Below are 107,448 nucleotides of genomic sequence, written 5' to 3'. Positions count from 1 at the left end.
CGGAGCCGAACCCGCCGTCGAAGGAGGCGACGTCGGGGTCGGTCTGGAGGAACTTCCCGTGTTCCTCGCTCGCGAGGGTCATGTCGCAGACGACGTGGAGCGAGTGGCCGCCGCCGACCGCCCAGCCGGGGACGACGGCGACGACCGGCTTCGGCATGAACCGGATCAGGCGCTGGACTTCGAGGATGTGGAGGCGCCCGGCCCGGGCGTCGCGGACGAGGTCGTCGTCGTCGTCGCCCGCCTCGTCGTCGTCGCGGTACTCGTAGCCGGAGCCGCCCCGAACGGACTGGTCGCCGCCCGAGCAGAACGCCCAGCCGCCGTCCTTCTCCGAGGGGCCGTTGCCGGTGAGGAGGACGCAGCCCACGTCCGCCTGCTTTCGCGCGTGGTCGAGCGCGGCGTACAGTTCGTCGACCGTCCCGGGTCGGAACGCGTTGCGGACCGCGGGCCGGTCGAAGGCGATCCGAACCGCGGGAACGTCGACGCCCCGGTGGTAGGTGATGTCGTCGAACTCGTCGGTGACGGGCTCCCACGCGTCGGGGTCGAATATCTCCGAAACCATACGGGGCGATACGCCCGGCCCACCAATAAACGGCGCCGGATCGGTGCCCGGGTTCGCTGTGGTCGCGGAGGGGGCTGCCGGTCGCGAGGAGATCCGCTGGTCGCGAGGAGATCCGCCGAGCGAGGCCGTGCGGAACTATCGGCCGTCGTCGGTTCGGGTGAAGCAGGGAACCGCAGAATCAGGAGAGCCACCTCTCGCGACGCGATGTGGTGGTCCGACGGCGGGGAACCGCGGTCGACGCAGGGGGCGGGCGCCGGAGTCGCGGCCGGTCCGTCGGGAATCGTCGCTCGTTCGTCGGGAGTCGTCAGTCGTTAGTCGTTCTGTGCGTACGCGCCCTCCGGGTGGCCCTTGTGCTGGAGGTTGCGGTTGTCCCGTTTCCGCGTCGCCGTCGCGGGGATGACCTCGCGGGTGGGTTCGATCTCCGACCGCGGCCGCCCCGTGTACCCGTGGTCCGGGTACTCCGAGCAGTGCGCCATCGCGTCGTGTGACCCCTCCCAGGGACCCGCGTCACAGCCGTCCGCCGTACAGACGAACACTATATCCTCTGACATGCTATCCGCGTCTTCCAGGTCGGTGTATAAAAATGCCACAGCCCGAGTATCAGATTTGATTTCGAGAATAACCGCAGATCGGATCGGATGAGAGCGACCGAAACGCGGGCGATCAGGCCGAAAGTGGCGGAAGGGGATCGATCCGCGAAGAGAGAATCGGCGAATCAGCGGGGCGATGAGCCGGAGTGGAGACTCGGGCTACGTAGGAGAGTACGGCGACGCAGTGGGTCGGGGCAGACCGCGAACGGTGTGTCAGTCGCTGGCGGCGGGCGCGCCGAACAGCTCGACGCTCGTTCCGTCGTGGCGGCAGTCTTCGAGGGCGTGTTTGGCCGCGAAGCCGGCCTCGTGCGCGGAGGCGCCGCGGCCGACGCCGACTTGGAGCTCGATGTCGACGTCGTCTTGGACGTGGTCGACCGCCGCCGAGAAGGCCGTCTCGGGGAGGTCTGGGCAGACCGCGATCACGTTGTCGCCGCCGACGAAGAAGGAGAGGGCGCCGTGCGCCTCGCGGAGGTGGCGCATCAGCGAGCCGTACGCCTGTTCGATGTTGATGAACGTGTCGAACTCGTTGAGGCGGTCGGTGTACTTGCCGGTGGCGTTGACAACGTCGAAGTGCGCGACCTGGAGGTCCGAGCGGTTCGTCTCGGAGAGGTACTCGCCGGTGAGCACCTCGGTCCGGCTCTCGTCCTGTGCGCTGCCCGCGGTCTGAAGTCGGCGGTTCGCCGCTTCGAGGGCGTCGACGGGGCGCTCGGCGACGGCGGTGCCGAGGCTGACGCTGACCGGGTAGCGGTTGCCGATCGACTCCTGAAGGGTCGCGTGACCCTCGCCGTCGACGCCGTTCGTCACCGCGATCATGTTGTCGAATCGGGTGAAGAAGACGTAGGCGTCGCGGTGGCCGAGGAACTGGGCGACGTCGGCGAAGAGCCGCGACTGGAGCGTCTGGAGGTCCATCTCGCGGCGAGGCTCCGGCGTCGTCGTCCACGGACCGTAGTTGTCGATCTGGACGAGGGTCACCTGGGTCGTCGTCACAGTGAACACCGGTACGCAACGCGGCCGCTTTACCCTTCCGTTATCCCGAAGGTGGGACGGGTACCGTCTTCGTGATCCAGCGACCCCGAAGCCCCCGCGGGGTGTGGACGACGGGGAGCCGAAACCGGGCACGCCGGGCGCAACCACTACCACCGTGGCGCCCCCAGCGCGTTCATGGAATACAGCGGCGCCGTCCTCGACGTCGACGGCACGGTCGTGCGCGGCGACGAGCCGATCCCGGGCGCCCCGGCGGGCTACCGACGGCTCCGCGAGGCCGGGATCGACCTCCTGTTCGTCTCGAACAACCCGACGAAGGCGCCGCCGGCGTACGTCGACCGCCTCGGCGCGGCGGGGTACGAGGTCGACGCCGAGCGGGTGTTCACCGCCGGCAGCGTGACGACGAGGTACCTCCGGGAGAACCACGCCGACGACGACCTGCTCTGTATCGCGGAGTCGGGGCTGCTCGACCAGTTCGCGGACGCCGGCCTCTCGACGACCGACGAGGTGGCCGCCGCCGACGCGCTCGTCGCCTCGATCGACCGCGAGTTCGACTACGACGACCTCTGTACCGCCTTGTGGACCTTAGAGCGCGGCGTGCCGTTCATCGGCACCGACCCCGACGTGGTCATCCCGGCGCCCGAGCGCGACGTGCCCGGATCCGGGGCGGTGATAAACGCCGTCGCCGGCGTCGCCGAGCGCGAGCCGGACGCCGTCCTCGGCAAGCCCTCGGACGTCGCGATCGAGATGGTGCGCGAGCGCCTCCCCTACCCGCCCGAGAAGTGTCTCGTGGTCGGAGACCGGCTCGACACGGACATCGCGCTGGGCGAGCGCGCCGGGATGACGACCGCCCTCGTGCGGTCGGGCGTCACGGACGACGAGACCCTCGCGGCGTCCGGGATCGATCCGGACCACGTGATCGACCACCTCGGACAGATCGACCGCGTCATCGGCTGAAGGTCCCCTTCGAGGCGCGGACAACCTCCGCTGTGTGGGTAACAACTATATGCGAAGAACTGCTCGTCTCTCTCATGGGAGTGGTTGACTCACACGAAGATCGGACCGGGGACGACGAAGAAGACCCCGAGGAGGCGGTTCGCGTGGTCGAGGGGCACGCGGTCCAGTTCAACGAGTACCGGTACTGACGGCGACTACGTCGGGTTCTCCGGGCGGTACCGACCGCCGGACGGCTGTCGGGACCGTTAAGTGGTCGTCGCGGGTAGCCGAGGGTGTGATACGGAGGCTCCGACGGGCGAGTATCTTCGCCGCAGTGGCCGCCCTCGCGGTCCTCGCACCCGCGCTCGGCACCGCCGCCGCCGTGCCGTTCTTCGCCGTCGCCGGCCTGGCCTTCTTCGGGGTCCGCGACGGCGAGTGGTTCGAGACCCTCGCGCTTCCCGGGGACCGGGAGGCCGAGCGCCTGTACGGACTCGTCTCCTTCGCGGTCGCCGCCGGCGGGCTCGCGCTGTTCGCGTCGCTGCCGCGCGCCCCGCTGCCGTACGAGGCGTTCGCGGCCGCGACGCTCGCGGTGGGCGCGGGCCGCTTCGGTCGGACGCTCGTCTCCCGCCGAACGACAGACGAGTTCCCGCTCGTCGCCGGCTACGTCGCGGCCGGGACGGTCGCCGCCCTCGCCGGTCAGATCGCGGTGCGGCTCCAGACCGGCGCCGCCGTCGACGCCGCGACCGTGCCGCTGCTGGTGTTCCTCGCCGCCGCGGCCGCGCTGACGGCCGCCCTCGTCCGCTCGCTGGTGTTCGCGCGGGACGCGCACATCACGACGATACTCGTCGCGTTCGTGGTCTGGGGGTTCCTCACCCTGGATCCGACCGTCAGTGCGCCGCTCATCGCGGTCGGCCTCGCGGTGACGGGCGCGCTCGGCTACGTCTCCTTCGCCATCGGCACCGCCTCGGTGGCCGGGATGCTCACCGGCGTCGTCGCCGCGTTGCTCGCGGTCGTCCTCGGCGGGGTCGGCTGGTTCCTGACGCTGATGTCCTTCTACGCGGTCGGCGGGCTCGCCTCCAAGTACCGGTTCGACGAGAAGGCGGACCGCGGCGTCGCACAGGAGAACGAGGGCGCCCGCGGCACCGGCAACGTGCTGGCGAACTCCGCCGTCGCGCTCGCCGCCGTGGTCGGGTACGCGGCCGCCCCGCACGCCGCGATACCGGCCGCGCCGTTCGGGGCCGCGTTCGCCGGCGCGACCGCGACCGCCATGGCCGACACGCTCTCCTCGGAGATCGGCGGGCTCTACGACGGGCCGCGGCTGGTGACGACGCTTCGGCGCGTCGAACCGGGCACGGACGGCGCGATCACCTGGCAGGGCGAACTCGCGGGGCTCACCGGCGCCCTGCTCGTCGGCGCGCTCGCCGCCGGCGGGGGCCCGGTCCTCGACCCGGTGGTCTCCGGCGGGGTCGCCGCTGGCGCGGTCGTCCTCGCCGCCGGGTTCGCCGGGATGACGGTCGACAGCATTCTCGGCGCCCTGATCGAAGGGGAACGGGTGGGGAACCAGGCCGTGAACTTCCTCGCGACGCTCGCCGGGTCGGTCGTCGCCGTCGCCCTCTTGACGGTGGTCTGAGATGGCTGGCGACGACCCCGACCCCGCCGGTGACGGCTCCGCGGCGCGGATCCGGCGGGGACGGACCGCCGACGCCGACCGGATTCGAGAGCTCCAGTCGCACCTCCGACAGCCGAGTCCGGACCTGTTGGAGTACGGCCTCGCGGCCGGCGACGCCCGCGTGAGCGTCGCGGACGGTCGCGTGGTCGGCTACCTGCTACCGGTGGACGCCCCGAACCGTCCGGGCGTTCACGTCGCCGAGCTCGTCGTCGCGCCCGCCTTCCGCCGCGAGGGACGCGCTCGGGGACTGCTCCGGACGGTGACCGCCGACGCCGACGGGGCGGTGACGCTCCAGGCGCATCCCGACAACGACGCCGCCCTCGCGCTGTACGCGTCGTGCGGCTTCGAGGTCGTCGAGCGGCGGCCGGACGCGTACGCCGACGGCGACGCGCTCGTACTGCGACGCGCGCCGGACGCGTAGCGAGCGCGCCGGCGGACGGCCGTTTCTCGACTCCGCCGACCGCCGCAGGCATAAGGCCTATTCGAGCGCCACGTCTCCGGACAGCCATGAGTGACGCCGACGCGGAAGACGGGTCGGACGGCGGCGGGAGCGCCCCGGCGGACGCCGCCGGGGAGGGGGCCGAGCCGATCGACGTCGACTTCGGCGAGAGCGGGCTCGTGCCGGCGATCGCCCAAGACGCCGACTCCGGCGAGGTGCTGATGCTCGCGTACGTCTCGCCCGAGGCGCTCGAGCGCACCCGCGAGACCGGCGAGGCCCACTACTACTCGCGGTCCCGCGAGGAGCTGTGGCGCAAGGGCGGCTCCTCGGGACACACGCAGTCGGTCCGCGAGGTACGCGTCGACTGCGACGCCGACACCCTGCTGTACCTCGTCGACCAGAACGTCGGCGCCTGCCACACCGGCCACCGGTCGTGTTTCCATCGAACGATCGAGGGCGAGAACGTCGGCGAGCGCGTCTTCGACCCCGACGAGGTGTACTGATGGGTCTCGTCGCCGACGGCGGAGCCGACCCGGACGCGGACGGCCCCGTCGCCGAGGCGGGCGAGGCGGCCGCGCGGCTCCGCGAACGCTACGACGAGCTCCGTCGGATCGAGTCGCGGATCGACGGCTACGGCCGCGACCGCGTCGAGGCCGCGGCCGACGCGTACCGCACCGCGCACCGGGTCCTCGACCGGTACGAGGAGGGCGCGGTCGGCTCCGGCGACTTCGAGTCGTACGTCCGGTTCCGCGGCGAGTTCGGCGACGCGGTCGACGTGGACGACGACATGCCCGCGGGAGAGTCCTTCGCGGCGGCCGACGAGGCGGTGGACAAGCGCCGGCTCTCCGAGGGGGACATCGCCGCCGCCCGCGAGGCGCTGGAGCCGGCCGGGCGGTTCGTCGACCTGCTGGAGGCGTACGACGACGGCGTCGACGACTACCGGGCGGCCCGGAAGGAGGCCCGCGAGGCCCGCAAGCGCTTGGACTCGCGGCTCGACGAACTGCGCGAGGTCGCGGAGATGGCCGACGCCGACCTCGACGCCGACGTGAGCCGCCTGCGCGAGCCGATGGAGGCGTACGACGAGGCGGTCCGCGAGGCGTTCCGGGAGTTCTTCCGCTCGGCGTCCGCCCGCGACGTCTTCGGGTTCCTCGACCGCGCGGACGCGACGCCGTTCGTCGACGTCGACGTGCCGCCGACCGACTTGTCCGAGTACGTCGAGAGCCACGCGGCCGGCGAGGAGCCGCCGGCGACGCTGTTGGAGTACGCCGACTACTCGAACTCCAAGCTCGAACACTACGTCGACGATCCGGGGGCGCTCCGCACCGCGGTCGCGGTCCACCGGACGTACCTCGAACGGCTCGACGGCGAGCCGCTGACGCTCGACTGGCCGCCGAAGCCGGGCGACGAGCTCGCCTACGAGATCGACGAACTTGTCCCGCTCGTCGGCCGGATCGCCGACGACGACGCGGTCGCGACGCTCCGGTCCGTCCGCGAGCTGGCGCGCACCGACGAGTACGAGCGGCTCCGCCGGGCGGCCGCGGTCCGCGACGAACTCGACGAGGCCGAGCTGTCGCTGATCGAGCGCGGCGAGGCCGACGACCGGCTCGCCGAGGCGGAGCGGACGCTCTCGACGGTCGACGACGTGCTGTCGGAGACGGAACGAGAGTAGCGCGGGCGGAGAGAACGTAGCGGAGCGGGAGCGGAAGCGCCACCCCGGACGTCGTCGCCGAGTGCGGATTTTTAAGCCCCGTCGCGGTCGAGCGGAGGTATGACCCGATTCGACGCCGCGACCGAGGACGAGCGGCTGAAGCTGTTCGCCGACGCCGCGGCCGCGCACCGCGCGCGCTCCAGCGACGTGATGACCGTCGACGTCGACCCCGACAGCGACGACTCCGAGGGAGGAGCGGTGCCGCCGTGGATCCAGCTCGCGGGCACAGAGCTCGTTCTGGACTGTACCGACGACGAGCTGGACCGGCTGAAGGACCTCCTCGGCGAGTTCCCGGAGTTCCGGATCGACGAGCTCGTCAGCCCGGAGGAGGCCGAGGGGACGAACGCCGTCGTCACGGCGCGGTCGGACGCGAACCGCGTCGCGGGGTTCATCGAGCGGGCCTTCCGCGAGGTGTACGACCTCGACGAGGAGTACCGGGCGTGGGTGACGGCGATATAGGACGAGCGGCCGCGACGACGGCGTGACTGCGCGGTCGGCGGCGGCCGGCAGGCCGCGACTCAGTGAAAGCCGCGGTCGACGTCGTCCTCGTCGATCAGGTCGTCGAGCTCCGACGTGAGCAGGTCCTCGGCCGCCTCGAAGGTGTCGGAGAGCTCGTCGAGCTCGTCGGGGCGCCCGTCGAACTCGTACTCCATCGGGCCGAACGCGGGCGAGTCGACCGCCTCCATCACGTCCTCGAAGAGGTGGTCCGGGTCGGTCGGCGCCTCGGCGTGAACGCGGAGCGTCTCGGTGAGGCGAGTCATCATCTCCTCGGCGTGGTCCTCGTCCTCCGGGGCGGACCGGACCGCGAAGCGCCCGTCGCTTTCGGCGTCCGGGAGGAGCGGGTCGAGTTCGTCGTCGACCCTGCGGGCGACCCGTGTGCCGACGCCCCGGAGGTCGCGCGGGTTCTTCGCGTACGTCTTCAGGTGATAGAGTCCGACGCTCGGGTGGCCGAAATAGAGGTCCTCGCCGAGCCCCTCGCGGCGGGACCCGGCGACGGCGCGCCAGCCGTCGGGGTCGGTCGAGTCGCTCGCGACGTCCGCGAGGATGTCGTCCCAGTCTCGTACGCGCATGACGGTCGACCTGTCGGCCGCGCGAGCGCAAGAGCGTGTCGGTGGCGGCGGCCTACTGGAACGCCTGCGTCGGTGGCGCCGGCCTACTGGAACGCCTGTAGCCCGGTGAGGTCCTCGCCGAGGATCAGGGAGTGGATGTCGTGGGTGCCCTCGTAGGTGTACACCGTCTCCATGTTGGCCATGTGGCGCATCGGCGAGTAGTCCGCGGTGATCCCGTTGCCGCCGAGCATCTCGCGGGCGATCCGCGACTGGTCGCGGGCGGTCCGGACGTTGTTGCGCTTGGCCATCGAGACGTGTTGCGGCCGCATCTCGCCCGCCTCCTTGAGGTCGGCGAGCCGGTGGGCGAGCAGCTGTGCCAGCGTGATCTGCGTCGCCATCTCCGCGAGCTTCTCCTGTTGCAGCTGGAAGCCGCCGATCGGCTTGCCGAACTGCTCTCGGTCGGTGGCGTACTCGCGGGCGGCCTCGAAGCAGTCCGCGGCCGCGCCGACCGCGCCCCACGCGATGCCGTAGCGCGCCTGGGTGAGACACGACAGCGGCCCCTTCATCCCCGAGACGCCGGGGAGTCGGTTCTCGGCCGGGATGCGGACGTTCTGGAGGCTGATCTCGCCCGTGATCGACGCCCGGAGGCTGAGCTTCTCTTTGATCTCGTTGGTCGTGACGCCGTCGCGGTCGGTCTCGACGAGGAACCCGCGGACTGGGGTCCCCTCCTCGCCGTGGTCTTTCGCCCACACGACCGCGACGTCGGCGATGGGGGAGTTCGTGATCCACGTCTTCGAGCCGTTCAGTACGTACTCGTCGCCGTCGGGCTCGGCCATCGTCTCCATCGCGGAGGGGTTCGACCCGTGTTCCGGCTCCGTGAGCCCGAAGCAGCCGACCGCCTCGCCGGTGCCGAGCCGCGGCAGCCACTCCTCTTTCTGTTCGTCGCTGCCGAACGCGTGGATCGGGTACATCACCAGCGCCCCCTGAACGCTCGCCATCGAGCGGAGCCCGGAGTCACAGGCCTCCAACTCGCGCATCAGCAGGCCGTACGCTCGCTCGCTGACGCCCGGCAGACCGTACCCCTCGAGGTTCGGCGCGTAAAACCCCATCTCGCCCATCTTCGGGATGATCTCCGTGGGGAACGTCCCGTCGATCCAGTGTTGTCCCACGTCGTCGACCTCGCCGTCGATGAACGAGCGGGCGGAGTCGACGAGCAGGCGCTCCTCCTCGGTCAGGGTCGACTCCATGTCGAAGTAATCCAGCATACGCTCACGTTCGATCCCGAAGATAAAATAACCATAGCTATCTCCGTATCCGACCGGAACGGAGGGTTACACGGCCGACGGACTGGAGGTCGTCCCGGTGTCTCCTACGACCAGCCGTCGGTTCCGTCAAGCAGGTGGTCCTTTGCGACCTCGGTGTCGAATTCAATGCCGAGGCCGGACGCCTCCAGCACCGCGATGCGGTCGTCCTCGATCAGCAGCTCGTCGCGGGACAACAGGCCGTGCCACCAATCGACCTCCAGCGCCTAGTACTCCAGCAGGTCGAAGTTCGGGGTGGCCGCGCCGGGGAGGACGCAGGCCGTCGTTCCGCCGGTCTTCCACATATGCGATCCGGTATCACTCGGGGGCAAGTAGGCCCCCGTATCGGCAAGGTTCCCACCCGCGATTTTTGTATCGACGCCGCAAGGGGACGGTATGGAGTTTCCCGAACGGTCCGATGTCGATGGGCTCATCGACCCGCAACCGCTTCCGGCATTCGTGCGGGTGCGGTACGAGCCGCGGACGGAGCGGCTCAACGACCCTGCCGGGGCGGCGCGTGCGGCGGTCGACGAGCTTGATCTCGGCGACCTTCCGGCGGGCGCGACCGTCGCCATCGGGGTCGGCAGTCGTGGCATCGACCGGATCGACGAGGTCTCGACGGCGGTTGTCGACCGCCTCGCGGAGAGGGGGTTCGAGCCGGTCGTCGTGCCGGCGATGGGGAGCCACGGCGGCGCGACGTCCGAGGGACAGCGCGAGGTTCTAGCGTCGCTCGGTGTCACTGAGGAGGCGGTCGGCGCGCCGATCGACGCACGCATGGACGCTGAGGAGCTGGCGACGGTGTCGGTCGGCAACGCGGAGATGCCGGTGTGCTTCTCGACAGCGACGCTCGACGCCGATGCGGCTTTGGTAGTGAACCGCGTGAAAGCCCACACCAACTTCTCCGGGCCGATCGAGAGCGGGCTCGCGAAGATGACCGTCGTCGGCCTCGGCAAACAGCGCGGCGCGAAGTCGTTCCACTCGACGGCGATCGCCGAGGGATACGTCGAGACACTGACTGCCGCGCTCGACGTGATCGAGCGGGAGACCCCACTCGTCGGCGGCGTCGCGCTCGTCGAAAACTTTGAGGAGGAAATCGGGCACTTAGAGGCGGTCCCTGCCGGCTCGTTCCTCGACCGCGAGCCGGAGCTGTTGGCACGCGCCTACGACGAGATGCCGACACTCCCGGTTGACGACATCGACCTCCTCGTCGTCGACGAGATCGGCAAGGAGATCTCGGGCGCCGGGATGGACACGAACGTCGTCGGTCGCTACCGCGTCCTTAACGCGCCGGACCCGGAGACGCCGGATGTCGACCTCATTTACGTCCGGGGACTGACCGAGGCAACGAGGGGGAACGGTAACGGGATCGGGCTTGCGGACCTCACTCGGCGGGCCGCGGTCGACCAACTGGACCTGAAGAAGACGTATGCGAACGCGCTCACAAGCGGGTCGCTCTCGAAGGCAAAGCTTCCGCTGGTGGCGCCCGACGACGAGTTCGCCCTTCGGACCGCGACGGCGGCGCTCGGCGCGTACGACCCAGAAACCGTCCGGATCATCTGGATCCGGAACACCCAGGATCTCGGGGAGTACCGCGTCTCAAAAGCGGTGATCGAGAACCTCCCGGAGGCAGCGGAGGTGGTCGACCGCGAGTCGATAGCATTCGACGAGGGGATCGCGGGGTTCGAGCCGGCGGTCGACGACAACACGTGAGAATTCACGCCGTTCGCTCGTCCCCCTCGGTCGCCGCTCCGATGTCTGCGGGTCGCCCACGGGAACATCCGACAGTCGACAATCGCCCGCAGGATCGCGGGCCGCTTGCCTGCAGGAAAATGTTTTCACCGCGTACCCGGGATAGGGGAGACATGGACCTAGGGATCGACGGGAACGCGGCCCTCGTCACGGCGTCGTCCAGCGGACTCGGCAAGGCATCGGCGAAGGCGCTCGCGCGGGAGGGCGTGAACGTCGTCATCAACGGCCGTGACGAGGAGCGGCTGGCGGACGCGAAAGCGGAGGTCGAGGAGGTCGCGACCGGCGAGGTCGTCGCCCACTCCGCGGACCTGACGGACGCCGACGAGGTCACGGCCTTGGTGGAGGCGACCGTCGACGAGTTCGGCACGATCGACCACCTCGTGACGAGCGCCGGCGGCCCGCCCTCGGGCGCCTTCCTCGACACCGACGACGAGGACTGGCAGCACGCCTACGACCTGCTCGTGATGAGCGTCGTCCGGCTGGCGCGGGAGTCGTACCCGCACCTCAGGGAGGGCGACGGCGGCACCATTGTCAACATCACCTCCCGGAGCGTGAAGGAGGCGCTCGACAGCCTCGTCTTATCGAACGCGGTTCGGATGGGCGTCATCGGGTTAGAGAAGACGCTCTCGAAGGAGTTCGCCCCGGAGGTGCGCGCCAACGCCGTCCTGCCGGGCCCCCACGAGACGAGCCGGATCCGCGACCTCGTCGAGGCCGGCGTCGAGCGCGGCGAGTACGACGCCTACGAGGACGGGCTCGACGACTGGGCGGGCAACCCGCTCGACCGCATCGGCGACCCGATGGAGCTCGGCAACACCGTCGCGTTCCTCTCGTCGCCGAAGTCGGGCTTCGTCAACGGCACCGCGCTGCCGATCGACGGCGGGGCCACCGGTGCGAACCTATGAGGGCGGTCGCGTTCGACGAGGCGGAGAGCTACGAGCCCGACGAGGGCTGGCGGCGCGTCTCGATGGCCGGCAGCGACCGGTTCTCCTTCGAGTGGTTCGAGAAGCCGCCGGGACACAGTTCGCCGATGCACGACCACGAGAACGAGCAGGTGTGCCTCTGCCTGGAGGGCGAACTCACCGTCGAGACCGAGGACGACTCGGTCACGCTCGCGGAGAACGACTCCGCCCTCCTGGCGGCGAACGAGGCCCACCGCGTCGAGAACACCGGCGACGAGCGCGCGGTCGGCCTCGACGTGTTCGCGCCCGGCCGCTCGTTCGACTTCTGGACGGACCGCGAGGAGTGAGATGAGCGGACCGAAGGCGCAATGAAAGTGAGCGGACCGAGGGCGCCGTGAAGTACCTCGCACGCACGGCGACCGGCGACCCCCTGCTCGGCGACGAGGCGGGGTACGTCCCCCTCGGCGCCGTCGAGCCGGACCTCAACAGCGTCCGCGACGCCCTCCCGCGAGCAGCGGCGGGGACGCTCGGCGACGTGACCGACGCGACCGCGAACCCGGTCCCGGCGGCGGACCTGTCGTTCGGCGCGCCGCTGGCGTCGTTCGGGAAGCTGTGGGGAATCGGCCTGAACTACGAGGAGCACGCCGGCGACCTCGACGAGGATCGCCCCGAGGAGCCGGCGAGTTTCATGAAGCCGTCGTCGGCCCTGACGGGACCGGGCGGGCCGATCCGCCTGCCGCCGGAGTCGCAGAGCGAGCGGGTGACGGCGGAGGCGGAGCTCGGGGTCGTGATGGGACGGGCCTGCCGGAACGTCGCCGCAGACGAGGTCGAAGACGTGATCGCTGGGTTCCTCCCCGCGATCGACATGACCGCCGAGGACGTCCTCCGGCGGAACCCGCGGTTCCTCACGCGGGCGAAGAGCTACGACACCTTCCTCGTGCCCGGCGCCGCGCTCGCGGTGCCGGAGGCGCCGCTCGATCTGGAGGGGCTCTCGGTCCGGACCGAGGTCGACGGCGAGGTTCGGGCCGAAAACGAGATCCGGAACATGCTGTTCCCGCCGACGGAGATCGTCTCCTTCCACTCCGACGTGATGACGCTGGAACCGGGAGACCTGTTCAGCACGGGCACGCCCGGCGCGGCGCCGATCGCCCCCGGCGACGAGGTGCGGGCGGTCGTCGAGTCGATCGGGAGCGTGAGCGCGCCGGTGACGCGGTAAGCGGTCGGCGGAGACGACGGGGACTGGGCCCACCGCGGGGTACACCCACCGACAGCGTTTTTCGGTGCCGCCGCCGAGCAGGGGCGTGAACGTTCGGGGGCCGATCGTCTCCGTCGGGGAGGCGCGGACGGTGTCGACGTCGTACGGCGAGCGCGACCTCCGCGAGGTGCGGGTCCGGCCCGACCGCGGCGCGGGCGAGCCGGTCGACGTGACGCTGTGGGGGAAGTGGACGGAGACCGCGGAACACGCCGAAACGGGGATGGAGCTCCTCGTTACCGAGGCCGAGGCGGACGAGTACCGGGGCGAGACGGGGTACGCGACGACCGACGAGTCGTGGGTCGTCCTCCAGCCCGACTTCCTCGTCGACGTGACGGGGATCCGGTCGTGGGTACAGTGTCCCCGCATGTACTACCTGAACAAGCTCTCCGGGATCCCGCTCAACTACCCGGTGGTCAAGGGGACCGTCGTCCACGAGGTGTTCGGCGACCTGCTCCGCGGGATGGAGCTGGAAGAGTCCGTGGAGGACCGCGTCGCGGACGCCGGGCTCGAGCTCGGGCTCTTGGGCTACGAGACGGAGGAGGTCGAAGACGAGGTGCGCCGCAACGCCGCCGCCGTCGAGGGGTGGCTCGCGCAGGGGACGCTGAGCGACGACGACACGTGGCGGTCGGAGTTCACGCTCATCTCGCCCACCTTCGGACTGAAGGGGCGAGCGGACGCGCTCCGGCGCGGCACGCCCGTCGAACTGAAGACGGGCAAGAACACCAAGCGGGAGCCGCGGTTCCACGACAAGGTCCAGGCGGCCTGCTACGCCCTCATGCTCGACGAGCGCGGCGTCGACCCAGACATCGGCACGCTGCTGTACACGAAGAACACCGCCTTGGACCGCAACGAGGAGTCGGGCGATCTGGCGCCCGCCAAGGAGTTCACCGTCGGCCGCGGCTTCCTGGAGTTCGTCGTCCGCGAGCGAAACGCCCTCGCCGCGATGGAGTGGCGCGCGCTCAACGACCCCGGCGAGCGCCCGACCGTCCCGACGGGCTACGAGGCGGACGCGACCTGTAGCTACTGTTTCGAGCAGGACGCGTGTATGGTCGTCTCGGGGCGTCTCGATCAGGAGTCGAAAGCCGGACAGATCGGGACCGCGGTCCCCGACGCGGAGCGCGACTACTTCGACCGCTTCTACGTCGCCTTAGAGGAGGAGCGCCGCGAGACCCACGCCGAGTACCGCAAGCTGTGGGAGCAGACGCCCGAGGAACGGGCGGCCGACGACCGCGCTTTGATCGACCTCGAACCCGTCGCGCAGACGGAGATCGCGGACAGGCGGTGGGAGCTTCGCGCCCGGAAACCGGACGACGCCGTCTCGAAGCTCCGCGAGGGCGACGTGGCGCTCGCGAGCGACGGCGACCCCGTCTCGGGCCACGGGGAACTCGGGCGCATCACCGAACTCGGGAGCGACGTGGTCGTCGTCGAGACCGACGAGCCGGTGGAGCTGCGCCGGCTCGACGTCTATCCCTCGGAGATATCCGTCGACCGCTCGCTCACCGCGCTCCACGACGCGGTGTTGAAGGGGAGCGAGTCGCGGAAGGACGTGCTGTTCGGCCGGCGCGAGCCGGAGTTCAGAGAGCCGGCGGACCGACCGGCGGGGAGTCCCGGAAGCGACGGCCCGGACGCGCCGGACGCCTACATCGACAACAACGAGGCCCAGAACGAGGCGGTCGAACTCGCGGTCGACGCCGAGGACTGCGCGCTGATCCACGGGCCGCCCGGCACCGGGAAGACGTACACCATCGCCCGGACGATCCGCGCGCTCGTCGCGGAGGGGAACCGGGTGCTGCTGTCGGCGTTCACGAACCGCGCGGTCGACAACGCGCTCGAAGCGCTGCGCGATCAGGGGTTCGAGGAGTGGGTCGCGTCCGCGCGACCGGATGGAGCCGGTGAAACCGGCGGAATCCTGCGAGTCGGGACCGAGACCGGCGTCCGCGAGGACATGCAGGACGTGCGGCTCGTCCAGCGCGGCGACCCGAACGCGAAGGCCGCGGAACTTCGCGACGCGCCCGTCGTCGCCGCCACGACGGCGACCTGCGGCTCCCGGGTCATGCGCGAGTGCGACTTCGACGTGGCCCTGGTCGACGAGGCCTCGCAGCTCACGGAGCCGGGCACGCACGCCGCCGTCAACCTCGCCGACCGGTTCGTGCTCGTCGGCGACCACGAGCAGCTCCCGCCGGTCGTGCGGGCGGAAAACGACCTCCGCACCTCACTGTTCCAGCGGCTCATCGAGACGTACCCGGACGCGAGCGTCATGCTCGACCGCCAGTACCGGATGAGCCAGCGGATCCAGGCGTTCGCCTCCGCCGAGTTCTACGACGGCGCGCTCCGCCCCGCGACCCCGGAGGTGGCCGGGCAGACCCTCGCGGACCTCGGCGTCGACCCCGACGGTCTCGCCCCCGAACTGACCGGCGGCGTCGGGTTCGTCGACCCGGACGGCGAGCGCGACGGCAACCGGAACGTCCGTGAGGCCGAGCGCGTCGCCGCGATCGTCGAGGCGTACGTCGCCGCCGGCGTCGACCCCGACGACGTCGGCGTCATCGCGCCCTTCCGCGCGCAGGTCGCGGAGATCGGTCGCCGGACCGACGTGACCGTCGACACGGTCGACCGCTTCCAGGGCTCCTCGAAGGCGGTGATCGTCGTCTCCCTCGTCGCGACCGGCGACCTCGACGGGCCGATCTTCGAGGACCACCGCCGGGTGAACGTGGCGCTCACGCGGGCGAAAAAGCAGCTGACGATCGTCGGCGACGCCGACGCGCTCGGCTCGGACCCGTTCTACGCGCGGATGCTCGACTGGGCGCGGCGGTAGCCGGTCACGCGGCGAATCCGGCCTGGAGAGCGTTTAACACGCTTGCGACGCTACTGACGGTAGAACCGAATGGAAGAACTCGATCGGGTGTTGAAGAAGTACGCCACCAGCCAGGATCTCATGGACCGGATCCGATACGTGGCCGAGGCGTTGAGCATGGAGTTCGACAAGTGGGACGACGAGTACGTGAGCGGTCCGAGCCTGTACTTCCTCGTCGTCGCCGAGACGGACTTCGAGGCGTACACCGACCCGCTGGGAGAGAACGTCTGGCCGACCGACCGGTGTAAGATCGTGCTCGACTCGCCCGAGGCGTTTCGACGGGTCGCCGAGGACGTCGGGTTCAGCCGAGACGGCGCGATCGTCGTGACGGGAGACGGGACGATCCAGCGACAGATGGTCCGAGTCCGAAGCCCCCACCACGCCGAGGTGCCGGGGGTCGCGGAGCTCGAATACCCCGACTGGATGGGGACCAAACACATGAGTGCCCTGGAGACGTCGCTCCGGAAGAACGTCCTGTGGGCGATCACGCTCAGCGAGGAGGACGGCCGCGTCACCACGTATCTCGACGGCACGTATCAGGACTACCCCCGCGAAGAGATCGGCGGTCGATGGCGGCCCGAGTAGCGGCGACGCCGCGGCCGGCACGCCGAGGTCGGCACGTCGCGATCGGCGCGCCGCGCCTCGGGCGCGTCGAGTCCGCCGGAGCGGTGCGGTGCGCGCGCTACTCGCCGTCCGCCTCCGTGACGATCCCCGGCTCCTTGCTCGCGATCACGACGATCCGGTCGGTGAGGTCCTCGACCGCGTTGGCGAGTTCGTCCAGCAGGATCGCGAGTTCGCGGTAGACGAGCGGCTGGTCGATCGTCTCGTCGGCGAACGCGGTCTCGATCGCGTCGTTACGGAGGTCGTCGCACTCGCTTTCGAGCGCGCGGATCGCCTCGATCCCCTCGGCGAGCGTCTCCGTGGCGTCGGCGCGCGCGAGCCCCCGAACGAACCCCTCGACCACGTCGCCGAGGACCGCGACCATCTCGGCGATCCGCTCGGCCATCTCGCGCATGTCGTCGAACGGTTCGACGCCCGCGTCGGGGCGCATCATCGCCACCTCCTGAACGATCCGCTCGGTGTGGTTCGCGACCACGTCGAGCTCGTTGTAGAAGTCGAGCAGCGCGGACTCGTTGAAGTTGATCCGCGTGTTCAACAGGCCGATGTCGTCCGGCCCCGCGTCGGTGATGAGCGCCCTAACGCCGCGGACGAGGTCGTCGCATTCGCTTTCGACGGCGGCTATCTCGTCGACCGTGTCGCGGTACGGCCCCTCGTCGGCGTACTCGTCGAGCGCCCGGGGAAGGAGGGCGACGCAGTCGTCGATCCGGTCGAGATACGTCGCGGTCTGCGTCTCCAACCGCTCCCCGAAGTCGGCCTCGGTGGACATGCCTCGATCCACGCGCGTCGGGGGTAAAGAGGTTCCCTCGCGTCCGATCGATGGTGAGGATCCGGCTCTCGGTTCCCGGGGATCCGGCCGGCGCTACAGGCCGTCGGCCGCGTCGAGCGCGGCCTCGACGTCGGGGGCGTCGAACCACTGGCGGCCGGTGTAGGCGTTCGCCCCGGCCGCGTACAGGTCGGCCACCGCGTCGACGACGGCGGGCGGGAGCGGGTCGGGGGACGGCTCGCAGAGCTCGCGCCAGTCGTCGATATCCCGGTCTGCGACGGCCTCCTTCGCGGCTTTGACCGCCGCGACCCAGTCGGGGTCGTTCGCCTTGTACCACTGGCGGACGACCTCCTTCGAGATGCCCCGGCCGCCGTAGGAGAAGCGGTTCTCGTCGAAGGTCCCCACCACGTCCGCGACGCGGAGTTCCCCGTCGGCGTACAGGCACTCGATCTTCCCGTCCTCGTGGACGAACCCGGCCGCGTCGGCGCGCTCGGTGACGACGCGGTTCACCTCGCGGGCCAGCGATTCGAGCGCGTCGACGTCGGCGACGCCCGCGATCCGGTCGGCCTCGGCGCGAGCGAGGTATCGGTCCTGCTGTTCGTACTTCGTCGAGAACTCCACGACCGGCTCGGGGAGGTCGACCGGCGCGTCCGGCCACTCGTCGAGGCCGAGGTCGTCGTCGAGTCCGAAGTCCGCGGGATCGGCGCGTCGCCGCAGGCTGGAGCCGACCGGCACGCGGTTCCGGAAGACGACCTCCAGCGGCACGAGGTAGTTGGTCCCGCCCGCGGCGTGGAAGGCGTCGTAGTCGTAGCCGGCCTCGGGCCCCTCGTACGGGAGGTCGGGGACCTGCGTCAGGTCGATGGCCATCTCGGTCGGCGCGGCGGTCGCGTCGTCGAGCGGGACGGACGCGGGCGCGTCGCCCCCGCCGTCGGCGGGGCCGTCGGCGTCGTCGGCCGGCTCCCGCGCGGCCGGATCGGTGACGCCGCGGTAGTGGGTCGGGACTCCGGCCGTCTCCAGCAGCTCGAAGTTGAACGCCCCCATCGTACAGAGGCTCGCGCCCTTCTCCGGGATCGCGTCGGGCATCTGCCCCCAGTCGAACACGGAGTAGGCGTCGGTGAAGACGAACCGCCCGCGACCGAGCGCGTCGGCGGTCGCCGGCTCGTCGACGCGGAACTCCTTGACGCTCGTCATGGCTCACACCGCGACCGCCTCCCACATGAATCTTTCAGTTACGTGGTCACCTCTCGGTGTTTTCTCTTCATTCGATCCACTAACACGGATCAGAATTCGAGGCTGGCGAGGCGTCGACTCCGCGACCGCATCGAAAGCGACACCCGGCTCGCACGCCCAGCCCGTGGCATGAACGACGCACGAGAGGTCGTCGTCCTCCGGTACGGCCACCGGCCGGGACGCGACGACCGCATGACGACGCACGTGGGGCTCACGGCCCGGGCGCTGGGCGCCGACCGGGTGATCTTCCCCGACAACGCGGGGCAGTCGGCGGAGACCGTCCGCGACATCACCGACCGGTTCGGCGGCCCGTTCGAGGTCGAACTCCGCGACGACCAGAAGGCGCTGGTTCGGAACTTCGACGGGGTCGTCGTCCACCTCACGATGTACGGCGAGCGCGTCCAAGACGTGGAGGCGGACGTGCGCGAGGCCGTCGGGCTCGAGGACGCGACGGTCGGCGGGTCGCCGCCGTCGCCCCGGGACCTCCTCGTCGTCGTCGGCGGCGAGAAGGTGCCGTGGGCGCTGTACGAGCGCGCCGACTTCAACGTGGGCGTGACGAACCAGCCGCACTCCGAGGTCGCCGGACTCGCGGTGTTCCTCGACCGGCTGTTCGCGGGGGCCGAACTGGACCGCGAGTGGGCGGACGCCGACCGCCGGGTCGTCCCCGAGGCGACCGGCAAGACCGTGATCGACGCCGACGGAGAGGGCGTTGAGGGCGACGGGGACGCAGAGGGCGACGAGGGCGACGGGGACGCAGAGGGCGACGAGGGCGACGGGGACGCAGAGGGCGACGAGGGCGCGGAGTGACGTGAGACGACCCGTCGCCGAAGCGGGCGAGGTCGCCGCCGTTCAGTCATTTTTCCAGACGATCCCCTCTACCGTCGCCTCGAGGACCGCGGCTCCGTCGTCGGTCTCGCAGACGACGTCCCACGCGAACGCGTAGCGGTCGTCTCGTTCGGTGACCTCGTCGTAGGTCGCGTAGCAGGTGACGTGCTCGCCCGTGTACACGGGTTCGAGGAACTCGAACTCCATCCGTCGAGCCAGCACTTCGAGGTCGCCGCCCAGCTCCGTGGGGAGCGTCGCGGTCAACAGTCCCTGGACCATCACCCGACCGTCGTCGTCGGGCTCGGTGTGTCGCGGTTGGTCGTCCCCGGACAGTTCGGCGTACCGTCGGACCTCGTCGACGGTGAACGTCCGATCGGTCGTGACGGTCTCCCCTTCCCGTGGTCGCTCCATGTGGACCGGCTCGGTGCCGCGACACATGAACGATCGGTGGGGTGGGGTACCTCGTCGCCCCCGAGGAACGCGTGACCGGTCTCGACCGCGACCGGGTCGGAGTCGGGCTCCGGGCGAGGCGCCCGCCGGACTCGGCCGGTCGCTCAGGGCTCGTCGCCCGCGTCGCGTCGTGAGTCGCCGCCGTCGTCGATCGCTTCCGGCGTCCCGCTCAAAATGCCCCGCAACCCCGACATCGGCTCGCCGACCGTGATCCCGTGTCGCGTGATCTTGAACTCGCGGATCGTCCGCTCGAAGTCGCTCGTCCGCTTTTTCAACACGCCGATCGCCTTCCGCATCTCGCCGCGGGTCTCAAGGTGGCGGAGGAAGACGATGTTGTCCGCGAGGTAGCTGATGTTCTCGACGGTCGCCTGAAACTCGCCGGTGATGTTCCGCGTCTCGTCGATGAAGATGGTCGTGACGCCCGTGTTCTTGAGGTACCGGCCGAGCGCGTGCAGCTGTTGGAGCAGCATCCCCTCCTCGCCCCGCAGGGTCAGTCGGTACCCGGCGATGCCGTCGATCATCACGATGTCCGCGCCCCGCTCTTCAACCTCGTCGCGGACCATCCGCGAGAACTCCTGTGGCGACCGCTCTAACGCCTCCACCTCGGTGACCTGTAGCGTCCCCTTCTCGATCATCTCGTCGACGGGGATGTTCACCGCGCGCGACCGCTTCAGGAACGTCCCCCGGCTCTCCTCGAACAGGTAGATGACCGAGCGCTCGCCGCGGCCGGCGGCCTCCTTCATGAACTGCGTGCTCAGCGTCGTCTTGCCGACGCCGGTCGGGCCGCTCACGATGCTGACCGTCCCGCGCTCGATGCCGCCGTTGAGCAGTTCGTCGACCTCGGGGATCCCGGAGGACACCTGTTCGAAGTCGAACTCGCCGCCGTGGGTGCCGGGCTGGAGCGCCGGGTACACCTCGATCCCCGTGTCGGTGACGCGGTAGGCGTGGTCGCCGCTCAGCGTGCCCGAGCCGCGGAACTTCGGCACTTCGATCGTCTTGCCGTACTCCTCGGTGGCCATGCGTATCGTCCCGTCAGTGATGAACTCCAGCCCGTCCGTCGGCAGCGCGTCGGTGTCTTGAACCGTGAACAGCACCGTCGCGTCCCGGTCTTTCAGGAACCGCATGAAGCCGACGACCTGCTTGCGGAACTGGTAGTCGTCGGAGGTGAGAAAGCGGAGCTGCGTCAGGGGGTCGACGACGACCCTGTCCGGGTCGACCTCCCTCACGCTCTCGACGATCCGCTCCGTGATCGGCTCCTGTTCGACCTCCTCGGGCGCGAAGACCTCGTACGACTGGTCTTCGGTGAACACGTCCGCGCCCGGGCTCAGGTCGAGGAACTCGATCGCGTCGGTGTCGAACCCGAGCGCCTCGGCGTTCGCCTTCAGGTCGCTCACGTCCTCTTCGAGGTTGATGAACAGGGCCGTCTCGCCGCGTTCGACCCCGGCGGCGAGGAAGTGGAGGCTGAGGATCGTCTTCCCGCTGCCCGCCTGCCCGCGAATCATGTAACTGCGCTCTCGAATGAGTCCCCCCGACAGGATCTCGTCGAGCCCGGTGACGCCGGTCGAGAGCCGAGCGGATGGCGACTGAGTCATGTCCCTTCCTACTCGGCGACGGACATAAGCGTGGGTGGCGGCCGGACGCGAGGAGTGGTGGCGGCCGGACGCGACGGGGGCGGCCGGACACGACGGGTGGGGGCGACCGTCACGCGCCGGCGGTCGCGGTCGCCGACTCGAATTTTCCGTACCTCTTAGTGGATGTGGGTCGTCGTTCGAACAGAGATGGGCTCGAATTCCGAGGACTCCTTCGGAGCGACGCGGGCCGGAGCGCCGCCCGAGCCCGACGACGGTGCCCGCGTGCTGCTGTTCGTGGAACGGCGCCGCGACCGCGAACTCCTCGTCGACGCTCTGAGCGACCGCTACGCGGTCGACACCGCCAGCGAGGCGGCGGCGCTCGACGAGGAGTTCGACTGCTGTGTCCTCGACGAGTCGGCGTTCGAACGCGTCCGTGACCGCATCGAGCCGCGGCGGGACCGCGCCGATCCGGCGTTCCTTCCGTTCGTGCTGCTTGCGAGCGGGGACGCGGGGTCGGCGGCGAAGGAGGGCGCGTGGGACCGCGTCGACGACGTGATCGAACTGCCGACGAGCCGCCGGGGGCTCGTCTCGCGGATCGAGAACCTGATCGAGCGCCGGTCGACCTCCCTCCGGCTCTCGGAGACCGTCGACGAACTGCGGCTCAAAGAGCAGGCGATGGACGAGTCACCGGTCGGAATTACCCTCGCGGAGGCGACTGAGGGCGACGACACGCCGCTCGTGTACCTCAACGGCGGGTTCGAGGAGATGACCGGCTACGGCGAAGAGCGGCTCGGCGAGGACTGCCGGTTCCTCCAGGGCGAGGACACGGCCGAGGAGCCCCGGGCGGCGATCCGCGAGGCGTTGGCCGAGGAGCGACCCGTCTCCGTCGACATCCGTAACTACCGGGCGAACGGGCAGAAGTTCTGGAACCACGTGACGATATCGCCGATCCGCGACGCCGACGGGACCGTCACCCACTATGTCGGGTTCCAGAACGACATCACCGACCGGAAGATCCGGGAGCGTCGGCTGGAGGTGATGACGCGGGTGCTCAAACACAACCTCCGGAACAAGATGAACCTGGTCGAGGGGTACGCCGACCTCTTGGGCGAGGAGATAGACGACGACTCGCGGCTGGAGTCGCTCGCGGTGATCTCTGAGACGGCCGAGGACCTGATGGGTATCGCGTCGACCGTTCGGACGGTCAACGAGACGCTCGACGAGACCGAGTCGAACACGACGGTCGATTTCGCCGAAGAACTGGTCGAGCTACGGAACCGGATCCAGCGCCGCTACCCCGACGCGACGGTGACGCTGTCGCTACCCGACGGCGACCCGATCCACGTGACGGTCGTCGGGCTGACGGTCGCGGTCGAGGAAGCGGTCGAGAACGCGGTGAAACACAACGACGCGACGAACCCGTCCGTCCACGTCCGCGTCGAGCGGCATCCCGACGGGTGGGTCGTCGCCGAGGTCACGGACGACGGGCCGGGCATTCCGGACCACGAGATGCAGGTGCTGGAGGTCGGCGAGACGTCGCTGACCCACGCCGACCGGCTCGGGATCTGGCTCATGTACTGGGTCGTCGGGAAGGCGGGCGGCGAGTTCGACATCGACACCGGCGAGGACGGGACGACCATTCGATTGGAAGTCCCGGCGCACCCCTGACCCGGGGCGGATCGGCCCGGTGGGCTTCGAACCGACGGCGACCTACAGCGTGCGCTTCGACCGGAGTCGCGCGAGTCGCGTCCGCGCCTCCTGTCGGCTCGTCCCCCGCACGCGACCCGTCTCGGCGTCGGCCATGGAGACGAGCGAGAGGCGGTCCAAGAGCGGGGGCCAGTCTGCCGCGCCCGCGGCGTCGCTCGCGAAGGCCACGGCGTTGCCGAGTCCCTGCCGGCCCTCGGACCCGGTCCGCGCGACGAGCGCGTCCGCGGCTCGGCGCCCCCCGGCGACGGCGAGCCGGTCGCCGACCGTCGCCGGGACCCACGCCGGAAGCAACACCGCCCAGAGCAGGACGCCGGCGGCCGCGTACGCCCACGACGGGACCCGCTCGCGGTCCGGCTCGTAGCCGTGGATCCGGTTGACGCGTCGGTCCGCTGCGGTGCGGTCGCCCCGGCGTCCCACGAGCAGCGTCGCGAGCAGCGCGGCGGTCTCGACGAGCGCGAGCGCCGGGAGGGCCGCGGTCGTGATAAGCGCCTGCCGAGTCCGGATCCTGACGAGCGCGTGGCGCAGTGCGGCGTCGCGGTCGGCCTCGGGCAAGGCGAGGAGCCGCGTCGAGACCACCAGTCGCGCGCCGCGGTAGCCGTCGGTGACGGCGACGTTCGCGGCGTCGGCGCGGACGGTCGTCACGGTCGGGACGTCGACGCCCACGTCGGCCGCCAGCCGCTCGACGCGGTCGGCGACGAACTCGGCGCGCCGGTCGTCGAGGTCGGCGTCGGGGAGCCGCGCGATCCGCCGGTCCACGAGGACTGGGCCGAGGAGGGCGGCGACGACGGGGCCGACGACGGCGGCCGCGAGCAGCCCGCCGAGCGCGCCGACCGGGAGCAGCCCGAGGCCGCCGGGACCGAGAAGTGCGGCGAGGGGAATCAGCGGGACCGCCGCCAGCACGAACGGGACCGCGAGGAGCGCGAGCGCGCCGAGCGCGCGTCGCCCGCCTCCGTCGACCGAGTCTGCCATGCGACGAGTGTGAGCCACGCGGCGTAAAGCTCTGCCGGACCCGCCGGTCGCCGGCGGCTCGGGGACGTTCGCCTCGGAGCGGCGGAGCGGTCACGACCGCGCCTTTCGGAGGTTTTAACCCGATTCCACCACCAGATTCCCGTAATGGCTTTTGAGGATCTACTGAACGACCCCGTCATCCAGAAATACCTCCACGAGCTGGTGGGGCCGACGGGGATGCCGGTCGCGGCCGCGCCGCCCGACGGCGAGGTCACCGACGAGGAGCTGGCCGAGGAACTCGGCTTGGAGCTCAACGACGTGCGACGCGCGCTGTTCATCCTGTACGAGAACGACCTGGCGACGTACCGTCGCGTCCGCGACGAGGACTCCGGGTGGCTCACGTACCTGTGGACGTTCCACTACGACAACATCCCGGAGAACCTCCAGGAGGAGATGTACCGGCTCCTCGACGCGTTAGAGGAGCGCGAGGAGTACGAGCGCACCCACGAGTTCTACCTCTGTGAGGTGTGTTCCATCCGCTTCGAGTTCGGCGAGGCGATGGACTTCGGCTTCGAGTGCCCCGAGTGCGGGTCGCCGCTGGAGGCGATGGACAACGACCGGCTCCGCGAGGCGATGGACGAGCGCATCGGGAAGCTCCGCGACGAGCTCAACGTGGACGTGACCGGCTGATGGTCGTCCTCGCAACCAAGTGCTACGTCGAGGGCGACGCCCGCGACCGCGCACTCGACGGGATGAACTCGCTCGTCGCGAACGACGTGGGCGAACTCGACGTGGACTGGCAGGTCGGCGTCCGCGGCGACGACTTCGTCCAGGTCGACGTGACGGGCGAGGACGCGCCGGTCGCGCGGAACGTCCTCGCGGAGACGTGGGGCGAGATCGTCGCTCACGACGGCGGGCTCGAAGCCGGCGAGACGTACGTCGGCACCCTGGAATCGTGGGACGACGACGGCTTCGTTCTCGACGCCGGCGCGGAGGTCTTCGTCCCCGCGGACGAGCTCGGCCTCGGCGTCGGCTCGCCGCAGCAGGTGGTCGAGCGGTTCGGCCTCGTCCAGCACCTCCCGATGCGGTTCGTCTACGGCGGCGACGTCGGCGACCCGGACGCCGATCCGTCGCGGCTCGCCGGCGCCGAGCGGGACCGCCTGTACGACTGGCAGCGCGGGGACGGGCGGGTGAACGTCAACTCCGCGACCCGCGGCGAGACGCGGGCGACGGTGAACCGCGCGGGCCACGCGCAGGACATCGTCACCGTCGAGCGGCTGGGGCTCTTAGAGCAGAGCATCGTCTGTGCCGAGGGAACCGACCCGCCGGGGCTGCTGGCCGCCATCGGCTCGTACCTCCCGGCGGAGATGCGCTGTGTCGTCTGAGGTGAGTTGAACACGTGAACCGACGATTCGCGCTCGCGGTGGCGGCGATCGCGCTCCTCGCGGTCAGCGCCGGCTGCCTCGGCTACGCGACCGGCGGCGGCGAGGTGGCGAACGAGACGCTCGACGCGGAGCCGCCCCGCGAGTACGACTTCGACACGGACCGCGACGCCGCCTTCGAGCTCTCGACGGACGCCAGATACACCGTCGTGTACTCGATCGGCGACCGCGAGGAGCTGCGGCTGTTCGAGCAGACCCCGTACGCCGGCGACCGCCCGATGGAGTTCGAGGCGCTGCGGTACCGGTACCCGGACGGCGAGGTGATAAACGGCAGCGAGTTCCGCGCTCGCGGCGGTGAGGTGGAGCAGACGACCGACGAGACGTGGATACGCTTCGCCGACGACATGGCGGGCGGAAAGCTCGGGTTCTCCGGCGCCGGATCGCCGCGCCGGTTCACCATGCGCGCGTACGTCGAGGGGTCGTACGCCGTGACGCTCCCGCCGGACTTCAGCACGGAGGTGCCGATCGTCGGCCACGTGTCGCCGCGCGACCACGAGGTCGAGACCGTCGGCGACCGCGACCGGATCGTGTGGGACGAGGTGACCGGCGGCTCGATCGTCGTCCAGTCGTACCGCGAGGGCGACTTGGTGGTGTTCGGCGTCATCCTCGTCATCGCCGCGGTCGCCGCGGTCGCCGGGACGCTCTACTTCCGGCGCCAGTTGGAGGCGCTCCGCGAACAGCGGCGCGACCTCGGCTTGAGCGTCAACGAGGACGACGACGACGACGGCTGGCTGTGAGCGGCCGACGCTGACCGCGCTCCGTGGCGCGTACGGATCCGTCCGGACGCCCGCGTCGCGGTCCTTTTCTACCGTGCGCCGCTTGCTTCGCGTATGAACGCCGCCGTCGTCACCGTCGGGGACGAGCTCCTCGTCGGCGACACCGAGAACACGAACGCCACCTGGCTCTGCGACCGCCTCGACGCCCGCGGCGTCACCGTGCGCCGGGTGACGGTCGTCCCGGACGAGGTCCCCGAAATCGCGCGCGTCGTCAACGAGTATCACGCCGAGTACGACGCGGTGATCGTCACCGGCGGCCTCGGACCGACGCACGACGACGTGACGATGGAGGCGGTCGCGGCCGCGTTCGGCCGCGCGCTCGTCGAGAACGCGGAGGCGGCCGCGTGGCTCGCCGAGCGGGGGTACAGCGGCGACGACCTCGCGGCGGAGACGACCCACCTCCCCGCGGACTGTCGACCGCTCCCGAACGAGGCCGGGGTCGCGCCCGGCGCCGTCGTCGAGTCGACCTACGTCCTTCCGGGCGTCCCGGGAGAGATGGAGGCGATGTTCGACCTGATCGCGGACGAGTTCGCCGGGACGGTGACCCACGTCCTCACGGTCGACGTGGACGAGCCGGAGAGCGCACTCCTCGACCGGTTCGCGTCGCTGCGCGAGCGGTTCGATGTGCGGGTCGGCTCGTACCCGGGCGAGGTCGTGACGGTGAAGATCACCGCCGAGAGCTCGGACGAGGCCGAGCGGGCGGCGGCGTGGGTCCGCGAACACGCCGACGCGGTCTGAGCCACGAGGGGCGGACCGAACGAGTCGATCGGTGAGAACGGACGGAGGTCGATCGGCGAGAACGGACGGAGGTCGATCGGAGACGAGGCGCCGTGAGCCGCGCGGTGCGGCGACGGATCGACCTAGCGGTACAGGTAGGCCACCCACACGAAGACGAGTGCGAGGCTCGCGAGCAGGACGGCGCCCGCGGTCGCGCTGATCGGCAGCGGCTCGGTCACGGCGGCTTCGAGGATCATAACTCGGCGTTGTTTTGGGGGCGTCTTAAGTATTCATTCTCGGTGGAAGCGACCGCCGACGCCGGACTGACGGCCGCACGACCGCCGCTTCGGACGGATTAGGAGGTACCGTAGTACGGACGCCCGGCGGAACCGACTCGGACGGAGCGGGTCGCGGCGCCCTCCGTCGTCGCGGCGAGGAAAACGGAACTGGGCGGCATGGGCGTGTGGCAGCTCCCACGAGGGATCCAGTCCCGACGAGAGAGGGGTTCTCTGACACCGATGGCGGGCTCGTCCACCGGCGACTGTTACTATGGGTGGACGATAGTTGGTGGTCGTGGCTCGGTGTTGAGGCCTTTTATCAGCCGCCGCGGCGAGCCGCCGACGAGTCGCGGTCGGACGCGTCTTCCTTAAGGGGCCGGCGCGGGAACGTCGCGTATGGACGTGGGGATCGTGGTGAATCCGGTCGCCGGCATGGGCGGCCGCGTCGGCCTGAAGGGGACCGACGGCAAAGTCGCCGAGGCGATCGAACGCGGCGCGGAGCCGCGGGCGCCGGCCCGAGCGCGACGGATGCTCGACCGACTGGCCGCCGTGGCCCCCGAGACGAGCGTCGTCGCGGCCGCGGACCCGATGGGCGAGTCGACCGTCCGCGAGGCCGGGTTCGACCCGGCCCGCGTCGTCGACCCGTTCGAAGGTGAAGCGTCTGCGTCGGGCGGCGCCCCGGACCCGACGGAGACGACCGCCGCGCACACCGCCGCGGTCGTGCGGGCGTTCGCGGGTCTAGAGGGGGACGGTCCGGACGATGAGAGGCCCGCCGACGCCGTCGACCTCGTGTTGTTCGTCGGCGGCGACGGGACGGCGGCGGACGTGGCGGGCGCGCTGGAGGGGACCGAGGTGCCGATGCTCGGCGTCCCGGCCGGCGTGAAGGTGTACTCGTCGGTGTTCGCGGTGTCACCGGAGGACGCCGCCGAGGTCGCCGCGTCGTTCTCGCGGACCGAGCGCCGCGAGGTGATGGACATCGACGAGGACGCCTACCGCGAGGGGGAGGTCCACCCGGAGCTTCGGGGGGTCGCGCACGTCCCCGTCGCCGACGACCTCCAGTCGTCGAAACAGACCGCGAGCGGGACCGTCGAGTCGCTCGCCGAGGGCGTCGCGGCCGACATCCGCGAGCGCGACGGCGAGGGAGTCACCTTCGTGCTCGGGCCGGGGTCGACCGTCGGCGCGATCAAGGACGAACTCGGCTTCGAGCCGTCGCCGATCGGCGTCGACGTCTGGCGCGACGGCGAGGTGGTCGTCCGCGACGCCGCCGAGGCGGAGATACTCGACGCGCTCGGCGAGGAGAACGTGATCGTCGTCTCGCCCATCGGCGGGCAGGGGTTCGTCTTCGGCCGCGGCAACCCCCAGGTATCGCCGGCCGTGATCCGGCGGTGTGACCTCCGGATCGTCGCCTCGCGGGCGAAACTCGACGACGTGCGGGCGCTCCGCGTCGACACCGACGACCCCGACCTCGACGACGACCTCTCGGGGTGGGTCCGGGTCCGCGTCGGGAAGTTCGAGACGCGGATGATGAAGATCGTTTGAGGCGCGCCCCTCGCGCGCCCGCCTCCGGTCCGCCACGGTCGACGGCCCCGACACGGACACACCTTTGTCCCTCGCCGTGTCGGGCAGCGTATGGGACGCGAGAAGGAGCGGATGCTCGCCGGCGAGGCGTACGACCCGTCGGTCCCCGAACTGGTCGCCGACCGGCGGCGCGCGCAGGACCGCTGTCGCCGGTACAACGCGACCGCGCAGACGCAGACCGACCGCCGCGAGCGACTGCTCCGCGAGCTGTTCGGCGAGGTCCGCGGCGACGCGACCGTCGTCCCGCCGTTCCGGTGTGATTACGGCTACAACGTCGGCGTCGGCGACGGCTTCTTCGCGAACTACGGCTGCGTCTTCTTAGACGTGGCGCCGATCGGCTTCGGCGAGAACTGTCTGCTCGGGCCGGGCGTCCACGTGTACGCCGCGACGCATCCGCTCGACCCCGAGGAGCGCGCGGCCGGGCTGGAGTTCGGCGACCCCGTCACGGTCGGCGACGACGTCTGGATCGGCGGCCGGGCGGTGATCACGCCCGGCGTCGAGATCGGCGACGGCGCGGTCGTCGCCGCGGGCGCGGTGGTGGTCGACGACGTGCCGGCGCGGGCGGTCGTCGGGGGGAACCCCGCCGAGGTGATCCGAGAAATCGACGACGACGAGTGACCCTTACGGGGAGTCGAGCGCGTCGGCCACCGCGGGCGCGGCGCTGACGACGCTACAGCCGCGCTCGACGGTGTCGGTGGCGACTATCCGGTCGACGCCGGCGGCGCTGAGCTTCGTCACGGCGTTGGCGACCAGTACCGGGTGGACGCAGGCCGTCAGCACCCGCGCGGCGCCGCGGTCGGTGAGGACGGCGACCGACTCGCTCATCGTCGACCCCGTCGCGATGATGTCGTCGACGACGACCACGTCCCGGTCGGTAACGGTCGCGTCGGAGGGCGACACCGTGACGGCGCCCGTCTCGCGGTCGCGGTGCTTCTCGAAGTAATCGGTCTCGCCGTCGCCGTAGGCGTCGCGGACGGTGGCGGCCACGTCGGTCGCCCCCTCGTCCGGCGCGAGGAAGAGGGGGTCGTCGAGGTCGGCCGTCAGCGGCTCCGCGAGGGCGCCCGCGGCGTCGGCCGTCTCGACGGGGACGTCGAAGAAGTCGGCGACGGCCGCCTCGTGGGGGTTGACGAGGAGCACGCGGTCGGTGCTCGTCGATACCGCCGTCGCCATCGCGCGGGCGGAGACCGGCTCGCCGTCGCCGAAGGAGGCGTCCTGGCGCGCGTAGCCCATGTACGGGATCACGGTGGTCACGTCGGTCGCGCCGGCCTCGCGGACGGCGTCCTGTAGCTGGAGCAGTTCGACCCACGCCTCGTCGGAGTCGGTCGCGGCGACGATCACGGCCTCGTCCGCGTCGAAGTCGGGCACCGCGGCGAGCCCCTCCCCGTCCGGGAACCGGTCGTAGGTCGGCGTCGCGAGCGACCGGCCCGTCTCCTCGGCGAGCGCGGCCGCGAGCTGCTGCGAGCTGGACCCGGGTACGATCATGGGCGTCCGTTCCGCGGACTCCGGTAAACCAGTTTCCTTACCGCGCGGTCCGACCGCGCGCCACGCGAGCGCGACCCACACCGGCCCCACAGGGGCGGATATTTACGGGCGCGGCGGGTACGAGCGCCCAATGAGCGATACCGAAGCCGGCGCGCGCGTCGGGCTCCCCTGCCCGTCGTGTTCGCCCTCCGAGCCGACCGTCCACGAGGTCCTCAGCCCCGGCGGGCAGGCCACCGTGCGCTGTACCGAGTGCGACCACACGCACAAAAGCGAGATTCCCGAGGAAGAGACCGTCTCCGTGACCATCGTCGTCTCACAGGACGGCGACTCCTTCACGACGCGGATGGACGTTCCCGCGGACGGCGACGTCGGCACCGGCGAGGAGTTCGTCGTCGACACCGACGACGCCCTGATGCAGGTGCGGATCACGGACATCGAACTCGGTCCCGAAGAGCGCGTCGAGGAGGCCGACATCACCGACGTGGAGACGCTCTGGACGCGCGCGGTCGACAACGTCGCGGTCCCCGTCACGCTCCACCCGAAGGACGGCGACGCGGACCAGACGCGCTCGCTGCGCGTGAACGTCCCCGGCGACTACGAGTTCACCGTCGACGAGACGGTGGAGTTCGGCGAGGAGCAGTTCACCGTGGAGGGGCTCCAGATCCGCGAGGACGCGCCGGAGTACCGCCACGAGAAGCTCGATCACCCCGGCGACCTCGCCTACGCGAAGGACCTCAAGCGGGTGTACGCCCGCGACGAGACGCTCACCGCTTGGTCGGCCTGGTAGTCACCGCTTGGTCGGCCTGGTAGTCACCGCTTGGTCGGCCTGGTAGTCACCGCTTGGTCGGCTAGTAGCCAACGCGGCCGCTCTCCCCGGTCGATCTACCGGAAACCCCGTTCTATCGCCGGTTCACCGGACGCGTCCGACTGCCCGGCGATCCTCATACCAACATAAACAATTATTAAGAATACGCCCGTTACGTGAGACGTGCCGCCCGTAGTACACGACTGACGCACGCTCGACGTCGGGGACGACGACCGGCCCCGGCGGTCCGGGCACGCGCGAGGCGACGCGGAGCGAGCGAGGCATCGATCGGTCGACTCCGTCCGCGACCCCGGACGGGGACGACGCGAAAGAGGGTCCAGACGACTTGCCGACCGCCGCCGAGGCGGTCGCGCGATCGGCCGCGATGTTCGACCCGTCGGGCACGAGTCGGATCCCGAACGGGACCGACCGCTGGAACGCGTACGCCGGCTCGTCGCACTGACGGCGCGGCCGGATCACTTTATTCGCCGGAGCGGCTACCGACGAGCGGCCGATGACGAACCACCGCTCCGAGCCGGACTCGGCACCCGGCGACGACGAGCCCTATGAGTGCCGAGGCCAGCTTTCTATCCACACATTTGCGAGAAGAAGTGTACGAACGTCATAGAATCGCGTCTGCTACCCTCTGAGAGAGGACAGTTGGCATCGAGAGGAGAATAGAGTACACTCTGAGAGGTTACATAGATTCTTTCACATCTCATGAGGTGTCGGTTCCACTAGTTGAGATATGGGTCTCACCGAGAGAAACGATTATCTCTATTCTCTCATGCTCTAATTTCCGGAATAGAGGGTACTCACGCACCAAACGTCCGATAAGGTCGTGAGTGTTCAGATGATTGTGGCATATTTGGAGAATGTCTAGTCCGATGAAATCACTCACCCAGACTTACTGCTTTCCACTGCGGGATCAATAACAGGGTGTTAGACAACACGTGATAACCTCACTGCCAACTACGATGCGGCATAATGAAATGGATGCCACTGAATCGTCTACACAACAGCCCTACCACGCAACTCACTAACTATGTCCTTAGAAACAGACGAAATCGAAATTGACGGACAAACCGTTTACAATCAGTCTGCTGAACAATTTCCTAAGACCCTTCCGTCAGATATTGACTTGGTACTGACGAGCCCTCCGTACTGGGATCTTAAGGACTACAATAACGAGAACCAAATTGGACAAGAATCATATGAAGAGTATCTCGATCGGATGGAAACTATTTGGGAGAATTGTTATGAGAACACCTCTGAAGATGCTCTTCTAATCATCATTGTTAATTCAAGGCGACGAAACAAGAAGTTCTACGATATTCCCGCGGATATATCGAGAAATGCTGGCAATTGGAATTTGATTGAGAAGATGACGTGGTTCAAACCAAACGCTATGCCAATCTCTCACTGGTATAAGGATTCTCTCTACGATGATAAGAAAGAAGAAATTCTCATATTCGCTAAAAACCACAATTACGAGTATACGTTCAATAAAATTCGAGTCGAGCAGAAGTACAAGGATGTCGACCCTCGCGATAATAAGGACAAAAAAGGGCGTGGTATCCCGAACATTATCCGATGTCCTTCCTACAAGCCCCCGAAAATCAGTGAAGGCAACTATCATATCGCCGCTTTCCCTGACCGATTGGCATACGCGCTGACATATACCTACTCAAATCCGGGGGACAAAATTCTCGACCCGTTCCTTGGTTCTGGTACAACGCTGAAAATTGCGCGTCACACAGACAGGAATGGTTTCGGAATCGAACTCAATCCGGATTATATTGACCTCATTGAGGAAAGAATCAAAGAAGATTTCAAGTTTCCTGCCTGGGAGGAGTTCGACCTCCTACACGACCCCGATAAGATTGACCCGGTCGATACACGAGAAGAGCGACGCGAAGGACAGGACAGCTCTCTGTCTGATTTCAACTAAACGTATATCTTCGCCTTTCCGGCTTCGACTTCGTCAAACGAGTCGGTATTGACTCCTGTTTTTACTCCGCGGGCTTCCGCCCAATCGGTTAATTCATCTATCTCATCACTGTCATAGAACTTCCTATCGAACTCGATCCCATGTATATCGATGATATCCTTGTCATGGAGGTGGACAAGAAATTTGTAGGCGGTATTCATTTGAACGAACTCATCAACGTGATTGAGCACTGCCCGAAGCGTTCCCTTGTTATCGCCGAAGCCACAACCATCAACTAGGGCCCACAGTTCCATATCTGCGTCGTGATTCTCGTTATACTCTTCAATCCGTGATTGGTACTCTTCTGTTCGTCCAGTTTTCCCGACACCGTACTCTCCCGGGTCAGACGAATGAACGAGGCCCAAAACCCCCAGAACGTGTTTGTTTTCGTCCTCATCTCGGATTAAGAGGTCGTAACTATCTGTCTCGCTTGCTTTTTTATCTGATATACTGTAATCGTCTTCAGAAAGACGAACATCCGAGGACATTGGGTTTGCGGCCTTGTCTCCGGGGAGAACTTCCACCTCACCAAAGTTATCCAACAGTGATGCGATAACTCCTTCTGCCCCATGTCCGCGCCGTTTTGCTTCCTCCATCTGAAGGTCGTGAGGCATTATCACATTCTCGATTACGGTCTCGACTTGCGGGTCATCTAATTCTCTGAAGATCTCTAATACGTCTAATACGCCTCTTTCAACGAAATAATCGGCGAACACTTCTGATGACCGTTGTCTTACTTCGGGGTCGCTACTACCTAGTTTGTTCTTTAGTACACTAGTCTGATGAGCAATGAAGTCATCCTTTGGGCAACCACACAGTCCCGTATCCTTGTTCGGATGGGGTGTCGCTCTGAAATCGTAACTGAGATCAAGATAAAGACGCTTGTCTTTTATTCCCACGAGTTTACGTAGGTGATCAACAGTCGATGGTTCCTCGATGAGACGCCGTTCCACCCACTCGCGCATTTTATCTGTCTCGTCCTTATTATCCGAGTCCTCGGCATAGTCAGTTAATTTTTCCTTTGACTCTGACCCCATCGTGGAATTTAAATCAGCAAGAAGTTCGTTGAGTTTCGCAATACCGGACGTACTCACTTCTCCGGCAAGTGGTAGTTTATCTTGCGGTGACACATGGCGCCAATATTCCTCTTCATTTGACTGGTAAATGAGTCCCATACCCAAAGGAGGTAATTACAATCTGAAAAGGTTTCCTAAGGGCCTGTAAGGCATCTCGCCTCAACTATACTTATTACGGAATTCTTCGATCTTTTTGTCCACATTTCTATACATGGAATTCAATTTCTTCTGCATTTGAGACGCTTTCTCGTTTGGATTGATGATAAAATAGACATGGTGGTATCCTCCCGACTCATGATTCACTTGTTCTTTTTGAACAAATTCACAGTGAACAAGACGCTGTAAAGAACGAAAAGTGTGACCGCGGTCTCGGTCGATTCGTTCTGCGATTTCGTCAACAGTCATAGGAGTCTTCTCTTCTACAAGTATTTCAAAAATATCTACGTCTAATTCTTTGAGGTCGTAGAGACACAAGAGTAAATCATCACAGTTAGCGGACTCGTTCAGCATCTCATTGATGGAAGACATCACAGGCGCTCTGATAGATAGTTAGATGCCGAGATAAAAATGGTATGCGGTTACCTGATTATTCGACCCCATCATTCTCTCATTCTCGTCAACAGTGCCTTTACTTTGGCTTCGTTGATGCCAATGTACTCGATACGTTGCTCCGTCAAAGGCGTCACGACGAAATAACGAATTGTGAAACACCAGTACTTCGGATTGGGTGTGTCCTCTGCGTGTGAAATCCTGATATCTCTCGTGACGCCTGTGACATATCTCGAAACGAGCAGTCGCATGGCTGAGGCGAAATTACCCTCCTCGGGCCATCCGAACCTCGATGTATCAGAGCAGACGTTTGCCGCGTTACAGGATGAAGTGACGGATTTACTTGTCGTCAGCTAAGGGACAGACCGAGAGACTTCGACGAGACGTGGTCCTTTGGCGAGGGGCTGAGTGATACATCGGATTACACCTCGACTCGCAGAGCCCCCCGTCTCTTGACGAGACGAAAAACTAGTCACAGAATAGGTGTCGCTCTGAAAACGCAAAACTCCGGAATGCTCTAATCCAAAATTCCGGAATAGTAGGGTGAGACGTTCGGCGTATTCTCAATCCTGCTCTAAGTCGTGAGCGGGGAGGTTGATCAGTACATCAGGACCACAGTCGAAAGGACTCGGCAGTTCGTCAACGAAGGCCCGCACGAATCCCCTGCTTCCCGGCTCGACAATAACCTCACAATCTGCGTGAACCGTCTCACCGTCCTCGTTCTCATATGTGGTGGGGACGAGCACAGGAACCCCCTCATCCAGATATTCCTGTGAGACACGTCTGAGTGCCTCGCTCTCCGTGTTTAGGTTCCCGTCTGTATCTATCGTCCCGACGACCTCATCCTGTTCGTGATTGATTATCTTGACCTCTACGACCTCGTGCGCTTTGTTGCTCGCGTGCTCTTCTGCCGCCTCGGCGATCGCCCGCCCAAAGTCCTCTTCCATCCATTGCGCGATCTCGGCAGCGTCAGCATCAGGGGGCGGGCGTTCTGGTTGGTTTGAGTCGTCCATGATAGTGTATCGTTCCTGAACGGATTTAGTTGCGGGTGGCAGTTCACTCATCGCCTCCGAGCGCCCACAGTGCCATATCGAGCGTTCGGAGACTAACATCGTACTCGTTCGCTATCGCCCAACACGATCCAAGATACACTAAGTAATCGTCGACAGAGGGGTCATCAGGCATCTCGTCGGGCAAGTATCCGCTCTCGTGTAGGACACTCCATGCCTTCCAGTCGAGCACGGTGAAGCGATCGGGGTTCATAAACAAGAGAAATGCAGAACCCATCCGTTCAGCGACACCGGAGATCTCGATCAGATATGAGAGTTTTTCACCTGGTGAAGAGGCAGCGACCGATTTCTCAATTTGGGAGGTGACAAACGTCTCGTCGTTTGAATTGAAATCATCGAGAACCTTTCCGACAAATGGTGAGCCGGTCATCTTCCAGCGCACAATCCACTCTAGATCTTCCCACGTCCACGTATCTTCCTCGAACGCCTTCGGTAGCGTTTCGAGTCGCTCCATCTCTTCGGCATACTGATCCTCTTCTTTCTCGTAGGCGGCTTCCTGCTGTTTGAGTACACGCCGGCCTAATTCCATTGGGTCGACGATACATCTCTATCAACTTAGCATTAACCACAAAATTCTGTGTTTGTAGAACTGCTTTTTACTGTCTCTAGGCACGTTTTAACGCCTTCTGAAACAGCTAAAACCTGTATCTCGTCGTTAGATGCGACCACGGGTTGACTGGATGACACAGGCTGATGAACGGGTGCTCGAGTTTCTACATGACAAGGAGATCGTCGCTTCTCCAAGCGTCATTGCAGCGAATATCGACTACACACAGGAATACCTCTCTCGTCGTTGCCGAAAGCTGACTGACGCAGGACTGTTACAACGCGTCGACGCCTCGAACTACCGCGTTACTGACCTCGGGGAACGATTCCTCGCGGGCGAGGTCGATGCCGAAGAACTCGAATCCGACGAATCGGATTGATACACGATTGTCTCTCGTCGTGAACCGTAGAGACTCGCACGAGAAGCGGGAGCAGCAGGATACCATGAGGGATACATTAGATCAAGTGAAAGCCGTAGAGACGGTGATGTTCTACTCAAAGCGCGAAATCATACGATTTAGAATCGACGACGACGACAGTTTTGAGATTGATGTCGTCAGTGTTGCCAATCTCTTTGCTGTTCTTGCCACGTTCGTTCGCGCTCTCTTTTGAGTAGGATTTCTTCTCCGCCATCACCCGGTCGTGGCCGATCCTCGGCATGCTCTCTCGCCCATTTCCCCAGCTCACTTTCCGGTTCCGTGCGGCCCCCTGTACTACCGGCGGAACGCTTCGGCACATTGGGTTCTTCGTTCTCGTGTTGTTCTTCATACTCTTCCTGTTTGTCTAGCATATCTGAAACCCATCTCTCCCTCTCCGGCTTGAACGGCGAATCAAACCCCGTCGCACCCGCTTTCTCTTTCAGATGTGCTCTGTTTTCCCAGTACGTGAGTTTTGGGTCGACGTAATCCATCCACCCGTCGATATTACCTTGGTCAGCAACCCGCTCCAGGTGCCTAAGGAGGCAGTCGATAATCATGGGGCGGAATGTCCCTATGGCATTACCCTCTTCTCTACTAGAGTCGATCGATGTCTGCCGCTCAAACCGCTCGTACAGTTCCAGACTCATTGCGTATCGGAACACGTGACCAGCACGGAAATAATTAACTCATATATTTGATACTTTTGTAGTACATTTTCTCTTAGTTGATTATAAACGGCTTATTAGCGTATTTTAACGTAGTCGATATATTATAAATTCTGTTATGATTAGTCGCCACCAGCGATTCGGTCGAAGCTGAAAGAGATCTCGAAAAACACTCGCTCGTGTTATTGAAACCCCGTGTCTAACGTCGCAACGGGGCCTATTGATGGGCTACGAACGACGTACGGGGGTACCTCGAAGATATTTACAGCTTCACGAAGCGGACATCGAAAAAGAAGCGACGCCGTGAGACGCTAGAAGTCGGGGAACGCTATCCCATCGGGCCAGCGGAACTCCGCGTTCACCACGACCGCCTTCGTAGTCCCTCCCCGTCCGGTCTCCTCAACGACATCCCCGATACCGAGAGCCACCATCTCGTCGATACGGTTGCGGGCAGTCGGCCGACTCACGTCCAGTATCATCTCTACGTCGCCGGCGGTAAGAGGGTCGTCCCTGTTCGGGTCAAGGAGCGCCCGGACAATGCCCCGACGTTTCGCCGGCATCGTACTCAGGGCGACCCTGCCACACGCCTCGACGTCTTCGAGTTCGAGGTGGGTGCGACCGTGGATTAGCGCGTGACCACGGGCGAGGTCGTGGAGCAACTTTCCGATTCGTTTCGGGGCCTCGATTTGTACTGCACCGTCATGAACCGAACCACGGGCGTGGGCAACAACTCTTGCGAGGCGCTGGATGGGTACTCTAACGTTTTTTCTTATTGAGTCGTCAGTCCACGTAACACTCTCAGTGCCGCCGTGGTAGTTCCATAGGTCTTGTAGGAACTCCTGAACGGCGTCACGTCCACGCTCGATGGGCTGGTGTTCACCCCCCTCAACAACCGAGCACAACCAGTCGCCGTCGTAGTCCTCGTCAGGCCACTGGACGAGCAGAAGACGCTGCCCGACGTTACCCATCATCTTCCACGCCCGCGGGCTCAGGGGCGTTGTCGCACCGATGAAATTGAACCGTATGTCATCGTACCCGACTTTGCCACCGGTTGCGGTCTGACGGTAGTAACCGTCACCGTCCATTATCCGCGCCAACTTTCGCCATGTGCTCTCGACAGTCCGCTCGCTGCCGGCGAACAAAGTTTGCGCATCTCCTACCGCGAGCGTGCGGCCTTCAAGCAGCGGAAGCAGGTCATTGTTCGTCGAGTCGTTGTCGGAATTTGAACCCCCCGCGCTCACGAAGGAGGCGGGAGTGACATCTGAACGACGACAGAACTGTTCGTTGAGATCTCCGAACGTCTTGAGCAGCATCGTCTTGCCGACGCCCGACTGGCCCTCGACCATCATCGCTCGGGACGATTCGATGTCGTCGAGTAGGAGCGTTGCGTGGGTCGCCAGGAGCGGCTTCATTACCGACCAGCCCTCCTTGCCGAACTCCTCGCAGATGACCTGCTTCAACTCGTAGTCTGCGAGGGCCGGAGGTGCCGGCTGCTCATCGGTTGCTGTGACCGGACTCACCCTCTCCGAGTTTACTGACTCACCCCTCGCTCGTCTGCACCGGCGAGCGAACTCCTCGTCAGTATAACCTCGGAGTGACCGCTGGCGGGCCTGCTTGAGTTGCTTAACCGAACCTGTTGACTGTATCGACTCATACTGCCTGGCGAGTCTAGCAACTTTTGCTCGTTGTAGTGACCGTTTTCGAGCCTGCTCAAGTTCTTCGATAGAGCCCGTCTTCAGTGCCGACTCGGACATCTCCGCGAGTTTCTCGTCGGAGTACTCTGAGAAATTCGATGAGAGATTATCGGGCTGCTCTCGATGATCAGCCTCGGACGGAGACCCCGAGTTGGAGTCTGTTCGTTGTGCGTTTCGTTCGTCTTCTGATTGCGTTTTAGACATATGTTATGTCCTCGGTGAAGCCTTCCGGCGAACTGACCACAGTCCAACTGAATTTCGTGGCTCCACCCCCGAGGGTCAGAGACTACCTATTATCAATTACACGAGCTAAAATAGGCCCATATTTAGGAAGAAGAGTTAACATGGTAGCTTTTAGCATGACTCTCTTCGGATACATCAACACCGAACAAACTGAGTTTTTTACTAGCTTTAGCTAGCTTTTTAGCTGTATGCTGTACTAGTAGAGTAAGATCAGCTGAATCAACTAGAAGAGTTCAGCAATGTTTAGATCAAATTCTCTTACTCGATATCTCTCAAACACCTATCTTCACACTCATTATTAAATAGCTCAAATCTGTTCTAACGAAAACAACTAACTCCTAAACAACGGATCATCTCCACTAATAGATCATAAAGCCCGATATGCTCGATCGTCAGACGGACTATTCTGCTAAGGTCACCAATAACAGAGAGACGACAAAAACGCGATTTTGCTAAGACCGCTTCGACAGAACAAAGGAGAATGTCTATCTCTGTATTTTCACAATTTCCGGAATAGAAACGCTATCAAAAAAGTCATTAGCATCTTTTCCGAGCGCCACGGCATGCCTAACTACTGCCAACGGTGTGGTTCAGAGCTTGCTGACGACGCTTCGTACTGTCCCGAGTGTGGAACCGCAACCGACTACGAGACGATCGACAAGGAAACTTCGACAGACAACGACTCGTGGGAGTGGTCAAGTCCCAGAGGACCGTTCCAGTCACCACGACGGGCGCTCGGCACACTGAACATGATCGGGTTCGTCTCGATGCTCGTCGCCATCGGTCTCAACGCGGTTGGTCTGCCGATCACCGTGCTCCCTCACCCACTACCCATCGCCATGTTCGTCTTCTGGTTCGGGATACTTGTCGTTGGTCTACCGTTATGGGGACTCCTACATATCGTTGACAACGTTCTTGGGTTCCACAAGACCGAATAATCCCGATCGCAGAGACGACAGCAGACTCGTCGCTCTCGCATTACAGGAGATATCTGTCACATCGTAGGCACCGGTATCACGAACAGGGACAGCGTGCGGTCTCTTTGACGAGACGCGAAAGCAGACGTGCCGGCGACAGTGGAGTCACGATCTAAATCTCGTTGAGCAGGACTTCACACAGAATTTTGTAGGAGATTCGTCACTACACCGTTCCCCTGAGATCGAAGACGCTTGGTTGTCTCCGTGGTTCAATGTACTTCCGATAGAACACAGGCACCTTGCCCATCGACTGTCTTCACGACCCTGTCTCTGTCGTCTCCGCAAAATGCTCTACGAGAAGAGGTCTACAAGTCGAGTGACTTGATACACTCGAGATATTCTTGTCGAGCGTCGTTCCGATCGACCCGGGTGTAAACGTCCATTGTTCGGTTATTGGCGTCACCGCGGATGTGCTGGAGGATGTGGTCCTTCATCCCCTGATTCCGCATCAGCGTCGTGAACACCGTCCGAAACGTGTGAGGCGTGAACTTGCGGTGAAAGCGCGTCTCGCCCTCGTCCATCACGCCTGCTTTGACCGCAGCGTCTCGGACAGCCCGCTGGACCTGCGTCGTGTTCACTCGATTGCCACGGACACTCAGAAACAGATAGTTTGAGTCGTCGTCTGGTCGGATGAGTTGATACCGCTTGATGGCGTGCTCGACCTCGTTATCAACAGGAACGACGGTCTGACTGCCACCTTTCCGCTCACGGAGGCGAATGAATCCCTCGTCGAGCATCAGGTCGTCGTGTTCGATTTCGAGCGCCTCCCGAATCCGGCATCCAGTTTTTGCGAGAATGACGGCGATCGCCTTGTTTCGTGGTTCAGCGATATTATGGATGATTTTCTTTGCGCTCTCCCACGTCGCACAGTCGGGACGCTCGCGGTACTTCTGTGGGATCTCTTCGAGGACGACTGCTGCGGGGTTACCGGTGATATTCTCGAACCGAGGGCGCTTCATCGCCCACCCGAAGAACGAGGACAGCGATTCGAGGTATCTCCGCTTCGTGTTTTGCGAGAGATCGCGGGCAGCGAGTGCGCCGACGTAGTCCTCGATATGGCGCACCTCGACATCTTGAGGGGCGAGATCGGGAAATTCCTCGTGGAAGAACGACTTCAGCGTTCGAGAGTAGGCGTTGAGCGTCCGACGACTGCGACCCATTGCCTCCTTACGCTCGATGAAGTCGTTGACCGCGTCGTGCTCGTTCTCGTAAATCTTCTCGCGAGTCTCGCCCGTCATGCCTCGACCACCTCCTCGTCAGCATTGTTGTGGGCGAGTCGCCAACCGTACCCCTGCTTGTATTCGACCTTGTTCTCTTCCGCGAGGTCGAACAGCTGATCCTCAACCGCGTCTTTCACGATGCCTGTCAGAACACCGCTATCTGTGACTTGGTGGAGTACCTTATTCAGGGGTTGGTAGTTCTCAGTGAGGAACGTCGTCACGAACTCCTCGTGAGCGATTTCGATCTCGCCGGGTTCCGAGTTCTGCGCGTTTTCGAGCTCGTCCTGTAACTGCTCGACTTGTAGTTGTAGTTCTTCCACCTTCGATTCGTTCTGACTGTACGCGAGGAACCCCTCTTGACGCGCAGCACGAGCTTCTTGTATCAGTTCATAGAGGTACTTCGATCGACTCCCGTAGCCTTGCTCTTCGGCCTCCGTCATCCACTCTTCAGCGTGCTTACGATTCGGATACAGCGCGACGTAGGTCGTCTCTTCGGATAGTCCGACTTCACTCTCCCATTCCGTCTGCTGTGGCTCGTCGTTGCTCATTCGTGTCTCACAATAGACAATTACGACCGGATGAACCTAGGCGTATGGATAGTAACGATGGATGTGACGACTGAATCGCGACCATTACCAGAAGTGAAACTGTGAGGATTGGGTTTTTATATAAATTCAGAGTCAGGATTGATATGGAAGGACGATACAGGAACATATTCGTCTCGTTTCGAGGACCGAGTGAACGAGATGACGCCGCAGACCCCGGAAAACAACTTGAAGATAACACGACCAAAGCACAACTCCATCTGATTGATTTCGGTGATGAGGAACTAGTCGAAGCAGTCCTCAGCGCTATAACAAAAGATCTAGCCATTGGTTCTGATTTACTGGATGTAGCGACTTCTGAGAACGTCTCTACTAGTACACAGGTCCAAATTCGTGATATCGACACCACAGGACGAACTGTTTTACTGGTGGGTGTGTCCGGAACAGGTCACAACCCATTAGAAGACGAAGAATATCATCCAACCGATGAAAACCCGGGAGAGAGTGAAAAAAGAGTAGATGGGGTCATCCACGTTGGCGATGAGTATGTAATTGTTCAGGAGAGTAAATTCCAGGTTCAAGAGCTTACAGTAGATGAGATGGGGGACTACAAATCACTGCTTCAAGTGGAAGAGGAGCATTACGGGACTGTTTCTTGGGAGAATATCCACAGTAACATTGACGAGATGCTTGAATTCCAGAACACCGATGAGGAAGGCCCATCGGACCGATCTGATTTTCTCGCTTCTCAGTTCAAGCAGTATCTCGAAATGCATGGTCTGAAGCTGAGCGAATCAGAATCACAATACAGCAGCGGTGAGAAATTTATATCATTGCGCTTCCAGCCCGAAATGAATGTAGTAACATCGGAATCTGAGTCAGCAAGTCCAGAATACGCTGCTCATTTCCATAGCTTGCCGGAAAATGATGGGATTAGTGATTTCTATATTTCGCAGGGCGAGCTAGAAGCACTTCTTGAGGATTTGGAGAGTCGTCATCCAAAAATTCGGAAGGCGCTACAGAGCGGAGTCTTTGAGCCACTAAATGAGCTTGCGAACGAGCACGATATGACTGAAGGGGACACGAAGACTATTGCTGAAATCGGAGATCAAGAGACGGGAAGAAAGCGGTTACAGGTCGCACAGCCAAATGGGGCTGATTACCGAGTGCTAGGATTCCGACGCGCATCACCTGGAAGCAGTCGCTACAGTTCAGGTGCGTATTACATGCTTGCTGACGGTGAATTTCTAGCACATTTCAGTTCTGTAGATGATGGTGAAGCAACTACAATCGGAGATGCCCTGTTCGGAGCCGATCCGGACATAATGGGTCTTCAGTAGTCAAGGCTCCTACTCGTACGAGTCTACGTTTCTTTGTTGGGCACACTACTCAAAGAGTAGTATAATAGAGTGAACGGATTATGGATTGAACAGCGTCTATAACTGCTCTAAACAGATTCACTATGGATAGATTGTGAGTCGTGAGTGCCGAGGCCACCGATTTTCGCTCGTAACGACCGCTTGAAGCGGCGTCGCCGTCGCGGACCGCCGGCGCGGTCGCCTCGGAGCGGTCCGCTGACGGAGTGAGGGCTACTTCCCGTGCTGTCCCGACCCGGACTCTCCACGGTCGCGGCTCCCCCGGCCAGCCGCTCCCCGACCGCGGTTCCCGCCGTTTCCGTCCGGTTCCTCGTCGGCGCCCGCACCCTCGACGCGCGGGAACGACCCGGAGAGTTCGGGCAGCGACTCGAACGCGCGGGTCGTCGTCGCCGTCGCCCGCGGTTCGACGGCGAGTTCCGTGCCGTCGGAAAAGGACACCGTCGACGCCTCGTCGTCGGCGTTGTAGGCGACGTACGTCCGCGTGGTGCCGTCCCTGAAGACCGAGTAGAACGCCGTGTCGGCCGTCACCGTCGCGTCGGGCACGCCGACGGCGTCGAGGGTGTGTACCCAGTGGGCAGTGTGGGCGCGCGACTCCGCGAAGTCGCCGGGGGCGTAGTCGCTCTCGTACCAGGACCGCGCCGCGGCCGGAGCCGAGAGCGCCCGGAACTCCCAGAGGATGTCCGTGTACCACCCGAGGTCGAACGTCTCGCCGCCCCCGTCGTTCTCGAGGAGCGTCGCCCAGTTCGCTGCCGCGGCGTCGCGGTTCCAGCCGAGGTACAGCGAGTGCCCGCCGACCGGCAGGTAGTTGATCGCGTGGATCGATTCCGGGTCCTGGTTGAACCACGTGGCGTACTTGTACCCGCGGCCCCAGACCATCCCGGCGTAGTCGTACGGCCACTCGTCGGGCAGGTTCTCGTCGGCGACGTCGAACCAGTACTCCAGGGCGGCGTGGACCTCGTGGGTGTAGAGGTAGATCCCCGCGTCGCGGATCGCCTCGTCGCCGGTCAGTTCGCCCCACAGCACCATCGCGGCGTAGGCGTTGATCGCCTCCGACGACGACTCCTGGTTACACCCGGCCGGGAGTTCGCCGCTGCCGGACGCCCACGAGTGCCCGGCGTACGGGCTGAAGTTCCGAAGGAACGGGAAGCGAGGGTCGTCGCGGTCGGGACTCGCGTAGTCGCGGACGAGGAGGTCGACGACGCCGCCGTACGCGTCCTCGCGCGCCCACTCCGGGTCGCTCCGCGCCATCTCCGCCGCCGCCTTCACCCAGTAGCCGTAGTGGAAGTGGTGGTCGTTCAGGTCCGCGTCGGCGCCGAAGCCCATCGGGGCGCCGTTCAGCGTTCCCCAGGCGTCGTCGTACCAGAAGAGGAACTCCTCGGCCACGTCGCCGTCGGCGTCCGCGGTGAACCACGTCTCCAACTCCTCGCGGATCGCATCTTGGAACCGCCCCGCGGCGGCCTCGTCGTCGACCTGCTCGGCGAGCGGCGCCAACTGGAGGAGCCGCTCGAAGTTCTTGCCCGTCCAGTAGGTGCCGTCGCCGAGGTCGTCCCGGATCAGCGGGTCGGCCGCCGCGGCGCTGTCGACGTGCTCCGAGAGGTCGGGCACGTCCGTCGCGTCCGGGAGGAACGGGAGGACACCGCGGTACGGGAGTTCGGTCGCGAACGACGACCCGGCGTGGACGGGCATCTCGCCGCGCGGAGAGACGTACGACCAGTCGCGCAGGTCGGCTCCCGTTCGCTTCGCCTGATGCGGATACAGCGCCGTCAGCGTCTCGTCGGCCCCGCCGCGTTTCGCGTCGAGGTCGAACTCGTAGTCGGTGACGACCGCCGAACGCTCCGCGTCGTACTCCCACGTGACCGTCGTGTCGGTGACGAAGGCGTACGCGCGCCGGCGGAAGGCGTTCAGGACGTCCGGCGTCGCCTCCGGCAGGAGAGCGACGGAGGCGTACCCCGCGCCGTCGAGGGCCGACGAGACGGCGTCGCTCTCGACGCCGTCCCACGAGGCGCCCGGCGGGGCGAACAGCCCGTAGTGGCTGTCTCCGACCGTCACGCCCAGCACGTGATTGCGCTCGTGCCAGACGGAGACCTCGCCGTCGAACGATACGTCGACGCCGCCCGCCGTCGTCTCGAAGTAGACGAACGGCGAGCCCTGCGCGAGCGTCGCCTCGAGGCTCGCCTCGCCGTCCGTCCGCCGGTAGGTGACCGACCAGTCGCCGTAGTCGGCGACCTCGGCCGGGGCGTCGCCGTCGACGTCCGGGTGGGAGACGGTCAGGTCCGGATCGATCGGCTCGGTGCTGGCGTCCGGCGACGCCGTCAGCTCCGCGAAGTCGTTCGTCCGGCCGCCCCACGTGAACGGCGCGTCGCCGACCCGCCACTCGTCCGGGTAGGTGACGGCGAGGCCCGTCTCGGTGACGCGCGCGGCCAAGGGGTGGACCCAGAGGTTCTCCGAGAGCGGGCGCCACAGCAGCGTCGTCCACCAGTCGTTCGAGGGGTACGGCGCCGAGAGGTCGTCCGTGGCGTAGATCGTTCGGGGCGGTGCGCCCGCCGCCGTCGGCTGGACCCGCGCGATGCTGCCCGCCCCGACCCGCTCGATGTCGGTGGCGGCCGCGCCGGCGGTGACGGTTCCGCCGCCCGCGAGGACGCCGCTCGCGATCAGTCCCTTGAGCCAACTCCGCCTGGTCATGTCCGAACTCGGTACGTCGATCGAAGGGCGATTGTCGTCCGTCATTGTCTGTGGGGAGGCGACGGCCGGCGCCGCCGCGCGGGTTCGTCGCCACCTTCTTTCATTAAAAATGTTGTTAGAAATAATTAACATCTGTCTTGTAGGGGGTTATAAGACATATATCCTACATATTCGAAATTGGCTAGCAAGTGGCCGTTCACGGCCGAAATCGACCGAACAGAGGTCGCCGAACACGCAGTCCGACGAGGATCAGGCGACGGGAACGAGGGCGTGAGGGCGTCGAGGCCGTACCGACGGGAAACTGTTGGGCCGCACCCGTCGTCGGAGCCGCCCTCAGTTCGAATCGGGGTCGCTGTCGCTCGTGTCGATCGCACCGAGTTCGGGAGACGCCGTCTCGCCGGCGTTCGTCCGCACCTTCCCGATCAGAACGGCGGCGACGTAGATGCCGACCGCGAACAGGACGATGACGCCGCCGGCCGTCGCCTCGCCGTAGTAGGCCGCCCCGATGCCGAGGAGGACTGCGAGTTCCGCGATGACGATCGAGACGAGGATGGACTGGGTGAAACTCTTCGACACCTGGGTCGCTCCCGCGACGGGGACGACCAGCATGGCCGCCACGAGGATGACGCCCATGATCTGCATCGCCCCGACGACGACCAACGCGGTGAGCATGACCGTGACCCGGTTGTACCAGGTGACCGAGAGTCCGGAGACCCGGGCGGCAGTCTCATCGAAGGTGACGTAGAGCAGCTGGTTTCGAGTGAGTCCGATGACCGCGACGATGATCGCGAACAGCACGAGCAGGATGGCGGCGTTTTCCTCCGACACCGTCGACAGGTTTCCGAAGAGGTACTGATTGACGCTGACCGAGAGCCCGCCGGCGTTGAGACTGATGAGCACCGTCCCGAGTGCGAAGCCCGTCGAGAGGACGATCGCCATCGAGACGTCGTTGTACGCGTCGGTCGCCTCGGAGATGACCTCGATGAGCAGCGCCGCGAGCATCGCGACGACGACCGCGGTCAGGTACGGCGAGACGCTGAACTCGAGGACGGCGTTGAGGAACAAGCCGACTGCGACGCCGGCGAACGCCGTGTGCGCGAGTGCGTCACCGATGAGGGCGAGCTGCCGGTGAACGAGGAACGTTCCGATGAGCGGAGCCATCACGCCGATGCACATACCGACGAGGATGGCACGGTGCATGAACTGGAACGCCAGCAGTTCCAGTCCGGTGATCTCTGCCAAGAGGAACATGAGATCCGACCAGCGTTCGAGGAACACGTACAGCGGGGCCAAGAGGAGATCAATCGGACCCGTCTGGAGTAGCGGCGCCATCGAGAGGATCATTGGCTCTCACGCAAGACGCCCGTGGCGGCTCCGAAGGCTCTGCTAAGAGCGTCGCTCTCGGCGAACTCCGCCGTCGGGCCGTCGAAGTAGACCGCTTTGTTGAGACAGACGACGCGTTCCGCGTGGTCGATTACGGCACCGAGGTCGTGCTCGATGAGGACGATCGTGATGCCGGCGTCGTTGAGCGTTTCGAGCAGGTCATAGAAGGCGTCGACCGACTCGGCGTCGACGCCGACCGTCGGCTCGTCGAGGACGAGCAGATCGGCCTCGCCGGCGAGGGCGCGGGCGATGAACGCTCGCTGGCGCTGGCCGCCCGAGAGCTTGGTCACTCGGCGGTCGGCGAAGGCCGACATTCCGACGGTGTCGAGCGAGCGGTCGACGATATCCCAGTCCGCGCCGGAGAGGAAACCGAAGCCGACGTGGGGGAATCGGCCCATTTTGACGACCTCGCGGACGGTGATGGGCATCTCCTTGGAGGCGCTGGCGTGCTGGGCGACGTAGCCGATTCGCGAGCCGTCGTCGAAGGCGTGCGACGGCTCGCCGAACAGTCGTGCCTCACCGGTGTCGGGGCGGAGGAGGCCCAACATGAGCTTCATCAACGTCGACTTCCCCGACCCGTTCGGGCCGACGACGGCGACGTACTCGCCGGCGTCGACGGAAAGCGAGACGTCCTCGACGACGTTCGCAGCGGTGTACCCGAAGGCGACGTCGGACAGGTCGATGAGGGTGTCTCCGGCGCTCACGTCGGCCGCGTTCGCGGCGTCGTTTCCCCAGATGGAACGCGTCATTCGAAGTTCCTCCACTCTTCGTGCCAGCCCTCCGGGCCGGCCTCCTCCGGGTCCTTGTTGCCGAGGACGACTTCGAAGGTGGGCATGTTGATGTTGTAGGCGATCTCCTCGTACCCCCAGTCGTTCTGGACCCACTTCTCACGAACGCCGGCGTAGGGGGTGACGGGAAAGTACGCCTGGACCTGCGTTTCGGCGAGGAGCTGTTTCGCGGGCTTGCGGGACTCGAAGACCCCGCTGGCGATGTAGTTGATGTCGTTCTCCTCGATGACCCGCTTCGCCTCCGTGATGTCGGAGGGTTTCACGTCGCCGCTGGCGGCGAGGTTGACGACCAGCGGGCGCATCTCGACCCCGTAGCGGACGCCGATGTACTGAAACGCGTTGTGGGCGGCCAACTGAACGACCTTCCGATCGGCGCGGTCGAAGATGTCCGCGTAGTCCTCGTCGATGCGTTGGAGCACCTCGGCGTTGTACGCCTCGGCGTTATCGCGAAAGGTCGCTTCGTAGTCCGGGGCGAGTTCGACGAGGCCCTCGGTGATGTTGTCGACGGACTGCTTCGCTCGCAGCGGATCCAGCCAGAAGTGGGGATCCATCCCGCGCCCCTCGCCGACGCCTTCCTCCTCTCTGTCCAGCGTCGCCGCCAGAGACTCCAGTTCGACGCCCTCGCGAGCGTTGATGAGGTCGGTGTCGATGTCGTCGTCTTCGAGGGTCTGGATCGCGCGGTCGGCCCACGGCTGGAAGTCCTGCCCGACGTGGATGAACGCGTCCGCCTGGATGATCTCTTTGGTGACGCTCGCGTTCGGTTCCCAGCCGTGACCGTGCAGACCCGTCGGGACCAGGTTCTTGACCGTCACCGGCGTGTCCGCGGCGACCTCCCGAGCGAAGTCGAAGAAACTGAAGAAAGACGCGACGACGACGGGACCGTCGCCGTTACCGGACCCGTTCGAACCCGCACCCGGATCGGCGCTCCCCGTACAGCCGGCCACTCCTGCGGTCAGAACGCCCGATCCCGCGAGAAGTGCCCGTCTGCGTGTCATCTCGGTCTGATCCCGTACTTCTTCCATCTTAGTGAAGATTAGAGACGTCGGCGCATATGATTGTTTTGGTCTAACTAGATTTTTAGACTAGTCTAATTCCACTCTGTTTCGAGGAGCCGTCGGGCGGGACGGCCTCACGAAGGGCCGAGAGGCCGGTTCACGAAGGCCCGGAAGCCGGCTCTCGGAGGCAAACGAGCGAGACTCCGACGCGAGAGACCGACCAGATACGGGTCGCGGCCAGCGGCGTATCGCGGGTTCGGACGGGAGAAGTCGAGTCCTCACCGAAGCGAGCCCGCGTCTCGCGAACTGCCGCGGGTACCGAAGTCGGCTACACGTCGACCGGGCAACCGTTGATCTCTCCGCCGCGCATCCCGTCGGCGAGCCAGTAAATCGAGAGCGTCAACACGACGAGCGCGCCCAGCGCGAACTCCAAGCCGTCCAGCGGGAGGAAGAGGAGCGAGGTCGAGATGCCGAGGAGCGAGAGCAGTCCGAGCAACACCGCCGAGCCGCAGGCCGCACAGCCCGCCCCCAGCGTGCCGAGGATCAGGCCCGCGGCACCGGCACCGCCCTGCTGGAGGTCCAGGCCGTGCTCGCGGAAGTGGTACGTCGCCATCGCGACGTCGAGGCCGGTCAAAAGCGCCACGACGACGAGCAAGACCCCCTGTGCGGGGCCGAAGGAGGTGCCCACGAAGGGGTAGAGTTCGGCGAGGATCGTCAGCCGACTCGCCGGCGGGAGCGAGCCGCCGACGACCACGTCCAGCACGAACTGAACGTTCAGGGACACCACGAACGCCGTCAGCGAGAGGACGGCCGCGAGGACCGAGACGGCGGCGTAGACCGGCAGCGTCAGGACCAGCCGCGCGGTCCGACCCATCAGCCGCAGGTCGTCACGCCCCGTCGGTAGCCGGACGCCGCGGCCGAGGACCTCCATCAGCCGTCGACCCCCAGCGTCTCCGCGATGAGGTCGTAGCTCACGCTCCCGTTGGCCGAGGTGACGTACTGTCCGTCGCGGAACAGCAGGACCGTGGGCGTGGTCCTGCCGAGGTCGGCGGCCTCCGCCGCGTCGAGGTTGCCCTGAACCGCCTCGTCGTGCGCCTCGTTCTCGGCGTCGGCGACGACCGCGGCGCCGTCGAGGTCGGTCCGGGAGTCGAGGAACGTCTCGGTCCGGTCGAGGACGTTGTCCGCGTCGAACTGGTCTTGGTTCGAGAAGTAGTGGTCGAGCAGCGACCAGAAGGCGGCGTCGCTCCGAGCGTGCGTCGACGCGAGCGCCTGCGTCGCCGGCTCGCCCCACGGGTAGACGACCGGGTATGTCCGGAGGACGTACGCCCCTTCGCCGGGGTCGACGACGTTCGACCGGATCGCGGGCACGACGTCCTCGTGGAAGGCGCGACACCGCGGACAAGAGGGATCCTCGAAGGTGAGGACAGCGTGTCCGTCCAGCGGGCCCTGTCGCGGGAGCCCGTCCAATCCCGCGGCGGCCGGGTGCTCTCGGAGCGACCGGCCGGCCTCGCCACCGCTGCCGCCACACCCCGCGAGCGAACCGGCCGCGCCGGTGCCGGCGAGCGCCAGGAACCGTCTTCGTTGCATAGTCACAAACACGGTACAGGGACCTATAGCGCTTGTTCAAACTTCGATCGGAGAGTGTCCCCCGTCTCCTCGTCCGAAGGGGCGAGCGAACCAACTGTTTTCAGGTCGCCCCGCGAGTCCGCGCCCACGGACCACCGCTGTCCGGACTGCGGCGTCACGATGGAGGAAGTCGAGTTCAACATGGGCGACGCGTGGAACGCGCACATCACGACCGGCGAGAAGCGGTCGGGGCTGCTCGGTAGACTCGGAATGAACGAGCGGAAGGGCCTGACGACGGTGACGTGTCCCGAGTGCGGACTCGTTCGCCACTACGCCGAGTTCGAGGAGTGACGACGCGCCGGTGAGCCTCGTCGCTACTGCCCCGGTTCCGGGCCGTCGCGGCCACCGGTCCGGTCGTCCGGATACCCGGTGTCACGGGTGTTTTACGCGTCAGAGCCCTCCGATCTACTGGAATGTCCGACTCTGAATACGCGCTCCAGGCGCGGCTCGAAGCGAAGCCGGAGAAGGCCGACGAGGTGGCCGAGTTCCTCGAGTCGGCCCTCCCGGCGGCCGAGGCCGAACCGGAGACGACGACGTGGTTCGCGCTCCGGCTCGACGAGACCACGTTCGGCATCTTCGATACGTTCCCCGACGAGGAGGGCCGGCAGGCGCACCTCGACGGCGAGATCGCGGCGGAGCTGATGGAGCGGGCCGACGAGCTGTTCGCGGAAGACCCGCAGATCGACGAGATCGAGGTCCTCGCGGCAAAACACTCCTGAACGGCCGACCGTCCGGGATCGGCCCTCGGTCCTCGACGCCACGCGGTCCGGAGTCGCGGCCGGCCCGCCGGACCGACGAGGCCGACACCGGACTCATCCGGTCGTGGCTTTATTCTCCCGGCTCCCGGACGAGTGTGTATGGACCCGGACTTAGACCGATTCACGTCGCGCCGGTCGACGGTGTACGGCCAGCGCGGCGTGGTGGCGACCAGTCAACCCCTCGCGAGCGAGGCGGGGATCGAAGCGCTACGCGAGGGCGGCAACGCGTTCGACGCCGCGGTCGCGACCGCGGCCGCGCTCAACGTCGTCGAGCCCACCTCGACGGGGCTCGGTGGCGACGTGTTCGCGCTCTACCGGACCGCGGACGGGGAGGTCGGCGCGATGCGCTCGTGCGGCGGCGCGCCGGCCGACGCGACGATAGCGAACGTACGGGACGCGCTGGCCGAGGACGACGACGCCGAATCCTACTACCCCGACGACGGCGGCTACGCGGTCGACGACGCGGGCGAGGCGGGGATGCCCTTTTACGGCCCGCACGCGGTCACGGTTCCCGGGACGGCGCGCGGCTGGGAGGCGACCGTTGAGGAGCTGGGACGGCTGACGCTCGGCGACGCGCTCGCGCCGGCCATCCGCTACGCGACCGAGGGCTACCCGGTGTCGGAGGTCATCGCCTCCTACTGGGCGAGCGCCGACGCGCTGTTCAGCGACGACCACGCCCGCGAGGCGTTCCTGTTCGACGACGAGCCGCCGAGCGTCGGGCAGACGGTGACGATGCCGCGCCTGGGCGAGTCGATGCGAAAGATCGCCGAGGAGGGCGCCGACGTGGTCTACGAGGGCGAGATAGCCGAGGCCATCGCCGACGAGGTCCAGTCGCAGGGCGGGTTCATGACCGTCGACGACCTCGCCGACTTCGAGGTCGAGTGGCCGGAGCCGGTGTCGACCACCTACAACGGCGCCGAGGTGTACGAGCTCCCGCCGAACAACCAGGGACTCATCGCGCTGGAGGCGCTCAACGTCGCGTCCGAGCTCGGCGCGGGCGAGTACGACTACGACTCGCCGGAGCGCGTCCACTACTTCGCCGAGGCGTTGAAGCGGGCCTTCCACGACGGCCACCGCTACATCACCGATCCGGAGTACGAGGATATCCCGCCGCTCGCGTCGAACGAGTGGGCCGCGAAGCGCGCCGCGGGTATCGGTGAGACCGCCTCGCACGACGTGTCCTTCGGCGTGCCGGACGCGAACGCCGAGGACGCCGACACCGTCCTCCTCACCGTCGCCGACGACGAGGGCAACGTCGTCTCGTACATCAACTCGCGGTTCGCCGGCTTCGGCTCCGGACTCGTCGCGGGCGAGACCGGCATCGCCCTCCAGAACCGCGGCGCGTCCTTCTCGCTCGACCCGGAGCATCCCAACGCGCTCGAGCCCGGCAAGCGGCCCTTCCACACGCTCATCCCGGGCGTCGTCCGGTTCGACGAGGACGACTGGGCGGCGTTCGGCGTGATGGGCGGGTACATGCAGCCGCAGGGCCACGTCCAGATGATCTCGAACATCGTCGACTACGGGATGCCGCTCCAGCGCGCGCTCGACGAGCCGCGGTGGCGGTACCGCGAGAGCGGCGAGTTGGCGCTCGAACCCCACTTCGACGACGACGCGGCCGCCAAGCTGGTCCGGAAGGACCACGACGTCAGGACGCTCTCGCCGGTGATGTTCGGCGGCGCACAGATCGCCCGCAGCCGCGACGGCGTCCTCTCCGCCGCCACGGAGCCCCGGAAGGACGGGAACGCGCAGGGGTACTGACGCCGCGTCGGCGGCGTCGACTCACAGGACCACACTCGACCCGAGGGTCGTTCTGTCAGAAGTCCGCGACGATTTTCCTGGCGACCGCGATCGGAGAACCGCGAACGACCCGTAGAGCGCATCTATCCCGATCAGTCTCCGTCTCGCCGTCGACGGCGGCAGTGCCGTCGTATTTGTGGGCGTGGATACACTTATAAACGTTCCTGTGGTATCCGATCACAGGATGACGAGAAGAATCCAGCGACGCGACGTACTCAAAGGCGCCGGTGCGGTCGGAATCGCCGGAATCGCCGGCTGTTCGACCGAGAGCGGCGACGGTTCGGACGGCGGCGACGGGATGGACGGCAGCGACGGGTCCGACGGGTCCGACGGCTCCGACGGCGGCGACGGTGGCGACGGTCAGAACGCCATCCCCGACGCCGTGATGGTCGTCGGCTTCCCGCAGTCGGGCATTCAGCTGTTCCGCGACTTCTACTCGGACTTCGCCGACAGTGCCCCCGATCTCGACATCATCGTCCCCGACGGACTGATCGACGCCGACCTCCCGGCCGAGGTCGACAACGACATGAACAACGTCATCGGGACCGCGCCCTCCGCGGGCGGCCCGGGCGCCGATTTCTTCGCGGAGTCGTACCAAGAGGAGTACGGCGAGGAGCCGGGCGTGTTCACCTCGCAGGCGTACGACGCGATGGCGGTCGAGATCCTCGCGGCGACGGCCGCGGGCGAGAACAGCGGCGAGGCGATCCGGGACCGCGTCCGCACCGTCGCGAACCCCGGCGGCGACGAGTTCGGGCCCGCCGACCTGCCGGAGGCTGTCGAGACGGTCGCCGCGGGCGACCCGGTCCACTACGTGGGGGCGTCGTCGAGCGTCAACTTCGACGTCAACGGCGACATGTCGACCGCCGCCTACGACATCGTCGACTTCCAGGACGGCGAACTGGTCACCCTCGACACCGTCGAGTTCGGCAACGAGCTCAGCGAGGAGGATCAAAACGCCACCGCGGCTGACCCCGTCGGCGTCGACTCGTTCACGGCTCGCATCGGCGTGTTGATGCCGGAGACCGGTGACCTCGGTCCGCTCGGCGGACCGATCCGCGACGGCGCGCTCCTCGCGGCGACGCAGGTGAACGACGCCGGCATCAACGTCGACGTAGAGACTCGTGTCGAGGACACGCAGACGGACCCCCAGGCAGGTATCTCGGGCGCGAACGCCCTCGTCAACGCCGGCTTCGGGGCCGTCGTCGGCCCGGCGTCCTCGAACGTCAACCTTCAGGTCTCCGACCAGGTGTTCATCCCCAACGGCGTCGTCGGCATCTCGCCGTCGTCGACCGACCCGAACGTCACGGACCTCGAAGACAACGGCTACATCTTCCGGACCGCGCCCTCGGACCTGCTTCAGGGTCCGGCGATGGCCGACCTCGCGGTCAGCGACACGGTCGGCGCGTCGACGTCCGGCACGCTGTATCTCAACGACGCCTACGGGCAGTCGCTCGAAGAGTCGTACGTGAACGCCTTCGAAGAGCGCGACGGCACCATCGACCAGCGCGTCTCCTTCGAGCCGAACCAGGCGACGTACACCAGTCAGTGGTCGAGCGTCCTGAACGAGTAGGGGTTCGACCGACCTTCTCCGATTTTTCGACCCGCGTGAGCCGCGGGTCCGTCCGATGCGGTTCGCCGCGACGAGAGACACCTGCGGAGCGGTCTATCAGACGATGCGGTGGCGCGTGCCTGCGAGCGGCCGCCACCGGCGGCCGCGAGGAGCACGCGCGAGGGAGTCGCGAACGCCCGGAGGGCGTGAGCGACGAGGCTGGGGAGGGGTGAGGTGCGGTCCCGCGAGCGACCGGAAGGAGCGAGCGGGAGTACGGAAGTCGCAGCCCGCGCAGCGAACGCAGTGAGCGAGCAGGACCGTCTTCCGGTGGTGCGGCGTTGGGCGGGACTCAACGGGGCAGTCGCGAGGCGACCGCAGGCGAAGTAAGCACCGAGGCGAGTGAGCGGAGCGAACGAGCGAGGCGCACAGCGAGCGTGCGGTCGCCTCGCGACTGGGGCTTTGGTGCCGTTCGTTGTCAGTCAGAAGTTGTCGACGTACGGCCGAGCGACTGGGGCTTTGGTGCCGTTCGTCGTCGGTCCATCCCTACTGTCGGACGAATGACCGACAGCGATGCCCGGGACCGATTCGTAGATGACCGGTCCCCGACGGTAGTTCGATTATCCGCCGAGGAAGTCGCGCCGGACGTCCTCGTCGCCGAGCAGCACCTCGCCGCGGTCCGTGTACCGGTTCCCGCCGTTTACCAGCACGTAGCCGCGGTCACAGCGGCGCAGGGCCTCCTTCGCGTTCTGTTCGACCATCAGGACCGCCGTCCCGCCCTCGTTGATCCGGTCGATCCGGTCGAACATGTCGGAGACGAGGTCGGGGGCGAGCCCGGCCGAGGGCTCGTCGAGCAACAGGAGGTCGGGGTCGAGCATGAGCGCACGGCCCATCGCGACCATCTGGCGCTGGCCGCCCGAGAGCGTCCCCGCCTTCTGCTCGCTGCGCTCGCGGAGGATCGGGAACCGGTCGTAGATCGTCTCGATCTGGTCTTCGGGAACCTCGTCGAGGATGTACGCGCCCATTTCGAGGTTCTCGCGGACGCTGAGACCGGGGAACACGTTGTCGTTCTGCGGGACGAACCCGATCCCCTCGCGGATGATCTGCTCTGGGGCGAGCCCGTGGATCGGCGCGCCCTCGAACTCGACGGTGCCGCCCATGTGGGTCGTGAGTCCGAAGACGGTCTTCATCACGGTCGACTTGCCGGCCCCGTTGGGCCCGACGATGGTCACGTACTCCTCGTCGGCGACGTCGAGGGTCACCTCCGAGAGGATCTGGAGGTCGCCGTAGCCGGCGTCGAGGTCGCGGATCCGCAAGATCGCGTCGCCGTCGATCGCGTGGGCGGTGCCGGCGGTGGCGTCCGCGGCGGTGTCGGCGGGCTCGGCCTCCGTGGCGGTTACACCGTCCCCCTCGGACGTGTCGTCCGCGGCCGTGGCGGCGTCCGTAGCGGGATCGACCGGGCCGTCGTCTCCGTCGGCGGCGGACTCGGCGTCGGCGTCGACCGCGCCGTCAGCGGTCATAGGTCCTCACCCAAGTACGCCTCGATGACCCGCTCGTCGTTCCGTATCTCGTCGCCGGTGCCCTCGGCGAGAACGCTGCCCTGATGCATGACGATGACGTGTTCGCAGTTCTCCATGATGATGTCCATGTCGTGTTCGACGAGCAGGAAGGTGTAGCCGTCCGCGCGCAGGTCGTGGATGCGGTCGAGGAGTTTCTCCTCCAAGGTCGGGTTGACCCCGGCGAGCGGCTCGTCGAGCAGCACCATTTCCGGGTCGGTCATCAGCACGCGAGCCATCTCCAGCAGCTTCCGCTGGCCGCCGGAGAGGTTCCCCGCGTGTTCGTGCGCGAGGTGGTCGATCTCGAAGAACTCCAGCGTCTCCCAGGCGCGCTCGCGGATCTCCGTCTCCTCCTCGACGACCGACCCGCGAAGCCCGGGCGTGACCGCGCGGACCGCGGACTCGCCGATCTGCCCTTGGGGCGCGAGCATGAGGTTCTCTAAGACGGTCATCTCGGAGAGTTCCCGGGCGATCTGGAACGTTCGAACCAGCCCCCTTCGGGCGATCTGGTGCGGTTTGAGCCCGGTGATGTCCTCGCCGTCGAAGTACACGCGTCCGGCGGTCGGCTCGTTGACGCCGGTGATACAGTTGAACGTCGTCGACTTGCCCGCGCCGTTGGGGCCGATGAGCCCGGTCAACGACCCGGCCTCGACTTCGAAGGAGGCGCCGTCGACCGCGGTGACGCCGCCGAACCGCTTGACGAGGCCCTCGACGCGGAGCGGCGGCGCCCCGGACGGGGTGTGTTTCGCCGCCTCCTCGACCTCGCTGTCGTTCGCTTCCGGCTCGTCGACGGCCGCGTCGCCCGCGTCCACCGTGTCGGCCACGTCGGCCGCGTCGGCCGCGTCGGGGATGTCGCTACTCATCGGCGTCACCTCCGGCGGGCCGCTCGGAGAGGTCGACGGCCGCGGCCGTCTCGATCCGGTCGCCGAGGATGCCCTCCGGCCGCCGGTGGATGATGAACACCAAGACGATCCCGAGGAAGACGAACTGGAGCGGCGCGACGTTGTCAGTCGCGTACGCGAGGAACGCCACCGGATCGAGCGAGATCACCGCGTCGGCGAACGAGGGCGGGGTCTGCGCGTCGATGAGTCCCCGGACCGTCCCGCCGATGCGGCGCGGTCCCTCGAACAGCGCCGCGGCGAAGACGATGCCGCCGAGGACGGATCCCGTGTTCGACCCGGAGCCGCCGATGATCACCGCGATGAAGACGTAGAAGGTCAAGAGGGGTCGGAACTGCGGGGTCGGGGAGATGTTGCCCTGACTGCCGAACCAGAGGATGCCGGCGAGTCCCATCAGCGCACAGCCGATGACGAACACCTTGATCTTCACGAGGTTCACGTTCTTCCCGAGCGAGTCGGCGACGAGTTCGTCCTCGCGGATCGCCTTCATTACGCGACCGAACGGCGAGCGACCGAGGCGTTCGAGCAGGAAGTAAAAGCCGACCAGAAAGGCGGCGAGGACGGCGATGTACCCCCAGCCGATGAGGATCGGGTGCGCGATGCCGAGGCCCTCGGTGCCGAAGACGCCGAAGACGAGCTCGCCGAACGCGGTCGGCGTCCCCGCCTGGCCGTCGACTAAGAACAGGTCCCGGACCGGGTTGTCCGGCATCCCCATCCCGCGGCCGCCGCCGGTCCCGGCGCCGATCGTGTCGCGCAGGAAGTTGTCGAAGGCGCTCGACTGGAGCGACAGGCGGATGATCTCCGAGAGCCCGAGCGTCACGATGGCGAGGTAGTCGGCCTTGAGCCGCAGCGCCGGGAGCGCGGCGACGGCGCCGAGGAGCGCCGCCATCCCCATGCCGGCGACGATTCCCACCGGGAGGGGGAGCCCCAGTCCGGGGGGACCGAAGGCGGGGTCGGGCGACCGGACGACCATCCCCATCGTGTAGACGCCGACGGCCATGAAGCCCGCGACGCCGATGTTGAACAGCCCCGTGTACCCCCACTGGAGGTTCAGGGCGAGTGCGGTGAGCGCGTAGACGAACCCGAGGAACGTCAGCGTCTCCAGCAGGCCGACGACGCTGTTGAGCCCGTCGGTGAACGTGAGGACGGTCGCGGCCGCGTAGACCACGAGCAGCGTCCCGACGACGAGTCCGAAGTCGCTCTCGCGAGCGGCGTCGACGAGCGCCGCCGTGGCGCTCTCGGGCGCGTCGTCGGCGGTGTCCGCGCCGCTCATGCGGTCGAAACACCTCCGAACAGCCCCTCCGGGCGTAACAGGAGCATCGTGATCATCACCGCGAACGCCGCGGCCTGGTTGAAGTCGGACGGGATCCAGATCGTCGAGGTGGTGAACACGACCCCGATGACGAGGCCGCCGACGATGGCCCCGTAGACGGAACCGATCCCGCCTAAGATTACGGCCGCGAAGATGAGCAGGAGCAGCAGCCACCCGAAGTCGAACTGGATCGTCCCGCGGAGCAGGACGTAGAGGTAGCCGGAGGCGCCGGCGAGCCCGCCGCCGATGATCCACGTGGCGGTGACGACGCGCTCGGCCGGGATTCCGGTGATGAGCGCCAGGTCCTTGTTGTCGGCCATCGCCCGCATCGCGGTCCCGAGCTTCGTGTGCTGGAGCATGGCGTGCATCGCGAGCATCAGCCCCACCGCGGCCACGAGGATGGTGAGTTCGTGCGCGTTCACCGAGAGGCCGAGCGGTCCGAACGCGAGGTTCGACTGCTCGACGCTCGCGGTCACGCCGCGACGGCCGGAGCCGTAGCCGAACTGGAGCAGGTACCGCACGATGAGCGCCGCGCCGATGGAGGCGATGAGCAGCGAGATGCCGTCGCGGTCCCGCATCGGCTTGTAGAAGGCGCGGTCGAGCCCCACCGCGAGCAACGCGGTGATGACGAACGCCGTCACCAGACCGACGAGGATCGCGCCGGGCGTGGTGAGGATGTGCGCTCCGATGTCGCCCGGGGAGGCGCTGCCCGCGTCGCGGACGGTCACCAGCGCCCGGACCGACGCCTCGCCGAACCCGGCGATCAGGAAGGCGACGCCCCACCCGGTGAACGCGCCCACGCTGACGAGGTCACCGTGCGAGAAGTTGGCGAACGAGAGGATGCTGTACGTCATCGAGAGCCCGATGCCGGCGAGCCCGATCACGAGGCCGATCACGATTCCGTTCCAGAGGTTCGAGCCGAACCGAGCGACCGAGATCGACCCCCCGATCGGCCCGAGGCCGACACCCGCGAGTTTCGCCGCGAGGTCGACGAGCAACAGGCCGCCGAGGAGAGCGACGAAGAGAAGCCCCGGCCGGGCCCGCGCCGAGTCGACGAACGACGAGTCAGTTGTACCCATGTGTACGTCTCACTGACGCAGGGTGAGTCACCGAGAGGTAAATAACTCGCTGTTCGGACAAACGTCGGCGGCGAAATGGCCTGACAACTGGCTAAGGGGCGCGGGTTTCGAGGCGGCCGCCGCGGGCTCTCGGTTCGTCGGCGGGTCAGGCTCCGCGAGGGAGCGGTGAGAGACCGGCGACCGGGGTCCGCGAGGACCGGACCCTCAGTCGCCGCCGGCGGCTCTGGCGCGTCGTCTCGCGTCCTCGGGCGAGCGGTCGTCGCGCAACAGCGCCTCCACGAACAGTTCGCCGGCCTTGTACGACGAGCGGACCATGGCGCCCGACGCGCAGTAGAGGAACTCGAACTCCTCCTCGGCGACCCGCCGCCACGTCTCGAAGACGTCGGGGTGGACGTACTCGAACACGTCGAGGTGCGACCGGGACGGCTGGAGGTACTGGCCGAAGGTGACCACGTCGACGCCGACCTCGCGGAGGTCGCCGAGGGTCTGGTACACCTCGTGGTCGTACTCGCCGACGCCGAGCATGAGGCTCGTCTTGGTGTGGATGTCGGACTCGCGGTCGACCTGATCGAGCACCGCCAGCGACTGCTCGTAGTTCGCGCGGCGGTCGCGCACCGGCCACTGGAGCCGCTCGACGGTCTCGACGTTGTGCGCGATCACGTCCGGCTCGGCGTCGATTATCCGGCGGACCGCCTCGGGGTCGCCCCCGAAGTCCGGGATGAGCGTCTCGACGAGGATCTCGGGGTCCCGGCGCTTGATCGCGCGGATCGTCTCGGCGAAGTGGGCCGACCCGCCGTCCGCGAGGTCGTCGCGGTCGACGGACGTGAGGACGACGTAGTCCAGCCCGATCTCCGCGACCGCGTCCGCGACGTTCGCCGGCTCGTCGGGGTCGAGCGCCTCCATGCCGCCCGTCTCGACGTCACAGAAGTTACACCCGCGCGAGCAGCGGTCGCCCATGAGCATGAACGTCGCCGTGCCCGGGCCGTCGTTCCCCGACCAGCACTCGCCCATGTTCGGGCAGTTCGCCTCCTCACAGACCGTGTGGAGGTCGTGGTCGCGGAGGGTGGACTTGATCTCGGTGAACCGACTCCCGGACGGCGGGCGCGACTTCAGCCAGTCCGGCTTCCGGCGGCCGCGTTGCATACACGACCGTTAGCGTCCGAGCGCAAAAGGATGCGGGTCGTGGAGGTCGCGCCGCGGACGCCACTCCTCCCGACGACCCTACGCCTCCGGGACGAAGACGTTCATCGACGGCGTCTGGATCCCTTGGAACTTGTTCTTCCAGTTGTACGCGATGTTCAGGACGCGCCGGCGGTTCCCCGGCGGTCCCGTCACCACGCTGACCGAGGTGCCGTCCTCCGGGATTTCGACCCGCGTGTCCTGCCACTCGAAGCCCGCGAGCAGCTCCGAGGGGTTCTCGACCGACACCGTCCCGCTGTTCCTGTTCACCTCGTAGAGCCGGTAGGAGTCGGTTTCGAGCAGGCGCTTGATCTCGTTGAGGTCCGCGTCGAAGTGCTCGCGAAGCGCGTCGGCGGTGTGGTAGCCGCAGACGATCAGGTGGGCGAACGTCTCGACGGCGCGCGGGTCCTGCTCCGCCGCTCGGAGGTGATCGAAGTACGCCAGCTTCTCGTCCCTGTCGAGTTCGAGTATCTCGTTGACGATCCGCGCCGCCTCCCGCTCCGCCTCGGTCGACTCCGGATCGGCGAGGACCTCGTCGGCCCGCGACCCGGTGTTCTGCCCCCGCGACACGTCGAGGACGTTCTTCAGGTGTTTCGCGCGGTCGTACACCGCCGACTTGTACGACCAGTCGCGGACGTCGTCCGGGTAGTCGTCGAACCGCTGGAGCAGCGCCTGCCGGTCCTCGGGGAATCCGATCTCCTCGCGGAAGTCGCTCCACGCCGTCGCGTCCCTGAAGAGCCCGAACTCCGTCAGCGTGTCCTGGCCGAGGTTCGCCCGCGTGCCCCCGCTGGCGACGAACTTGGCTTCGAGGAACGTCTCCCCGCCGTTCGACTCCACGATGAGGTCGCCCAGCGAGTCGTAGGAGTTGCCGGCGTGGCGTACCGCGGTCCGATCCGGGAAGTCGGCCTCGATCCGCTCGGCGAGGGCCTCGGCGAGATCGGGGCGGCCCCGTTCTTCGAGGTCCTCGTCCGGTTCCTCGCCGTTCGCGAGCCGCGCCGTCAGCTTCTCCGTGGCCTCGACCCAGCCGCGCTCGTGTTTGCCCATGTGGTGTGTCGGTCGGAGAGTCGGGGATAAAAAGGCGCCTACCGCTGGGAACGCCCCCTTCGCCGAGAGACGCGACGACCAAGGGAATTTACGCCGGGCGACACCGTACGACCGTTCGACAGGGTGTCTCGAAATGGATGAGGTCGCCGACGGGATGTTCGTTGGGACCCAATCGCACGCCGAAAGCGGGTCGCTCCTTCGGGACCGCGGCGTCGACGTCGTCGTCTCGCTCACCCACGACGATCCGAACACCGGGGCCGTCGACCGCGTCGATGTCCCGATGTTGGACGGACCGCGGAACGCGTATTCGGCGTTCGCCGACGCCGCGAAGGCGGTCGTGGAGCGGCGCGAAGCCGGTCAGCGCGTCCTCGTCCACTGTTCGGCCGGCTCCTCGCGCAGCCCGGCGGTCGCCGCGGCGGCGATGACGCGCCTGACGGACCGGGACCTCGACGGGGCGTTCGAGCAGGTGTCCGCGCGGCGGTCGGAAATCGACCCACACGACGCGCTGATCCGGCGGGCGGCGACGTTCGCGACGCAGGATCGGGAGTGAAGCGCGACGTCGCAGGAAGAGCTTAGGCCGGGATTGCGCGTGAACACCGTCTAAGCAGAAATAATTCAGTGTGCCACAGATATAAATCGTTAGACCCAGTAGGCTGCTGTACGGAGACTCTCACGCATGGACCCCACAGACATCCCCGACGATGCATACGACGGTGAGGAGTCCCCACCTAATCTCGACGATCTGGACTCCCTTGACACACTGCTCAGGGACGGACCAATCCGAGAACGGCTTCTCGACGTTGTCGTCGGAGTTCGCACGCCGACGAAGGTCTCGACGATCGCCAAGCGTGCCGATTGCGGCACTGAAACGGCACGCGACTACTTAGCGTGGTTCGACGAGATGGGGATGGTTCACCGGCACAACGGTCGCCCGGTCCGCTATGAGCGCAACGACGCGTACTTCCAGTGGCGGCGCATCGACCAGATCCGAGAAGAATACTCTGAGCAAGAGATCGTTGACGCACTCGACGATACGCTCAACCAGATCGAGGATTACAGAGCGCAGTTCGATGCAACGCACCCGGACGAGGTGTCCCTCGTCGACGCGACTCAGGAGCAGAATTTGTCCACCGAAGTAGCCTGGGAAGCGCTCTCTGAGTGGGAGACGCTCGAACAACGAGCCGCACTCCTCGACGCAGCACGCCGAAACAATCCAGTCGCTGGTAGCAAGCCCGGTCCAGTCGATGCCTGAGGATACGGCTGACCCACCCAGTCGCGGTCCCATCGATACGGAAATCCTCGACCGGATTGCTACACACCTCGCTCGTAGCGATCGGTTCGACGACATCCAGACACGACCGGAATACGCGCCGAACGCAGTCGTCGCTGACTACGATCTTGGATACTTTCCAGGCGGCGTCACCCGTGCGTATCTACGGGTCCGATGGTTCGAGACCGACGACTTCAGCATCCACTATTCGGAGCAGTACCAGACCGGCAACGAGTGGGAGTGCCGATGGGACTGCCACCCGAATGATCATAATACCCGCGAGCACTTCCACTCGCCCCCAGATGCGTCGACTCCCGGAGCGGATGCCGACTATGCTGATGACTGGCGGAACGTACTCACAACTGTCCTAACCGATCTCGATGACAGGATCAATGCCTTCTGGAACGAGTGACGATCTGAGAGGATGAACTCACTCAGTCGTCGTCAGCGGTGTACGGCCCGCCTCGACGCTTGACACGTAGACGACGAGCCGCTCGTCGTCCTGCCGGAAGCTCACGGAGAGCCGGAAATCCCCGACGCGTATCTTTTTGTACGGGCTGTTCCGGAGCGGTTCGCCGTAGTCCGGTGGGTCGCGCCACGGCGAGGAGACGTGTCTCGGTAAAATGAGTTGAACGACGGGAGGCGCAAGGAAAGCGAACGCCGAGAAAGCCTAGGCCGAGATTTGAACTCGGGGTCTCGTCCTTACCAAGGACGCGCTTTACCGCTAAGCTACCCAGGCGCGATTCATCGTTGCGCGGAATCGACTTTAGGGGTTTCGATTCGACGGCGCGGCGTCGGGGGATCGCGGAGCCGCCCCGATCCGCCCCGCGCCGCTCACCGGTCCGTCGCGCTGACGGCGCGGTCCGAGATGTCGGCGATGCGGTCGGCGGTCGCGTCCGGCAGCGCGCGGCCGGCGGGCGGGAACTCGCCGTCGCAGTCAGCGGCGAGGTCGCGGGCGTACGCGAGCAGTTCCTCGGGCGGGTCGCCGCCGACGGCGGTGGTGCCGGCGACGACGGCGAGTTCGAGGGCGTCCACCTCCAGGTTGCGGTCGAGCGCGGCCGCCGTCTCGGCGTCCGTTCCGTCGCGGTCGCGCAGCGTCTGGTCGCGGCCGAACGCGCGCACCACGTCGACCGCCGGGCGGGCGGCGTCGGTACAGGCTAAAAGCGAGAAGCCGCGGGAGACGAGCACGTCGGCCGCGAGGATGTCCATGTCGGCGTCGATGTCGGCGGCGGACGGCGCGGTCACCCACGGCTCCTCGCGGGCGACCGTCCGGGTGAGCCGCAGCCCCTCGTAGATGAGCTGTACGCCCGCTGCGCGGTCGACCACTCCGCTCAGGTCGACCTCGGGATCGAGCGCGCGAGCGGTGACCAGCGACAGCACGCCGGGGGTCACCGCCGCGTCTGCGAGTCGGGCGTCGAGGGCCTCGCGGAGCTGTTCGGGTTCCACGTCCGCGAGCGCCTCACGCGCGGCGTCACGCGCTCGCGCGGCATCGTCCATTACCAACCGATAGGCAAGCGAAGGGCAAAGACCTTTGGAAACGAACGGAATTCCGTCCCGTGATTCGAACCCGAGTCGACGACGGCGTCCGCGTCGTCACGATCGATCGCCCGGAGGCGCGCAACGCGCTCCGGCCCGCGGACCTGACGGCCCTGCGCGAGGCCTTCGAGGGGCCGGAAGACGAAGACGGCGCGGAGGGGCGAGACGCCGAAGCGCCGGAGCCGTCGGTGACCTACCTCCGGGGCGCGGGCGACGCCTTCTGTGCCGGGGCGGACCTCGACGCGGTCACCGACCTCGACGACCCCGAGGCGTTCGCGCGGCGGGGGCAACGCGTGGCGACCGCCATCGAGGAGTCGCCGACGGCGGTCGTCTGCGGGGTCGACGGCTCGGTCCGCGGCGGCGGCGTCGAGTTGGCCCTCGCGGCCGACGTTCGCGTGGCGACGCCGCGGGCGACGTTCGCCGAGCCGGGCGTCTCCTTCGGCCTGTTCGGCGCCTGGGGCGGGACCGTCAGGCTCCCTCGCGTCATGCGCGAGGGCGACGCGCTCGACTTCGCGCTCTCGGGCCGGGTGCTCGACGCGGAGGCCGCGCTGCGCGCCGGACTCGTGTCGCGGGTCGTAGACGATCCGCGGTCCGTGGCCGACGAGGTCGCGTCCGGCGCGCCGGACGCGCTCGCGACGATCAAGCGTCGGCTCCGCGACCGACGCGACGACGAGGTCCGAGAGCGCGCGGAAGCGACCGCGTTCGCCGAACTCCACGAGGCGCACGCCGACGCCATCGCACGCGAAAGAGAGGAGTGATCGGGCGGCGGGCCGGCGGCGGTTCGATCGCCGCGCCGTCCCGATGTGACAGGTTTAAGTGATTCTCCGACCAACCACGAGATGCGAAGCACGCACCGGTAGTGTAGTGGTATCACGCAACCTTGCCATGGTTGCAACCCGAGTTCAAATCTCGGCCGGTGCATTTTGCGAACCAAGTGAGCGAAGCCGAGAGAGATCTGAACGCTATCAGCCGCGCGCAGCGAACCGCGAGCGAAGCGAGCACGTCTGATTCTGAGTTCAAATCTCGGCCGGTGCACTTCCGACGGACTCCGTCAGTCGACGTTTGTCTCACTTCGTTCGACAAACTCCTTTCAGTCAGGCCGGTACATCTTCTCGAACGAAGTGAGCGAAATCGCCGAGCGGCGTCTGAGTCGCGAACGGTCGAGTGAAGCGAGCGAGCACCGGCGACCCCTTTCGGTGAATCTCCAGTGCGTTCATTCCGGCTTGGAGGGGTCTCGCGGCCGGCGGTCCGGCGGCGTAACCCCTCCGTTTAACAGCGCGTGCGTACTCTGATATCGTATATGGTCGAGATTCTTCTTCTCGTGGGAGTCGCGGTAGCGGCGTTCGTCGGATACAACATCGGCGGCGCGACGACGGGACCGGCGTTCGGGCCGGCCGTCGGCGCGGACGTGTTGTCGAAGTCGGGTGCGGCAGCGCTGATGGCGGTCTTCTTTTTCGTCGGCGCGGGGACGCTGGGACAGCGCGTCGTCACGACGCTGGGCGAGGACCTCGTCTCGGGCGCGAACGTGTTCACCCTCGAGACGAGTATCGTCGTGCTGTTTTTCATCGGCGGCGCGCTGTTCGTCGGTAACTTCGCCGGCGTCCCGGCGTCGACGTCGATGACCGCCGTCGGCGCCATCGCCGGCCTGGGACTGGCGACGGACACGCTCAACTGGGCCGAGATGGGCGAGATCGCGATCTGGTGGCTCGTCGCCCCGATCATCGGGTTCTGGGTCTCCGGCATCGTCGGCCGCTACTTCTACTCGGCTATCGACGACTGGGTCGCGATAGACAGCACCGAGGGCGCGCTGTTCGAGTTCGACCTGTCGGGGACGCTCCCGAAGCCGGTCCTCGGACCGAACACGACCCGCCGCGAGCTGTTCGGCGGCTTCATCGTGATCGCCATCGGCTGTCTGATGGCGTTCGCCTCCGGAACCTCGAACATCGCGAACGCCATCGCGCCGTTGGTGGGCGCGGGCGTGGAGATACAGCCGATGATCCTCCTCGGCTGTGGTGCGGTCGCCGTGGGCGCGTTCACCATCGCCCGGCGGACGCTCGACACGCTCGGAAACGACATCACCGACCTCCCGCTGACGGCCGCGATCGTCGTCGCGATCGTCTCCTCGGGGATCGTCATCAGCCTCTCCGCGGTCGGGATCCCGGCGTCGTTCGTGATCATCGCGACGATGTCGATCGTCGGCCTCGGCTGGGGGCGCGCGACCCGCACGGTGACGATGCGACAGGGGATAAAAGGCGAGAAGGAACCGACGGTCTCCGTCGGCGCGCTGACGGCCGACGAGATGCCGGAGATCGGGGAGGGCGACGCGAGCGACATTCCCTCGGCGTCGGACCTGTTCAACCCGGGGACGAGCGCGCGCGTGGTGCTGATGCAAAACGTCGTGCCGATCCTCTCGACGGTCGGCGCGCTGGTGACGTTCAGCGCGCTCTTCGCGTTCTTCTGGTAGACCGGTCCCCCGAGCGCCCGCGTCGGTTACCGGCCGAACCGGCGGTGGCGGTCCTGGAAGTCCAACACGGCGCGGAGGTACTCGCGCCTGCGGAAGTCCCGCCAGTTCACGTCGGTGAAATAAAGCTCGGCGTACACCGACTGCCAGATGGCGAAGTCGGAGAGCCGCTCGGCCCCGGTCTTGATGACGAGGTCGGGTTCCTCGGGGAACAGCAGTCGGTCCGCGACGTCGGTCTCGTCGATCGCTTCGGGGCGCAGTTCGCCGGCGTCGACGTCGGTCGCTAGCTCCCGGACCGCGGCCGCGAACTCCGCTTTGCCGCCGAGACCCACGAGGATCCGAACCGGGGCGTCGGCGTTCGGGTCCGGGTCCGGACCTGGTTTCGAGTCGGCGTTCCTCTCCGTCGACGCGTCGGCGTCCGGGCCGCGGACGACGGTCTCTGCGGGAACGTCGAGACGCCGCAGCTCCCGGATCAGCGTCGGCGCGACCGCCCTGTCGAGCACGGAGACCGAGACGGTGACGCGTTCCGCCCCGTACTCGAACGCCCAGCCGATCGCCGACGCGAGCGTGTCGAACGCTCCGTCGGCGAGGAGGTCGCGCTCCGTGACCACGAGCGCGACGTGTGCCGGCGGCTCCGCGTCGTGGAGCCGATGGCGAGTCGCGAGGTACGCGTCGTAGAGACCCACGTCACGTGGATCCGGTCGGACGTATAAATGGCTTCCCGCCGACGAGGGGTTTAATTCGCCGACGCCCCTACGACGGCCGATGGCAGACAGCTACCGCGGGGTGTTCGGTGCGATCCCCTACGCCTTCCGCGCCACCGAGTCGTGGACGATGCGAGCGTACGCCGCGCTCGGGGCGCTGGCCGCCGGATTCGTCGCGCTCGTCGTCACGCTCGCCTTGGTCGTCTGGATGGGCGAGACCGTGTCGGCGCAGGGCGGCACGTTCCTCTTCTCGCGGTCGCTGTTCGTGGTCGCCGGCCTCGGTGCGGTCGGGCCGCTGCTCGCACCGATCCTGTTCGTCGCGCGCCGGCACCGCCGCGGTGACCCGGTCGCGAGCACGTACGACCGGTGGATGGGGGTCGCCGGGTTCCTGTTCCTCGTGTCGCTGTACCTCGGGATGATCATCTCGGCGCCCGCGGACCTCCGCGACCCGAGCGGCTCCGCGGTGCTCAACGCGCTGTACATGCTGCCGCAGCTGGCGGGGTTCGTGCCGCCCGTCGCGGCCGCGTTGGCCGTCTTCGCGACGCACTTCCGGCTCCGCGGTGGCTCCGACGGCGACGCGTCCTGAGGGGGCCGTCGGACCGTCCGCGGCTCGAAAGCCCGAAGTCGCCCGAGCGCGTCCTCGGTGGTAATGACCGACGAGAAAGAGAGCACGTTCCTCGTCACGCACGTCGAGGCCGACTCCGCCGTGCTGAAAGACGTCCACGACGGCCAGGTCCACACGCTCAGCTCGAACCCCGGACTCGACGTCGACGACGCCGTCGAGGCGACCGTCGCCCCCGACCCGCCGATGGAGGTCACCTATCAGGTGATCGAGGTCGAGGACCGTCGCTCGCTGTCGATAGAGGAGAGCCCGGAGCCGCCGACCGTCCACGAGCGCGAACTCGCCGCGGAGACGGCGACCGGGGAGCTGGCGCGGGAGCCGCGCGCGGGCGTCGGCGAGGTCCACGTGCTGACGCCGCCGGAGTCGGAGACCGAGGACGCCGTCGCCGACGTGATCGACGACCGCGAAGGGACGCTTTCCCGCGCGGCTCGACTCGGCGTGAACCGCGTCGAGATACGCTCCGAGCCGGGGGTCGTCGCCGTGCGGTACCTCCCGTGAGGTCGGCGTTCGCGTCGGGGTCACGGGTCCTCCCGCAGTCCGGCGAGACGCGGAATCTCGCCAGATAAGAAGGCTTATTCGCGCCCGCGGAGGAACCGGTATTTATGGTATCGATCGAGGTGCCGGAGGTCAACTACACCGACTACTCGAACCGGCAGCTTGCGGCGGTGCCGCTCGCGTTTCTGGTCCTCGCGTTGGCGATCATCGGCGGCTGGTTCGTGGCCACCGGTGCGCCGGCGAATCCCGGGCTGGAGTTCACGGGCGGGGTCGAACTGCGCGTCGCGGACGACACGAACGAGGACGTCGAACAACGCATCCGGGCGGCGTTCGACCGGGAGCCTGACTCGATCCAGACGATCCCCGGCGACGACGTCGTCGTGGTGACGTTCCGGGCGGCCAATGACGATCCCGAGGGACTGGCGAACGACTTACAGGACCAAGCGGACGAGGCGGGGTTGACGACGACCGCGGTCGACCAGGTGTCGCCGAGCTTCGCGAGCGACACCGCACGGACCGCGGTGTTCGGCGTGTTGCTCGCGTTCCTCGGCATGAGCGTCCTCGTGTTCGCACTGTTCCGGACGTTCATTCCGTCGTTGGCGGTCGTCGCGTCCGCGTTCTCCGACCTACTGATACCGGTCGCAGCGATGAATCTACTCGGTATCCAGATGACGCTCGGAACGGTCGCGGCGCTTCTGATGATCATCGGGTACAGCGTCGACTCGGACATCCTGCTGAACGACTCGGTGCTGCGCCGTACCGGCGGGTTCTACGAGTCGGTGAGCCGCGCGATGCGGACCGGCGTGACGATGACGCTCACCTCCATCGCGGCCATGGTCGTGATGGCGGTCGTCGCCTCGGTGTTCGGGCTCGGACTGCTCCGTGACATCGGGATCATCCTCTCCGTCGGACTGTGTGCCGACCTCATGAACACGTATCTAATGAACGTCTCACTGCTTCGCTGGTACAAGTTCGAGGGGGTGAACCGGTAATGCTCGAACCGATCAAGAACAACTGGCGGATCCTGCTGCTCGTCGTCGTCGTGATCGGGTCGTCGGTGGCGCTGTTCGCGCCCGGGTTCGGCCCGGAGCCGGCGCCGGGCGAGAACGCGAGCGAGGCCCAACAGGGGATCACGAACCTCCAGTACGGCCTCGATCTGGCCGGCGGGACGCGCGTCCGAGCGCCGCTGTCGGGGTACACCGCCACTGAAGTCGCGTTGGGCGGGGACCAACCCGGGGCGGTCGCGGAGGCGGTCGCGGCCGAACTCGACAACGCCTCGACGCGTGACGTCGGGGTCGTCCCGGAGGAGAGCGCGGTGGAGGTCACGGAGCCGTCCGTGACCGAGGCGCAGTTCCGGCAGGCGATGGACGCCTCCGGCTACGAGTACGAAGAGATTCGGTCGGGCGTCACCCAGCAGACGCGCGACGCGACGATGAACATCATCCAAGGGAAGATCAACGAGGCCGGCCTCTCGGGCGGGAGCGTCCAACAGGTCGAGTCGCTCAGCGGCGAGTACTTCATCCTCGTCGAGGTGCCGGGCGAGGGTCGCCAGAACGTGATCGACCTCCTCGAAGAGCGCGGGACCGTCCGGATCGACATCGCGTACCCCGACGGGAACGGAACCGCGGTCCAAGAGGGCGCGTTGATCCAGGACGACTTCGAGCAGATCGGGACCGCGAGCCAGCGGGAGCGAGGCACCGGGGCGTACGTCCCGGTCACCGTTCGTAACACCGCCGAAAACGGCCAGTCGCCGGCTCACTCCTTCCAAGACGCCGTCGCACAGCGCGGCTTCCAGGACGCGTACGAGACGCAGGCCGACCGCTGCGGGTACAACGCGGAGACCGGCGAGATCGAGAACTCGAACCCGTGCCTCCTGCTCGTCGTGGACGGCGAGGTCGTCAACTCCTTCGGAATGGACCCGGGGCTCGCGGACAGCATGGCGGGCGGCTCGTGGGCGGACACCGGTAACTTCCGGCTCACGACCGGCGAGTTCTCCGAGGCGCAGACCATCTCGCTGAACCTCCGCGCCGGCGCGCTCCCGGCCGACCTCGACATCAGCGGCGAGGGAACGTCCTCGTCCATCTCGGCCGCGCAGGGCGAGAACTTCCGGACGTACTCGCTCATCATCGGAGTGCTCTCCGTGTTCGCCGTCGCGGGGATGGTGTTCCTCCGCTACCGCGAACCGCGCGTCGCGCTGCCGATGATCCTCACGGCGCTGGCGGAGGTGTACGCGCTGCTCGGATTCGCGGCGCTGTTAGGGTACCCGCTCGAACTCGCGGTGATAGCCGGTTTCATCGCGGTCGTCGGGACCGGCGTCGACGACCTCGTCATCATCGCCGACCAGGTGATGAGCGAGGGCGACGTGAACTCCCAGACGGTGTTCGACTCGCGGTTCCGCCAGGCGTTCTGGGTCATCGGCGCGGCCGCGGCCACGACGATCATCGCGATGTCGCCGCTGATGGTGCTCTCGCTCGGCGACCTCTCCGGGTTCGCCATCTTCACGATCCTCGGCGTGCTGGTCGGCGTGTTGATCACTCGGCCGGCGTACGGGGACATCCTGCGGCGGCTGCTGACGGTTCGGTGATCCGAACCGCCGACTGACGGGCCGGCGGTTCGCGCCGCCGATCGAGGGTCACGCCGCCGCTACACCGATATCGATCAGGAATCTCGCCTGACGGGCGCGGAAATGACCGTTCGTTCGATCGACCGACCCGGTGAGCGCGCTCCGTCTCGGTTTAGCTATCAATCCGTCAAACTATTACTTTAGACCGGTCAAAAGCGGGTATGCCCACCGACGCAGTCGAAGATTATCTCAAGGCGATCTACCGGATCGAATCGCGGGGCGGGCCCCCCGTTTCGACCTCGCAGATCGCGGAGGCGCTCGATAAGACTCCCGCCACCGTCACCAGCATGATCGAGACGCTCTCCGACCGCGGGCTGCTCTCCAGGGAGAAGTACAAGGGCGTCGAACTCACGCCCGCGGGCGAGGTCGCAGCGCTGGAGGTCGTGCGGCGGCACCGGCTCATCGAGGCGTTCCTCGCCGAGCAGTTGGACTACGAGGCGACCGAGGTCCACGACGAGGCCGACGCGCTCGAACACCACGTCAGCGAGGAGTTCACCCGCCGGGTCGAGCGGGTCCTCGACTACCCCGCCGCCGACCCGCACGGCGATCCGATTCCGCCGGCGGACCTGTCGACGCCCGAGAGCACCGGGACGACCCTCGTCGCGGCGTTAGAGCCCGGCGAGCACGGGACGGTCATTCGCGTCAGCGACCGCGACCCGGACGTGTTGGAGTTCCTCGTCGACGCGGGCATCACGCCGGGGACGACCGTCGAAGTCGTCGACGTCACGTCGTTCGGGCTGGTCACCGTCAGAACGGACGACGGAGCGGAACACGGTCTGCCCGAGGCGGTCGCCGACCGCGTGTACGTGCGCCGCGGGGCGGACTCGGTGGGACCGACCGACGAGCAGGAGGCGAGTGACGCATGACGGGCTACTTCGAGATCGTCGTCGTCGCGTTCATCGCACAGCTGACGGTGTTACCGGGCGAGAAGGTCCAGTTGATGATCGCCGGGCTCTCGACGAAGTACGACCCGAAGATCGTCGTCGCCGCCGCCGGGACCGCGTTCGCGGGCTGGACAGCGGTCGAGATCGCGGTGGGAGAGGCCCTCCAGTCGGCGCTCCCCCCGCTCGCGTTAAACGCGGTCACCGCGGTGTTGTTCTTCACCTTCGCGGTGTTGCTGTACCGTTCCGCGCCGGAGCGGGGGACGAGCATGGAGGCGGAGCGTACCGACGGCGGGACGGCCCGGTTCGACGACCTCTCGCTTCCCGGTCCGCTCTCGCGGTACTCGGGGTCGCTCGGCGGCTTCCTGCCCATCTTCGCGCTCACCGCGACCGGGGAGTTCGGTGACAAGACACAGCTCGTCACGATCGGCTTGGCGGCCCAGTACGGCGCGACCTCCGCGATCTGGGCCGGCGAGATGCTCGCGATCATCCCGGTGAGCATCGCGAACGCCTACTTCTTCCACAAGTTCGCCGGGCGAGTCGACATGCGGCTCGCCCACCTCGGCTCGGCGCTGCTTTTCGCCTTCTTCGGCGCGGACACCGTCCTCGCGATCACGACCGGGTTCTCCGTCTGGGAGACGCTGGTCGGCGCGGTCGGCGGCCTCGTCGCCGGACTGGTCTAACGGGTCAGAACTCGTCGAGCGCCGACTGTTCGGCGGCCGCGAGCACGTCTTCGCAGGTGGCCCACGACGTTCGCGCACAGTCCGGGAGCGTCCCGTGGTCGGCGACGTACGCGGCGAGGAACCGCCGGGTGGACGGGTCGCTGGGGTAGCCGCTGCCGAGGTCGTCGTAGTCGGGGTACGCGGCGTCGACGCCGGCCATCCGATCGTCGCGGGCCGCCTTGGCGACGACGCTGGCAGCCCCGACGACCGGATCGTCCCCGTCGGCGCCGTGTGCGGCCGTCACGTCGACGGGCGGGAGTGGGTCGGCGTCCTCCGCGGACGCCTCGCCCGCGGCGACGAACTCGCCGAGTCGCCGCGCGAACCGCTCCTCGCTGGTGTCGCCGGCGTCGGCGACGACGCGGATCGGCTCGTCGACCCCCGCCGCGAGCGCGTCGGCGAGCGCGGCCCGGACCGCCCGGGCCTGTCCGCGAACGGTCAGCGTGTTCATGTCGGTGTCCGGGCGGTCGATCTCGGCCGGCTCGACGAACGCGACGCCGACCGCCACGCGGGCGTCCTCGTCGAACGCCGCCGCCATCGACTCGCGTCTGTCCGGCGCGACCCGTTTCGAGTCGTCCACGTCGGCCGGGAGGCTCGTCGGATCGGCGAGCACCGCCGCCGCGACCATCGGTCCGAGCGCGGGGCCTTTGCCGGCTTCGTCGACGCCGAGGTACACGCGTCGGTGGTGGGGCGGCGGGGAGAAATACCTTCAGAAAGGCTGCGGCGAACTCAGTCGAGCAGGACCGCGTTGACCTGACCGGTCTGGCCGGGTCGGGAAGTGACGCGCGCGCGGCCGGCCGACGTCTCGATGATAGCGCCCTTCGTGATGATGTTTCGGCGGACGTAGTTGACGTTCGCCGGGTTGTCGATGACGTTCTCGATCTCGGCTTCGCTGATGTCGCCGTCGGCGGCGACCTGCGCGACGTTCGTCGAGAGCGCGCGGACCTTCTTCTCCGTGCCGCGGGAGTCGATGTACTGGAGTCGCGTCTCGCCGACCGTCGTCTCTGCGGGCTCGCGACCGAGCTGATGGCGCTTCTTGTTCGAGGCGTGCTTGAGTCGGCCGCCGGTGCGCTTGCGTGCGGAGCGTCCCTGATCTTTCATACGGGTACGAACAGCCAGCGAATACTTGAAGCGTTCGACTCGTCGCGGCGGGCTCGGCGGGACGAGCGGGTCTCGACGGAGCTCAGGCGAACGCGCGCTCGAACGCGCGGACGCCCTCGTCGGTGCCGGCGACGATGAGTTCGTCACCCCGCTCGATCCGCGTCTCCGGCCCCACGTCGGTGATGACCTCGTCGCCGCGCTCGATGGCGATGACGGTACAGCCGGTGGTCTCGCGGACGGCCGCCTCCCCGACTGTCCGGCCGACCAGCGTCGGCGTCTCGCTCCTGACGACCTCGACGTGCGTATCGAGCGAGAGCACGTCCCGGTCCGTGAGGACCGCCGACGCGGACATCCGGCCGGTCACCAGGGAGAGCGATAGGACGTAGTCCGCGCCCGCTCGGTGCATCTTCGGCACGCTCTCGGGCTCTTCGACCCGCGCGAGCAGTTCGACGTTCGGCGCCTGGTCGCGGACCACGAGCGTCGCGTACTCGGCGGTCGCGTCGTCGGGCAGGGCGAGGACGACGGTCCGGGCGTCGGCGACGCCGGCCTCCCGCAGCGTCTCCGGATCGGTCGCGTCACCGACCACGTCGACGGCCTCGTCGTCCTCCCGGTCGACGACGGTCACGGGGAGATCCGCGCCCTCGAGGGCGTCCGCGACGGTCTTCCCGACCTGTCCGTGGCCGACGACGACCGTCTCGCCCGCGCCGAACCGACGGGCCGCCGAGTTGGTCATGTCGACGAGCCGCTCCACCTGGTCCTCCGTTCCCGAGACGAGCAGGACGGTGCCGGCCGACAGCGTCGCGTCCGGCGGCGGCGCCGCCTCGAACGACCCGTTGAACCACGCGCCGATCACGTCGACGCCGGTCCGTTCGCCGATCCGACTGCCCGCGAGCGTCGACCCGGCGAGCCCGCTCCCGTGGTGGACCGACACCTCCGCGATCCGGTGGGTGTCGCCGATCGCGACCGCCTCGTCGAGGTCGGTCCGCACCGCCGTCGTCACCTTCGAGGCGAGGCTCTCGCCCAACAGCGACCGCGGCGAGAGCACCTCGTCGGCCCCGGCGAGACGGTGGTACCGCTCGCGCTCCGGGTCCTCGACGATGCTTATCGCCTTGACGTCGAGCGAGAGCTCCTTGGCCGCGAGGATGATGCTGGCGTCGACGCGGTCGGAGACGTCGGTCACGAGGGCGCGGGCGGCGCCGAGCCGCGCGCTTTCGAGCCCTGCGGTCGTCTCCGGGTCGGCGCGGACCACCTCGTGACCCGCCTCGTACAGCGCCAGCGCCCGGTCCGGGTCGGGCTCGACCACCACGTACGGGACCGACTCCGACGCGAACTCGGTGAGGAGCGCGTCGGAGCGCGTGGTGTCGGAACAGACCACGACGTGGTCCTCCAGTTCCGTTTCGAGCGCTCGCGGGACGGTCGTCGCAAAGGCGGACTCGAGGAGCGGCGTGGCGACGACCGGGAGCGCGCCGATCAGCAGCATCATGCCGACCAGGTCCATAACGGCGATGAACGCGTGCATCTGTTGGCTCTGCCAGTCGGCCGAGTCCCCCCCGAAGCCGGTCGTGGTGAACATCTCGATCGCGAACTGGAACGACTCGATCAGGGTTCGCGGGTCGTTCTCGTACACCCGCATCCCCCACCGATAGGCGAGCGCGGTGAACACGAGCACGACGGCGACGAACCCGACGTATCCGCCGACGCGACGCTTCCACGTGTCCATTGACCGCCGGTACGCCGGCGCCACACAAAAACGGGTGGACTCGCAGTGCTAACACGCACCGAGTCCGGCGCTCGACAGTCGGACGATCGGAGCGGCCGGGTCTCGGGCCGAAGTTCGATGGTTTAAGTCCCGGGGGCCGAACGGTCACGCATGGTGCGGGACCCGTCGCGAGACCCGGATCCGCCGTCGGTCGACGAGGTGCTCGACGCGCTGGCCGACGACGCGGCCCGTCGGATCGTCGCGGCGCTCACCGAGCCGATGACCGCGAGCGAGCTCTCCGAGGAGTGCGACATCCCCCTGTCGACGACCTACCGGAAGCTGGAGAAGCTCACCGACGCCTCCCTGCTCTCTGAGTCGACCGACATCCGCAGGGACGGGCAACACACGACGCGGTATTCGGTGTCGTTCGACGCCGTCACCGTCTCGGTCGACGACGGCGCCGACGGCGACGAGGACCGCCGCGAGTTCGACGTGGAGTTCTCCCGACCGGATCGGACGCGAGACGAGCGACTGGCCGACCTGTGGTCGGAGCTACGAGAGGAAACATGAACCCGTACATCGACCTGACGATCATCGTCGCAAAGACCGCCATCCTGGTGCTCGGTGGCAGCATCACCTACTACGCGCTCCGCGCGTACGACCGGACCGGAGACCGGTCGCTCCGAGAGCTCGGCGTCGGCTTCGGCGTCGTCACCGTCGGCGCGCTGCTGGGCGGCGTCTCCCACCAGATCATCGGCGCCGACCTCGCGGTCGGTATCGCCATCGACGGGCTCCTCACGGCCGTCGGCTTCGCCGTCATCGTCTACTCGCTGTACCTGGAGTGACGCTCGATTCGAAGACGGGCCGCGACCGGCGTCCGATGACCCGGTCGATGTCGACAAGTGACGAACGGTACCCTTTTGCGGCGCTCGGTCCTCGATTCGGGGTATGAGCGACGCACGAGAGGAGCTCTCCCGCCGGATCGCCGGCGAGATAACGCTGAGCGACGACCCGGGCGCGACGCTCCGGAAGTGGCGGACCGACTTCGACGTCTCCCAGACGGAGCTCGCCGACCAGCTCGGCGTCTCCTCCTCGGTCGTCTCCGACTACGAGAGCGGTCGCCGCGAGAGCCCGGGTATCGGCGTCGTCCGCCGTACCGTCGAGGGGCTCCTCGACATCGACGAGCGGCGCGGCGGCGGTCGCCTCCGCCAGCACGCCCGGGTGCTCTCGGCCGGGTTCGAGAGCGACATCGTCCACGACCTCCGCGAGTACTCGACGGCGGTCCCCCTAGAGGAGTTCTACGAGGCGATGGGCGCGACGGAGATCGTGCGCGGCGACCACGACCACGTCAACGGTCACACGGTGATCGACTCGATACAGGCGATCACGCGGCTGTCGAGCGAGGAGTTCTACCGCCTGTACGGACAGTCGACGAACCGCGCGCTCGTGTTCACGCGGGTCACCCGCGGCGAGTCCCCGCTCGTGGCGCTGCGGGTCGTGAGCCCGACCCCGAACGCGGTCGTGCTCCACGGCATCGAGGACGGCGCCCTGTGGGACCACGCGGCCGACCTCGCACGCGTCGACGGCGTCTCGCTGGCCACGTCGAACCGTGACCTCGACGACTGCCTCGCGGACCTCCAGGCGCTGTGAGCGGCCGGCCGACGCCGCCAGTCGGCTGCGGTCGGCCGGCCGAACCGCGAGCCTGAAACGGCCGGCGGCCGTCGAGTGGCCCATGACCGACGACTACGCCGAGCGGCTCCGCGCGAACCGCCGAGAGAAGGACGAGTTCTTCGCCGAACACCAGCAGTCGCCGATCCCGCCGGAGCAGCGCGACGCGTTCGAGGGGCTCGACTACTTCCCGCCGAACCCGGACTACCGCGTCGACGCGACCGTCACCGTCCACGACGAGCCCGACCCGGTCGAGATGGAGACGACCGCGAGCAACCCGGTGCGGTACCTCCGGGCCGTCACCTTCGCGTTCGAGATCGGCGGCGAGGAACACGCGCTCGCGGGGTACCGACAGGAGGGCGACGACGGCGCGCTGTTCGTCCCCTTCCGCGACAAGACGACCGGCCAGCAGTCGTACCGTCAGGGCCGGTACATGGAGCTGGCGCCCGACCGAGATCTCGGCGACGGCGACGAGGTCACCGTCGACTTCAACCTCGCGTACAACCCCTTCTGCGCGTACAGCGAGACGTTCTCCTGTCCGCTGCCGCCCGAGGAGAACTGGCTGGAAATCGCGATTCCGGCCGGAGAGCGGGCACCGTCGCTCGACTGATCTGAGGCTAGGGGAAGCGGACGCCGGAGAGCGATCGCTGTGCGGGTGCGGTTCGAAAGAAGTCGGACTCGGACGCTGGGCGTCCCGAAAGCGGTCCGTCGCGGTCGGCTTACTCGAGCGTCTCGCTCGTGACGAGCGTGTCGTCCTCGAGGTAGTGCTCGAGGTGGTGGCCGTGTTCCTCGACGTCTTCGAGGATGTCGCGGAGCTGCTCTTCGGTGTTGTAGTCGCCGAGGTTGTTCGCGAGCTGGATGTGCTCGCGGAGCTGCTCTGTGATGTCGCCGAACATCTCGAGGTCGTGTTCCAGCGACGTCCGGATGTCGTAGGCGTCGGCGTCCTCGGGAGTCACGGGGGCGTGTTCCTCGTAGTTCGCGCCGCCGGAGAGCGGCACGCCGCCGAGCGCCTGCGCTCGCTCCGCGAGCACGTCCGCCCCCTCTTCGAGGTCACCGGCGACCTCGCCGAGGTACTCGTGGATGCCGAGGAACTCGGCGCCCTCGACGAGCCAGTGGTGCTTCTTGACCTGGTGGTAGAGGACGTACGTCGCCGCGAGGTCGCTGTTGAGCGCGTCGACGAGCTGTTCCGCCTTCTCCTCGGGGACGCGGAGCGCTTCGCTCTCGTGGACGTCGCCGTATCGCTGACGGGCCTGCTTCTGGGTACTCATTTCAATTGTACATACGCGCGCGACCTACTTAATGCTTCCCACTGAGAAAACTACTCTTTCACATTAGCAAAATTATTTTCTGCTATTCGTCGACGACCCCGACGAGGTCGCGCTGTGCGGCCAGCGTGTCGCGGTCGAGCGTCGCGGTCAGGGTCGTCGCCTCCCGGTCGAGTTCGGTCGCGACCGCGCCGTCCGGTCGTGCGACGAGGGATCCGCCGGCGTACGTCGCCTCGTCGGCCGCGCGCTCGCCGCCCGCGGTCCCGGTGCGGCCGGCGCCGACGACCCACCTGACGCCGTCGAGCGCGCGAGCGCGGCACAGGAGCCGCCAGTTCGCGGCGTGGTCGGCGGGCCACGCCCCGACCACGACGAGGGCGTCGACGGCGCGGTCGGCGAACCACGCGCTCTCCGCGACGAAGTTGAGGTCGTAGCAGGTCAGGAGTCCGGCCGAGCCGACGGGCGCCTCGACGACGACGCGGTCGCTGCCGGGCGTCAGCAGCTCACCCTCCGCGTCCCACAGGTGTCGCTTGCGGTAGACGGAGAAACCGGTGTTCGGGCCGTTCGCGTCGGGGGTCCGCGCGTCGGTCGCGCCTCCGCCGACGCCGTCGGTCGAAACGCCGTCGTGAGGTGCGTGGTTCGGCGGCGGAACGTACGCGCTCGCGTTGTACACCGCGTCGCCGTCGCGCTCGGCGTAGCCGGCGACCACCGCGGCGCTCGCTACGTCCGCGATCTCGTCGAGGTAATCCCGCGCTTCGTCGCGCGATAGCGCGGCGTCGCGGATTCTGTCATCCGGCGCGAAGCCCGTGAGCGCGTACTCGGGGAAGACCGCGAGGTCCACCGCGGCCGGCAGCTCGGCAGCCCTCCTCCGGAGGCGCTCGACGTTCGATCGAACGTGGAGATCGTCGACGGAGATCTGGGGGACCGCGACGGTCGGGTTGACGGGGGAGAGATCGGACACGGATACAGCATCACGCTCCATGAATAAAACGAACGGTGCGACGGCTCGCGGCGTAGAATCGCTCACGCCGTTTGTGTGGATTCATGATAGTTTGTGTGGTAACATTTGCCCGTGCGCCGGTGACATACGCTATAAGGATGAAAAGAACCGTTCTTCCCAGACAAACGTTTGAAAATCTGATACGGACTTGACGACCGGGGGTTTCGTAAGTTATTATAGTGTTTGGTTGTTGGATGTCTAGTATGCCAAGCAGGCACGAACCATCCGACGCAGGCAGTCAGCTCAATCGCCGGAACGTTCTCGTGACGATCGGCGCGGCAGGAAGCGCCGGTCTCGCGGGGTGTAGCGGTAACGGCGGAGACGGCGGAGATGGCGGCGACGGCGGCGACGGCGGAGACGGCGGAGACGGCTCCGACGGCCTCTTCCCGCTCGACGTCCGGCTGGAGACGAACGCGGGCAACGACGACCGCGTCCAGCTCCTCGAACTCATCGCCGAGTCGATGAGCCAGACGGAGTACTTCAACACCTCCATCGAGACGTTCGAGTGGAACACGTACGTCGGCCGCGTCCTCGACCCCGAGTATCAGAACAACGGCTACGTTCCGTGTATCGGCCTGTCCGGCACGTTCAATCCGGGGAGCTTCTGTAACGCGCTCCACTACTCCGAGAACCAGGGCGCCTGTTGTAACCTCAACGGGATCGACGACCCCGAGCTCGACGAGATGATCGACGCCGCGCGGTACGGGCCGGAGGTCGCCGGCGACTCCGAGCTCCGCGGCGAGCGCTACGACGAGGTCTGGAACTACCTCGCCGAGGAGCGATACAGCTCCATCACGCACTTCGGGCTCAACAGCGCGGTGACCAGCACCGACATCCACGGCTACTCCATCTTCCCGTTCACCGAGGGGACGTTCAGCTACGCGATGTACGCCCCGCAGGACGAGCAGGTCATGTGGATCGACCGCGAGAACACTGCGGCCGGCGACAGCGAGCTCGGTGACCTCGTCGAAGGGGGTACGCTCGCCGGCGCCCTCTCCGCGAACCCCGAGTCGTTCGACCCGCCGCACAGCAGCGACACGACCTCGACGATCGCGCAGAACTTCATCTTCGAGGGCCTCACCACGAGCGACGAGGAGGGGAACGTCTACCCGTGGCTCGCCGAGAGCTACGAGCTGCTCGACGCGACCGACGTGGACGTGACCGCGTACGCCGACTACATGAGCACGGCCGGCACCACCGAGGAGGGCGCCGTCGACACCGAAGAGCAGGTCATCATCCAGCACCCCGAGGACAACCCGGCCGAGGACGACGAGGTCCGCGTGCTGCTCCCCGACGACGCCGTCGAGGCGGCGCAGGACGGCACCTACGGGATGCAGTACCGGTACAACCTGCGTGAGGGCGTCGAGTTCCACAACGGCGACGAGCTCACGGCGTCGGACGTCGTCGCGACCTACGAGTACGCCGAGAACTCCGTGGTCGCCCCGCAGACGTTCGACTCCGTCCTCGCCGTCGTCGAAGTCGACGAGTACACGGTCGACATCTACGCGCAGATCGCCGACGCGGAGGCCGAGCGCCTCCTGCCCAGTCTGTTGATTCTCAACGAGAACCAGATATCCGACGTCGACAAGGGCAGCCTCGACCCCCGCGAGGGCAACCAGCCCGTCGGGACGGGCCCGTACGAGTTCACCGAGTTCGAAGACGAGCAGTACTACGAGGTCAACAAGTTCGGTAACTACTGGCTCGAGAACGTCGGCGTCAGCGAGGCGTTCAGCTGGTTCGACGGTCCCTCGGAGTTCCCCGACGGTCCCGTCATCGACGCGTTCGAGCTCCAGATCGTCTCGGACAACTCCACGCGCTCCGCCGCGCTCCAGAACGGCGAAATCGACATGACCTACGGTCTCAACTCGGGGACGCTCGCAGACTTCGACGAGTCCGAGGACTTCCTGCTGGACTCCGTCGAGGCCGGCGGGTACACGTACATCCAGTACCCGGTCAACATCGAGCCGTTCGACGACAAGCGCGTCCGCCAAGCGATCAACCACTTGGTCCCGCGGGAACGCATCGTCGAGAACGTCCTGAGCGGCTTCGGGAGCCCGGCGTTCACCGACATCCCGCAGCTCGCCCGCGGTTCGGGAACGGCGGACTACGAGGAACTCCTGAGCGAAGTGAAGCCGACCAACGAGTACGACCCCGAACGCGCCGTCGAGCTGCTCGAAGAAGTCGCCGCCGAGCAGTAACGGTCCCTCCGGACCGGGTTTCGTTCCCACACGCACACACCACTACTCACAACTGATGACTATCACGGTACCTCAGCGACGATGAGCCTCCAACGTTTCATAGTGAAACGCGCACTGTCGATAATCCCGATTATGTTCGGGGTCTCGGTGATCACTTTCGGGCTGTTCCACCTCACGCCCGGTGACCCGGTCACGCGGCTGGTCGCCTTGAACCCGGACGTCACAGCCGCCGAGAAGGCGGCACTCCGGGCGCGCTGGGGCCTCGACGGCCCCGTCTGGGTCCAGTACTACGACTGGATCACCAACGTCCTCGTCGGCGACTTCGGGCAGGAGCTGCGGACCGGTCGCGCAGTCTCGGACATCGTCTGGCGGCGACTTCCCGAAACCATCGCACTCGGTCTGTTCGGCTGGGCGTTCGCGCTGATCATCGCGATCCCGGCCGGTATCTACGCCGCGGTCAACAAAGACCAGATCGGCGACACGATCAGCCGCTTCCTCGCGCTCTCGGGGATTTCGATCCCGAACTTCTGGCTCGGGCTGATGCTGATCCTGATATTCTCCCTGTACCTCGGACTGTTCCCGGTGTTGGCCCCCTCGGGCGTCCCGCTGTACCACCCGAGTATGCTCTGGTACCTGATCTTGCCGGGCATCACGATCGGGACCGCATCTGCCGCGAGCATCATGCGCGTCATGCGGACCTCGATGACCGAAGAGCTGAACAAAGAGTACGTGACCGCGGCCCGCGCGAAGGGGCTACCGGAGCGGACCGTGATCTTGAAACACGTACTGCGGAACTCGCTCATCTCGGTCGTCACCTTGGCGGCGACGCTCACCGCGTCCATCGTCGCGGGCTCGGTCGTCGTCGAGGTCGTCTTCAACTGGCCGGGACTCGGCCGTGAGTTCATTAACGCGATCAACGCACGCGAGATCAACGTGGTGATGGCGATCACGTTGTTCACCGGCTTCTTCGTGATCCTCGCGAACTTCGTCGCGGACATCGTGTACGCGGCGCTCGACCCACGGATTCGATATGACTGACGAACGACAACATCACAGCGATCGCGGTCGCATCCGGGTCTCCGGGTTCGACTCCGAGCGCGTCACGGAACGCGAACCGCTCTCCAACTGGACCGACGACACGGGCGGCGAGACCGTCGGGCGGTGGCGGCGCGGTCTCCGTCGGTTCACCCGGAACCGATCGGCGATGGGGGCGCTGGTGATCGTCGTCCTGATGGCGCTCGCCGCGTTCTTCGCGCGTCCCATCGAAGTCGCCGGGGTCGTCGTCCAGCCGTTCTCGCTGGCGCCGTACGACCCGACGACGATCCTCTATCTCCAGGACCCGAGCGTGGACGTCTACGGCCCGCCGTCGTGGGACTACCCGATGGGGATCGACGGCTCGGGCCGGGACCTGTTCTCCCGCATGCTCGTCGGCGGCCGGTACAGCATTTCGATCGGGTTCATCGTGGTCGGACTGACGGCCTCGTTCGGCCTCATCTACGGCGCCGTCTCCGGCTACTACGGGGGTAACGTCGACGAACTGATGATGCGGATCGTCGACACGATCTACGCGTTCCCCGGTCTCGTGTTGGCGCTCATCATCGTCGCCATCCTCGGCGGCGGCTACTGGCAGCTCGTGCTGGCGTTCAGCCTGTTCGGCTGGGCCGGCTACGGCCGGCTCGTCCGCGGTGAGGTGCTACAGATCAAGGAGAACGAGTACGTGTTGGCGGCGAAGGCGCTCGGCGCGCGCGACCGATCGGTCGTGTTCAGACACATCGCGCCGAACGCGATGCCGCCGCTCGTCGTGTTGGCCTCGCTCAACATCGGTAGCGTCGTGATCGGCGTCGCGGCGCTCGGGTTCCTCGGGCTCGGTCTGGCGCCGAGCACGGCCGAGTGGGGAACGATGCTCGACGCGACTCGCGAGACGCTCATCCAGGGTCCCGGCGGACGGATCCCCTGGTGGGCGACGGTGTACCCCGGCGCCGCCATCTTCATCTTCGTGATGGCGATGAACATGATCGGCGACGGGATCAACGACGCGCTCGACGCCCAGCAGACCGGCGTCGGTCGCGGAGGTGAAGAGTAATGGCACTTCTCGAAATCAACGATCTGACGGTTAGATTCTACACGCAGGAAGGCGTCGTCACCGCCGTCGACAACCTCTCGTACCGTATCGAGAGCGGCGAGAAATTCGGAGTCGTCGGCGAGAGCGGAGCCGGAAAGAGCGTCACCGCGCTCTCTGTGCTCCGGCTCATCGAGAGCCCCGGTCAGATCGAGAGCGGGGAGATCCTCTTCAAAGGCGAGGACCTCCTCGAGATGTCCGAATCGGAGATCCGCTCGATCCGGGGCAACGAGATCGCGATGATCTTCCAGGACGCACAGACCGCCCTCAACCCGGTGTACACCGTGGGAGGGCAGATATCCGAAGCGATCGAACACCATCTGGACTACTCCTCCGAGGAGGCGCGCGAGCGGACGATCCAGCTGCTCGACCGCGTCGGGATCCCGGAGGCGGAGACGCGCTTTTCGGACTATCCGCACGAGTTCTCCGGCGGGATGCAACAGCGGGCGATCATCGCGATGGCGCTGTCGTGTGACCCGGACCTGATCGTCGCCGACGAGCCGACGACCGCGCTCGACGTCACGATCGAGGCCCAGATCCTCGACGAACTGCGCGAGCTCGCCGACGAGTTCGACACGGCCGTCCAGCTCATCACGCACGACCTCGGCGTCATCGCCGAGGTCTGTGACCGCGTGATGGTGATGTACGCCGGCAAGGCGGTCGAGAAGGCCTCGGCCGAGGAGCTCTACTACGACCCGAAACACCCGTACACGGTCGGACTGATGAGTTCGATCCCGCGTGTGGGCGACGAGCGGGACCGTCTCCAGACGATTCCCGGCACGATGCCGGACCTCGTCGAACTCCCCTCGGGGTGTAGCTTCCACCCGCGGTGTCCGTTCGCGGAGGAGGCGTGTACCCGTAGCGAACCGGCGCTGACGGACGTCGAGACCGGTACCGAGGCCACGCTCGACACCGAGCACGCCGCGGCGTGTCTGGAGTACACGGAGGGGCTCTCGCAGGGGCTCACCTACTCCGTCGACGTCGACGGGCCGACGAACGACACCGTCGAGCGGTACACCGGGGGTGGGGCCGGTGAGTGAGTCCGAGCCCATCCTCCGCGTCGAGGGGTTAGAGAAGTACTACGAGTCAAGCAGCGGATTCGTCGACACCCTGCTCGGCCGCTCGCAGCCGGTGAAGGCCGTCGACGGCGTCGACCTGACGCTCCACGAGGGCGAGACGCTCGGCGTCGTCGGGGAGTCCGGCTGCGGGAAGACGACGCTCGGTCGGAGCATGCTCCGACTGATCGAGCCCACCGGCGGGTCCGTCTACTACAAGGGACAGGACCTGACGGAGCTGTCGAGCTCGGATCTGCGGTCGCTGCGCACTGACATCCAGTACATCTTTCAGGACCCGTTCTCCAGCCTGAACCCGCGGCTGACCGTCGGTGACATCATCGGCGAGCCCCTGGACATCCACGGCATCGCGGAGGGCAAAGAGCGGACCGAGCAGATCTACGAGCTGTTAGAGACCGTCGGGCTGAACCCCAGCCACGCGAACCGCTACCCGCACGAGTTCTCCGGCGGTCAGCGCCAGCGGATCGGCATCGCCCGTGCGCTCGCGGTCGATCCGGAAGTGATCGTCTGCGACGAGCCCGTGTCGGCGCTCGACGTGAGCGTCCAAGCGCAGATCCTCAACCTCTTGGAGGACCTCCAAGACGAGTTCGGGCTCTCGTACGTGTTCATCGCACACGACCTCAGCGTCGTCGAACACATCTCCGACCGCATCGCGGTGATGTACCTCGGCGAGGTCGCCGAGGTCGGCGCGACTGGGGACGTGTTCGAGCCGCCGTATCACCCCTACTCGGAGGCACTGCTCTCGGCGATTCCGGAGCCGGACCCCCTGTGGGACAGCGAGCAGATCTTCCTCTCGGGGACGGTTCCCTCGCCGATTAATCCGCCGTCCGGCTGTCGGTTCCACACGCGGTGTCCGCAGGTCATCCCCGACGAGGAGTACGACCTCTCACAGGAGGTCTGGCGCTCGGTGATGGACATGAAGCTCCGCACGCGGCAGGCGGACTCGGTGGAGTCGGTCACCGCGGAGCTCGACTCGGAGATCGACGGGGACCGATCGGATCCCGCCGAGGCGTCGATAGACGTCTTCGACCGCATGGTCCGCAAGGAGTTCGACCTGCCGGAGGAGCTGTCGGACCCGGCGGCGGAGTCCGTCGTCACCGAGGCGATCGGCACGCTCCAGGAGGGCCGGATCGACGCGGCCGGGAGCGCGCTCGAAGAGGCGTTCACCTCGCCGTGTTCCCAACATCACCCGACGGGTTACACCGTCGGAGACGGGCACGAGATCGCGTGCCTCCGCTTCGACGAGGGCTTCGACGAGGAGGCGAACGCGTTCCACGCCGACGCCCCGCCGGCCGACGGCGAGGCCGACCGCGGCCGGGCGGACGACTGATCGGCGGTGTCACTCGCCGGGCGGCGCCCGCCCGGCCGATCCGACTTCGGTGACGGCTCTCCCCGGGCATAACACTTTATCGGCGCCCTCGCGTACGGAGGGTAATGCGTCGCATCTACGAATCGGACGCGCTCCATCGCGATGACGACGAGTCGCACGCCCCGACCGAACGGGATCGGGAGACGGCGCTCCAGTCGCTGCGATCGGTTCCCTCGGGGTCGCTGAGTGACCTCTTCCTGCCCGCGAGTCTCCGGCACCGCTTCATTTCGGTCGAGGTGTCGACGCCGAGCGAGGAGTACGAAGCCGGAGACCTGATCCCGTTCACCGTGACGATGCGCAACCGCCTCCCGATCCCGGTTTCGCTGGCGACGGAGTCCCCGCTGTTGTGGGAGTGGTCCGTCGACGGCGACGTCGAGGCGTCGAGCGTCCCGCTGCGGGACCCGCCGGACGAGCCCGGAGAGTTCAGGTTCGACCGCGGGGAGCGCAAGGAGTTCCGCAAGCGCTGGGACCAGATGTTCCGCGTGGCCGACGCGGAGTGGGAGCCCGCCACGCCCGGCGAGTACACCATCGGCGCCGCGATCAACACCGGCGACGCCGAGGCGAAGGGGCTCTCTGCGGAGACGACCGTCCGGATCGTTCGCTGACGCGCGGTCGGGCCTGCTTCGCGGCGACTATCTCTCGCGGTCCGTCCCGCCGTCCGCGACCGGCGGCGCTTCCGTCGTCGGATCGTGTCGCAGGCACGCGACGGTGCCGCCCGTCTCGCGTTCGACCGCGGTCGGCGACTCCCGCTCACAGCGCGTCGGGAACGCCTCGTCGAGCGTCGCCGCGGCGGCCTCGGCGTCGCCGGCCGCGAGCGACGCGGCAGCCTCCACGACCGCCCGCTCGGCGTCGGGGTCCGCCAGTTCGCCCTCGAGGCCTACGGCCCGTCGAACGTCGGTCGGGGCCACCGCGTCGGCGTCCGTCGTCCCCGGCCCGTCACCCACGGCCTCGGGCGGCAGTTCGTCCGCGCGGACCGCGAAGCGGAACGCGGCGACATCGCGCCACGTCTCGTGAGAGAGGTCGAGGTCGACCGCCGGGATCACGGCCGGACACCGAGGGTGGAAGCGACAGCCGGAGGGCGGGTCGCTCGGCTCCGGAACGGTGTCGGTCAGCGGCCGTCCGAGCCGCCGGTCGGTCGGGTCGAGCGAGGGGATCGACGACCGGAGCACCCGCGTGTACGGATGGTCCGGGTCAGAGAGCACGTCGCGTGCCCTCCCCCGCTCGACGAGTTCTCCGAGGTACATCACCGCGACCCGGTCACAGAACCGCTCGACGACGCCGAGGTCGTGACTGACGAACAGGATCGCAACGTCGAACTCGCGCCGGATCCGGTCGAGGAGGGCGAGGATGTCCGACCGCACCCGCGCGTCGAGCGCGCTCGTCGGCTCGTCGGCGACGATCAGGTCGGGGTTAGTCACCAGCGCGCGGGCGATCGAGATGCGCTGCTTCTCCCCGCCCGAGAACTCGTGCGGGTAGCGGTCGGCGTCGTCCTCGCCGAGTCCCACTCGCTCCAGCACGTCGGCGACGATCGCCTCGCGGCGGACCCGGTTGATCCCGTGGACCCGGAGCGGCTCCGCGACGCTCTCGCCGACGCGCATCCGCGGGTCGAGCGCGTCGTCCGGGTCCTGAACGACGAGCTGCGTGCGCCGCCGGAACGAGCGTTCGGCGTCGCCGGACAGCTCCGAGACCAGGTCTCCGTCGAACTCGACGGTGCCGCCCGTCGGCGTCTCCAGTCCCAGCAGCGTGTGTGCGACCGTCGTCTTCCCGCTACCGGACTCGCCGACCAGCCCGAGGGCCTCTCCCCGTTCGAGCGCGAAGCTCACGCCGTCGACGGCGCGGACGCGGCCGACCTCGCGACGGAGCCAGCCCCGGGTGATCGGGTAGTGCTTCTCGAGGTCGCGCACGACACAGAGCGGGTCCGACTGGCGGCTCATCGGCGGTCACCTCGCTCTGCGGTGTCGCGGTCGGCGTCTCTCCCCCGTCCGTTCCGGTCCCGGCGGTCGCTCGCCGCGAGCGACGCGGCGTGTGCTCGGATCTCGCTCGCGTCGCCGTCTGGCGCGTAGTGGACGCAGGAGGCGACGTGACGGTCGGCCTCGGCGGCCACCGCCCTGAACGAGGGCTGTTCGCCGCCGGCACACGCCTCGACGGCGTACGGACACTCCTTCCGGAAGCGACAGCCGTCAGTCGGAACGTCGCCGCGGGCGACGGACTCGTCGGCGGGAGCGTTTCCGCGGGCGACGGATTCGTCGGCCGGAGTGTTTCCACGGGCGACGGGCTCGTCGGCCGGAGCGTTTCCACGGGCGACGGACTCGTCGGCCGGAGCGTTTCCGCGGCCGTTGTCCGTCGGACTGTTTCCGCGGACGACGTGATCGTCCGCGCTCCGAGCCCTCGCGGGACCCCCGACGCGGCGGTCCGTCCCGTGACTGTCGAACAGCGCCTGCGTGTACGGGTGCGCGGGGTCGGCGAACACCGACTCGACCGGGCCGCGCTCGACGACCGTCCCGCCGTACATCACGACCACGCGGTCGGCCGCGGCGGCGACCACTCTGAGGTCGTGGGTGACGAGCAGTAACCCGGTTCCGCCGTCGCCGAGTTCGCGGAATAGGTCGAGCAGCCGCGCCTGGACCGTCACGTCGACGGCCGTCGTCGGCTCGTCGGCGATGACGAGGTCCGGATCGGCCGCCAGCGCGGTCGCGATGGCGACGCGCTGTTGCATCCCGCCGGAGAACTCGTGGGGGTAGTCGTCGGCCCGGCGGTCGGCCCGCGGGATCCCCACGCGGCGGAGGAGGTCGACGGCGCGCTCGCGGGCGTCGGCCCGCGAGACGTCCTCGTGGATTGCTATCGGCTCGGCGACCTGCTCGCCGACGGTGTACACCGGATCGAGGGCGCGCGACGGGTTCTGGAACACGTGTCCGATCCGCCGTCCCCGAACCGCGCGAAGTTCGCTGTCGGGAACCGAAGAGAGGTCGCGGCCGTCGAAGGCAACCGATCCGCCGACGATTTCCGCCGGCGGTTGGGGAACGATGCCGGTGAGCGACTCGCAGGTGACGCTCTTGCCGCTGCCGGACTCGCCGACGAGACAGACGGTCTCGCCGCTGTCGACGTCGAAGCTCACGCCGTCGACCGCGAACAGCGGACCGTCGTCGGTGTCGATCCGCGTCCGGAGGTCCCGCACCGAGAGGAGCGGGTCCTCTTCGGTGGGCTCGTCGGAAGCGGCGTTCGCCCGCCCTTCGTCCGGCTCTGGGTGCCGGGCCATCAGCGGTCACCCCGCGGGTCGAGCGCGTCGCGGATCCCGTCTCCCAGCGTCTTGAGCGAGAACAGGGTCGCGGTCAGCGCCAGCGCCGGCAGCGTCGAGACCCACCAGACGTCGGCGGCGGGCACGTCGGCGCGGCTCTGTAGCTGGCCGGCGACCGCGGCGTTTGTCGCCTCGCTTATCGTCGACCCCCACGAGTAGGTGCCGAGTTCGTGGAATCCGAGGAAGGCGATCCCCGCCTCGATCAGGACGAAAAGCGCCAGTAGCTGGAAGGCGGCCGGAACGAGCGTGTTCGTGCTGTTCGGGAGAACGTGGCGGCGTGCCACGTCCCACTCGGAGGCGCCGAGGCTCCGCGCGACCAACACGTAGCCGTCCTCGCGGCGCTGGATCACCTCGCTGCGGACCAGTCGCGCGATCCCGCCCCAGCTCAGGAGGCCGAAGGTGGCGAGTAACAACAGGAGCGACGGCCCGTAGTACGTGTAGCCGACGAAGTACAGCAACACCGCGGGGAGACTCAACTGGACGTCGACGTACGCCGACAGCAGGTCGTCGACGCGCCCGCCGCGGAACCCGGCGACGACGCCGACCGCCGCCGCGAGCGGGACGACGAACGCGGCGGCGATCACGAGGAGGTACGCCGCCACGCGAGCGCCCTCGACGAGGAGGAACCCGAGCGGGTGTCCCCGTTCGTTCGTACCGAGGGGGTACTCCCACGATCCGTGACAGACGCTGTCGAAGGGGCCGCCGGTCACGGTGCCCAGACACTCCTGTGGCGGGACCGTGCTCGCGAACCCGACCGGCGGATGGAAGGCGTGTTGAAACCGGATGGAAGAGGCGCCGGCGAGCGGTCCGACTATCCCGACCGCGAGCAGCGCGAGCAGGAACGCCGCGGCCGCCGTCGGGGCCGGGCGCGACCGGAGGAGCGAGAGCCACGAGTCCGGGGAGTCGACGCGTCGCGCGAGCGGGACGAGGCCGTACGCGGCGATCAGGACCGAGGCGGCCGCGAACAGCCAGTCGATCGCGGCCGGCTGCCAGCGGCCGACGAGGAACGGGTCGGCCGACGTTCGGTTGTACGCGTACAGTCCGCCGACGAGGGCGGCGCCGAGGAGCAGCGTCGCTCGCTCGGTTGTCGCGACCGTGCGAGACCGTTCGACGTTGTCCCAGTCGACGTCTTCGAATCGGGGAGGGGAATCGTCCGATCGCATAGAGCGGGGGAACTACGTTCTCATTCGCCGACGACAAGTTAAAACCACCCGCCGCGGCGGCCGGCGTCGACCCCCGAGGGTCCCGAGAACGGTCGCCTCCGGGGAGACGCGTCCGATGGCTCGAACCCGTCCGGTGGCTTGATGTGGATTCGGACGGGTTGTTTCCCCGTGTCGGTCCGCCCCATGCCGCTCCGATGCCCTCCGAAACGGTCGATTTCGGTCGTCGAAACGAGCCGCCCCGCGCCGAACCAGCCGACCTCCCGTCGACGACGAGGTCAGCGGGGATGAACCCGCTCCGGATCCTCGCGAAGCGCGCGCTCATGGGGGTCGCCACCGCGTGGGTCGTCCTCACGGCGGTGTTCGGACTGTTCACCCTCACGCAGGACTGGGTGCTCCAAGGGCAGATCGGGGCCGCCCGGTTCGCCGGGGAGAACGACCCCGAAGTGCTCGCGGAGATCCGCGCGGAGTACTTCGCCGCTCGCGGGTTGGACCGCCCGCTCACGGAGGTGTACGCCGACTATCTGGGCAGGATGGTCACGCTCGAGTGGGGAACGTCGCTGGGCGGTGACGCCGTCTTCCCGCTGGTCACCGACGCGGTCGTCCGGACCGCGACGTACGTCCTCCCGGCCCTCGTGATCGCCGTCGCCGTCGGCGTCGGGGTCGGGACGTACGCGGCGTTGAACCCCGACGGGCGGCTCGCGTCGGGCGGAATCGGCGCGGCGTACCTGCTGTTCGCGCTCCCGAACTTCTGGATCGGCGGACTGCTCTACTCGCGGACGCTCGGCGACTCGACCGCCGCGTCGCCGCTGCTGTACGACCACCTGCTCCCGATCGCGTTCGCCGCCGCGACGCTGCTCGGCGGGTACGTCAGCTACTCGCGGGCGCACTCGCGTGAGTACGCGAGCGCCGACTTCGTCTCGCTCGTCCGGGCCAAGGGCGCCTCGGACCGCCGCGTGGCCGCTCACGTCCTCCGGAACGCGGCGATCCCGTTCTTCTCGATGCTGTTCACCGAGGCGCTCGGGCTCTTGGTGCTCGCGACGTTCGTGATCGAGGTGCTGTTCGGGATCGAGGGGTTCGGCCTGCTGCTTCTGGACGCGGTCGAGAACCGCGACCTCCCCGTCTTGCTCGGCGGTACCGTGGTCATCATCTGGGTCGGCGTGATCGGGAACGTCGTCCAGGACCTCGCGTACGGGTACCTCGATCCGCGGGTCGACATCGGATAGGTCCCGCGAGCTCGACGAGAACAGAAAGAACCAGGACTCAGGGCGTGATACCGGTCGATTCGGCGTCGCGGCTCACTTCCTTCGGGTCCAGTTCGAGGACGTGTTCGCCGCAGTCGTCACACCGGATCGCGACGACCTCGTGAGCCAGACAGCAGGACTCGACGGTGTCGGCCGTCGACACCAGTTCGCCGCCACAGGCCGGACAGGTCTCGTGGAACGACCGGAGCGACTGGAGGATGGAGAGCCGCTGTGCGGACGGCACGTCGAGCCACCGGTCGGTGCGGTCCGCGAGCGCGAGGTGAGAGGCGACGTCGGAGAGGAACGCGGCGTCGCCGGGCCACTTCCGGATGCGCCGCCGGACCGTGATCGCGGGGTACGAGCGCCCCTCGAAGGTCACTTCGTCGGGCTCGACGCCGAACATGGCCGCCAGCGTCTCGCGGTCGACCGCGTCGCGGTCGATGTCTGCGACCGTCTCGGCGACGCGGTCCGCGAACGCGGGCTCGAACGCCAGCTGCTCCGGCCCGTCCGTCTCCTCGACGACGCCGACGTCGAGGAGGAACGAGACCGGGTCCACCGCGTTCTCACGGCGGTTCTCGATCCGCTCGACGGTCTGGAACTCGTACTCGTCGTCGTCGGTTCCGGCGTCTGCGCCCTCATCGTCGCCCGCGGCGGAACGCTCCGACTCGCCGGTCGAACCGGGGGCCTCGTCGTCGCCGACCGCGGTCTCCTCGGTGACGACCGTCGGCTCGCCGCCTTCCCAGCCGTCGCGGGGGCCGTCCGGCGTCTTGCCGAACGCCGCGAGCACCGGCTCCGGGAGGTACCGCTGCGTGAACTCCGGCGTTCCGGGAATCAGGTACCCGCGGTAGTAGATGCTCACCATCGAGGCGGTGAACACCGCGAGCGCCGAGATCGGTCCGAGGACGGCGGCGACGAGCGTCAACACCCCGGCGATGGCGACGTTGAGCACGGTACACGGCACGCATCGGTTCTCGCCGGTGTACTCCGGTCGCTTGAGCCGTTCCAGCAGGGATTCGTCACGAGAGCTCATACCAGCACCTGTGGCCGGAGCGGTAAAAACGGGCGTCATCGCGGTGGTTCGGGCCGCAAGGACGATACGCCCGCGGCGACGACCGACGAGCATGACCTTCGGCGACCTGTTCGACCGCGCGGCCGCGAGCGCCGGCGATCCCGACGAGGCGGCCGTGCGACGCGCGCTCGACGAGGTGCGGTCGGCGCCGACCGAGGACGACGAACCGACCGATGACGACGACCCGACCGAGGACGACGAGCCGACCGGCGACCTCGCCGCCGACCCCCCAGACCCCAGTCCGGCTCGCGTGGTCGCCGACGCCGACGCCCTCGCGGCCGACCTCCTCGTCGGCGGGGCCGCCCGCGAGGGGCTCGACGCGCTGCGCTCGCACGCGTGGACGACGCTGCTCGCGAGCGACCGGCTCCTCGACGACGCGGAGGCGGTGATCGCGGCGCTCTCGGACCCGGAACTGGCGGCCGACTGGCGCGACGCGGCCGAGGCGTGGCGGGAGCCGGTCGCACAGCCGCCGGGCGACCATCCCGCGCTGGCGTCCGCGTACCGGGGCGGCGCGATGCAGATCGTGAGCCTCGACCCCTCGCTGACCGGGCCGGGGGCCGCCGCCGGGCTGCGCGAGCGTCTGCCCGTGAGCGTTCGGGAGCCGCGCGCGTTCGCCGCGGTGTTCGACCCCGCAAAGCTCTACCCGGACGCGGTCGGCGGCGAGTACCCCGGCCCCGACCGCGACCCGCGGACCATGGCGCCGGTCCGCACCGACGAGGAACAGCACCGATAAACCGTCGCCGGCCCGACCGACGAACATGACCGAGCCGGACGGGTCCTCCTCGGATGCCGACGCCGACGGCGCCCCCAGCGAGGGCGACGCCGGCGGCGGGTCGCCCCCCGACGAACCGGAGCTCCCGGACGACGTCGACGCGGTCCGCGAGGCGCTCGTGGCGTGGTACGAGGCCGACCACCGGGCGTTCCCGTGGCGTCGCACCGACGACCCCTACGAGATCCTCGTCAGCGAGGTGATGAGCCAGCAGACGCAGCTCGACCGGGTGGTGTCCGCCTGGGAGGACTTCGTCGACGAGTGGCCGACGACCGCGGCGCTCGCGGGGGCCGACCGGGCCGACGTGGTCGCCTTCTGGTCGGACCACTCGCTGGGGTACAACAACCGCGCGAAGTACCTCCACGAGGCGGCCGGACAGGTCGAGTCCGAGTACGGCGGCGCGTTCCCCCGGACGCCCGACGAACTACAGGAACTGATGGGGGTGGGGCCGTACACCGCCAACGCGGTGGCGTCGTTCGCGTTCAACGACGGGGACGCCGTCGTCGACACCAACGTGAAACGCGTCCTCCACCGCGCGTTCGACGTGCCGGACGACGACGACGCGTTCGCCCGGGTCGCCTCGGCGCTCATGCCGGACGGCGAGTCCCGGGTCTGGAACAACGCGATCATGGAACTCGGCGGCGTCGCCTGCGGGAAGTCCCCGAAGTGCGACGAGGCGGGGTGCCCGTGGCGCGAGTGGTGTCACGCCTACCAGACGGGCGACTTCACCGCGCCCGACGTGCCGGAGCAGCCGAGCTTCGAGGGGAGTCGCCGCCAGTTCCGCGGGCGGATCGTCCGACTGCTCGGCGAGCACGAGGAGATGGCCCTCGACGCGCTCGGCCATCGAATCCGGGTGGACTACGCCCCCGACGGCGAACACGGCCGTGAGTGGCTTCGGGGGCTCCTCTCGGACCTTTCTGCGGACGGCCTCGTCCGAGTCGAGAGCCGGGACGATCAGACGACCGCCCGACTCCGGTAGCTCACTTCCGGTACCCGAGCAACCGAAGCCCGTTCAGCGAGACGAGGACCGTCGATCCCTCGTGGCCGACGACTGCGAGCGGGAGCGGAATTCCCCTGAGGAGGATCGCGCCGACCATGAGCGCGATAGCGCCGAACGCGACGGCGAGGTTGACCGTGAGCGTCCGACGAGCCTTCCGCCCTAATCCGAGGACGTACGAGATCTTGCTGAGGTCGTCGCCCATCAGCACCACGTCGGCGGTTTCGAGCGCGACGTCCGTCCCTGCTCCACCCATCGCAACGCCGAGCGTCGCCGTGGCCAGCGCCGGCGCGTCGTTGACGCCGTCGCCGACCATCGCCACGTGCTCGTGTCTCCTGACCAGCGCTTCGATGGTCGCTACCTTCTCTTCCGGCAGCAGTTCGGCCTGTACTTCGTCGATGCCGACCTCGTCGGCGATCTGCCGTGCGACGCGCTCGTTGTCACCGGTCAACATGACGATGTGCTCGACCCCGAGCGAGCGGAGGTCGTCGATCATCTCGGCGGCGCCCGGTCGAACCGTGTCAGTGAACGCGAGCCAGCCCAACACCGTGGTGTCGCCGCCGCGCGCCCGGGCGACGAGGACGCTCGTTTTTCCCTCCGCCTCCAGTGTTCGGAGTCGGTCGAGACCCGGTTCGATACCGTCGATCGACGCGTCTCCGAGCACGGTCTCGAAGTAACTGCGATTCCCGATGTGGACGGTTCCGTCTCCGACGTCGGCTCGAACCCCCTTTCCGGCGACCGACTGGAACCGCTGTGCGCTCGGCACCTCCAGGGACTGCGCTTCCGCCGCCGTCACGGTCGCGTGAGCGAGATGGTGCTCCGACCGGGCTTGTACCGCGGCCGCGAGCGAGAGCAGGTCGTCGTCGGTCGAGACCCCGCCGGCCGCGCCTTCACGGACGAACACGTCGGTCAACTGCGTGTCGCCCCGCGTGAGCGTCCCCGTCTTGTCGAACGCGACGGCGTCGATGTTCGCGGCCGCCTCGACGTGTTCGCCGCCCTTGAAGAGGACACCCTGTCTGCCGCCGGAGGCGATCGCCGAAAGGACCGCCGCCGGCGTCGAAATGATGACCGCACACGGCGAGGCGGCGACCATCAGCGTCATCGCACGGTAGAACGTGCCGGTGAACTCGCCGCCGAGCGCGAGCGGAATCGCGATCGCCGCGATCGTGAGCGCGAACACGCCGAGGACGTACGGTTGTTCGAGGCGGTCGATGAGGCGCTGGGTCGGGGCCTTCTCGCTTTGGGCGCGTTCGACCATGTCGATGAGACGCGTGATCGCCGACTCGTGGGCCTGCCGCGTGACTTCGATTTCGAGGCTCCCGCTTTCGTTGATCGTCCCGCCGAACACCTCGTCGCCACGTACCTTCGGTACGGGCACCGACTCGCCGGTGAGCGAAGCCTGATCGACTGTCCCCTCGCCGGACGTGACGGTACCGTCGAGCGGGATTCGGTCGCCGGGGCGGACGACGAACACGTCGCCGACCGTGACCTCATCGATGGGGACGGTGACTTCCTGCCCATCGCGTAGTACCTGCGCCTCGTCCGGTCGCATCTCGACGAGGGACTTGATCGCCCGCCGCGAGCGCCCGATCGCGTAATGCTGTAGCGTGTTCGACAGCGAGAACAGGAAGAGGAGCATCGCGCCCTCGAACGGCGCTCCTATCGAGAGCGCACCGAGCGCGGCGATGATCATCAACAGGTCGATGTCGACGGCGCGGTGGCGGAGCGTCTCGATTGCGCCCCTGAGTCCGTACCAGCCGCCGAAGACGTATGCGACGCCGTAGCCGGCCCACAACAGCGGTGTCGGTCCGTTGAGCCACTCCGTCGCTAGGCCGGTCACCATGCCGACGAGAGTCAGGCTGACGAACACTGCCTCCCGCCTGAGTTCCGATCGGGAGCTCCCGTCGTCGGTTGCTGGCTCGGCGTCCGCTCGGACCGCGACGTTACGATCACGGACCGCTTGTCTGAGCGTTTTCTCCGAGGTGGCGCTCTCGTCGTAGGTGATCCGGACGCTTCCCGTCCGAAACGAAACCTCGACGTCGCGGACGCCGGGAGCGGTCCGGAGCCGTCGTTCGAGGGCCCGTGCGCCGGCTTCACCCCGACCGCCTCGACGCTCGATCCGGATCGTACACGTCGACGGCGGGGCCGGTTCAGTTACTGTCACGCGTTCCCTCCCGACGGGTAGCGCGTGTCTCACGAGGGCTGTACGGCGACAAGTCGTTGTCTGGTCGTCTATGGACCGGTATTTTCATCGACAGCGCACCTGTTGTGTTGATACCGCTTCGCCGGTCGAAACGGGTCATCGGACGATCGTCACCGGAATCCGTGCTCGGCGGGTAACGGCCTCGGCGACGCTCCCGAGGATCGCACGGCCGACGCCTGATCGGCCGTGGCTTCCCATGACGATCTGATCGATGTCGTGTTCCTCAGCGTATCTGACGATCTCTCGTGCCGGTTTCCCGACTCCGGTGACAGTCTCGAGTTCGATATCGTGATCTGCTGCGAGAGTTCTGGCAGTCGTCTGGATGGCAGTTGCTCGCTCTTGGGCGTCGTCGTACCACCCTTCGGCGACGGGGAGACCGCCGGACTCGACGTCCGCTATCGAGTCAATCGGGTTGATGACGTACGTCGCGACGATGGTCGCGTTCAGGAAGTTCTCGACAGCGTATGTGAGGGCACGCTCGGAGGGAGGAGATCCGTCGAACGCGACGAGAACGCTGTCAGGCATACGAACGGACTACAGTGTGGGTCGCCATGAGTGCACTGGACACGGAGCGTTTCGTCTCGGTGGTCCACGACGCCGCAGAGAGTAGGAGTCGGTCTCTCCCGCTCGTACTGCGCCGGTGAAGCAGGCGGTCACCGAATCGGACGAAGTGGACCGTGAATTCGCGCTCCGTGTTTGCGGGACCTCGTTCCGGCCCGCCGCGGGAACCGTCACCCGTTTATTACGGGAGCGGGAAAGATCGGGTATGAGCGAGACCGTCGACGCGGACCTGTACGCCCGCACCAAAGCCCTGCTTGAGCCCGGCGACATCGAGCTGGCGGGCTGTATCGTCCACACGGACCTCGACGGCCAACAGGACCTCGAGATGCACGAGCTGACGGTCGCCGCCAACGAGGTCATCGCCGACCACGCGGAGAAGGGCGAGACGTACATCGAAGCGGGCAACGACGACACGGAGTTCGCGTCGAACCAGTTCCAAGGGCTGACCCTCGACGACGAGTCGTTCGTCTGGGAGTGCCAGCAGCTGCTCCGCGACGGCGCCTTCGACCTCGTGTTCTATTACGAGGCGGACGTCGATCAAGAGGCGCTCGCGGACGACCTCGCGGCCCTCGGCAACGTCGACCGCGTGACGCAGGTGCCCTGAGCGGGCCGGACGAGACGCCACCACACCCGTGAGCGACACCGTCCTGATTCCCGGCGGCCGCGACGTGCGCGCCACCCTCGACACCGCCGCGAGCGACGGCGGTGGCGACGCCACCGGGAACGGCTCCCGCGCCGACGCGGTCGTCGTCGCCTGTCCGCCGCACCCGCAACAGCGGGGCCACCGCGGCGACGAGCGCCTCACGGCCGTGAGCGACGCCCTGACCGACCGCGGGATCGACTGCCTCCGGTTCGACTACGGGGACTGGGACGAGGGCTACGGGGAGACCACCGACGCGGACGAGGCGGTGAGGTGGGCGCGCGACCGCTACGACCGCGTCGGGCTGTTCGGCTTCTCGTTCGGGGGGACGGTCGCGCTCGTTACGGCCGCGTCGCGACCCGGTCTCGCAGGCGTCTGCGCGCTCGCCCCGACCGCGCGGCTGAACCCCGACGTCGACGCGGTCGAAGCGCTCGGCGAGGTCGTCGACCACGGGGTGCCGGTTCGCGTGCTGTACGCGACCCGCGACTCGACCGCCGACTGGGAGCCCGTCGTCGAGCGGGCGACCGAACTGGGCGTCGAGACGGTCGCGTTCGAGTCGGACCACTTCTTCGTCGGCCGAGCGGGGCGCGCGGGAGAAGCGGTCGCCGAGTTCTTCGCCCCGCGACTGCGCGGCGACTCGTGAGTTCGGTCCGCGAACGCGGATCAGGGCCGCCTCGCGGCGGGATCAGTCGCTCCCGACCTTCGTCGTCACCCGGAACGTCTCCGGCGGGTTGAGGATGCCCGCGACCGTCCCCATCGAGTGAACGACGGTGATGAGCGGCGCGAGCGGGACCGCGAGCGCCCAGTGACGGTGGTCGTCGCCGTAGTAGTGGACGCCGAGCAGGAACCACCCGAGGGTACACAGCGCCAGTCCCATCGACGCGGCGAAGAAGAGGCCGCTGTAGACGATGGTCACGCTGAGCAGCGACAGCGGGACGACGAGCAGGGTGACGATCGGCGAGAGCGCCCACGCGTAGTTGCGGACCCGCGTCAACAGCTCGTAGCGCAGCGGCAGCATCGCCGACGCCTGAACGTTTCCGGCCGCCCAGCGGCGGCGCTGCTGGAGGATCTCGTACAGCGAGGGGGGCGCCTCGTTGCGACAGACCGCGTCCGACAGCGCGAACGTCACGTCGAGCTCACGGAAGGCCGCCCAGACGAAGGCGGTGTCCTCGACCAGCGTCTCGCGGTCCCACGTCGTCCGCTCTTCGACCTCGGTGCGGACGGCGATGCCGCCGCCCCAGGCGAAAAGCGGGATCGAGAGCCGCGCGAACGCGCGCTGTTCGAGCTGGACGCCCATCCGGTAGACGTCGGCGAGGTAGCTGAGGTTCGAGTCCGTGCGACGCGGCTTCTCGCGCAGCTGGACGATGTCAGCGTCAGGAAGGCCGTCGAACGACTCGACGACGCTGTCCTCGTCGAGGTAGAGGACGAACTCCTTCCGACAGTCCAGCGCCTGCCGCGCCCACTCCTGTGCGCGGCCCTTCCGGACCGCGTGACACGAGAACTCGTCCGGGACGGCGTGAACCGTCGCCCCGCGCGCGTCGATGGGTGACTCCGCGATCACGTGAACGTCGTCGAGCCCGTCGGGGAGCGAGTCGACCGTCTCCTGAACGACCTCGGCGGCGTCGACGGTCATGATCCGGACCTGTACCTCGTCGAGGCCGTACTCGTTCGGCGGCGTCTCGTGGCCCGCGCCCACGACGGTCGTGAGCACGAACCAGACGAGCGCCGTCGCGCCGAACAGGAGCGTCACGCCCCAGAGCGCGACCCCGAACAGCGATCCGAGTCCGCCGTCGGTGACGACGGTGGTCGCCGACGCCTGCCCGGGGGCGCCCCCGGGGCCGGAGACGACGGTCGGTGCGAGCAGCGTCGCGACCCCGCCGACGACGAGCGCCAGCGTGACCGCGACCAGTGCGATGCGTTCGGTGTTCATCGTGCCCCGACCTCTCTCGTCGAGCCCTATGAACCGGCCAAACGCTACAGCGGAATTCAGTCGTGTTTGGGCCGGATTTACGCCCTTAATCTCGACCGATTCAGATAAATCGGCTGACGGAACTGCTATGGTGATAGTTGACATTCACACTGACACCGAATGACTCGATCGGGGGCGACTTCGGGTTCGACCCGGGCGATGGCGTCGCGCGCACCGGACCGCTACGTCACATTCGACTATCTTTGCGCTGCTCTCGGTGCGGTCGAAAAAGAGGAATGAGAGGGGTTCATCAGGGAGTCGGAGGGGCTCGGAGATGCTCGAACTGGGGCGGGGGCGCTCACCGGAGGTCGTCGATCAGCTCCGCCGCCATCCGCTCGCCGCGGGCCGGGTCGTACCCCTCCATCCTGAGATGCGCCAGCGGCGCCACGTACGGGTTCCGCTCCCAGTGGGCCCACACCTCGGTCGAGCCGTCAGGGGCGGGGAACAGCCGGACGTGGACCTGCCAGTCGCCGGTGAGCCCCTCCGGGCGGTGGACGAAGCTGCCGACCTCGTGAATCAGGTCGCCGTCGCGCTCGTACGCGTGGAAGTACGCTCGGACCAGCTCCGAGAAGCCGTGTTCGGGGAGCCGGTCGCGGGTCTCGGCCGGCGTCGTCGGGAGCGTCCCGGCGTACTCGTCGGCCGGCGGCGGTAACACCCGGACGTGGTCCGGGGCCCCCTCGTCCGGCAGCAGCGCGAGCAGTTTGCCGACGGCGAGCCGGAGCCGCCAGAACCCCAGCGCGCGGCCGAGGAGGAACGCGGCCGGAAGCGTCACCGCGAGTGTGAGGAGGGCCTGCGGCGTCCGGCTCGTGCGCCCGTTGCCGGCCATCGGCGTCAGTTGTACCCCCGCCAGCGGCGGCCGCACTCCTTACACTTGAAAAAGCGGGTCGGCGGCTCGTCGGCGGCGCCGGTCTGTTTGATCGTGTACCACGCCTCGCCGTGACCGCACTCGTCGCAGACGACGTCGGTGGCGGTCGGTTTCCCCTCGAAGTTGGCCCCCTCCTCCGTCTCGATCACCTCGTCGCCGGTCTGTTCCGTCGTCGACTCGAAGGCGGCGGCGAGCGTCTCGTCGCGCTCGGTCGTGGCGCCGCAGTCGTCGTTTTGGCACACCATCTCTCCGTCGCGAGAGACCATCATCGAGCCGCAGTCGTCACAGAACTGCATATACTCGTTCGGTACGTGGTTGAGCGGTTTAGGTTCGGCGGGTACGGTCGAATACGTCGCGTGAGGTGATGGATTCGTATCCCGAGATCTCGGTGTCGTCGGGTAATCGCCGGCGAACACCGCCAAAGCCCCAGCCGATTGCTTATGAATGGGTGTCAGTAGATCGGCGGAGAACTCCTCCAAAGCCCCAGCCGCGAGGGCCGCCCCGCACAGCACCGCACCTCACGCCTCCCCAGCCTCGTCGGCCTCCCTTCGGTCGGCCGACTCCCTCGCGCGTGCTGGCTCGCGGCCTAGCGGCCGCTCGCAGGCACACGCCACCGCATCCTGTTTATAACTGGTCTCCTCCCACTGACCCGTTATCCGCCGATCCGCTCCCACGCGAGGTGTGCGGCGATCCCGACGAGGAACGCGACGCCGAGGTTCGTCGCCAGCGCGAGCAGCCCGATCCCGACCGAGAGCGCGCGGTTCCCGGAGTCGGTGACGTTGCGCGCGAGCGAGACGGCGACGACCGCGAGCAGCGCGCCGAGCATCGCCAGCGGGAACGCCGCGATCACCGCGGGCGTGGCGAACATGGCGGCCGCGAGGTAGCCGACGCCCAACACGACGTTCGCGCCGCCGGTGCGCGCGCCGAACGCGTGCTTGCCGGCCACGCCGTCGCAGCCGTGACACATGGGAATCCCGCCGAGCGGCACCGCGATCAGGTTCGTCACGCCCATGCTCGTCGACAGTTCGTCGGGCGTGACCTCGGCGTCGAGCAGGTCCGAGAAGAGGAGCGCGGTCGCCAGCGCGGCGTTCCCGATGGTCATCGCCAACTGCGCGACGACGCCGTCGAGCGTGGCGCGCGTGGGGGCCGACCCGAACGCCGGCGTCGGCGGCGTGCCGGGCAGTCGCGGCGTCGGCAACCCGGCGACGACCAGCGCGCTCGCGACCCCGACGGCGGCGACGACCAGCGCGCTCGCTTTCCCGTGCCCCGCGAGCGCGAGCGCGGCGGCGATTGCGACGCCGACGAGCGCCACCGCCGGGTCGTCGACCGCGAGTCCGACCCCGGTCTCGAAGAGGACGAGCCCCACCGCAAACTGGACCCCGCGGACGACCGGCTCGCCGATCCAGCGCTCGACGCGCGCGAGCGTCCCCGTCAGTCCGATCGCGAGAAGGGCGACACCGAGGATCACGCCGGCGAGCGCGAGTTCGGCGTAGGTGAGCGCGCCCGCGATGGCGAGCGCGGCCAGCGCCTTCATCGGCTCGACGGACACCGGCAGTCCGTACCGAACTCCCCAGACGATCTGGAACGCGCCGAACGCGGCGAGCGCGTGCGGCAGCGACACGTCCGTCAGCAGCGCCAGCGCGACGACGAGCGGGACGACCGTAATCGAATCCCCTACCGCGCCGGTGACGGCTCCCGACCCGAACTCGACCGACCGACTCCCCTTCGATGCGGGCCGTATCACGAGACGCGCGCCCTTTCGTCCGAGCGCGCTTGAACGTGTTCAGCAATCGCTCGGACCTACGGGAACGCTTGCGAGAAACCGCTTCCGGTTACTCGCCGTCGAACGCGGGGTCGTTGGCCTCGACGATCGGACAGTTCCGGACCCGGAACCGCGAGAAGTCGACCGACTCGACGATATCGGTCCCCTCGTGGGTACACGCCGTCTCCGGCGGCTCCGCGAAGTGCGGGCACTGCTGGCAGTAGCTCCGCTTGTCGATCACGCGTTCGTCGCCGGCCTCCGGGGGCCCCGCCGCCCCGGGGAACCGAGTCGACGCGTCGGCGGCCGCGCCGGCCTCGTGGTCGTCGAACGTCCCCGCGTCGGCGCCGACCGAGCCCTCCTCGTCGAGCGCGTCCCACACGTCCTCATCGCCCACGTCGCCGACCTCCATCGACTCGAAGGGATCGCCTCCGTCCGCGTCGCCGGCGTCGGCGTCCAGTTCGGCGAACGGGTCCTCGTCGGTCGCGGCCGGCGCCGGGTCCGCCCGATCGGCGGCGTCCGTCGATCGGCCGAGGCCGAGGTCGTCCGAGTCGTCGCCATCGTCGAAGCCGGTTTCCTCGAGGCCGGTTTCGTCACCTAGATCGCCGTCGTCGACCCCGTCGCCGAGCGCCGCGAAGGGGTCGTCGACCTCGTCCGAGTCGGGCGCTTCGAACTCGTCGTCCGGCTCGTCGTCGCTCATCGGCGGTCGCCGTCCGCGCCGCCGTCGCTCGCGGCGGCGTTGTTCGTGTCGGTCGGGTCTCGGGCCTCCGCGCCGTCATCGGAGACGTCGCCGTCGATCGCCGGGCGGTCCCCGACGAGCAGTCGCGACGTGCCGAGAAAGCCCGTGTTCGGCTCTAGATCTTCGAACCGGTGTCCGCAGTGGGGGCACTCCGGCGTCGACAGCAGCCCCAGTTCGACGCCGCCGCCGCAGTGGTCGCAGTCCGCGCTCCGCACGCCGTGCCGGTTCGCGGTGCGGGTCAGCGCGTCCACGCGCTCCCGGTCCGCGCGGTCGCGCTCGGCCGCTTCGAGCCGGCGTTTGACCTTGACGACCGCGTTCGCGACCCGCGAGAGCTTGTCGTCGACCTCGGTCAGCCCCTCCGTGGATATCTCGTCGAGGTCGGACTCGACGCTCGCGACTCGCCGGTCCATCTCGTCGACTCGGCCGCCGACTGCGTCGACGCGCTCGTCGACGCCGTCGAGCCGGTCGCCGACCACGTCCAGTCCGTCGAGGCGCGCGTCGATCGCCTCGATCCGATCGCCGAGGTCGTCGACGCGGTCCGCGGACGCGGCGTCGGCCGCCGTCGCGTCGAGGCGGTCCAGACGGGACGAGACCCCCTCGAGTTCGTCGGCGAGTTCGTCGAGACGAGCCGCGGTCTCGTCCGCGGTTTCGCTCGCCGCGCCCGCGTCGGCCGATTCGAGCGACTCGACCTCGCGGTAGAGGTCGATGAACCGCTCGCGGAGGTCGCCGACCTTCTCGTCTAGCTCCTCGTCGAGGTCGTCGAGCCGCGATTCGATGGCCGCGACCTCATCGGCGTCGGGGACGTCGACCCCCTCGGACTCCGCGAGCGCGACGATAGCGCGCTTGAGGAGTTCCTCACGGGTCACGCCGGCCTCATCGGCGGCCGCGTCGAGAGAGGCCACCGGGTCGAGGTCACTCATCGCGGTTCCTCCGTCATCTGTGCGACGTTAAGTGGCGAGGGTTAAGTAACCTGTCGCGCCGTTCTCCGAATCGATACTCGGCGGCGACCCGACCGGAGCCCGGAGCGCCCGCTACCGGATCTTGCGAACGTCGCTGATGTCGAATCCGCCCTCGTGGATCTCGGTCTCGAAGCGAACGATGTTCTCCGCCTCCAGCCGGGAGAGGACGCCGCGGAACTCGCGAACGAACATCGTCCGGGCCCGCTGTGAGCCGCCGCTCTCCCAGCTGAATTGGAAGGTCCCGCCGGCCGCGTCCATCAGGGTGCCGAACTCGCGGTCGCTGATGGAGTCGACGTTCACCAGCACGAGCACGAGCGCGTCCCACTCGTAGGCGGCCTTCTTCAGCCCCTTCATCACCATGGCGACGTCGCTCCACTCGGTGTCGTCCGAAACCATCGAGACGAGGTCGGTCACCGAGTCGATACAGACGAGGCTGCCTCGTCCGTGCTCGGAGAGGTAGTCTCCGAAGGCGGTGAGTACGTCCTCGTACTCGCCGCGGTCGCCGAGCTCCGTTATCGAGGTCGTCTCGGTCTCGTACCAGTCTCGCGGCACCGGCGACAGCTGGAAGTACTCGGGCGAGAGGTCACGAAACGATATCTCGTCGACCGCGGCGTCGACTATCTCGTCGGCCATCGTGTACTCCATCTCCCGAGTGATAGCGCCGGTGTCGGCGGTGAAAGAGATGTAGTGGACCGACTCCGGAAGCTCGGCGCCGGGGTCGATGTCGCCGTAGTAGAGGTCGAACAGCTCCTCGTCGGCGCGCGCCAACGCGTTCATCGCCGCACTGGTGTAACAGAACTCTCGGGCGCCCGCGCCGGACTCGCCCGCGAGCAGCACGACGCTGCCCGGCGGCGCCCCGCCCCCGAGGATCGAGTCGAGGCGCGCGACTCCGAACGGTAGACTCGACATGTCACACACCGGGTGGTGGCGGGGCTTAGTGTTACCCCTCGTCGCCGCCCGTCGTCACCCGCGCTCCCCCGTTCGCCGCTCGGACCACCGAGACCGACCCGGCGACGCCCGCCTCGTCGAGGGCTCGCTCCCCGGCCGCGGCCGCCGCGTCCGCGTTCGCGGCGTCGGTGACGCCGTAGACCGTCGGTCCCCACGAGGACTGACCCGCGCCGAACACCGCCGACTGCTCCGACAGCGAGGCCACCACGTCGCCGACCGGCGGGCGGTACACGCCGCCCTGCTCGTCGGCGTACCATGCGCCGTTGAGCCGACCGATCTCGGCGACCGCAGCGCCGAACGCCTCGGCGTTCCCGGTCGCGACGGCCGGGAGGACACGTCGGGTGACGATCCCGCCGATCCGATCGGCGAGCCCGGGGTCCGCGCGCTCGACCGCGGTCCGCATCGCGTCGTCCTCGGCGGCCCCGCTCCGCCCCGGCTCCGCGGCCGGTTCGACGAGGAGGAACCGCCAGTCGTCCGGCACCGCGTGGCGCGCGGCGACCGGCGGAACCGTCCACTCGCCGTCGGCCGGTCTGTCGGTGGTGAACCGCGCGGTCGGGTGGCCGGCGTCGAGGACGAACCCGCCCGCCTCGAACGTCGCGACGCCGATCCCCGAGCGGCCGCCGCGCCCCATCGTCGGCGCCCGCTCCCTGACCCGAGCCGGTTCGCCGTGGGCGCTCGCGACCGCCGCGAGCGTCGCCGCCGCGAGCTGGGTCCCGCTGCCGAGCCCGGCGTGTCGCGGGAGCGACTCGCGGACCGTGACGCGGGCGCCGTCGACCCCGAGCGCCTCGACCGCGAACCGGGCGTACTCGCGCGCGTCGGCGGCGATCGTGGCCGCGTCCGAGTCGCCGGAGCCGTCCGGGGCGCCACGCTCCGAGCCTCCCCGGCCGCCCGCGCCGCCCGCGACGTCCGCGACCGAGACCGTCACGCCGTCGGCCGGCTCAGCGTCGACGACGACCCGCGGGTCCGCGAGACTGACCCCGAGGGCGCCGTAGAGGCGCTCGTGCGAGAGGCTGAGGTTACAGAAGCCGAAGTGGAGCCGCGCCCCGGCGCTCGCGCGTGTCATCTCGCCCGTCGCTTCGGGGCGGAGTGATAAAGGGGGCGTGACCGTGGCGGGAGTTGCCTCGGAAGCCGTAGGCCCGGCGCACAGGGTCGGACGAGCACGTCGCCGTAGCGGTGGCCGAGGCGACCGAACTGGTGCGCTTTTGAACGCGGGGGCCTGAGTCCGCGTATGACCGAAACGCTCAGGCTCGCTACCCGCGGGTCGGACCTGGCCCT

At 67.3% G+C, this 107,448-nt stretch carries 109 protein-coding genes, 2 tRNA genes and 1 pseudogene (2 of these 112 running past the window's edge); 57 read left to right on the top strand and 55 right to left on the bottom strand.

What is annotated here, in order from left to right:
- The 3 genes from ACZ5KW_RS07435 to ACZ5KW_RS07425 form a co-directional block, all read right to left on the bottom strand.
- Positions 1–559 carry the 5' portion of a 1,4-dihydroxy-2-naphthoyl-CoA synthase gene (locus ACZ5KW_RS07435; protein WP_343780110.1) on the bottom strand. Its footprint begins 353 nt before the window's first position, so the window shows 559 of its 912 coding nt (coding positions 1–559); the start codon lies at positions 557–559; its stop codon lies beyond the left edge, outside the window.
- Between the two features lie 311 nt (positions 560–870).
- Entirely contained in the window at positions 871–1,110 is a 240-nt protein-coding gene (locus ACZ5KW_RS07430; RefSeq protein WP_343780108.1) for a hypothetical protein, read from the bottom strand.
- A gap of 252 nt (positions 1,111–1,362) precedes the next feature.
- Entirely contained in the window at positions 1,363–2,136 is a 774-nt protein-coding gene (locus tag ACZ5KW_RS07425) for a GTP cyclohydrolase III (RefSeq protein ID WP_343780107.1), read from the bottom strand.
- Positions 2,137–2,310: 174 nt separating this feature from the next.
- Between ACZ5KW_RS07425 and ACZ5KW_RS07420 the strand changes: the two genes are divergently transcribed.
- The 6 genes from ACZ5KW_RS07420 (at position 2,311) to ACZ5KW_RS07395 (ending at position 7,344) form a co-directional block, all read left to right on the top strand.
- On the top strand, positions 2,311–3,090 hold the full coding sequence (locus tag ACZ5KW_RS07420; protein WP_343780104.1) for an HAD-IIA family hydrolase: 780 nt from the start codon (positions 2,311–2,313) through the stop codon (positions 3,088–3,090).
- Positions 3,091–3,364: 274 nt separating this feature from the next.
- Positions 3,365–4,699, top strand: coding sequence for a DUF92 domain-containing protein (locus tag ACZ5KW_RS07415; RefSeq protein WP_343780102.1), 1,335 nt, complete (start codon positions 3,365–3,367; stop codon positions 4,697–4,699).
- 1 nt (position 4,700) lies between these two features.
- On the top strand, positions 4,701–5,159 hold the full coding sequence (locus ACZ5KW_RS07410; protein ID WP_343780100.1) for a GNAT family N-acetyltransferase: 459 nt from the start codon (positions 4,701–4,703) through the stop codon (positions 5,157–5,159).
- An 86-nt stretch (positions 5,160–5,245) separates the two neighbouring features.
- Positions 5,246–5,680, top strand: a complete 435-nt coding sequence (hisI, locus tag ACZ5KW_RS07405) for a phosphoribosyl-AMP cyclohydrolase (protein WP_343780097.1) — start codon at positions 5,246–5,248, stop codon at positions 5,678–5,680.
- On the top strand, positions 5,680–6,846 hold the full coding sequence (locus ACZ5KW_RS07400) for a DUF7118 family protein (RefSeq protein WP_343780095.1): 1,167 nt from the start codon (positions 5,680–5,682) through the stop codon (positions 6,844–6,846). Before hisI ends, ACZ5KW_RS07400 begins: the two co-directional genes overlap by 1 nt.
- 99 nt (positions 6,847–6,945) lie before the next feature.
- On the top strand, positions 6,946–7,344 hold the full coding sequence (locus ACZ5KW_RS07395; RefSeq protein WP_343780094.1) for a hypothetical protein: 399 nt from the start codon (positions 6,946–6,948) through the stop codon (positions 7,342–7,344).
- A gap of 59 nt (positions 7,345–7,403) precedes the next feature.
- Here the strand turns inward: ACZ5KW_RS07395 and ACZ5KW_RS07390 are convergent, their stop codons facing one another.
- The 3 genes from ACZ5KW_RS07390 to ACZ5KW_RS07380 all read right to left on the bottom strand — a co-directional run bounded on the left by ACZ5KW_RS07390 (position 7,404) and on the right by ACZ5KW_RS07380 (position 9,432).
- Complete coding sequence (locus ACZ5KW_RS07390; RefSeq protein ID WP_343780093.1) at positions 7,404–7,955, bottom strand: hypothetical protein; 552 nt, start codon at positions 7,953–7,955, stop codon at positions 7,404–7,406.
- A gap of 83 nt (positions 7,956–8,038) precedes the next feature.
- A complete protein-coding gene (locus ACZ5KW_RS07385; RefSeq protein WP_343780091.1) occupies positions 8,039–9,199 on the bottom strand; it encodes an acyl-CoA dehydrogenase family protein in 1,161 nt (386 codons plus the stop codon).
- Between the two features lie 104 nt (positions 9,200–9,303).
- A complete protein-coding gene (locus ACZ5KW_RS07380; RefSeq protein WP_371152468.1) occupies positions 9,304–9,432 on the bottom strand; it encodes a hypothetical protein in 129 nt (42 codons plus the stop codon).
- A 199-nt stretch (positions 9,433–9,631) separates the two neighbouring features.
- Between ACZ5KW_RS07380 and ACZ5KW_RS07375 the strand changes: the two genes are divergently transcribed.
- The 6 genes from ACZ5KW_RS07375 to ACZ5KW_RS07350 all read left to right on the top strand — a co-directional run bounded on the left by ACZ5KW_RS07375 (position 9,632) and on the right by ACZ5KW_RS07350 (position 16,574).
- The gene (locus ACZ5KW_RS07375; protein WP_343780089.1) at positions 9,632–10,945 is read left to right on the top strand and encodes a nickel pincer cofactor-dependent isomerase, group 22; all 1,314 of its coding nucleotides are present in this window, start codon (positions 9,632–9,634) and stop codon (positions 10,943–10,945) included.
- Positions 10,946–11,097: 152 nt separating this feature from the next.
- Positions 11,098–11,886 carry an SDR family oxidoreductase gene (locus ACZ5KW_RS07370; protein WP_343780087.1) on the top strand — a complete coding sequence of 263 codons (789 nt, stop codon included), beginning with the start codon at positions 11,098–11,100 and terminating at the stop codon, positions 11,884–11,886.
- The gene (locus ACZ5KW_RS07365) at positions 11,883–12,230 is read left to right on the top strand and encodes a cupin domain-containing protein (protein ID WP_343780085.1); all 348 of its coding nucleotides are present in this window, start codon (positions 11,883–11,885) and stop codon (positions 12,228–12,230) included. Before ACZ5KW_RS07370 ends, ACZ5KW_RS07365 begins: the two co-directional genes overlap by 4 nt.
- A 47-nt stretch (positions 12,231–12,277) precedes the next feature.
- Complete coding sequence (locus ACZ5KW_RS07360) at positions 12,278–13,099, top strand: fumarylacetoacetate hydrolase family protein (protein WP_343780084.1); 822 nt, start codon at positions 12,278–12,280, stop codon at positions 13,097–13,099.
- Positions 13,100–13,184: 85 nt separating this feature from the next.
- Complete coding sequence (locus ACZ5KW_RS07355; RefSeq protein ID WP_343780083.1) at positions 13,185–15,950, top strand: AAA domain-containing protein; 2,766 nt, start codon at positions 13,185–13,187, stop codon at positions 15,948–15,950.
- A 69-nt stretch (positions 15,951–16,019) separates the two neighbouring features.
- Complete coding sequence (locus ACZ5KW_RS07350; protein ID WP_343780082.1) at positions 16,020–16,574, top strand: hypothetical protein; 555 nt, start codon at positions 16,020–16,022, stop codon at positions 16,572–16,574.
- 97 nt (positions 16,575–16,671) lie between these two features.
- On the opposite strand, the gene ACZ5KW_RS07345 is transcribed toward ACZ5KW_RS07350, so the two are convergent.
- Both ACZ5KW_RS07345 and ACZ5KW_RS07340 read right to left on the bottom strand, forming a co-directional pair.
- Positions 16,672–17,376, bottom strand: coding sequence for a DUF47 domain-containing protein (locus ACZ5KW_RS07345; RefSeq protein WP_343780079.1), 705 nt, complete (start codon positions 17,374–17,376; stop codon positions 16,672–16,674).
- Positions 17,377–17,469: 93 nt separating this feature from the next.
- Complete coding sequence (locus ACZ5KW_RS07340) at positions 17,470–18,564, bottom strand: phosphoribosylaminoimidazolesuccinocarboxamide synthase (RefSeq protein ID WP_343780077.1); 1,095 nt, start codon at positions 18,562–18,564, stop codon at positions 17,470–17,472.
- Positions 18,565–18,732: 168 nt separating this feature from the next.
- Here ACZ5KW_RS07340 and ACZ5KW_RS07335 point away from each other — a divergent pair, with 168 nt between their 5' ends.
- On the top strand, positions 18,733–19,410 hold the full coding sequence (locus ACZ5KW_RS07335) for a tRNA (cytidine(56)-2'-O)-methyltransferase (RefSeq protein ID WP_343780075.1): 678 nt from the start codon (positions 18,733–18,735) through the stop codon (positions 19,408–19,410).
- A gap of 42 nt (positions 19,411–19,452) precedes the next feature.
- Here ACZ5KW_RS07335 and ACZ5KW_RS07330 read toward each other — a convergent pair whose 3' ends face one another.
- Together ACZ5KW_RS07330 and ACZ5KW_RS07325 are read right to left on the bottom strand one after the other, a co-directional pair.
- Positions 19,453–19,839 carry a MaoC family dehydratase gene (locus tag ACZ5KW_RS07330; RefSeq protein WP_343780073.1) on the bottom strand — a complete coding sequence of 129 codons (387 nt, stop codon included), beginning with the start codon at positions 19,837–19,839 and terminating at the stop codon, positions 19,453–19,455.
- A gap of 143 nt (positions 19,840–19,982) precedes the next feature.
- Positions 19,983–21,470 (bottom strand): ATPase domain-containing protein, encoded by a 1,488-nt coding sequence (locus ACZ5KW_RS07325; protein WP_343780071.1) that lies wholly within the window; start codon positions 21,468–21,470, stop codon positions 19,983–19,985.
- A 186-nt stretch (positions 21,471–21,656) separates the two neighbouring features.
- On the opposite strand from ACZ5KW_RS07325, the gene ACZ5KW_RS07320 reads away from it, so the two are divergent.
- Positions 21,657–23,117 carry a PAS domain-containing protein gene (locus tag ACZ5KW_RS07320; RefSeq protein ID WP_343780069.1) on the top strand — a complete coding sequence of 487 codons (1,461 nt, stop codon included), beginning with the start codon at positions 21,657–21,659 and terminating at the stop codon, positions 23,115–23,117.
- 42 nt (positions 23,118–23,159) lie between these two features.
- On the opposite strand, the gene ACZ5KW_RS07315 is transcribed toward ACZ5KW_RS07320, so the two are convergent.
- Complete coding sequence (locus tag ACZ5KW_RS07315) at positions 23,160–24,125, bottom strand: M48 family metalloprotease (protein ID WP_343780067.1); 966 nt, start codon at positions 24,123–24,125, stop codon at positions 23,160–23,162.
- 144 nt (positions 24,126–24,269) lie between these two features.
- Between ACZ5KW_RS07315 and ACZ5KW_RS07310 the strand changes: the two genes are divergently transcribed.
- The 6 genes from ACZ5KW_RS07310 (at position 24,270) to ACZ5KW_RS07285 (ending at position 29,513) form a co-directional block, all read left to right on the top strand.
- On the top strand, positions 24,270–24,794 hold the full coding sequence (locus ACZ5KW_RS07310; protein WP_343780065.1) for a transcription factor: 525 nt from the start codon (positions 24,270–24,272) through the stop codon (positions 24,792–24,794).
- Positions 24,794–25,489: a DUF2110 family protein gene (locus ACZ5KW_RS07305; RefSeq protein ID WP_343780062.1), complete on the top strand. Its 696-nt coding sequence runs from the start codon at positions 24,794–24,796 to the stop codon at positions 25,487–25,489. The genes ACZ5KW_RS07310 and ACZ5KW_RS07305 overlap by 1 nt, the downstream gene beginning before the upstream one ends.
- 14 nt (positions 25,490–25,503) lie before the next feature.
- Positions 25,504–26,283, top strand: a complete 780-nt coding sequence (locus ACZ5KW_RS07300; protein ID WP_343780060.1) for a DUF5803 family protein — start codon at positions 25,504–25,506, stop codon at positions 26,281–26,283.
- Positions 26,284–26,376: 93 nt separating this feature from the next.
- Entirely contained in the window at positions 26,377–27,060 is a 684-nt protein-coding gene (locus ACZ5KW_RS07295; RefSeq protein WP_343780058.1) for a competence/damage-inducible protein A, read from the top strand.
- Positions 27,061–27,713: 653 nt separating this feature from the next.
- A complete protein-coding gene (locus ACZ5KW_RS07290) occupies positions 27,714–28,856 on the top strand; it encodes an ATP-NAD kinase family protein (protein ID WP_343780056.1) in 1,143 nt (380 codons plus the stop codon).
- A 90-nt stretch (positions 28,857–28,946) separates the two neighbouring features.
- Positions 28,947–29,513 carry a maltose acetyltransferase domain-containing protein gene (locus ACZ5KW_RS07285; RefSeq protein WP_343780053.1) on the top strand — a complete coding sequence of 189 codons (567 nt, stop codon included), beginning with the start codon at positions 28,947–28,949 and terminating at the stop codon, positions 29,511–29,513.
- A gap of 3 nt (positions 29,514–29,516) precedes the next feature.
- On the opposite strand, the gene prs is transcribed toward ACZ5KW_RS07285, so the two are convergent.
- Entirely contained in the window at positions 29,517–30,377 is an 861-nt protein-coding gene (gene prs, locus ACZ5KW_RS07280; RefSeq protein ID WP_343780051.1) for a ribose-phosphate diphosphokinase, read from the bottom strand.
- A gap of 130 nt (positions 30,378–30,507) precedes the next feature.
- On the opposite strand from prs, the gene ACZ5KW_RS07275 reads away from it, so the two are divergent.
- Together ACZ5KW_RS07275 and ACZ5KW_RS07270 are read left to right on the top strand one after the other, a co-directional pair.
- Complete coding sequence (locus ACZ5KW_RS07275) at positions 30,508–31,164, top strand: HVO_0476 family zinc finger protein (RefSeq protein WP_343780049.1); 657 nt, start codon at positions 30,508–30,510, stop codon at positions 31,162–31,164.
- 1,063 nt (positions 31,165–32,227) lie between these two features.
- Positions 32,228–33,133 (top strand): DNA-methyltransferase, encoded by a 906-nt coding sequence (locus tag ACZ5KW_RS07270; protein WP_343780047.1) that lies wholly within the window; start codon positions 32,228–32,230, stop codon positions 33,131–33,133.
- Here the strand turns inward: ACZ5KW_RS07270 and ACZ5KW_RS07265 are convergent.
- The 4 genes from ACZ5KW_RS07265 to ACZ5KW_RS07250 form a co-directional block, all read right to left on the bottom strand.
- A complete protein-coding gene (locus ACZ5KW_RS07265; RefSeq protein WP_343780045.1) occupies positions 33,130–34,347 on the bottom strand; it encodes a hypothetical protein in 1,218 nt (405 codons plus the stop codon). The genes ACZ5KW_RS07270 and ACZ5KW_RS07265 overlap by 4 nt on opposite strands.
- Positions 34,348–34,407: 60 nt before the next feature.
- Entirely contained in the window at positions 34,408–34,776 is a 369-nt protein-coding gene (locus ACZ5KW_RS07260; RefSeq protein ID WP_343780519.1) for a helix-turn-helix domain-containing protein, read from the bottom strand.
- 584 nt (positions 34,777–35,360) lie between these two features.
- On the bottom strand, positions 35,361–35,810 hold the full coding sequence (locus ACZ5KW_RS07255) for a hypothetical protein (protein ID WP_343780043.1): 450 nt from the start codon (positions 35,808–35,810) through the stop codon (positions 35,361–35,363).
- A 43-nt stretch (positions 35,811–35,853) separates the two neighbouring features.
- The gene (locus ACZ5KW_RS07250; RefSeq protein WP_343780041.1) at positions 35,854–36,396 is read right to left on the bottom strand and encodes a hypothetical protein; all 543 of its coding nucleotides are present in this window, start codon (positions 36,394–36,396) and stop codon (positions 35,854–35,856) included.
- 130 nt (positions 36,397–36,526) lie between these two features.
- Here ACZ5KW_RS07250 and ACZ5KW_RS07245 point away from each other — a divergent pair, with 130 nt between their 5' ends.
- Entirely contained in the window at positions 36,527–36,793 is a 267-nt protein-coding gene (locus ACZ5KW_RS07245) for a MarR family transcriptional regulator (RefSeq protein ID WP_343780039.1), read from the top strand.
- 176 nt (positions 36,794–36,969) lie between these two features.
- Here the strand turns inward: ACZ5KW_RS07245 and ACZ5KW_RS07240 are convergent, their stop codons facing one another.
- Positions 36,970–37,479 carry a hypothetical protein gene (locus ACZ5KW_RS07240; RefSeq protein ID WP_343780037.1) on the bottom strand — a complete coding sequence of 170 codons (510 nt, stop codon included), beginning with the start codon at positions 37,477–37,479 and terminating at the stop codon, positions 36,970–36,972.
- A gap of 329 nt (positions 37,480–37,808) precedes the next feature.
- Entirely contained in the window at positions 37,809–39,395 is a 1,587-nt protein-coding gene (locus ACZ5KW_RS07235; protein ID WP_343780035.1) for a winged helix-turn-helix domain-containing protein, read from the bottom strand.
- Positions 39,396–39,997: 602 nt separating this feature from the next.
- On the opposite strand from ACZ5KW_RS07235, the gene ACZ5KW_RS07230 reads away from it, so the two are divergent.
- A complete protein-coding gene (locus ACZ5KW_RS07230; RefSeq protein WP_343780033.1) occupies positions 39,998–40,372 on the top strand; it encodes a zinc ribbon domain-containing protein in 375 nt (124 codons plus the stop codon).
- A 344-nt stretch (positions 40,373–40,716) separates the two neighbouring features.
- Here ACZ5KW_RS07230 and ACZ5KW_RS07225 read toward each other — a convergent pair whose 3' ends face one another.
- Positions 40,717–41,649 (bottom strand): tyrosine-type recombinase/integrase, encoded by a 933-nt coding sequence (locus tag ACZ5KW_RS07225; protein WP_343780031.1) that lies wholly within the window; start codon positions 41,647–41,649, stop codon positions 40,717–40,719.
- Positions 41,646–42,179: a hypothetical protein gene (locus ACZ5KW_RS07220; RefSeq protein WP_343780028.1), complete on the bottom strand. Its 534-nt coding sequence runs from the start codon at positions 42,177–42,179 to the stop codon at positions 41,646–41,648. Before ACZ5KW_RS07220 ends, ACZ5KW_RS07225 begins: the two co-directional genes overlap by 4 nt.
- Positions 42,180–42,322: 143 nt before the next feature.
- Between ACZ5KW_RS07220 and ACZ5KW_RS07215 the strand changes: the two genes are divergently transcribed.
- A complete protein-coding gene (locus ACZ5KW_RS07215; protein WP_343780026.1) occupies positions 42,323–43,516 on the top strand; it encodes a hypothetical protein in 1,194 nt (397 codons plus the stop codon).
- Between the two features lie 249 nt (positions 43,517–43,765).
- On the opposite strand, the gene ACZ5KW_RS07210 is transcribed toward ACZ5KW_RS07215, so the two are convergent.
- The 6 genes from ACZ5KW_RS07210 to ACZ5KW_RS07185 form a co-directional block, all read right to left on the bottom strand.
- A complete protein-coding gene (locus ACZ5KW_RS07210) occupies positions 43,766–46,234 on the bottom strand; it encodes a glycosyl hydrolase (RefSeq protein WP_343780023.1) in 2,469 nt (822 codons plus the stop codon).
- 333 nt (positions 46,235–46,567) lie between these two features.
- Positions 46,568–47,578 carry a metal ABC transporter permease gene (locus tag ACZ5KW_RS07205; RefSeq protein WP_343780021.1) on the bottom strand — a complete coding sequence of 337 codons (1,011 nt, stop codon included), beginning with the start codon at positions 47,576–47,578 and terminating at the stop codon, positions 46,568–46,570.
- Positions 47,575–48,381: a metal ABC transporter ATP-binding protein gene (locus tag ACZ5KW_RS07200; protein WP_343780019.1), complete on the bottom strand. Its 807-nt coding sequence runs from the start codon at positions 48,379–48,381 to the stop codon at positions 47,575–47,577. The genes ACZ5KW_RS07205 and ACZ5KW_RS07200 overlap by 4 nt, the downstream gene beginning before the upstream one ends.
- Positions 48,363–49,427: a metal ABC transporter substrate-binding protein gene (locus ACZ5KW_RS07195; RefSeq protein ID WP_343780017.1), complete on the bottom strand. Its 1,065-nt coding sequence runs from the start codon at positions 49,425–49,427 to the stop codon at positions 48,363–48,365. The genes ACZ5KW_RS07200 and ACZ5KW_RS07195 overlap by 19 nt, the downstream gene beginning before the upstream one ends.
- Positions 49,428–49,728: 301 nt before the next feature.
- The gene (locus tag ACZ5KW_RS07190; RefSeq protein ID WP_343780015.1) at positions 49,729–50,331 is read right to left on the bottom strand and encodes a hypothetical protein; all 603 of its coding nucleotides are present in this window, start codon (positions 50,329–50,331) and stop codon (positions 49,729–49,731) included.
- Entirely contained in the window at positions 50,331–50,987 is a 657-nt protein-coding gene (locus ACZ5KW_RS07185; protein WP_343780013.1) for a DsbA family protein, read from the bottom strand. Before ACZ5KW_RS07185 ends, ACZ5KW_RS07190 begins: the two co-directional genes overlap by 1 nt.
- Positions 50,988–51,146: 159 nt before the next feature.
- Between ACZ5KW_RS07185 and ACZ5KW_RS07180 the strand changes: the two genes are divergently transcribed.
- From ACZ5KW_RS07180 to ACZ5KW_RS07165, 4 genes are all read left to right on the top strand, one after another.
- Positions 51,147–51,317 carry a hypothetical protein gene (locus tag ACZ5KW_RS07180; protein WP_343780011.1) on the top strand — a complete coding sequence of 57 codons (171 nt, stop codon included), beginning with the start codon at positions 51,147–51,149 and terminating at the stop codon, positions 51,315–51,317.
- Positions 51,318–51,439: 122 nt separating this feature from the next.
- Positions 51,440–51,745: a putative quinol monooxygenase gene (locus ACZ5KW_RS07175; RefSeq protein WP_343780009.1), complete on the top strand. Its 306-nt coding sequence runs from the start codon at positions 51,440–51,442 to the stop codon at positions 51,743–51,745.
- Positions 51,746–51,883: 138 nt separating this feature from the next.
- The gene (locus tag ACZ5KW_RS07170) at positions 51,884–53,542 is read left to right on the top strand and encodes a gamma-glutamyltransferase family protein (RefSeq protein WP_343780007.1); all 1,659 of its coding nucleotides are present in this window, start codon (positions 51,884–51,886) and stop codon (positions 53,540–53,542) included.
- Positions 53,543–53,765: 223 nt separating this feature from the next.
- Positions 53,766–55,151 carry an ABC transporter substrate-binding protein gene (locus tag ACZ5KW_RS07165; RefSeq protein WP_343780005.1) on the top strand — a complete coding sequence of 462 codons (1,386 nt, stop codon included), beginning with the start codon at positions 53,766–53,768 and terminating at the stop codon, positions 55,149–55,151.
- A gap of 596 nt (positions 55,152–55,747) precedes the next feature.
- Here ACZ5KW_RS07165 and ACZ5KW_RS07160 read toward each other — a convergent pair.
- From ACZ5KW_RS07160 to ACZ5KW_RS07135, 6 genes are all read right to left on the bottom strand, one after another.
- Positions 55,748–56,647, bottom strand: coding sequence for an ABC transporter ATP-binding protein (locus ACZ5KW_RS07160; protein WP_343780002.1), 900 nt, complete (start codon positions 56,645–56,647; stop codon positions 55,748–55,750).
- Positions 56,644–57,546, bottom strand: a complete 903-nt coding sequence (locus ACZ5KW_RS07155) for an ABC transporter ATP-binding protein (protein ID WP_343780000.1) — start codon at positions 57,544–57,546, stop codon at positions 56,644–56,646. The genes ACZ5KW_RS07160 and ACZ5KW_RS07155 overlap by 4 nt, the downstream gene beginning before the upstream one ends.
- Complete coding sequence (locus ACZ5KW_RS07150; protein ID WP_343779997.1) at positions 57,539–58,855, bottom strand: branched-chain amino acid ABC transporter permease; 1,317 nt, start codon at positions 58,853–58,855, stop codon at positions 57,539–57,541. Before ACZ5KW_RS07150 ends, ACZ5KW_RS07155 begins: the two co-directional genes overlap by 8 nt.
- Positions 58,852–59,973 (bottom strand): branched-chain amino acid ABC transporter permease, encoded by a 1,122-nt coding sequence (locus ACZ5KW_RS07145; protein WP_343779995.1) that lies wholly within the window; start codon positions 59,971–59,973, stop codon positions 58,852–58,854. The genes ACZ5KW_RS07150 and ACZ5KW_RS07145 overlap by 4 nt, the downstream gene beginning before the upstream one ends.
- 204 nt (positions 59,974–60,177) lie before the next feature.
- Positions 60,178–61,116 (bottom strand): lipoyl synthase, encoded by a 939-nt coding sequence (gene lipA / locus ACZ5KW_RS07140; RefSeq protein WP_343779994.1) that lies wholly within the window; start codon positions 61,114–61,116, stop codon positions 60,178–60,180.
- Positions 61,117–61,194: 78 nt separating this feature from the next.
- Positions 61,195–62,196, bottom strand: coding sequence for a hypothetical protein (locus tag ACZ5KW_RS07135; protein WP_343779992.1), 1,002 nt, complete (start codon positions 62,194–62,196; stop codon positions 61,195–61,197).
- A 133-nt stretch (positions 62,197–62,329) separates the two neighbouring features.
- Between ACZ5KW_RS07135 and ACZ5KW_RS07130 the strand changes: the two genes are divergently transcribed.
- The 3 genes from ACZ5KW_RS07130 to ACZ5KW_RS07120 all read left to right on the top strand — a co-directional run bounded on the left by ACZ5KW_RS07130 (position 62,330) and on the right by ACZ5KW_RS07120 (position 63,878).
- Positions 62,330–62,746, top strand: a complete 417-nt coding sequence (locus tag ACZ5KW_RS07130) for a dual specificity protein phosphatase family protein (protein WP_343779990.1) — start codon at positions 62,330–62,332, stop codon at positions 62,744–62,746.
- 126 nt (positions 62,747–62,872) lie between these two features.
- The gene (locus ACZ5KW_RS07125; RefSeq protein WP_343779989.1) at positions 62,873–63,448 is read left to right on the top strand and encodes a DUF7342 family protein; all 576 of its coding nucleotides are present in this window, start codon (positions 62,873–62,875) and stop codon (positions 63,446–63,448) included.
- The gene (locus tag ACZ5KW_RS07120) at positions 63,441–63,878 is read left to right on the top strand and encodes a toxin-antitoxin system TumE family protein (protein ID WP_343779987.1); all 438 of its coding nucleotides are present in this window, start codon (positions 63,441–63,443) and stop codon (positions 63,876–63,878) included. The genes ACZ5KW_RS07125 and ACZ5KW_RS07120 overlap by 8 nt, the downstream gene beginning before the upstream one ends.
- 22 nt (positions 63,879–63,900) lie before the next feature.
- Here the strand turns inward: ACZ5KW_RS07120 and ACZ5KW_RS07115 are convergent.
- The 3 genes and pseudogenes from ACZ5KW_RS07115 to ACZ5KW_RS07105 form a co-directional block, all read right to left on the bottom strand.
- Positions 63,901–64,076, bottom strand: a pseudogene (locus ACZ5KW_RS07115) (type II toxin-antitoxin system RelE family toxin); the annotation flags it as partial.
- Positions 64,077–64,133: 57 nt separating this feature from the next.
- Positions 64,134–64,205, bottom strand: a tRNA-Thr gene (locus ACZ5KW_RS07110).
- Between the two features lie 95 nt (positions 64,206–64,300).
- On the bottom strand, positions 64,301–64,963 hold the full coding sequence (locus tag ACZ5KW_RS07105; RefSeq protein WP_343779984.1) for a DUF7114 family protein: 663 nt from the start codon (positions 64,961–64,963) through the stop codon (positions 64,301–64,303).
- A 59-nt stretch (positions 64,964–65,022) separates the two neighbouring features.
- Between ACZ5KW_RS07105 and ACZ5KW_RS07100 the strand changes: the two genes are divergently transcribed.
- The 3 genes from ACZ5KW_RS07100 (at position 65,023) to ACZ5KW_RS07090 (ending at position 67,466) form a co-directional block, all read left to right on the top strand.
- Positions 65,023–65,760 carry an enoyl-CoA hydratase/isomerase family protein gene (locus tag ACZ5KW_RS07100; RefSeq protein ID WP_343779983.1) on the top strand — a complete coding sequence of 246 codons (738 nt, stop codon included), beginning with the start codon at positions 65,023–65,025 and terminating at the stop codon, positions 65,758–65,760.
- A 92-nt stretch (positions 65,761–65,852) separates the two neighbouring features.
- Positions 65,853–65,923: transfer RNA gene (locus ACZ5KW_RS07095), tRNA-Gly, on the top strand.
- 379 nt (positions 65,924–66,302) lie between these two features.
- A complete protein-coding gene (locus ACZ5KW_RS07090) occupies positions 66,303–67,466 on the top strand; it encodes an inorganic phosphate transporter (RefSeq protein WP_343779981.1) in 1,164 nt (387 codons plus the stop codon).
- 26 nt (positions 67,467–67,492) lie between these two features.
- On the opposite strand, the gene ACZ5KW_RS07085 is transcribed toward ACZ5KW_RS07090, so the two are convergent.
- Complete coding sequence (locus ACZ5KW_RS07085) at positions 67,493–68,149, bottom strand: undecaprenyl diphosphate synthase family protein (protein WP_343779980.1); 657 nt, start codon at positions 68,147–68,149, stop codon at positions 67,493–67,495.
- A 79-nt stretch (positions 68,150–68,228) separates the two neighbouring features.
- Here ACZ5KW_RS07085 and ACZ5KW_RS07080 point away from each other — a divergent pair, with 79 nt between their 5' ends.
- The 6 genes from ACZ5KW_RS07080 (at position 68,229) to ACZ5KW_RS07055 (ending at position 73,471) form a co-directional block, all read left to right on the top strand.
- Positions 68,229–68,753: a hypothetical protein gene (locus ACZ5KW_RS07080; protein ID WP_343779978.1), complete on the top strand. Its 525-nt coding sequence runs from the start codon at positions 68,229–68,231 to the stop codon at positions 68,751–68,753.
- A gap of 63 nt (positions 68,754–68,816) precedes the next feature.
- The gene (locus ACZ5KW_RS07075) at positions 68,817–69,287 is read left to right on the top strand and encodes a DUF5812 family protein (RefSeq protein WP_343779975.1); all 471 of its coding nucleotides are present in this window, start codon (positions 68,817–68,819) and stop codon (positions 69,285–69,287) included.
- 104 nt (positions 69,288–69,391) lie between these two features.
- The gene (secF, locus tag ACZ5KW_RS07070; RefSeq protein ID WP_343779973.1) at positions 69,392–70,276 is read left to right on the top strand and encodes a protein translocase subunit SecF; all 885 of its coding nucleotides are present in this window, start codon (positions 69,392–69,394) and stop codon (positions 70,274–70,276) included.
- Positions 70,276–71,868, top strand: a complete 1,593-nt coding sequence (locus ACZ5KW_RS07065) for a preprotein translocase subunit SecD (protein WP_343779971.1) — start codon at positions 70,276–70,278, stop codon at positions 71,866–71,868. The genes secF and ACZ5KW_RS07065 overlap by 1 nt, the downstream gene beginning before the upstream one ends.
- 200 nt (positions 71,869–72,068) lie before the next feature.
- Positions 72,069–72,773, top strand: coding sequence for a metal-dependent transcriptional regulator (locus tag ACZ5KW_RS07060; protein ID WP_343779969.1), 705 nt, complete (start codon positions 72,069–72,071; stop codon positions 72,771–72,773).
- A complete protein-coding gene (locus ACZ5KW_RS07055; RefSeq protein WP_343779967.1) occupies positions 72,770–73,471 on the top strand; it encodes a TMEM165/GDT1 family protein in 702 nt (233 codons plus the stop codon). Before ACZ5KW_RS07060 ends, ACZ5KW_RS07055 begins: the two co-directional genes overlap by 4 nt.
- A 4-nt stretch (positions 73,472–73,475) precedes the next feature.
- Here ACZ5KW_RS07055 and rnhB read toward each other — a convergent pair whose 3' ends face one another.
- From rnhB to ACZ5KW_RS07040, 3 genes are all read right to left on the bottom strand, one after another.
- Positions 73,476–74,183: a ribonuclease HII gene (gene rnhB, locus ACZ5KW_RS07050; protein WP_343779965.1), complete on the bottom strand. Its 708-nt coding sequence runs from the start codon at positions 74,181–74,183 to the stop codon at positions 73,476–73,478.
- A 53-nt stretch (positions 74,184–74,236) separates the two neighbouring features.
- The gene (locus tag ACZ5KW_RS07045; protein WP_343779963.1) at positions 74,237–74,608 is read right to left on the bottom strand and encodes a 30S ribosomal protein S8e; all 372 of its coding nucleotides are present in this window, start codon (positions 74,606–74,608) and stop codon (positions 74,237–74,239) included.
- An 82-nt stretch (positions 74,609–74,690) separates the two neighbouring features.
- A complete protein-coding gene (locus tag ACZ5KW_RS07040; protein ID WP_343779961.1) occupies positions 74,691–76,328 on the bottom strand; it encodes a potassium channel family protein in 1,638 nt (545 codons plus the stop codon).
- Positions 76,329–76,478: 150 nt separating this feature from the next.
- On the opposite strand from ACZ5KW_RS07040, the gene ACZ5KW_RS07035 reads away from it, so the two are divergent.
- From ACZ5KW_RS07035 to ACZ5KW_RS07020, 4 genes are all read left to right on the top strand, one after another.
- Positions 76,479–76,877, top strand: a complete 399-nt coding sequence (locus ACZ5KW_RS07035; protein WP_343779959.1) for an ArsR/SmtB family transcription factor — start codon at positions 76,479–76,481, stop codon at positions 76,875–76,877.
- Positions 76,874–77,152, top strand: a complete 279-nt coding sequence (locus ACZ5KW_RS07030) for a DUF7521 family protein (RefSeq protein ID WP_343779958.1) — start codon at positions 76,874–76,876, stop codon at positions 77,150–77,152. The genes ACZ5KW_RS07035 and ACZ5KW_RS07030 overlap by 4 nt, the downstream gene beginning before the upstream one ends.
- A 103-nt stretch (positions 77,153–77,255) precedes the next feature.
- Positions 77,256–77,957: a helix-turn-helix domain-containing protein gene (locus ACZ5KW_RS07025; RefSeq protein ID WP_343779956.1), complete on the top strand. Its 702-nt coding sequence runs from the start codon at positions 77,256–77,258 to the stop codon at positions 77,955–77,957.
- 82 nt (positions 77,958–78,039) lie between these two features.
- Positions 78,040–78,585, top strand: a complete 546-nt coding sequence (locus ACZ5KW_RS07020) for a DUF1684 domain-containing protein (protein WP_343779954.1) — start codon at positions 78,040–78,042, stop codon at positions 78,583–78,585.
- A 109-nt stretch (positions 78,586–78,694) separates the two neighbouring features.
- Here ACZ5KW_RS07020 and dpsA read toward each other — a convergent pair whose 3' ends face one another.
- Both dpsA and ACZ5KW_RS07010 read right to left on the bottom strand, forming a co-directional pair.
- Positions 78,695–79,243: a DNA starvation/stationary phase protection protein DpsA gene (gene dpsA / locus ACZ5KW_RS07015; RefSeq protein WP_343779953.1), complete on the bottom strand. Its 549-nt coding sequence runs from the start codon at positions 79,241–79,243 to the stop codon at positions 78,695–78,697.
- An 82-nt stretch (positions 79,244–79,325) separates the two neighbouring features.
- Positions 79,326–80,198: a carbon-nitrogen hydrolase family protein gene (locus tag ACZ5KW_RS07010; RefSeq protein WP_343779952.1), complete on the bottom strand. Its 873-nt coding sequence runs from the start codon at positions 80,196–80,198 to the stop codon at positions 79,326–79,328.
- A 242-nt stretch (positions 80,199–80,440) separates the two neighbouring features.
- On the opposite strand from ACZ5KW_RS07010, the gene ACZ5KW_RS07005 reads away from it, so the two are divergent.
- The 6 genes from ACZ5KW_RS07005 to ACZ5KW_RS06980 all read left to right on the top strand — a co-directional run bounded on the left by ACZ5KW_RS07005 (position 80,441) and on the right by ACZ5KW_RS06980 (position 87,601).
- Positions 80,441–82,435, top strand: a complete 1,995-nt coding sequence (locus tag ACZ5KW_RS07005) for an ABC transporter substrate-binding protein (RefSeq protein ID WP_343779951.1) — start codon at positions 80,441–80,443, stop codon at positions 82,433–82,435.
- A gap of 81 nt (positions 82,436–82,516) precedes the next feature.
- Positions 82,517–83,473 (top strand): ABC transporter permease, encoded by a 957-nt coding sequence (locus tag ACZ5KW_RS07000; RefSeq protein ID WP_343779950.1) that lies wholly within the window; start codon positions 82,517–82,519, stop codon positions 83,471–83,473.
- Positions 83,466–84,518 (top strand): ABC transporter permease, encoded by a 1,053-nt coding sequence (locus ACZ5KW_RS06995; RefSeq protein WP_343779949.1) that lies wholly within the window; start codon positions 83,466–83,468, stop codon positions 84,516–84,518. Before ACZ5KW_RS07000 ends, ACZ5KW_RS06995 begins: the two co-directional genes overlap by 8 nt.
- On the top strand, positions 84,518–85,594 hold the full coding sequence (locus tag ACZ5KW_RS06990; RefSeq protein WP_343779947.1) for an ABC transporter ATP-binding protein: 1,077 nt from the start codon (positions 84,518–84,520) through the stop codon (positions 85,592–85,594). The genes ACZ5KW_RS06995 and ACZ5KW_RS06990 overlap by 1 nt, the downstream gene beginning before the upstream one ends.
- Positions 85,587–86,957, top strand: coding sequence for an ABC transporter ATP-binding protein (locus ACZ5KW_RS06985; RefSeq protein WP_371152498.1), 1,371 nt, complete (start codon positions 85,587–85,589; stop codon positions 86,955–86,957). The genes ACZ5KW_RS06990 and ACZ5KW_RS06985 overlap by 8 nt, the downstream gene beginning before the upstream one ends.
- 104 nt (positions 86,958–87,061) lie before the next feature.
- Positions 87,062–87,601: a hypothetical protein gene (locus ACZ5KW_RS06980; protein WP_343779943.1), complete on the top strand. Its 540-nt coding sequence runs from the start codon at positions 87,062–87,064 to the stop codon at positions 87,599–87,601.
- A 27-nt stretch (positions 87,602–87,628) separates the two neighbouring features.
- Here ACZ5KW_RS06980 and ACZ5KW_RS06975 read toward each other — a convergent pair whose 3' ends face one another.
- Genes ACZ5KW_RS06975 through ACZ5KW_RS06965 form a run of 3 tightly spaced genes read right to left on the bottom strand, consistent with a single transcriptional unit; the run spans position 87,629 to position 91,454 of the window.
- Positions 87,629–88,930 (bottom strand): oligopeptide/dipeptide ABC transporter ATP-binding protein, encoded by a 1,302-nt coding sequence (locus ACZ5KW_RS06975; protein WP_343779940.1) that lies wholly within the window; start codon positions 88,928–88,930, stop codon positions 87,629–87,631.
- Positions 88,927–90,252: an ABC transporter ATP-binding protein gene (locus tag ACZ5KW_RS06970; protein WP_343779937.1), complete on the bottom strand. Its 1,326-nt coding sequence runs from the start codon at positions 90,250–90,252 to the stop codon at positions 88,927–88,929. The genes ACZ5KW_RS06975 and ACZ5KW_RS06970 overlap by 4 nt, the downstream gene beginning before the upstream one ends.
- Entirely contained in the window at positions 90,252–91,454 is a 1,203-nt protein-coding gene (locus ACZ5KW_RS06965) for an ABC transporter permease (RefSeq protein ID WP_343779934.1), read from the bottom strand. Before ACZ5KW_RS06965 ends, ACZ5KW_RS06970 begins: the two co-directional genes overlap by 1 nt.
- Positions 91,455–91,738: 284 nt before the next feature.
- Between ACZ5KW_RS06965 and ACZ5KW_RS06960 the strand changes: the two genes are divergently transcribed.
- Entirely contained in the window at positions 91,739–92,677 is a 939-nt protein-coding gene (locus ACZ5KW_RS06960) for an ABC transporter permease (RefSeq protein WP_464388585.1), read from the top strand.
- Positions 92,678–92,714: 37 nt separating this feature from the next.
- Here ACZ5KW_RS06960 and ACZ5KW_RS06955 read toward each other — a convergent pair whose 3' ends face one another.
- Positions 92,715–93,725 (bottom strand): DUF8054 domain-containing protein, encoded by a 1,011-nt coding sequence (locus ACZ5KW_RS06955; RefSeq protein ID WP_343779930.1) that lies wholly within the window; start codon positions 93,723–93,725, stop codon positions 92,715–92,717.
- Between the two features lie 91 nt (positions 93,726–93,816).
- Between ACZ5KW_RS06955 and ACZ5KW_RS06950 the strand changes: the two genes are divergently transcribed.
- Both ACZ5KW_RS06950 and ACZ5KW_RS06945 read left to right on the top strand, forming a co-directional pair.
- Complete coding sequence (locus tag ACZ5KW_RS06950) at positions 93,817–94,497, top strand: DUF7384 family protein (RefSeq protein WP_343779927.1); 681 nt, start codon at positions 93,817–93,819, stop codon at positions 94,495–94,497.
- A gap of 25 nt (positions 94,498–94,522) precedes the next feature.
- Positions 94,523–95,512 carry an A/G-specific adenine glycosylase gene (locus ACZ5KW_RS06945; RefSeq protein WP_343779924.1) on the top strand — a complete coding sequence of 330 codons (990 nt, stop codon included), beginning with the start codon at positions 94,523–94,525 and terminating at the stop codon, positions 95,510–95,512.
- A 1-nt stretch (position 95,513) separates the two neighbouring features.
- Here the strand turns inward: ACZ5KW_RS06945 and ACZ5KW_RS06940 are convergent, their stop codons facing one another.
- Both ACZ5KW_RS06940 and ACZ5KW_RS06935 read right to left on the bottom strand, forming a co-directional pair.
- Positions 95,514–97,694, bottom strand: coding sequence for a heavy metal translocating P-type ATPase (locus ACZ5KW_RS06940; RefSeq protein ID WP_343779922.1), 2,181 nt, complete (start codon positions 97,692–97,694; stop codon positions 95,514–95,516).
- A gap of 135 nt (positions 97,695–97,829) precedes the next feature.
- A complete protein-coding gene (locus ACZ5KW_RS06935; RefSeq protein WP_343779919.1) occupies positions 97,830–98,258 on the bottom strand; it encodes a universal stress protein in 429 nt (142 codons plus the stop codon).
- 241 nt (positions 98,259–98,499) lie between these two features.
- Here ACZ5KW_RS06935 and ACZ5KW_RS06930 point away from each other — a divergent pair, with 241 nt between their 5' ends.
- Both ACZ5KW_RS06930 and ACZ5KW_RS06925 read left to right on the top strand, forming a co-directional pair.
- On the top strand, positions 98,500–98,898 hold the full coding sequence (locus ACZ5KW_RS06930; RefSeq protein WP_343779916.1) for a DUF5778 family protein: 399 nt from the start codon (positions 98,500–98,502) through the stop codon (positions 98,896–98,898).
- Between the two features lie 28 nt (positions 98,899–98,926).
- Entirely contained in the window at positions 98,927–99,577 is a 651-nt protein-coding gene (locus tag ACZ5KW_RS06925; RefSeq protein ID WP_343779915.1) for a CocE/NonD family hydrolase, read from the top strand.
- 42 nt (positions 99,578–99,619) lie between these two features.
- Here the strand turns inward: ACZ5KW_RS06925 and ACZ5KW_RS06920 are convergent, their stop codons facing one another.
- The 8 genes from ACZ5KW_RS06920 to ACZ5KW_RS06885 all read right to left on the bottom strand — a co-directional run bounded on the left by ACZ5KW_RS06920 (position 99,620) and on the right by ACZ5KW_RS06885 (position 107,236).
- Positions 99,620–100,864: a glycosyltransferase family 2 protein gene (locus ACZ5KW_RS06920; RefSeq protein WP_343779914.1), complete on the bottom strand. Its 1,245-nt coding sequence runs from the start codon at positions 100,862–100,864 to the stop codon at positions 99,620–99,622.
- 337 nt (positions 100,865–101,201) lie between these two features.
- Positions 101,202–101,729, bottom strand: a complete 528-nt coding sequence (locus ACZ5KW_RS06915) for a hypothetical protein (protein ID WP_343779912.1) — start codon at positions 101,727–101,729, stop codon at positions 101,202–101,204.
- A gap of 5 nt (positions 101,730–101,734) precedes the next feature.
- Positions 101,735–102,064 (bottom strand): transcription factor S, encoded by a 330-nt coding sequence (locus tag ACZ5KW_RS06910; RefSeq protein WP_343779910.1) that lies wholly within the window; start codon positions 102,062–102,064, stop codon positions 101,735–101,737.
- 356 nt (positions 102,065–102,420) lie between these two features.
- Positions 102,421–103,512, bottom strand: coding sequence for a putative sulfate/molybdate transporter (locus tag ACZ5KW_RS06905; protein ID WP_343779908.1), 1,092 nt, complete (start codon positions 103,510–103,512; stop codon positions 102,421–102,423).
- A gap of 88 nt (positions 103,513–103,600) precedes the next feature.
- Positions 103,601–104,227, bottom strand: coding sequence for a DUF8135 domain-containing protein (locus ACZ5KW_RS06900; protein ID WP_343779906.1), 627 nt, complete (start codon positions 104,225–104,227; stop codon positions 103,601–103,603).
- Positions 104,224–105,186: a hypothetical protein gene (locus ACZ5KW_RS06895; protein ID WP_343779904.1), complete on the bottom strand. Its 963-nt coding sequence runs from the start codon at positions 105,184–105,186 to the stop codon at positions 104,224–104,226. Before ACZ5KW_RS06895 ends, ACZ5KW_RS06900 begins: the two co-directional genes overlap by 4 nt.
- A 111-nt stretch (positions 105,187–105,297) precedes the next feature.
- On the bottom strand, positions 105,298–106,134 hold the full coding sequence (locus ACZ5KW_RS06890; RefSeq protein ID WP_343779902.1) for an RAD55 family ATPase: 837 nt from the start codon (positions 106,132–106,134) through the stop codon (positions 105,298–105,300).
- Between the two features lie 31 nt (positions 106,135–106,165).
- On the bottom strand, positions 106,166–107,236 hold the full coding sequence (locus ACZ5KW_RS06885; protein ID WP_343779900.1) for a beta-ribofuranosylaminobenzene 5'-phosphate synthase family protein: 1,071 nt from the start codon (positions 107,234–107,236) through the stop codon (positions 106,166–106,168).
- 165 nt (positions 107,237–107,401) lie between these two features.
- On the opposite strand from ACZ5KW_RS06885, the gene hemC reads away from it, so the two are divergent.
- Positions 107,402–107,448: the beginning of a hydroxymethylbilane synthase gene (hemC, locus tag ACZ5KW_RS06880; protein ID WP_343779898.1), read on the top strand. Its footprint extends 1,117 nt past the window's final position; 47 of the gene's 1,164 nt are visible here — the first part of the coding sequence; it begins with the start codon at positions 107,402–107,404; its stop codon lies off the right edge, out of view.

The sequence above is a fragment of the Halorubrum ejinorense genome (assembly GCF_055389685.1).
This window is presented reverse-complemented; position numbering and strand designations above follow the sequence as displayed.

Excerpts from the sequence above, each read along its gene's own strand:
- ACZ5KW_RS07430 (WP_343780108.1), bottom strand. The coding sequence starts at position 1,110 with ATGTCAGAGGATATAGTGTTCGTCTGTACGGCGGACGGCTGTGACGCG.
- ACZ5KW_RS07420 (WP_343780104.1), top strand. The coding sequence starts at position 2,311 with ATGGAATACAGCGGCGCCGTCCTCGACGTCGACGGCACGGTCGTGCGC.
- ACZ5KW_RS07410 (WP_343780100.1), top strand. The coding sequence starts at position 4,701 with ATGGCTGGCGACGACCCCGACCCCGCCGGTGACGGCTCCGCGGCGCGG.
- hisI (WP_343780097.1), top strand. The coding sequence starts at position 5,246 with ATGAGTGACGCCGACGCGGAAGACGGGTCGGACGGCGGCGGGAGCGCC.
- ACZ5KW_RS07400 (WP_343780095.1), top strand. The coding sequence starts at position 5,680 with ATGGGTCTCGTCGCCGACGGCGGAGCCGACCCGGACGCGGACGGCCCC.
- ACZ5KW_RS07395 (WP_343780094.1), top strand. The coding sequence starts at position 6,946 with ATGACCCGATTCGACGCCGCGACCGAGGACGAGCGGCTGAAGCTGTTC.
- ACZ5KW_RS07390 (WP_343780093.1), bottom strand. The coding sequence starts at position 7,955 with ATGCGCGTACGAGACTGGGACGACATCCTCGCGGACGTCGCGAGCGAC.
- ACZ5KW_RS07385 (WP_343780091.1), bottom strand. The coding sequence starts at position 9,199 with ATGCTGGATTACTTCGACATGGAGTCGACCCTGACCGAGGAGGAGCGC.
- ACZ5KW_RS07375 (WP_343780089.1), top strand. The coding sequence starts at position 9,632 with ATGGAGTTTCCCGAACGGTCCGATGTCGATGGGCTCATCGACCCGCAA.
- ACZ5KW_RS07370 (WP_343780087.1), top strand. The coding sequence starts at position 11,098 with ATGGACCTAGGGATCGACGGGAACGCGGCCCTCGTCACGGCGTCGTCC.
- ACZ5KW_RS07365 (WP_343780085.1), top strand. The coding sequence starts at position 11,883 with ATGAGGGCGGTCGCGTTCGACGAGGCGGAGAGCTACGAGCCCGACGAG.
- ACZ5KW_RS07350 (WP_343780082.1), top strand. The coding sequence starts at position 16,020 with ATGGAAGAACTCGATCGGGTGTTGAAGAAGTACGCCACCAGCCAGGAT.
- ACZ5KW_RS07345 (WP_343780079.1), bottom strand. The coding sequence starts at position 17,376 with ATGTCCACCGAGGCCGACTTCGGGGAGCGGTTGGAGACGCAGACCGCG.
- ACZ5KW_RS07340 (WP_343780077.1), bottom strand. The coding sequence starts at position 18,564 with ATGACGAGCGTCAAGGAGTTCCGCGTCGACGAGCCGGCGACCGCCGAC.
- ACZ5KW_RS07335 (WP_343780075.1), top strand. The coding sequence starts at position 18,733 with ATGAACGACGCACGAGAGGTCGTCGTCCTCCGGTACGGCCACCGGCCG.
- ACZ5KW_RS07330 (WP_343780073.1), bottom strand. The coding sequence starts at position 19,839 with ATGGAGCGACCACGGGAAGGGGAGACCGTCACGACCGATCGGACGTTC.
- ACZ5KW_RS07325 (WP_343780071.1), bottom strand. The coding sequence starts at position 21,470 with ATGACTCAGTCGCCATCCGCTCGGCTCTCGACCGGCGTCACCGGGCTC.
- ACZ5KW_RS07320 (WP_343780069.1), top strand. The coding sequence starts at position 21,657 with ATGGGCTCGAATTCCGAGGACTCCTTCGGAGCGACGCGGGCCGGAGCG.
- ACZ5KW_RS07315 (WP_343780067.1), bottom strand. The coding sequence starts at position 24,125 with ATGGCAGACTCGGTCGACGGAGGCGGGCGACGCGCGCTCGGCGCGCTC.
- ACZ5KW_RS07310 (WP_343780065.1), top strand. The coding sequence starts at position 24,270 with ATGGCTTTTGAGGATCTACTGAACGACCCCGTCATCCAGAAATACCTC.
- ACZ5KW_RS07305 (WP_343780062.1), top strand. The coding sequence starts at position 24,794 with ATGGTCGTCCTCGCAACCAAGTGCTACGTCGAGGGCGACGCCCGCGAC.
- ACZ5KW_RS07295 (WP_343780058.1), top strand. The coding sequence starts at position 26,377 with ATGAACGCCGCCGTCGTCACCGTCGGGGACGAGCTCCTCGTCGGCGAC.
- ACZ5KW_RS07290 (WP_343780056.1), top strand. The coding sequence starts at position 27,714 with ATGGACGTGGGGATCGTGGTGAATCCGGTCGCCGGCATGGGCGGCCGC.
- ACZ5KW_RS07285 (WP_343780053.1), top strand. The coding sequence starts at position 28,947 with ATGGGACGCGAGAAGGAGCGGATGCTCGCCGGCGAGGCGTACGACCCG.
- prs (WP_343780051.1), bottom strand. The coding sequence starts at position 30,377 with ATGATCGTACCCGGGTCCAGCTCGCAGCAGCTCGCGGCCGCGCTCGCC.
- ACZ5KW_RS07275 (WP_343780049.1), top strand. The coding sequence starts at position 30,508 with ATGAGCGATACCGAAGCCGGCGCGCGCGTCGGGCTCCCCTGCCCGTCG.
- ACZ5KW_RS07270 (WP_343780047.1), top strand. The coding sequence starts at position 32,228 with ATGTCCTTAGAAACAGACGAAATCGAAATTGACGGACAAACCGTTTAC.
- ACZ5KW_RS07265 (WP_343780045.1), bottom strand. The coding sequence starts at position 34,347 with ATGGGACTCATTTACCAGTCAAATGAAGAGGAATATTGGCGCCATGTG.
- ACZ5KW_RS07260 (WP_343780519.1), bottom strand. The coding sequence starts at position 34,776 with ATGTCTTCCATCAATGAGATGCTGAACGAGTCCGCTAACTGTGATGAT.
- ACZ5KW_RS07255 (WP_343780043.1), bottom strand. The coding sequence starts at position 35,810 with ATGGACGACTCAAACCAACCAGAACGCCCGCCCCCTGATGCTGACGCT.
- ACZ5KW_RS07250 (WP_343780041.1), bottom strand. The coding sequence starts at position 36,396 with ATGGAATTAGGCCGGCGTGTACTCAAACAGCAGGAAGCCGCCTACGAG.
- ACZ5KW_RS07245 (WP_343780039.1), top strand. The coding sequence starts at position 36,527 with ATGCGACCACGGGTTGACTGGATGACACAGGCTGATGAACGGGTGCTC.
- ACZ5KW_RS07240 (WP_343780037.1), bottom strand. The coding sequence starts at position 37,479 with ATGAGTCTGGAACTGTACGAGCGGTTTGAGCGGCAGACATCGATCGAC.
- ACZ5KW_RS07235 (WP_343780035.1), bottom strand. The coding sequence starts at position 39,395 with ATGTCTAAAACGCAATCAGAAGACGAACGAAACGCACAACGAACAGAC.
- ACZ5KW_RS07230 (WP_343780033.1), top strand. The coding sequence starts at position 39,998 with ATGCCTAACTACTGCCAACGGTGTGGTTCAGAGCTTGCTGACGACGCT.
- ACZ5KW_RS07225 (WP_343780031.1), bottom strand. The coding sequence starts at position 41,649 with ATGACGGGCGAGACTCGCGAGAAGATTTACGAGAACGAGCACGACGCG.
- ACZ5KW_RS07220 (WP_343780028.1), bottom strand. The coding sequence starts at position 42,179 with ATGAGCAACGACGAGCCACAGCAGACGGAATGGGAGAGTGAAGTCGGA.
- ACZ5KW_RS07215 (WP_343780026.1), top strand. The coding sequence starts at position 42,323 with ATGGAAGGACGATACAGGAACATATTCGTCTCGTTTCGAGGACCGAGT.
- ACZ5KW_RS07210 (WP_343780023.1), bottom strand. The coding sequence starts at position 46,234 with ATGACCAGGCGGAGTTGGCTCAAGGGACTGATCGCGAGCGGCGTCCTC.
- ACZ5KW_RS07205 (WP_343780021.1), bottom strand. The coding sequence starts at position 47,578 with ATGATCCTCTCGATGGCGCCGCTACTCCAGACGGGTCCGATTGATCTC.
- ACZ5KW_RS07195 (WP_343780017.1), bottom strand. The coding sequence starts at position 49,427 with ATGGAAGAAGTACGGGATCAGACCGAGATGACACGCAGACGGGCACTT.
- ACZ5KW_RS07190 (WP_343780015.1), bottom strand. The coding sequence starts at position 50,331 with ATGGAGGTCCTCGGCCGCGGCGTCCGGCTACCGACGGGGCGTGACGAC.
- ACZ5KW_RS07185 (WP_343780013.1), bottom strand. The coding sequence starts at position 50,987 with ATGCAACGAAGACGGTTCCTGGCGCTCGCCGGCACCGGCGCGGCCGGT.
- ACZ5KW_RS07180 (WP_343780011.1), top strand. The coding sequence starts at position 51,147 with ATGGAGGAAGTCGAGTTCAACATGGGCGACGCGTGGAACGCGCACATC.
- ACZ5KW_RS07175 (WP_343780009.1), top strand. The coding sequence starts at position 51,440 with ATGTCCGACTCTGAATACGCGCTCCAGGCGCGGCTCGAAGCGAAGCCG.
- ACZ5KW_RS07170 (WP_343780007.1), top strand. The coding sequence starts at position 51,884 with ATGGACCCGGACTTAGACCGATTCACGTCGCGCCGGTCGACGGTGTAC.
- ACZ5KW_RS07165 (WP_343780005.1), top strand. The coding sequence starts at position 53,766 with ATGACGAGAAGAATCCAGCGACGCGACGTACTCAAAGGCGCCGGTGCG.
- ACZ5KW_RS07160 (WP_343780002.1), bottom strand. The coding sequence starts at position 56,647 with ATGACCGCTGACGGCGCGGTCGACGCCGACGCCGAGTCCGCCGCCGAC.
- ACZ5KW_RS07155 (WP_343780000.1), bottom strand. The coding sequence starts at position 57,546 with ATGAGTAGCGACATCCCCGACGCGGCCGACGCGGCCGACGTGGCCGAC.
- ACZ5KW_RS07150 (WP_343779997.1), bottom strand. The coding sequence starts at position 58,855 with ATGAGCGGCGCGGACACCGCCGACGACGCGCCCGAGAGCGCCACGGCG.
- ACZ5KW_RS07145 (WP_343779995.1), bottom strand. The coding sequence starts at position 59,973 with ATGGGTACAACTGACTCGTCGTTCGTCGACTCGGCGCGGGCCCGGCCG.
- lipA (WP_343779994.1), bottom strand. The coding sequence starts at position 61,116 with ATGCAACGCGGCCGCCGGAAGCCGGACTGGCTGAAGTCGCGCCCGCCG.
- ACZ5KW_RS07135 (WP_343779992.1), bottom strand. The coding sequence starts at position 62,196 with ATGGGCAAACACGAGCGCGGCTGGGTCGAGGCCACGGAGAAGCTGACG.
- ACZ5KW_RS07130 (WP_343779990.1), top strand. The coding sequence starts at position 62,330 with ATGGATGAGGTCGCCGACGGGATGTTCGTTGGGACCCAATCGCACGCC.
- ACZ5KW_RS07125 (WP_343779989.1), top strand. The coding sequence starts at position 62,873 with ATGGACCCCACAGACATCCCCGACGATGCATACGACGGTGAGGAGTCC.
- ACZ5KW_RS07120 (WP_343779987.1), top strand. The coding sequence starts at position 63,441 with ATGCCTGAGGATACGGCTGACCCACCCAGTCGCGGTCCCATCGATACG.
- ACZ5KW_RS07105 (WP_343779984.1), bottom strand. The coding sequence starts at position 64,963 with ATGGACGATGCCGCGCGAGCGCGTGACGCCGCGCGTGAGGCGCTCGCG.
- ACZ5KW_RS07090 (WP_343779981.1), top strand. The coding sequence starts at position 66,303 with ATGGTCGAGATTCTTCTTCTCGTGGGAGTCGCGGTAGCGGCGTTCGTC.
- ACZ5KW_RS07080 (WP_343779978.1), top strand. The coding sequence starts at position 68,229 with ATGGCAGACAGCTACCGCGGGGTGTTCGGTGCGATCCCCTACGCCTTC.
- ACZ5KW_RS07075 (WP_343779975.1), top strand. The coding sequence starts at position 68,817 with ATGACCGACGAGAAAGAGAGCACGTTCCTCGTCACGCACGTCGAGGCC.
- secF (WP_343779973.1), top strand. The coding sequence starts at position 69,392 with ATGGTATCGATCGAGGTGCCGGAGGTCAACTACACCGACTACTCGAAC.
- ACZ5KW_RS07065 (WP_343779971.1), top strand. The coding sequence starts at position 70,276 with ATGCTCGAACCGATCAAGAACAACTGGCGGATCCTGCTGCTCGTCGTC.
- ACZ5KW_RS07060 (WP_343779969.1), top strand. The coding sequence starts at position 72,069 with ATGCCCACCGACGCAGTCGAAGATTATCTCAAGGCGATCTACCGGATC.
- ACZ5KW_RS07055 (WP_343779967.1), top strand. The coding sequence starts at position 72,770 with ATGACGGGCTACTTCGAGATCGTCGTCGTCGCGTTCATCGCACAGCTG.
- ACZ5KW_RS07045 (WP_343779963.1), bottom strand. The coding sequence starts at position 74,608 with ATGAAAGATCAGGGACGCTCCGCACGCAAGCGCACCGGCGGCCGACTC.
- ACZ5KW_RS07040 (WP_343779961.1), bottom strand. The coding sequence starts at position 76,328 with ATGGACACGTGGAAGCGTCGCGTCGGCGGATACGTCGGGTTCGTCGCC.
- ACZ5KW_RS07035 (WP_343779959.1), top strand. The coding sequence starts at position 76,479 with ATGGTGCGGGACCCGTCGCGAGACCCGGATCCGCCGTCGGTCGACGAG.
- ACZ5KW_RS07030 (WP_343779958.1), top strand. The coding sequence starts at position 76,874 with ATGAACCCGTACATCGACCTGACGATCATCGTCGCAAAGACCGCCATC.
- ACZ5KW_RS07025 (WP_343779956.1), top strand. The coding sequence starts at position 77,256 with ATGAGCGACGCACGAGAGGAGCTCTCCCGCCGGATCGCCGGCGAGATA.
- ACZ5KW_RS07020 (WP_343779954.1), top strand. The coding sequence starts at position 78,040 with ATGACCGACGACTACGCCGAGCGGCTCCGCGCGAACCGCCGAGAGAAG.
- dpsA (WP_343779953.1), bottom strand. The coding sequence starts at position 79,243 with ATGAGTACCCAGAAGCAGGCCCGTCAGCGATACGGCGACGTCCACGAG.
- ACZ5KW_RS07005 (WP_343779951.1), top strand. The coding sequence starts at position 80,441 with ATGCCAAGCAGGCACGAACCATCCGACGCAGGCAGTCAGCTCAATCGC.
- ACZ5KW_RS07000 (WP_343779950.1), top strand. The coding sequence starts at position 82,517 with ATGAGCCTCCAACGTTTCATAGTGAAACGCGCACTGTCGATAATCCCG.
- ACZ5KW_RS06995 (WP_343779949.1), top strand. The coding sequence starts at position 83,466 with ATGACTGACGAACGACAACATCACAGCGATCGCGGTCGCATCCGGGTC.
- ACZ5KW_RS06990 (WP_343779947.1), top strand. The coding sequence starts at position 84,518 with ATGGCACTTCTCGAAATCAACGATCTGACGGTTAGATTCTACACGCAG.
- ACZ5KW_RS06980 (WP_343779943.1), top strand. The coding sequence starts at position 87,062 with ATGCGTCGCATCTACGAATCGGACGCGCTCCATCGCGATGACGACGAG.
- ACZ5KW_RS06975 (WP_343779940.1), bottom strand. The coding sequence starts at position 88,930 with ATGAGCCGCCAGTCGGACCCGCTCTGTGTCGTGCGCGACCTCGAGAAG.
- ACZ5KW_RS06970 (WP_343779937.1), bottom strand. The coding sequence starts at position 90,252 with ATGGCCCGGCACCCAGAGCCGGACGAAGGGCGGGCGAACGCCGCTTCC.
- ACZ5KW_RS06965 (WP_343779934.1), bottom strand. The coding sequence starts at position 91,454 with ATGCGATCGGACGATTCCCCTCCCCGATTCGAAGACGTCGACTGGGAC.
- ACZ5KW_RS06960 (WP_464388585.1), top strand. The coding sequence starts at position 91,739 with ATGAACCCGCTCCGGATCCTCGCGAAGCGCGCGCTCATGGGGGTCGCC.
- ACZ5KW_RS06955 (WP_343779930.1), bottom strand. The coding sequence starts at position 93,725 with ATGAGCTCTCGTGACGAATCCCTGCTGGAACGGCTCAAGCGACCGGAG.
- ACZ5KW_RS06950 (WP_343779927.1), top strand. The coding sequence starts at position 93,817 with ATGACCTTCGGCGACCTGTTCGACCGCGCGGCCGCGAGCGCCGGCGAT.
- ACZ5KW_RS06945 (WP_343779924.1), top strand. The coding sequence starts at position 94,523 with ATGACCGAGCCGGACGGGTCCTCCTCGGATGCCGACGCCGACGGCGCC.
- ACZ5KW_RS06935 (WP_343779919.1), bottom strand. The coding sequence starts at position 98,258 with ATGCCTGACAGCGTTCTCGTCGCGTTCGACGGATCTCCTCCCTCCGAG.
- ACZ5KW_RS06930 (WP_343779916.1), top strand. The coding sequence starts at position 98,500 with ATGAGCGAGACCGTCGACGCGGACCTGTACGCCCGCACCAAAGCCCTG.
- ACZ5KW_RS06920 (WP_343779914.1), bottom strand. The coding sequence starts at position 100,864 with ATGAACACCGAACGCATCGCACTGGTCGCGGTCACGCTGGCGCTCGTC.
- ACZ5KW_RS06915 (WP_343779912.1), bottom strand. The coding sequence starts at position 101,729 with ATGGCCGGCAACGGGCGCACGAGCCGGACGCCGCAGGCCCTCCTCACA.
- ACZ5KW_RS06910 (WP_343779910.1), bottom strand. The coding sequence starts at position 102,064 with ATGCAGTTCTGTGACGACTGCGGCTCGATGATGGTCTCTCGCGACGGA.
- ACZ5KW_RS06900 (WP_343779906.1), bottom strand. The coding sequence starts at position 104,227 with ATGAGCGACGACGAGCCGGACGACGAGTTCGAAGCGCCCGACTCGGAC.
- ACZ5KW_RS06895 (WP_343779904.1), bottom strand. The coding sequence starts at position 105,186 with ATGAGTGACCTCGACCCGGTGGCCTCTCTCGACGCGGCCGCCGATGAG.
- ACZ5KW_RS06890 (WP_343779902.1), bottom strand. The coding sequence starts at position 106,134 with ATGTCGAGTCTACCGTTCGGAGTCGCGCGCCTCGACTCGATCCTCGGG.
- ACZ5KW_RS06885 (WP_343779900.1), bottom strand. The coding sequence starts at position 107,236 with ATGACACGCGCGAGCGCCGGGGCGCGGCTCCACTTCGGCTTCTGTAAC.